We start from the raw sequence: 109,849 nt of genomic DNA, 5'->3' as shown, positions 1-109,849 counted from the left end.
CTTGATGGTGCCGACGACCATGAACACCGCGACCACGCCCAGCGCGATCAGCATCCACAGCGCGGAATTGGTGAACGACACGTCGTAACCGGAGACGCTGAGCGGATGCAGCGTCTTGATCGCGAACTGTTCCATCGGGTTGTTGGCGGACATGGGTCTTTATGGCCCTATTGTTCGTCGTTGGTGAAATCGGTGTCGAACTGCTTCGACGTCGCCATGGCGCGGCGCAGTCCGGCAGCAAAACCCAGTGCGAGAAACACGATCATCAGCCACGGTGCCGTGTTGAGCCACTTGTCGAGCAGAAGTCCGATGACAGCGCCGACGATGACCGCGCCGACAAACTCGATTCCCACGGCCCAGCCGCGCGTCTCCGCCCGCCCTTCGGCGGCGTGCAGCGCACCCGAACTGTGCGCATGCTTCGCCTTGGCATCGGCGATGCGCTTTTCGAGATCGTCAGTTCCGTTCTGGCGGTCGTCTGCCAACGCTTTGTAATCCTGATATGAAAATGCCGCCGCTCCAAGGGGCGGCGACAGCATTCATCGCGGGCCGCGCCCTCGATGCCTGGATCGTTTAGGAAGCGCGCGCGGGCGAGTCAACCTTCGGGTGGTGTGTCCCGGCGTGCCGCTACGGAAAGCGGCGCCGGGACACATCGGATCAGTTGGGGCAGCTCGAATCGAGCTGCGGCGCCCCCGATCCGCGCGTCGTCCACTGGCCCGACGGGGTCATGTATTTCTCACCGGGAGAGGTGCGCTGGATGGCCTTGCAGCCGCCGACGAACGCCGCCTGTTCAAGCGTCGTGTTCTGCGCCTGCGCCGCCTGCGTATAGACCGCGCGGCGCTGGATATTGATGTCGTTGACCAGCTTGCGCAGCTCGGGTGTGGCCGATCCGACAATGCCCAGATAGCCGTCGGGCCGTTCGCCCACCGTCCCCGCCTTGCGCGCCGCGGCATATTCGGGCGAACGCTGCGCCTGGGCGATGCCTGCGCTGCCCAGGACGACGCCTGCGGCGGCGAAAGCGGTCAAAATCTTCATTCGCGTCTTCATCAGAAAATCCCCGGATTCTGGTCGATCAGGTTCGTCATTTCCTTGTCCAGCTTATACACCACTTCCTGGCTGATATGGACATTCAGGTTGATTTCGATCGGCTTGTCGGGCGCATTCACCGTCACACAGCCGCTCGTCATCGTCGCGCTTGCGGCAAGCGTCAGAATTGCCGCGATTCGGAACGGACGTCCTTCTCCCATCATCTTCACTCTTCGTATCATGGCATATCCTCGCTTTCGGCGGGCTGAACACGCTTGTCAGCTTGCGGAGCGTCCTGTTCGCGCTTCGCCTGCGCCGCCTTGCGTTCTTGCTCGATAAGCGCGGGCAGCTTCGACGTGTCCAGCTTGCTGGGGTCGTAATAGGCTTGGATCGAATGGAGCAGCTGGCGGAACGGCGCCTCGATCCGGATATTGAATATGAACGGCAGCTTGGCCAGCCGGCGGATCAGGAAGTTGCTCTTCGCACCCTCCCCCTGTTTCACGCCGCGGAACTTGATCTGCGTGACCATCTCGCCCGCCAGCGGACCGTTCATGGTGATCTTCAGGTCGTCATAGCGCAGCGCGCGCAGCGCCTGGAACGCCATATTGCCCCATGTACCGAGGTCCTTCTGCGTGATCTCGCCGGTATAGGCGAGCGAACCGCCGCCGGTGCGCGTTTCCAGATGCCCGCCTTCGATACGCCCGCCATTTTCATCGAATATCATCGGCAGGACGCCGTCGAACGTTCCGGTCGCGGTGATGTTCGACAGGTCGAAGCGCTGGACGAACTGCGCGGCATCGACTCCCTTCAGGCGGAAGGTCAGCCGCCGCTCGCGCGACTGGCCGAAATCGAGCGTCGTGGGGTCGAGCGTCAGCTCGCCGCCGGCAAAGGGCCAGCTTGCGCTGTCAATCCGCACCCGCTGGTCGGGCAGCAGCTTGTACCGGATCTCGCCGTCATCGACCGCGATCCCGGTATTGATCTCCGCAACCGTCGCGACCTGATCCGGCGCGCTGACGAGGCCCAGCAGGTCGGTGAAATGAACCTTGGTCGAAAGCCCCTTCACGGGGCCGAAAGCGGCGGCAAGGTCGGTTCCGGCCGTCTGGAAATCGCCGCTGCTGCGAACGCCGGCGCTGTCCCATTCGATATGCCCGTGGCCCGACAGCGTGCCCTGCACATTGGCGACCACGCCAAAGGTCAGCGGCGTGATGTCGCTCGGCTGCACCGTGTCGCCAAAGGTGATGCCGGGCACCGCCAGGTCGGCATGGCCGGTGCCGTCGGACAGGTCGTGCGCGATCTGCACATCGGTGACCTTCACACCGCTGTCCGGCACCTTCAGCACTCCGCCGGCGCTGATATCGCTGTTCACCAGCGTCATCGTGAAATCGTCGCTTTCAAGCGTGTTGAACCGCTTGTTGTCGGTCTGCGCGTCGTCGATCTTCAGCCCGCCGGTCAGCGTCAGCTTGCCGCCGGCCAGCCGCCAGTCGCCCGCCGCGTCCGACATCAGCAGTGGAACATTGCCGATCTGCCCCGCACCGCCTGCGAAACTGCCCGCCACCGCGCCGCCTGCGATTCTGCCGGTCAGATGGCCGACATCGATCCGCGTGACGCTGTCCTGTCCAAGGCGTGCCGCGACGTCGCTCAGCGTGAAGCCGTTGTCGGTGAAGCGGAACGCCGAGCCGCTTGCCGCCAGCGTCAGCGGCGTGCTGCCGATCCGTCCGGTCAGGTCGGGGCTGGCGATACGTGCGCCGCCGCCGATCCGCGATCCGTCGACGCGCAGCAGCGCCCCGTCCTGCGGGCAGACGGTGAAGCGTGCCTTGTCGAGCACCAGCCCCGAAATCGCGAGCCGGTCGAACCCCATCGGCACGCATTTGCGGTTCACGGTCAGGCGCGCACCGCCGTTCCAATATCCCGAAAGCGGCAGCGACAGCTTGTCGACGCCACCATTGCCGAGCGGACCGGTAAGCGTCGCGCGTGTCGAGAAACGGGTGTTGCCGTCAGGCGCCGCGCTGAATTCGACCGGTGTCAGCGCCAGCCGCGCGCCGTTCGCCGAATAGGGCTGGACGATCGCGGTACCGGACACGGGCCCGCCCGGCGCCGTCTGCGCCAGCCGGATCGCCGCTTCGGGCAGGTCGCCGCCCGACATCGCCAGCACGCCGTCGAGCGTCAGCCCTGCATCGGGCCAGCGATAACGAATGCCCCGGCCGCCCGACAAGGTGACCTGCGCCCCGCTTCTCGCATCGAAGGTCAGCCGCGACACGCCGATCTCGCCGCGCTGTCCGGTCAGGCCGGCGGTTAGTTCCGCGCGCACCTCGGCAGACCTGCCCGCCACGGCAACGGCACGCGTCAGCCGGTCGACCAGCGGCCCGACCGGCGTGCCCTGCGCACCGCCGCCAAGCGCCGCGACACGGTCGATCGCGGCCTGCGACAGCCGGGCGCCGCCGGCATGGACATTGCCGACGAAACGATTGCCCGCGCTGCCCGCGACATAGCGTCCCGATATGTCGAGCGACGCGCCCGAAAGCTGCGGCGCGGCAAAGCGCCTGCTCGCCAGTTCGACGGTACCCTTGGTCCGCTGCGGCCCGCCATCGAAGGTCACGTCGCCCGACAGGTTGCGCGCCTTGCCCTGGGGCATCGACAGCAGCGCCGCGCCGATCGTCGTGCTTCCGCGCCACCGGTCGAGCGCTTCGCCAAGCGTCGCATCGACATTCGCCGCCGCCCGGTTCAACGCGACGTCGCCGCATTTCGCCTCGGTCGCGCGGACCGGGCCTTTCAGCGACGGCTGCCCGTCGGCGATCGACACCGCGACCGAGGCGACGGCGCGCTCGACCGCGCAGCCGCCGGCATCGAGATGCTCGGCCACCGCGGCCAGCCGCCCCGCAAACCCGTCGTTCAGCACACCGCTTCCGGCGACCTTCAGCCCGACCGTGCCCGCCGGCGTCTCCAACCGCATCCGTGCATCGGCCACCGACACGTCGAGTGCGGGAAGCGCGAACGGCTTGCCCGTCGGCGGCGGCAACAGCTTGTCGATCGCGCCCAGCGACAGCTTGCCCCCGGACAGCCGCCCATGCAGCCGGACATGCCCTGCGCGAAGCCCCGTCACCGACGCGCCCGAAAGCCCGACATCGGTATCGACCTCGACCCAGTCGGCGACAAGGTCGGGGTGCGCCGGATCGCCGATCACGACATTGGTCAGGCGCTGCGTCGACAGGCCCAGCTCGGCGATGTGATAGCGCGCGGGCACGCCGCGCCGTTCGAGTTCGTTGCGCACGAAATGGTTGGCGATCGGCTTGCGCTGCAACCACAGTCCGGCGAGCAGGACGACCAGCACCGCTCCGACGATCGCGAGGACGCGGGCAAGGCGCGACACACCGCGGCGGCCGCGCGCGTCGGAAACGGCTTCCGGCTCGTCGTCGATTTTCGCCGTCTCGCCGTCTTCCACCCGAATTACGCCTCGAACGTCTTCAATTTGCGACCCTTAGGTCAAATGCGCGCGATTGCACAGTTTCGCTGCAAAGCCTAATCCAGAGCGGCAATGGGGGTTCCACGCGACGACAATGCCGGCCACCGCGCCCGGCTTCGCGAGCGGCTGCTGGGCCGCGGCGGCGATACGCTGCTCGACCATGAACTGGTCGAATATCTGCTCGCGCTCGCCATTCCGCGCCGCGATACCAAGCCGCTCGCCAAGGAATTGCTGCGCGAATTCGGTGGTATCGCCGGGCTCCTGACCGCCGATGCGCAGGCGATCGCACGCGTGCCGGGCATGGGCGACACCTCGGTCGCGGCGATCAAGATCGCGCACGCGGCGGCGCTGCGGCTCGTCCGCTCCGAAGTCGCCGAGCGGCCGGTACTCGGCAACTGGCAGGCGCTGCTCGACTATCTTCGCGCCGCGATGGCACACCAGCCGGTCGAACATGTCCGCGTCCTCCACCTCAATTCGCGCAACATGCTGATCCGCGACGAACTGATGAGCGAGGGTTCGATCGACGAAGCGGCGGTCTATACGCGAGAGGTCATCCGCCGCGCGATCGACTTCGGATCGGCGGCGATCATCCTCGTCCACAATCACCCCAGCGGCGATCCGTCGCCCAGCCGCGCCGATATCGAAGTGACCCGCGCCATCGCCGATGCGGGAAAGCGGCTCGGCATCGCGGTTCACGACCATCTCATCATCGGCACCGAAGGCCATGCCAGCTTGCGCGCGATGGGGCTGATCTGACGAAAAGGGTCGCCGGCCCCGTTGTGGAGCCGACGACCCTTTGGAAAAGTCATCCGTTGCAGTGCCCGGCCTCAGGCGCCGCCTTCGGGATCGGTTTCATTGTCCATGGCATCGGTGCCGTTGTCCGAATCGTCCTCGGTCGCGTTCGCGCCGGGATCTTCGGGTGTCGCCGCCGTTGCCGGAGTAGCGGGCGTGGCGGGGACCGCGGAAGTGTCGTTTTCGGGATCGGCAGGTGTCGCGGGCGTTGCGGGCACTGCCGGGGTCGCAGGCATAGCCTGGGTCGGCGCGGCCTGGGGCTGCATATGGTGGCCCATATCCTGGCCCGTCGTCGATTGCGCCATCGCAGGTCCGGCGACAGCGATCGCTCCGGCGGCAAGCACATATTTCAACATGATATCGTCTCCATATTGGTCCACGTTACGCCTGTGTCGGCGTTGCCCCCGTGACGAACATCGCGGTCAATGCGGCGATGGCGTTTCCCGATCCGCCTGACGAGTGCCGGCGCGCACCGTCCGGCGCGGATTTGCCAGCATCCAGCGGCCGGCGTTGCGGAATCGCGATGGATCGAACGCTGCCAGTGGCTCGACGACCGATTGAAGCCCGGTCGGGGTGGTGCTAGCGGGTCCGCCAGCCCATCCACCGTCAGGAAATATCATGGTCCCCCGCTACGCCCGCGCCGACATGACCGCGATCTGGTCGCCCGAATCGAAATACGCGATCTGGTTCGAGATCGAGGCGCATGCGACGCAGGCGCTCGCCGATCTCGGCGTCGTTCCGCAATCGGCGGCGAAAGCGCTGTGGGACTGGTGGGCGACCAAGCCGACGATCGACGTCGCGGCGATCGACGCGATCGAGGCGGTGACCAAGCACGACGTCATCGCGTTCCTGACCTGGGTGGCCGAACAGGTCGGCGACGAAGCGCGCTTCATGCACCAGGGCATGACCAGCTCCGACGTGCTCGACACCTGCCTCGCGGTGCAGCTCGCGCGCGCCGCCGACATCCTGCTCGCCGATCTCGACACACTGCTCGAAACGCTCAAGCGCCGCGCCGAGGAGCATAAATACACCCCCACCATCGGCCGCAGCCACGGCATCCATGCCGAACCCGTCACCTTCGGCCTCAAGATGGCGGAGGCCTATGCCGAGTTCGCGCGCAACCGCGACCGGCTGACGGCCGCGCGCGCCGATGTCGCGACCTGCGCCATCTCGGGCGCGGTCGGCACCTTCGCCAATATCGACCCGCGCGTGGAAGCGCATGTCGCTGACAAGCTCGGCCTGACCGTCGAGCCGGTGTCGACGCAGGTCATCCCGCGCGACCGCCACGCGATGTTTTTCGCCACATTGGGCGTCGTCGCCTCGTCGATCGAGCGCCTGTCGGTCGAGGTCCGCCATCTCCAGCGCACCGAAGTGCTCGAGGCGGAGGAATATTTCTCGCCCGGCCAGAAGGGCTCGTCGGCTATGCCGCACAAGCGCAATCCGGTGCTGACCGAGAACCTCACCGGTCTCGCGCGCATGGTGCGCGGCTATGTCACGCCCGCGCTCGAAAACGTCGCCTTGTGGCACGAGCGCGATATCAGCCATTCGTCGGTCGAGCGCTATATCGGCCCCGACGCGACGATCACGCTCGACTTCGCGCTCGCGCGGCTCAACGGCGTGATGGACAAGCTCGTCGTCTATCCCGCGCGCATGCAGAAGAATCTGGATCGCATGGGCGGGCTCGTCCATTCGCAGCGCGTGCTGCTCGCCCTCACCCAGGCCGGCGTCAGCCGCGAGGACGCCTATCGCCTCGTCCAGCGCAACGCGATGAAGGTCTGGGAATCGGACGGCGAACTGTCGCTGCTCGACCTGCTAAAGGCTGACGATGAAGTAACCGCCGCGCTGCCCGCGGAAGAGATCGAGGCGCGCTTCGACCTCGATTATCACTTCAAGCATGTCGATACGATCTTCGACCGGGTGTTCGCCTGAACGCCGCGCACTCCGCGCTCAGAACCGGCACCCGCGCCGAGCACGAAGCGCTCGATACACTGTTCGCCCGGTTCGATCTTGCCGAGCGCGACAGCTATGCGCGCTTCCTCGCGGCGCATGCCGAATGCGTATTGCCGCTCGAAGCCGCGCTCGATGCAGCCGGCGCAGCCCAGCTTGTCGAGGACTGGCCCGAACGCCGGCGTGGAGACGCGCTCCTCGACGATCTGTCGCGGCTCGACTGTATGTTGCCGGTCCTTGACCAGATGCAAGTTGCTGGAACCAGCGAAATCGCCGGAACGCTCTATGTCCTCGAAGGATCAAGACTAGGCGGTCGCTTTTTGGCGCGGCGCGTTCCCGACAACTTGCCCAGCAATTATCTTGATTTACATCAATCGCCCGACAAATGGCGAACTTTGCTGGCCAAACTTGATTCGTTACTGTACCAACCTGCCGAATTATCAAACGCTGTCGCCGTCGCACGATCGGTCTTTCGCCGCTTCGACGCCGCCGGACGGAGGTGGCTGGCGAAAGAGTAAGCGTGGCTTCCACAGATTTCGAAGTAGATCTCACCAATTGCGACCGCGAACCGATCCACCAGCTTGGTGCGATCCAGTCGTTCGGCTTTCTTGTCGCGCTCTCTTCGGATTGGCTGATCCGACGGGTATCGGCGAACGCGGCCGAGTTTTTCGGTGCCGCCGCCGAAGATATGCTCGGCACGAACCTTTCCGACCATATGCCGGGCGATACCGTCCACGCGCTTCGCAACCGGCTGACGTTGCTGCGCGGCGCTGATGCGGTGGAGCGCGTGTTCGGCCTTCCGATCGACGCCGACCATCCCGACCGGACGTTCGATTTCGCGGTCCACATGACCGACGGTTTGATTATCGTCGAAGGCGAACCCTCCGCCGAAACATCGGATGCCGACACGGCCAGCGTCATCCGCGCGATGATGTCGCGCCTCGATGCGACCGAGGAACTTCCCGCCTTCTACCGCGAAGGCGCTCGCCAGATCCGAGCGCTCACCGGGTTCGACCGCGTCATGGTCTATCGCTTCGACCCCGACGGCTCGGGCTATGTCGTCGCAGAAGCGGCACGGTCGGGCATCGGCAGCTTTCTGGGGCTGCGCTATCCGGCGAGCGACATTCCGCAACAGGCGCGCAAGCTATACGTCCGCACGCCGTTCCGCATCATCGTCGATGTTGCCGACACGCCGGTTCCGATCGTGCCCCAGCGCGATGAGAAGGGCGAGCCGATCGATCTCTCGCTATCGGTCCTGCGCTCGGTCTCGCCGATCCATATCGAATATCTCACCAATATGGGTGTCGGCGCGTCGCTGTCGATCTCGATCATCGTCGAGGGCAAACTATGGGGGCTGTTCGCCTGTCACCATTACAGCGCGCGTCGCCCCGATTTCGAACGCCGCTCGATCGCCGAACTGTTCGGTCACATGTTCGCGCTCAAGCTGGAAAGCCGCGAACGCCAGGCGCTCTCGGCCTATGAACGTGGAGCGCGCGAAACGAGCGACCGGCTGCTCGCGGCGATAGCCGGCGATGCAAGCCTGCTCGACGATCCCGAATGGCTCGGCTCGATGCTGGGCGAAACGGTGCCGTGCGACGGCGTCGCGATCTGGATCGACGGCAAGGTCGCGCACAGCGGCACGGTTGCCCCGCGCGATGCGTTGCCGACGATCGTCCGCCGCCTCAACGCGATGGCCGCCGGCGAAGTGTTCGCGACCGATCATCTCTCCGGACTGATCCCCGATGCCGAACGCTATTCGGACGTCGCCGCCGGTCTGCTCGCCATTCCGATCTCGCGGTCGCCGCGCGATTATGTGCTGCTGTTCCGGCAGGAAAAGGTCCGCACCGTCAACTGGGCCGGCGATCCGCACAAACCCGCCAGCTACGGCGAACACGGCGCGCGCCTCACCCCGCGAAAGAGCTTCGAGGCATGGCAGGAGGAGGTCCGGGGGCGGTCCGAACCCTTCACCCCGTCCGAGCGCCGCGTGGCGGAGATGCTGCGCGCCTCGCTGATCGAGGTCGTGCTGCGCCTGTCCGACGAGGCACGCGACGAGCGTCGCCGCGCGTCCGAGCGGCAGGAACTGCTGATCGCCGAACTCAACCACCGCGTGCGCAACATTCTCAGCCTGATTCGCGGTCTCGTCCGCCAGAGCCGCCATGCCGATGCCGATCCGGCCGCCTATGTCGCGCTGCTCGAAGGGCGCATCGAAGCGCTCGCGCGGGCGCATGACCAGATCACGCGCGACAACTGGTCGGCAGCCCCGCTCAAGCGGCTTATCGAAACCGAGGCCGCGGCCTATCTCGGCCAGCGCGTGTCGCGGCTCAACCTGTCGGGCGAAAATATCCTGCTCCACCCGCAGGCCTTTTCGACGATGGCGCTGGTGCTGCACGAGCTGATGACCAACTCGGCCAAATATGGCGCGTTGTCGGACAGCGGCTCGATCGACGTCCACTGGCTGCTCGACGAGCATGGCGATTGCCGGATCGAATGGCGCGAACAGGGCGGTCCCCCGGTGCAGGCGCCGACGCGGCAGGGCTTCGGCAGCACGATCATCCAGCGCTCGATCCCCTATGACCTCGGCGGCAAGGCCGATGTCCGCTACCCGCTGACCGGGTTCGAGGCCGATTTCTGCATCCCCGAACGCCATATCGTTGTCGATACCGGCGGCGCGCCGCCTGCGCACGGCCCGTGCGAGAGCGAACGCCACGCGGAAACCGGTTCGGCCGAGGCCCTGATCGACGGCACCGCCCTGCTCGTCGAGGACAGCCTCATCATCGCCATGGATGCCGAGGATATTCTGACCGGCCTGGGCGCATCGCGCGTCGTCACCGCCGCAACCGTTGCCGAGGCGATGCGCGAGATCGAACGGAGCGACCTTTCGCTGGCGGTCCTCGACGTCAATCTGGGCAACGAGAACAGCCTGCCCGTCGCCGCCGCGCTACACGAAGCGGGCATCCCCTTCCTGTTCGCGACGGGCTATGGCGAACAGTTCGAGGTTCCCGCGATCCACGGCGACGTTCCGGTGCTGCAAAAACCCTATACCGCCACCAATTTCGCCCAGGCGCTCTCCGAAATGCTCGGCAGATAGGCAAGAGCCTAGGGGGCGACGGCGGCGCTAACCAAGATCGCTACCGCCCCCGCCGAGCACGCCGCGCTTCATCGCCAGCCACAACAGCCACGCGCCGAAGCCGCAACCGACGATCAGTCCGGCAAGCGACGCTTCCGGCCCGAAGGCGCCGCCCGACAGCCATTCGGGTACGCCCGGAACCGGCTGCGTCGACAGCGGTCCGCCCGCGAAGCCGCCGGTCCCCGAAACCGCCGCGCCGAAAATCCAGCCTTGCGTGAAGTTCCACCCGGCATGCACGCCGATCGACATCCATGCTCGCCCGGTCAGGATGTAGAAGGTCGCGAGCATCACGCCCGCCTCGACCGCGATGCACAGCGCCGCGAACAGCGACGAATTCTCGTTGGTCAGATGCACCAGCCCGAAGACCAGTGCCGACAGCGCCAGCGCCGGCCACACGCCCGCCGCGCGCCATAACAGCCGGAAAAGGACGAGGCGGAACAACAGTTCCTCGAGCCCGCCCGATTCGACCGAAAGCCCGACCGCACCCCAGATGCCGCGCACCGGCTGCGGCGTCACCGTCGCCCATCCGGCGACGCTCATGATCGTCACCGCGATCGCCATCATGCCCGCGCCGATCGCCAGCCCGCCGAGCAAATCGGGCACCAGCCAGCGCGGCGAGAGTTCGGACGGCTTTCGCTGTTCGCCCAGATGCACCATCAGCGCGTAGATCAGCAGAGCGCCGACCACGCCGAGGCTGTATCCGAAGGCCGCGGCCATGCCGCCCGGCTCGCGCAGCGCCGCCGGATCGAACGGCTGACCCAGAAGCCCCGCCGCAATGCCAAAGCCGAGCGCGGTAACGATCGTGAAGACCAGCGTCACCGCCACCCCCATCGCGATCAGCCAGCCGATCGCGCGCAGCCAGCGCAGCTTGCCCGGCTTCAAGACCTTGGCATTCCCCAGTGCAACCAGTCGCGCCATTCATTCCCCCTACGCTTCGAACCCGGCGTGCATATCACTGGCACCCCGCCTTGCCATCTGCCAAAGATCGTTACCGATGTCGCGCCCACGCCCCCTGACCGACGGAGAAACCGCGCTCGCCGCGTCGATCTTCGGCGATGCGATCGATTATGGCGAGGCGCGCGTCGCCAACGCCAAATGGGCATTCTTCCAGCCGCGCCGCGTCACGATGGCGCCGATGGGCTGCATCCATTTCCACCCCGGGGGCGGCCTCTACCGCGACGATTTCGCCGACGCGCCGCTTGGCCTGCAAGGACTGTTCATCCACGAAATGACGCATGTCTGGCAGGCACAGACGCGCGGCCGCTGGTACCTGCCGCTGATGCGCCATCCCTTTTGCCGCTATGATTATGCCATCCGCCCGGGCTGGCCGCTCGAACGCTATGGTATCGAGCAACAGGCCGAAATCGTCCGCCACGCCTTTCTGCTGAAAAACGGTGCAGCCGTCCGCGGCGCGCCGGAGGCCGAGCGCTACCGCGCGATCCTGCCTTTCGCGCCGCGCTGATCCCCGCCTAGTGCGTCGTCGGCTCGGGCGGTTGCGGCGGCTGAGGCGGCTCGGGTGCTTCGGGCGGGCGCGGTGGGCCGGCCTGGCCGAAGATCCGGTCGAACGCCGCCGTCATCGCCGCACCGGCGATTCCCATCGCCTGCCCGGCGACCCGCGCGCCCATTTCCTCGGGGCTTTCCCCCCGCCCTGCTCCGTCCGAGCTCTCGCGTTCCGACCGTTCGCGCTCGGCGCGGCGTTCGCTGTGCCGCTTCGCCATCGCAGTGCCAGCAGCGATCAGCCCTGCCGCCATCAGTTCGCGCGCCATCGGCGTATCGACCTGCGCGAGCAGCTTGCCGCCCTTCTTGCGGATTTCCTTCGGGATCTTCACCCCGCCGATATATTTGGGAAGCTTCTTCGCCTTCTTCTTTTCCTTGCCCATCACGCGGCTCCGACATCGATAGTGTTTGGCATATGTAATACACTCGGCGAGGCGTTGCAATGCACCCGCGCCCGCTCGCTTGACTCTACGGCCGACCGTGCGAAACTCCTCTCCGTCCAAGGCCGAAAGCTTCTTCAACCGGGTCGCGAACAGCGACGGCAACGGATGCGTGGGGCGCCGTGCGCAGGCGTTATCGGGACGCACGGGCCATTCGATGACTTGGAGAAGAACCAATGACTGTTGCACTGACCCGGCGGGCGATCGCGCTCGCCGCACCGATTGCGCTTTTCATCGCGATGCCGGCACCGGCGCAGGATTTTCCCGCCGATCCCGGGCAGTTCTGGGATGTGACGGGGATCGAGCTGACCGATGGCGGCGGCTATGCCTATGTCCAGTGGCTCGCCAGCGAATGGAAGAAGGAACAGGAATTCGCGAAATCGAAGGGCTGGATCAGCGGCTACAAGGTCCTGCAAAACACGCACAAGCGCGATGGCGAGCCCGATCTCTACCTCGTCACCATGTATGACGACATGCCCAATGCCAGCGAATCGATCGCGCAGCGAAAGGCGTATTTCGACTGGCAGAGCAAATCGGTGCAGAAGCTGGAGGAAGAGAGCAATGGCCGGCTGAAAATGCGCCGCGTGATGGGCACCGAACTGCTTCAGGAACTGAAGCTGAAATAACCTCACCGTCCCGGCGGGGCGCGGACTTCAGCCCGCGCCCGCCATTCACGGTGCCTCGACGATCCCTGCCCGCACGCCGGCGGCAAGCTGAGCGCGAAGGTTGGCGAGCACGCGCGGGGATATACGTGGCGGCTCCTTTGCCCGGTCGCCGTCGCGCAGCCGCTCACGATCCTTTGCCGACGGCTCGACACGGCGCACGCGCACCGGGGCATAGCCCTTGTCGAGGATGCCCAACTCCCTGGCGGCGCCCTTCGACAGGTCGAGAATGCGGCCGCGCGCGAACGGGCCGCGATCGTTGATCCGCACGATGATGCTCTTTCCGGTGTCGAGGTCGGTCACCTCGGCATAGGTCGGCAGCGGCAGCGTCTTGTGCGCGGCGGTGACCCAATCGGGCCGGAACTTCTCGCCATTGGCGGTCATGTCGCCCGATTCATTGCCGTACCAGCTGGCATAGCCGAGCACGTCATATTCGGGGTCGACATGCGGAACATAGGTCTTGCCGCGCACGGTATAGGCGCTGCCGATCTTGACCGGATGGTCGGTCACCGGCTTGTAATCGCGTCCGGCGCATGCGGACAGCGCCAGCGCCGCCGCCACCGCGCCGCTCCAGCGTCCGCGCAAAGCCCGCCGCCCTGTTGCCTTCGCCCCGGCCATCGGTTCTCGCTACCGCGTCGCTCGCCAGCGCGCCAGCCAATATGCCTTCGCTATGGCACAATTCATCGCCTCGGCTATTGAAGGCGGCGTGCCGACGCTTCTCACCCTTGTCGTCAACGCCATGCCCTGGCCGCTGCGGCGGCGGCTGGTCCGCGCCGATCCCGGCATGCAGCGCACCGCGCGCGCCTCGCGCGCGATGTTCGCGTTCCTCCTGACGCTCGCGACCGCGCTGCTCGTCGGGCGGGTCGTTTCGGTTTCGGTGCTGTCGTTCCTGATCGCCTTTCCGGTGACCGTGTTCTGCTGCGCCGCCATCGGCGATGACGAGACGCGCGCACGTATCGGCAAGACCGCCGCGCTCGCGGCTGCCGCCGGCGCCGCCTTCACGCTCTCCAGCCTGCTGCACACGCCCTGGATCAACCACGCGGTGTTTATCCTCGTCATCGGTGCAATGGCCTATATGCGCCAATATGCCGGCCCCTGGGCGCCGGTCGCTATCGCCGCGAATGTCAGCTATTTCTTCGGCTCGTTCCTGAAACCCGACCCGACCACACTGCACTGGCAATGGGTGGGGGTCGTCATCGGCGCGGCGTGTGCGCTGATCGTCCACCAGCTCGTCGTTCCGCACCGGCCCTGGCGGCGGATGCGCTGGTCGGCCGCGTCGATCCGTATGCGACTGGCGCATCTGCTTCGTACTGCGGCCGCGCTCGACGCGCCGGAGGAAAGCCTCGCCGTGCGGCGGTCGCTGCGCGGTGTCGCCGATGCCGTGCGCATCGCCGAAAACGAGCTTGAGAACCTGCCCGGCGGTCGCCTCGCGCATCGCCCGCTCGCAGAGGCGCTCATCCGCACGCTGGTCCTTGCCGAACGTCTCGCGCTTCAGGCGAAGGGCGTGATCGGCGATGGCCTTTCGGCAGAGGAACGCGCAGCGGCGAAGCGGCTGTCGGCGGCGCTCGTCGCCAATGACGAGTTGCCGCGAGAAGGCGATTCCGGCGACATCGCGGACGCGCTCAACGAACTCGAACGCGCCCTGCACCTGCCCCCCGATCACGCCGCCGCGCGCTCGGTCGATGCACCGCCGCCCGCGCCGACCAACGCGATCCTGCGGCCCGCGGTCCAGTCCGCCGCCGCCGCCGCACTCGCCATTATCGGCGGCAACGCGCTGTCGCCGGAGCGCTGGTACTGGGCGGTCATCACCGTGTTCGTGATGTTCACGGGCACCTATTCGCGCGGACAGGCGCTGTTCAAGTCGCTTCAGCGCACCGTCGGAACGCTGGGCGGCATCCTTGTCGCCATGGCCATCGTCTGGGCGGTGAACGGCGATACCCGCGCCGTCATCATCCTGATGCCGGTCGCGATCTTCTGCATCTTCTACGCCTTTCTTCAGGCCTATACCTGGATGGCATTCTGGATCACGATCGTGGTCGGGCTGCTATTCTCTTCGTTCGGCGAGTTCACCGACCGACTGATGGTCCTGCGGCTGGAGGAGACCGCGATCGGCGCGGTCGCCGGCATCGTCGTTGCCGCGCTCGTCCTGCCGCGCAGCACCGCCGCCCATGCGCGCGATCAGTTCAACGACCTCGCCGATGCGATCGACAAGGTCATCGACGAAGCGCTGCCCGGCGGGCCGCTCAACCGGCTGACGCTGACGGCTGCGCTCCACGATTTCGAAACCACGCTCAGCGACCTGCGCGACGCGATCGAGCCGCTGCGCCTGATCCCGCTGCAACGCGCCACCGAACAGCGCAGCCGCCTCCACCGCCAGCTCGTGCTGACGAGCTATTGGGTCCATGAAATTGCGCTTGCCGTGCGCCAGCTCGACAGCGCGGGCGTCGCCCAGGCCCCCGCTCCCGCCGCCGAAGCCGCCACCGCGCTGCACGAACGGCTGAAGCGTCTGCGCAACGCCGACACCGCTCCCGAACCGGCCGAAGACGATAATGCCCCCGCTCCCGATGACACCAGCCCCGCGGCCACGCTGGCAACCGCCTGCCACGGCGCGGCCGAAGCAATGACCGCAGCCGCCCGCCTGCTGACCGACCGCAGCCAGCAAACCCGCGCCTTCCGGTTCTAGAGAGCCGAAAGGCGTGCCTCACTGCCGCGCCTTCGTCCACCGCAACGACCTTGGCACTTCCGTGCGGTTCGCCCGTTGGATGCGGCATGGACGATATGATCGCAACGCTCACCGCGCGGATGCAGGCTGCCGCCGACGCGATGGATTTCGAAGAGGCGCGGCGGCTGCGCGATCGCATCGCGTTGCTGCGCGGCGGGGCCGATGCGCGCGACGCTGCCGCCGCCGACACGTCCGGCCTGACCCGGCAACAGCCAGGGGCGATGGGGCTGGGCACCAACCGCGCGCAGCTCGCCCGCCCGCCGGGCTGGAAGCCGCCGCGAAAGCCCGACCCGATGACCGCCGGGCGCAATTGCCGCGCCACACGCCGCAGCGACGACTGACGAAAGCGGCATCGATCGCCCCCGCAATCGCACGCCGCCGGAACCCTCGAAAGCGCGCCGCGTCCTACCTATCTCCCGTCTAGCATTGTCACCGGAACAGAAGTAGAACCAGCCCGTATGAGCCTCACCCACATCAGCGTCCGCGGCGCGCGCGAGCATAATCTCAAGGACGTGTCGGTCGACATTCCCCGCGACACGCTGACGGTCATCACCGGCCTGTCGGGCAGCGGCAAGTCGAGCCTCGCCTTCGACACCATCTATGCCGAGGGGCAGCGGCGCTACGTCGAATCGCTCTCCGCCTATGCGCGCCAGTTTCTCGAGATGATGCAGAAGCCCGATGTCGACCATATCGAAGGCCTCTCCCCCGCCATCTCGATCGAGCAGAAGACGACCAGCCGCAACCCGCGCTCGACCGTCGCGACGGTGACCGAGATCTACGATTACATGCGCCTTCTCTGGGCGCGCGTCGGCGTCCCCTATTCGCCCGCGACCGGCCTGCCCATCTCGGCGCAGACGGTCAGCCAGATGGTCGACCGCGTCCTCGCGCTCCCCGAAGGCACGCGCCTCTACCTCCTCGCCCCCGTCGTGCGCGGCCGCAAGGGCGAGTATCGCAAGGAACTCGCCGAGTGGCAGAAGGCGGGCTTCCAGCGCGTGCGCATCGACGGCGAGATGTACGAGATCGAGGAAGCGCCCAAGCTCGACAAGAAATACAAGCACGACATCGAGGTGGTGGTCGACCGCCTGGTTGTGCGCCCAAAAGACGCTCAGGACTCCATCGCCACGCGCCTCGCCGACAGCTTCGAAACCGCGCTCAAGCTCGCCGACGGCCTCGCCTATGTCGATCTGGCGGACACCACCGTCGCGGAGGCAATGCCTCCCCTCCCGCCTGCGGGAGGGGTCGGGGGAGGGTCTGTCAAGGAAGCCCCCCAAACATTCATTGCGGAAGGCGACACGCCCTCCCCTAGCCACTCCCGCCAGCGGGAGGGGAACCTCAAGGGCGCCGGCGTCCCCGACAACCGCATCGTCTTTTCCGAACGCTTCGCCTGCCCCGTTTCGGGCTTTACCATCCCCGAGATCGAGCCGCGCCTCTTCTCGTTCAACGCGCCGCAGGGGGCCTGCCCGGCCTGCGACGGCCTTGGCGAGCGGATGGAGTTCGACCGCGATCTCGTCGTCCCCAACGACGAACTATCCTTGAAGAAAGGCGCGGTCGTCCCCTGGGCCAAGTCCAACCCGCCCTCGCCCTATTACATGCAGGTGCTCGGCAGCCTCGCCCGCGAATTCGGCTTCAAGCTCGAAACCCCGTGGAAGGAGCTTCCGCAAGAGATCCGCGAGATGATCCTCACCGGCACGCGCGGAAAGCCCGTCACGCTCACCTTCGTCGACGGCCGCAAATCGTATGACGTGAAGAAGCCGTTCGAAGGCGTGATCGGCAACCTCAACCGCCGGTTGATGAAGACCGAGAGCGCGTGGATGCGCGAGGAGCTGTCCAAATATCAGGCCGCGCATCCGTGCGAGACCTGCGGCGGCGCCCGCCTCAAGCCCGAGGCGCTGGCGGTCAAGATCGACGGCCACGACATCTCGCACGCCAGCCGGCTGTCGGTGGTCGACGCGCTTGCCTTCTTCAAGACGCTCCCGGATGCGATGACCGGGCAGCAGCGCGAGATCGCCACCGCCATCCTCAAGGAGATCGACGAACGCCTCGGCTTCCTCAACAACGTAGGCCTCGACTATCTCAACCTCGACCGCAATTCGGGCACGCTGTCGGGCGGCGAATCGCAGCGCATCCGCCTCGCCTCGCAGATCGGCTCGGGGCTGTCGGGCGTCCTCTACGTCCTCGACGAACCCTCGATCGGCCTGCACCAGCGCGACAACGACATGCTCCTGGAAACGCTCAAGCGCCTGCGCGATCTCGGCAACACCGTCCTCGTCGTCGAACATGACGAGGACGCGATCCGCTCGGCCGACTATATCCTCGACATGGGGCCGGGCGCCGGCGTCCATGGCGGCGAGTTGGTGGCCGAGGGTACGCTCGACGACATCCTCAAATCAACGGGCAGCGTCACCGCCGACTACCTCAACGGCACGCGCGAAATCGAAGTGCCGCCGAAGCGCCGCAAGGGCTCGGGCAAGAAAGTCACCGTCCACGGCGCAAAGGCCAACAATCTGCGCGACGTCACCGCGAGCATTCCGCTCGGCACCTTCACCTGCATCACCGGCGTCTCCGGCTCGGGCAAGTCGAGTTTCACCATCGACACGCTCTACGCCTCGGCCGCGCGCAGCCTCAACGGCGCGCGCATCCTCGCGGGCAAGCACGACAGGATCACCGGCCTCGACCATCTCGACAAGGTCATCGACATCGACCAGTCGCCCATCGGCCGCACCCCGCGCTCCAACCCCGCGACCTATACCGGCGCCTTCACCAATATCCGCGACTGGTTCGCCGGCCTGCCCGAAAGCCAGGCACGCGGCTACAAACCCGGCCGCTTCTCGTTCAACGTGAAGGGCGGCCGGTGCGAGGCGTGCCAGGGCGACGGCGTGCTAAAGATCGAGATGCACTTCCTCCCCGACGTCTATGTCGAATGCGACGTCTGCCACGGCGCGCGCTACAATCGCGAGACGCTGGAGGTGAAGTTCAAGGGCAAGTCGATCGCCGACGTGCTCGACATGACGGTCGAGGACGCGCACGAATTCTTCAAGGCCGTGCCCCCCATCCGCGACAAGATGGCGATGCTCGAGGAAGTCGGGCTGGGGTACGTCAAGGTCGGGCAGCAGGCCACGACCCTGTCCGGCGGCGAGGCGCAGCGCGTCAAGCTCGCCAAGGAACTAAGCCGCCGCGCCACCGGCAACACGCTCTACATCCTCGACGAACCCACCACCGGGCTTCACTTCGAGGATGTGCGCAAATTGCTCGAAGTGCTCCACGCGCTGGTCGAGCAGGGCAACACGGTCGTGGTGATCGAGCACAATCTTGATGTGATCAAGACGGCGGACTGGATTCTCGACCTCGGGCCGGAAGGCGGCGTGAAGGGCGGCGAGGTGATCGCCACGGGCACGCCGGAGGATATTGCCGCGAGCGAGCGGAGCTTTACGGGGCGGTATCTCGCGCCGTTGCTGGCGAAGGGGAAGGAACGGGTCGCGGCGGAGTAATTACTTTTCTAGCTTCCACGGGAATTGCTTGAGATTGTCTATCACTTCGCGACCATATTTTCGCTCCAGCCGCAACAGAAATTCCGGCTCGACCGAATTCACGAAAGCTAACGTTCCGGACAATCTTGCCGCAGCCTCGACAGTAAGCTCTCCATGCTTCGCGTGGTGCACGGCGGCGCTTATTTTCCTTTTTCTATCCCTACCTAGTGACACCTCCTGATCATTTGTTAGCACGAGGCCCGTTACCTGCCGGTGATACCTAGGGGTTGCGACCACTGTTTTATTCTCGTTAATTGACAAGCGCGGCCATGGAACCTCCTTGATGGCTCTGCGCACCGCCTTTTCAACGCCCGTCAGATATCCCGTCCTCTTCGCTGAGAACGTAAGATCGTCAGCATATCTGGTATATGCAACGTAATCTTTCTGAACTAATTGCGATACAAGAGCGTCAAATTTGTACATCAGAAGATTTGACAAGTGAGGCGAAGATGGCGCACCGATCGCTAGCTTCAAGTAGCTTTCGCCTTTAGATTGGTGAAATAATATTTTAGACGTGTGATGCAGATCATCGCCATCCATAAACAAACTGCGGTCTTCACAATACGCTTGCCAGTCCCTTACCCGAATTGATGGGAAAAACTCCTTGAAGTCCATCTTCAGGATTGGGCCGTTATCCACATGAGCGAGCGCATTTTCTCTGATCGACCGACCTTTGCGGTAGGCCATCGCTGCTTGATGAACAGGTAACTCTAACAGATATTTTTCGACGATAACCTTCTGCAAAGCTTTCAGCTCACGAGCTGGCTGAGCTATGTCGCGAAGGCTACCATTGCGCTTTTTAATTCGGAAATGCTTGTAGCGACGAGGCGCATTGGAGATGATTTTCATCACATCCCGCTCCGTAAGACCAGTGCTCTCGATTAGAATGGAGATTAATTTGCTCATCTTGCCGCCTGCGCAAATTTCTGAATGCCATTAAACCTGGCCAAATCTTCGGTTCTCCAGTGCTCTCGAAAAGCCTGTCGGCGTCGTTCCTTATTAAATATTGGAGCGCCTTTATCAAACTTTAATACTAGCGCGTCTCTGACGTTTGGAAGCGCAAAGTAATAATCGTTAAATCCCCGAGTTTCTTTGACTATCCAATGGGCCGCTTCGGCGCAAAGCATCAACCTGTCGACCTCTTCCACCGACATCTCTATGTCAAAGTCCGAAAACAGTTGCACAACTTCCGCTGCGGTCAACGCTCCAAACTCTTGGGCAAACCCTACCATCATTTTGATCAAATGCCCCCGCCGCTCAGGGTTAAACGTGGCGCTTTCTTTAACTCTCTCAAAATGATCATTTATTGCCGGAACTAAGCGGTCTCTAAGCACAACCAAGTTGACGTTCTTAATAGAGTTCTTCACCATGCCGGTTTCATCGTCGTTTAAGACGAAGACTGATCTTTCGCTATAATCTCCTTTGAGATGCTGTAGCGGACCAAGCTTGATGAATGAATCGTCACGATAGTAGTAATCTCTCACTACTACTAAGAGCTTTGAAGCAAGTTCTGGCATCATCGAAAATGCCCCCAACTCAGCAATACTACCTTGACTCTCACTAAACAGTAGTATTAACTCGCACACCTGCGCGAAATCGATTTCAAACTTGAGCAAGTCGCGATATGCTGGCCTCGACAAATGAAACGTGTTCACGTCCTCTGCAAGCAATGCTTCTCTACCCTTCAATGCGCTATTATCAGGCGCCTTGAGAAAAGCATCTCTTATCGAACTAATTTTTGACGATGTTTTCTTTGTCTTCCCGCCACATAGGAAAATTAAATCCGTCGGCGGCTCAACAAAAATTGCTCCCCGATTCACGTATTTTGTGAAATCGGGGAGCACAGCTTACCTATGCTCCGAAAGAGCGCGATGGGCAATCGAGCGGAGCGTCCCGACTGAGGGCGATTGGCCATCGCGCTCTTTCGGAGCCCCAAGCATTCCCAATAATGTGACGTCCGGCGAACCGCCAGACGGGTATCCAAACGTGACACCAAGTCGCGTAAGCTGAAGCAAGTTTAGTAACGCCCCCGTATAAGTCAATTTGCCAAACTACCGGGGCCATTGCCAAAAATGCAATAGCCCCGACGCGGGAGTAAATCCCGCGTCGTCGAACGGGTTGACTACGCCACCCGCCGGCCGGGCGGGCCGCGCGGCTTTCCTACACGCCAGCTTCCTGCATATAAGTCCGGTCCCCTGATTCGATTGGGAAGGACGCCCCATGTCCGACAGGACTGCCCGCCGATGCCCGCTCGCCGCGTCGATGCCGACCGCGAGCCGCCGGGCCGTGCAGCGCCGCCTTTGCATCGAGGAAGCGGGAGCGAGGGGGGGGACGTGTCGCTAACTTCGCTAACTTCCGCGTCCGCGCGGCCCCGGGGTCATCGAACGGCGCGCGCAATCTTGTTTCGTCGCCGGGCAATTTTCGCGAAGGATTTGCGCGAAGTTTGTGAAGCCAGGCCGGAACAGGCGCCCTGCTCTGCCCGTTGCCCCTCCGACATTCGACGCTGACGATCCGAGGAACCCAACACCATGCCCAGCACCAAATCCCGCGCCCGGCCCGCCGCCTTCTACACCCGCACGCGCACCGCGCTCATCGGCCTCGGCGTCTTTGCCGTCGGCGCCTCCGCCGCTGCGGGGGTCGCGCTGTGGCGCCGCGCGCGCCGTCCGTCCGAAGGCCATGCCGCGCCCGACCTGAAGGCCGACCGCCACCCCGACGGGTCGAAGCGCGCTCCCGCCGACTTCCGCCCCGATCCGCATGCGCAGGTCGACGAATCCGACCGCGAAGCGCTGCGCCCCGCGACCGAAAAGGTCCGTCATCGTACCGAGACGACCGAGGAACTGAACGGCGCAGCAACGGTTGGTACCGCTTGAGACTATCACGGCCACGCCAGCACGACCGCCGCGCACTATCGCTGCAAAGCGCATGCGCCGCGGTCGGCCAGCGCTACGATGAAGCACCGGACGACCAACGATCCGGGCACATTCGCGGCCGACGATATGGGAGGATCATGATGCGCGAAATCACGCTTCGCCGCCCTGCCCCAACGGCAGAATGCACTGACCCGGCGGACGCCGGACCCGCCCCCGCTTCGCACGCACCGCGAAAGGTTGCGGTCGCCCCCCGCCCTTTTCGATACCGCCTGCCGGAGGGCGCGCGCTAGCCGGGCTCGACCGCGCACATGGGCACCGCTCCGCCCCGCTCCGCGCTACGCCCTTGCGAAGGCTGCAAATTCGCACCGGATCGGTGACGATACCCTATGTCCCCGCTCGCCCGCCCCTGCAAAAAGATTGCGAGGGGAAGCTTTGGGGGCGCCGTTGGCAAGTTCACGCAACATGTTGAAGGACGAAATCTCACCCGCGGTCCGCGCGCGGTTGATGAACCTCGTCACGCAGGTCACCGACCGCGAGGCATGCAGTTCGGAAGAGGCGGTCGACAGGATCGAAGCGGCGCTCGATATGTCGGGCGAATCGGCGCCGGTGCTGCGCTCGCTGGGCGATTTCGCGCAGGTCATCCGCACGATCCGCTTGCGCCGCAACGAAACGCTCGGCGTCGATCTGATGCGCGATCCCGCCTGGGACATGCTGCTCGACCTCTTCTCATGGACGATTGCGGGGCATGAGGTAACGACCAAGACGCTGTGCGCCGGGTCGGGCGTCCCGCCGACGACGGCGCTTCGCCATCTTCAGCGGCTGGAGGAAAAGGGCGTGATCGAACGGCATCCCAATGCCTTTGACCAGCGCTGCATGAACGTCACGCTCGCCCCGCCCTATGTCGAACGCCTGGCCTCGCTGATCCGCAAATATCGCGATGCCTGCGTAGAACAGTGATCGGCGGCGCGGGTGCGCGGCGCCGCGCCGGACGCCCGCTAAAGCGAGGTCTGAATGCGCTGGAAGACACCCATGGCATATAGAGCCACCAGCAGCACCACGCCCAGCGCGATCCGCGCGCGAAGTGCAGCCGTTGCTGGCAAAATCGTCTGCGATCAAATGGAACCTGCCTGGGGGCCGCGCCGCTTCGTTCGACATAAGGCGCTGTATCTGCTATACAATCTGCATTGCCGGCAGCCTGAACCGTAAGCGCCGGTGACTGAGAGACAAGAAAAACGCGCTCCCGCTTACGTTAAGCAACAGAGGGGCGATCCACATGGACCTCATCTATCTTGAACGGCGGCATCGCATGGCGCTCGACAGCGTCGACGCCGCCACGCACGACATTGCCCGCGCTTCGCACGCCAGCCTGGCCGGGCTCTACGCCGAATGGATCCAGCAGTTGAAGGACGAAGCCGCCGGGCTTCCCACAGAGGGGAAATTTCCCATTCGCCGAACCTGATTTTCGCCCGGCCGGTGCCCGCGCGCGTCCGGCCGCGATTGCCACGCCGTACCGATGCGCGTATGGCAGACGGTGCTACAGTCGCAAATTGACGGTCTTTGGCGCTTTGCGGCTCCTTCTTCCTTCTTTCCCTACGCCTGAAATGCATCAGGGCGTCCGACATCCGGGCTCCGTTTCTAGAAGGAATACCCAAATGGCCATCACCGGCACCGTAAAATTCTTCAACACCGACAAGGGCTATGGCTTCATCGCGCCCGATGGCGGCGGCAACGACGCTTTCGTCCACATCTCAGCGGTGGAAGCAGCGGGCATGCGCACGCTCGATAAGGATCAGCGCGTGACCTACGAGCTCGAAGCTGACCGCCGCGGCAAGCAGGCCGCGTGCAACCTCCAGCCTGCCGAGTAATCGCACGCTTTTCGGGGCGGCGCCCGGCGCTACGACGCCGCGCCGCCCCTTCCTACCCGAACGACCGCGCGAAGGATAACCGATGACCGAAGCCCAGACCTTCCGCGCCCGCGCCGAACAAGACCGCGCCGCCGCCGATGCCGCGACGCTCGATTCGGTGCGCGACCGCCATCTCCGTTCCGAAGCGGCATGGGCCGCGATGGCGCGGCGGTCCGAACGCGTCGCCGAACAGCGCGAACGCAACGAAGCTGAAAAGATCGCCGCGAAAGACGGCTGACCGGGCCACTTTCACCGGCAGCACGAACCGTCCCGAAATGTTGCACCTGCGAAAAGGGTGCGGCTTTCAGCGCCTGTTCATGGTAAATGCCGCCTTATCCGAATGTCTGCAGCGCGCGGGCGGCGCTGTTCTTGGGGAAGTGTGATGCGGACTGAAATAGCCTATGTCTTGATCCTGTTGCTGGTCGCTGCCGGCGTTCTTGCCTTTGCGGTGCTTCGTGCCCGCTCGCGCGAGGAACGCGCCATCCGGCACGGTCGCAGTCGCCAGGAAGCGCGCCGCCGCCATCGCTGGTGGGACCGCGGCTGACCGTGCGCCTGAAATCATTTTCCTACATGGCGGGCATCGGCTAGATTTGCGGTCGACACCCGCTGGTGCGTAACATGATTGCACGACCATGTAATTTTGCGAAAGCATCGCCGCGAATTGTGCGAAGCTAAGCATGGGAACCGACCGAGGCCCGCCCTCGTTTCCGCTCCGTAACCAGCCGGGAGAACCAGCCATGTCCGTCCGCCCAGTCCTAGCCGCGACCGCGGCGCTGTCCGCTACCGCCGCACTGCTCGGCGGCTGCGCCACGATCTCGCAGACGGTCGGAAAGACCTGGACGATGGGCCTGATCGGCGCGCAGGAAGTCCCCGGACCCGGCGATCCCGATGGCAGCGGCACGGCAAAAGTCACCGCCGACGCGACGACCGGCACGATCTGCTACGAACTGACGGTGCAGGACATTTCCCAACCCACCGCCGCGCATATCCACCAGGGCGCGCGCGGCGTCGCAGGGCCTCCGGTGCTGCAGTTGAAGCCGCCGGTAACGGGGTCGTCGAAGGAATGCCTCGACGTCGACAAGCAACTCGCCGCGGCGATCATCGCCAACCCGACCGGCTATTATGTCAACGTCCACACCGCCGACTATCCCAAGGGCGCGATTCGCGGCCAGCTCCCGCCGCGCTGAAACAGGACGGCGCTAGTCGGCGGCGAGCGCTTTCAGCGCTTCGCCGGAAACCCGCTGGACGCGCCATTCGTCCATCCCCGTGGCGCCCATCTTGCGATAGAAATCGATCGCCGGCTGGTTCCAGTCGAGCACCGACCATTCGAACCGCCCGCAATCGCGCTCGACGGCAATCTTGGCGAGATGCCGAAGCAACGCCGTCCCGACCCCGCCGCCACGGGCCTCTGGCGTCACATAGAGATCTTCGAGATACAGCCCCTTCCTGCCCGTCCAGGTCGAGAAATTGTGAAAGAACAGCGCAAAGCCGACCGGGTGGCCGTTCACCTCGGCAATCACCGCCTCGGCCGAGTGCTCCTCGAACAGCGCGAAATCGAGCGCCGCCACATCGGCTTCGACCGCATCGGGTTCGCGCTCGAACGCGGCGAGCTCCTTCACCAGCTTGAGGATGGTCGGCACGTCCGATGGCTCGGCGGGTCGGATATGGGTCATGACAATTGCGTCTCCGCATCAGCAAAAGGTTGGGGCCGCCGCCGCGCGGCATACAGGCACCCGGCGACGATCAGCGCCGCACCGGCAAGCGTATAGCCAGTGACATACTCGCCGAAAAAGACATATCCGAACAGCGCTGCCCAGACGAACGAGGTATATTCGGTCGGCGCCAGATAACTCGCTTCCCCGCGCGCATAGGCCCAGCCGAGCAGCATCAAAGAGATCGTCGCCAGCACCGCGGCAGCCGCGATCTTCGGCCAGGCATCCGTCGGCGGCAGCACCGCCAGCCAAGGAGCGGCTAGGAGCAGCCCGCCCAGCACGAACAGGCTCTGCCAGAAGGCGATCTCGGTCGGACCCGCACGCTGCGCCTGTTGCCGCGCAAGAATCAGATTGTACGAATAACAGATCGCCGATGTCAGGATCGCCAGCGCACCCAGAAACGCCTCATCGCCGAGCTCGCCGCGCGCCTGACCGATCAGGATAACGCCAACGCCTGCCGACGCCGCCAGCGACCCGATAATACTCGTCCGCCGCATCTTCTCGCCGAGGAGAAGCGCGGCGAGGAATATTGCCAGCAGCGGCGCGATATAGCTGAGCGAGATCGCCTGCGCCATCGGAACCCGCGCCAACCCCCAGAAGAACAGTATCGACATGACGAGGCCGACCGCGCCGCGCTTCAGATGCAGCCGCATCGCTCCCGGCAGGGGCCGCGCCGGACGCCGCGCGAAATGGACAACCGCACCCAGCGCGACGATCAGAAAGCCGCGCCACAGCAGCGCGTTATACACGCCGATGGTGATCCCCAGCCCCTTCATCGCCGCATCCATCATCGAAAAGGTGGCGATGCCGGACACGCCGACGGCAAAGGCGATTGCGGGGGAAGCCGGGCGGGACATGACACCGCCCTGACCGATCACGCCAATCGGCGCAACGGAAACCAGTATCGAGGGGCTATTCGGCCGCCTGCATTTCCTCGGCCTCGCCGGCCTCGATCTCTGCGGCCTTTGCCTCGACTAGCTTTACGATGTGTTCGATCATGTCGCCATCGGCAACGTGATGGTCGGTGACGCCCGACAGATAGACCATGTGCTTGCCGGCACCGCCGCCGGTGATACCGATATCGGTTTCGCGCGCTTCACCGGGGCCGTTGACGACGCACCCGAGCACCGACAGCGACATCGGCGTGCGGATATGGCTGAGCCGGTCCTCGAGCGTCTGCACCGTGCGGATCACGTCGAAGCCCTGCCGTGCGCAGCTTGGGCAGCTCACCACCCGGACGCCGCGGTTACGGATACCCAGCGCCTTCAGAATTTCGAAACCGACGCGCACCTCTTCTTCGGGTTCGGCGGAGAGCGACACGCGGATCGTGTCGCCGATACCGAACCAGAGCAGCGATCCGATGCCGATCGACGACTTCACCGTGCCGCCGACAAAGCCGCCCGCTTCGGTAATGCCCAGATGCAGCGGGCAATCGACCTGCTCGGCAAGCTGTTGATAGGCGGCAACCGCCAGGAACAGGTCGGATGCCTTCACCGCGACCTTGAATTCGTGGAAGTCATGGTCCTGAAGCAGCTTGATATGGTCGAGCGCGCTTTCGACCAGCGCGTCGGGACACGGCTCGCCATATTTTTCGAGCAGGTCCTTTTCCAGCGACCCCGCATTCACGCCGATGCGCATCGAACAGCCATTGGCCTTGGCCGCGTTGACGACTTCCTGCACGCGCGCTTCGGACCCGATATTACCGGGATTGATACGCAGGCACGCCGCACCCGCATCGGCCGCTTCCAGCGCCCGTTTATAGTGGAAATGGATGTCGGCGACGATCGGCACCCGCGCCGCGCGCACGATCTGCCTCAGCGCGGTGGTGGATTCGACGTCGGGGCACGAAACGCGGATGATGTCCGCACCCGCATCCTCGCAACGGCGGATCTGGTCGATCGTCGCCCTTGCATCAGCGGTGACGGTGTTGGTCATCGTCTGCACCGAAATAGGCGCATCTCCGCCCACGGGGACGTTGCCCACCATGATCTGGCGGCTCTGCCGGCGGACGATATCGCGCCAGGGTCGAACGGACATGGAAATCTCTCACAAATGCTTCGCGCAAGCCGCATATAGCGGTCGCAGCGGCAGCTTGAAAGGGACGGTGGCCGAACGCATCGGCGTTGCATGGCGCGAAAGCGCCACCTAAGCCCGATCCATGCACCCGGCGCGGCACTTTGGAATGGACTGGCTAAGGATCGGCGCCTTTGCGCTGCTGATCCTCTATCACATCACCATGGCATTTTCGCCGTGGCCCTACCGCATCAACATGGAAGTGCCGCATTACTGGGTCATCATCCCGATGCTCGCGGTCAATCCGTGGCGCCTGATCCTGCTGTTCGTGGTGTCGGGCTATGCCAGCGCCGCGCTGCTGGCGAAGATGGCGGGCGCGGGGCGGTTCCTGAAGTCGCGCACGCTGCGCCTTATTCCACCGCTGATCTTCGGCATCATTATCATCGTCCCGCCCCAGGCATGGATCCAGCTCGTCACGCAAAAGGGCTATACGCAGGGGTTCGGTCATTTCCTGCTGCACGACTATTTCAGTTTCCGCTCGATCGATGGCGTGCTGGTGCCGAGCTGGAACCACCTTTGGTTCGTCGCCTATCTGTTCGTCTATACCGCAGCGCTCAGCCTGCTCGCCCTGCTCCCCGGCAGTATGTGCAGAGGCGCGGGAATCGTCGTCGAACGCATCCTGACAGGCCCGCTCGTATTCATTCTGCCCGCCGCGCTGCTAGCGGCATTCCGCCTCGCGATGCTGCCCGATATGCAGGAAAACACCCAGATGCTGGTCGACGACTGGCCTGCGCACCTCGTCTATTTCAGCGCCTTTCTGTTCGGCGTCCTGCTGCGCAATTCGCACGCGCTGTGGGACGCGATCCGCAAATGGTGGTGGGCGGCGGCCATCGTCGCGGTGCTCGCCTATACCGGCTATGCGATCCGCGAGGGCTGGCTGATCGGCACCGAGCTCAGCCGGTCGTTGTTCCACGAGATCGTCGCGACCCGCGCCGTCCTCGCCTGGACCGCGATCGTCGCGCTGATCGGCGCGGCCGACCGCCTTCTCGATCACGACCATCCGGCGCGCAGGACGCTGGCCGAAGCGGTATTTCCTTTTTACATCATCCATCAGACGATTATCGTCGTCGTCGGATGGATGTTGCTGGAGTCAGAGCTATCGCTACTCACGCGCTATTTCATACTCGTCGGGGCGACCGCGGCGGGATGCTGGATCTTCTACGACGTCGGGCGTCGCATCGCTTGGCTGCGGCCGCTGATCGGGTTACAGGCGCACCCCGCCTGGGCGCAGATGGCACGGCCGTCCCGCGCCGAAGCGTAATCGCGCTCATCACCGCACTGATCGGAGGTCTCGTCATGTCCGCTCCCGCCGCTGCGCAGGAAGCATCCAGCGAAAAGCCCAAATGGACGCTCGTCATTCATGGCGGCGCCGGCATCATCGAGCGTGACAAGGTGACGGCGGAACAGGAAGAAGGCGTACGAAACGGCCTGAACGCCGCGCTCGACGCCGGACAGAAGGTGCTGGCAGGCGGCGGCACCGCGATGGATGCGATCGAGGCGACGATCCGCGTGCTCGAGGACGACCCGCATTTCAACGCCGGGCGCGGTGCGGTCTTCACCTGGGACGGCCGCAACGAGCTCGATTCCTCGATCATGGATGGCAGCAACCGCGCCGCAGGGGCGGTCGCCGGCGTCGGCGACGTCCGCCACCCGGTCACGCTCGCGCGCGCGGTGATGGAGCACAGCCCGCACGTCATGCTGTCGGGCAAGGGTGCGGAGGAATTCGCCAAGGAACAGGGCCTCGAAATCGTCGATCCGAGCTATTTCGCGACCAAGCATCGCCGCGAACAGCTCGAAAAGATGAAGGCGAACGACAAGCTCGGCTGGTTCGATGTCGACTTGAAATACGGCACCGTCGGCGCGGTGGCGATGGACAGCCACGGCCATGTCGCAGCGGCGACATCTACCGGCGGCCTGACCGGCAAGCGCTGGGACAGGATCGGCGATTCGCCGATCATCGGCGCGGGCACCTATGCCGACGACCGCGCCTGTGCGGTGTCGGCGACGGGCGCAGGCGAATATTTCATCCGCGAAGGCGTCGCGCACGAAATCTGCGCGCGCGTCCGCTTCAAGGGCGAGACGCTGAAAAAGGCGGCCGACACGGTGATGGCCGAGGTCAAGGATCTGGGCGGCACCGGCGGGGTGATCCTGACCGGCCCGACCGGCGAAATGGCCTGGAGCTTCAACACGCCCGGCATGTACCGCGGCAAGGTAAGCTCCACCACCGACCGCGTCGTCTCCTTCTACGGCGACCAGGAATAACGCGATGTTGTGGGCGGGACTGGCCGGTATCTTTCTCGCCCAGTCCGCGCCGACAATCGCTCCGGATACAACGCTCCCCCCACCGCCTCCGGCCCTCGCCGCAGCGCTGGATAGCCAGGGTTATCCCGATCCGGATAACATCGAATGGATGCGCGGTGCATTCGCCGACGCGTCCGATACGCAAAAGGCCGAGAGGGCCAACATCCAGCATTGGATAACCAATTGTTCCCGGCTCGGCACGGCAGAGGTACGTGCCAATCTCGCGGCAATGGGCGTTTCTCTGCGTCAGAAACCAGAAGCATTCCCGCTTCCCGCGTGTCGCGGCGTCATAGCGTTTATGCCTCCACAGTCGTTACGGACCGATTGGCCCGATTTCCATCGTGCCTATAGCGCTGCACGAAATGATTGGTCTATCTTCCGCTATGGAGCGAAGCTGGGTTTCGAGGCCGTACCATTCGACCCTGACTGGACCAGTGAAGAAGCACGCAAATTGCTTCACGCCGTCGTTCGAGAGCAGGTGTATCGCGGCGCGCTTGGCTGGGGGCACAATGGTCCGGCAACCAATCCTGCGACGCTGGCGGCTCTCCAAATGTTCTCGTCGCTCAATATCGCACGCGAGGACGCGAAAAATCTGGTGATGATGAAGCGGTTGGTTGCCAAAAAGGGGTGGCCCGGAATCGCTGCAGTCGGCAAGACGGCCAGCAACGCGGCATGGCTGCTAGCTCAGCATGCGGACCGGGACCCGGCGTTTCAGCTGCGGGTTTTGCGGCTGATGAGGCCGATGGCGGAAACCGGCGACGTCCGTAAAGATAATTACGCGTATCTCTACGACCGCGTGATGCTGAAACTCACCGGGCGGCAACGTTATGGAACGCAGGCGACCTGCGCCGATGGGAAACATGTACCCCTTCCTCTGGAAGCAGGGATTGATGTCGACGCCGAACGCGCGAAGATGGGGATGCCGCCGATCGCGGAATATATCGCTGATCTGAACGGGATGTTCGGCCCTTGTCCGTCTGCCAAAGCTGATTGAACTGATCGCGCCCGCGGCGTAAGCGCACGCCATGTCCCGTATCCTTGCTTTCGCAGCCGCGCTGGTCGCCTTTTTGACGCCGCTCACCGCCAATGCCTATTGGGCCTATGGTCACCGGACCATTGCCGAGATCGCGTACAGGAATGTGACGCCCGATACGCGGCACGCGATCGACGCGTTGCTGCGCCGTGCCGACCTGCTCGACACGCCGACCTGTCCAGCGAAGACGATCGAGGATGCCAGCGTCTGGCCCGATTGCATCAAGAAGCTGGGTGAACGGTTCAACTATACCTTTGCCTGGCACTATCAGGACGTGAATGTCTGCCAGCCGTTCGACCTGAAATCCGCCTGCGCCAACGGCAATTGCGTGTCGGCACAGATCGAACGCGATATGAAGCTGCTGAAGGACAAGTCGATACCGGTGCGCGAGCGCGTCCGTGCGCTCGCCTTTCTGATCCATTTTGTGGGCGATCTGCACCAGCCGCTCCACGCCGGCGAAAATCACGATGCCGGGGGCAATTTCGTGCACAGCAATTACGGTATCTACACCGCGAAGAAGCTAAATCTGCACAGCGTCTGGGACGGTTGGCTCGCCGAGCGCGCGATCACCACGCCGCCGTCGCTGGTCCGCAAATATTCGGCGCAGGAAAAGGCGAAGGTCACCGCGGGTAGTGTCGAGGACTGGAGCAAGCAAAGCTGGCAGATCAGCCGTGATGTCGTCTATCCGACCGCGCTGGGCGGCGATGTCTGCAAGATGGACAAGAAGCACGCGCAGGATGCGCATCTCGACAACAAAGAGATCGCCAAGCTTGTGCCGGTCGAGCGCAAGCAGATCGAGCGTGGCGGCCTGCGCCTCGCCAAGCTGCTCGATCAGGTGTTCGGCTAAACCAAAGCGCGTTGGCGCGCGGCCTCAGTCGAAGCCGCGTTCGAGATAGCGTTCGGCAATCGCGCAGTGCATCGCGACGCCGCGCGACAGCATGTCCTCGTCGATCGTCATCTTCGTGTTGTGCAGCGGCGGGTTGCTTTCGGGATCGCTTCCCTCCGGCGCGACGCCGAGAAATGCCATCGCACCCGGCAGTTCGCGCAGGACATAGGAGAAATCCTCTGCGCCCATGATCGGTGCGGGCATCTTCATCCAGCCCTGTTCTCCGCCGATATCGCGCGCGATTTCCTCCATCATGCCAGTCGCGCGTTCATCGTTCATCGTCACCGGATAGCCGACCTCGATCGTTGCCTCGCCTTCGCAGCCATGCGCCGCGGCGACGTGATGAACGATGTCCTTGAACGCCTGCTGGACCTTCGCGCGCGTTTCTTCCGACAGCGTGCGCAGCGTGCCGAGCAGTTCGCACGACGACGGAATGACATTGTGCGTAGAGCCCGCAGCGATCTTGGAGATGGTCAGCACCGCCGGATCGGATACCGGCACCCGCCGCGCGACCCACGTCTGCAGCGCAGTGACGATCTCGCACGCGACCGGGATCGGGTCGATGCAATCGTGCGGCATCGCGCCGTGCCCGCCCTTGCCGCGGATTGTGGCATTGAGCGTGTCGGCAGAGGCGAGCAGCGGACCCGGTCGGCTGACGAACATGCCGCGCGGCGCATTGGGATAGATATGGAGCGCAAAGCCCGCATCGGGCGCGGTCTTTTCGAGCAGCCCGTCCTCGATCATGAAGCGCGCGCCGTGATGCCCCTCCTCACCCGGCTGGAACATGAAAACGACCGTGCCCGGCAGTTCATCGCGCTTTGCGCACAGCGCCTTGGCAGCACCGACGAGCATCGCTGAATGCGCGTCATGGCCGCAGGCGTGCATCGCGCCGTCGACCTTCGACGCATAATCGAGCCCGGTTTCCTCCTGCATCGGCAGCGCGTCCATGTCGCCGCGCAACAACACGGTGCGGCCATTGTCGCTGCCACCGCGCAGCACCGCCATGAAGCCCGTCGTCGAGGTCCCTTCGTGAATTTCGAGCGGCAGGCCCTCCAGCGCCTTTTTCAGTTTTTGGGTCGTGCGCGGGCATTGCAGACCGATTTCGGGATCGGCGTGGATCGCACGGCGCAACTCGACGACCTCGGCAAGCCCCGCCTCGCCGATCGCGGTCCAGTCGGTCTTGGTGGAAAGCTCGGTCATGTGGGGTTCTCCTGCGGTCGCGTTTCGGTGGTGGTAGCGCAGCGTTGCTACCAAGTCACCGGCCGGCAACCTGCAAGAGAGGCGCGTACCGGTGCGCTATTTCTTACGTTTGAAATCGACGGCGACGACATTCGATCCGTCTTCGACCGGCTTGGCGCCCTCACCGTCATTTTCGGCATCGTCGTGCGGGCCGGGCCCTTCGGGTTCGTCCTGCACCTGAAAGCGCAGTTCGAAATTGACCGCGGGATCGTGAAAGCCCGTAATCGCCGAAAAGGGAATCAGCAGCGTCGAAGGAATCTGGTTGAAGCTCAGCCCGATCGAGAATCGATCGTCCTCGACGTTCAGATCCCAATAGCGATGCTGGATGACGATCGTCATTTCGTCGGGGAAGCGTTCGATCAGCCGGTCGGGCACCTCAACTCCGGGCGCCTGCGTCTTGAACGTGATGTAGAAATGGTGCTGGCCCGGCAGTGCGCCGGCTTCCTGCACCTGGCCGAGAACGCGGCCGACGACGGCGCGCAGCGCTTCCTGCACGATGTCGTCATAGGGGATAAGGCTATCGGGCACACTGTCAGTCATATGCGCCTCTTGCTAAACGTGTTTGGCGCATGGTCAAGATTGCATGCGCCATATCGCACGCTATGGAGGCGCACATGCGCACCGCCACCATCTCTCGCACGACGCACGAAACGTCGATCGACGTTACCGTCAATCTCGACGGCAGCGGCGAATATCAGGTCACGACAGGGATCGGCTTTCTCGACCACATGGTCGAGCAGCTTTCGCGCCATTCGCTGATCGACATGCAGGTGACGGCGAAGGGCGATCTGCATATCGACCAGCATCACACGACCGAGGATACGGCGATCGCGGTCGGTGAAGCGGTTGCAAAGGCGCTTGGCGACAAGAAGGGCATTCGCCGCTACGGCGACGCGTTGTCGCCGATGGACGAGACGCTGACGCGCGTCGCTCTCGATATTTCGGGGCGGCCCTATCTCGTCTTCGATGTCGAGTTCAGCCAGCCGCGACTCGGCGAAATGGACACCGAGCTTTTCGAACACTGGTTCCACAGCTTCGCGCAGGCGGCGGGCATTACGCTGCACGTCGAAACGCTGCACGGGTCGAACAACCACCATCTGATCGAAAGCGCGTTCAAGGGACTGGCGCGCGCACTTCGCGCCGCGGTCGAGATCGACCCGCGCAAGGCGGACGCGATCCCGTCGACCAAGGGCATGCTCGGTGGCTGAGGATTTTCGCAGCCAGGGTCCGCTGTGCCTGATCCTGCTCAGCTATGTCCGGCCGCTCGACGCGGTCGATGCGCAGTTGCAGGCGCATGTCGATTGGCTGGAACGCGGCTTTGCGGAAGGGCTGTTCCTCGTCGCCGGCAGGCGCGATCCGCGTACCGGCGGCGTTATCCTGGTGCGCGGGCGCAGGCCGGAGGTCGAAAAGCTTGCGCAAAGCGACCCCTTGGTGGCGAGCGGCGTCGCCGAGGCGGAGGTCGTCGCCTTCAACGCAAGTTTCGCCGCGCCGGCGCTCGCGCAGATCATCGAATGACGCTCGCGTTGATCGACTATGGCGCCGGCAACCTCCATTCGGTGCACAATGCGCTGAAGGCGGCGGGGGCCGACGATGTCGCGGTGACCGCCGATCCGGGGCTGGTGCGTGCCGCCGACCGGATCGTGCTGCCCGGCGTCGGGGCATTCGCGGCGTGCGCGAACGGGTTGCGCTCGATCGGGGGAATGGTCGAGGCGCTTGAGGAGCGCGTGCTGCGCGACGCGGTGCCCTTTCTCGGCGTCTGTGTCGGCATGCAGTTGATGGCGACGACCGGCGAGGAATTCGGCACGCATCCGGGCCTCGGCTGGATAGAAGGAACGGTCCGCGCGCTGAAGCCCGCACCCGGCATCCGCGTGCCGCATATGGGATGGAACGACGTAACCCCGCTCGCTCCGCATCCGCTGATCGAAGCAGGCGAGGCCTATTTCCTGCACAGCTATGCCTTTGAAGGCGAAGGCGTGCTGGCGGTCACCGATCATGGCGGCCCCGTTACCGCCGCGATCGGGCGCGACAATATGCTGGGCGTCCAGTTCCACCCCGAAAAGAGCCAGCGTTTCGGGCTGGCGCTGATGGAAAGGTTTCTTGCATGGCGTCCCTGACGATCTTTCCGGCGATCGACCTGAAGGGCGGCAAGGTGGTGCGGCTCGCCGAAGGCGATATGGACCGCGCGACCGTCTATGGCGACGATCCGGCGGCGCAGGCCGGCTCATTCGCCAAGGCCGGCGCGGACCATCTCCACGTCGTCGACCTCGACGGAGCGTTCGCGGGACGCGCCGTCAACGCGGACGCGGTCGAGGCGATCGTTGCCGCCTTTCCCGGACGCGTGCAGCTCGGCGGCGGCATTCGCAACCGTGACGCGGTCGAGCGCTGGCTCGATCTCGGCGTCGCGCGCGTGGTGATCGGCACCGCTGCACTCGAAGACCCCGATTTCGTCCGCTCCGCCGCCGCCGCGCATCCCGGCTGTATCGTCGTCGCCGTCGATGCGCGTGACGGGATGGTCGCGACGCGCGGCTGGGCGGACGTATCGACCGTCGCGGTCGCCGATCTGGCGCGCCGGTTCGAGGACGCGGGCGTCGCAGCACTCCTCTTCACCGATGTCGGACGCGACGGGCTACTGAAGGGCTGTAACGTCGAAGCGACGGTTGCGCTGGCACGCGCCGTATCCATCCCGGTCATTGCCAGCGGCGGGGTCGCCGACATCGCCGATATCGAGGCGCTGGCCCGCCATGTCGGCGACGGCGTCGAAGGCGTCATCACCGGCCGAGCGCTCTATGACGGCCGCCTCGACCTGTCGGATGCGCTCCGGGTCGCGGCATGACCGTCCGCACGCGCGTCATCCCCTGCCTCGACGTTGCCAATGGCCGCGTGGTCAAGGGCGTCAACTTCGTCGATCTGAAGGACGCCGGCGACCCGGTCGAACAGGCGCGCGCCTATGACGCGGCGGGTGCGGACGAGCTGTGCTTCCTCGACATCACCGCCAGCCATGAAGCGCGCGGGACGATCATCGACGTCGTGCGGCGTACCGCGGAGGTGTGCTTCATGCCGCTGACCGTGGGTGGAGGCGTTCGCTCCGCCGAGGATGCGCGCGCACTCCTGCTCGCGGGTGCCGACAAGGTCGCGGTAAATTCCGCCGCCGTGGCGCGCCCGGAAGTGATTGCCGAGATCGCCGACCGGTTCGGCAGCCAGTGCATCACCGCTTCGGTCGATGCGCGGCGCACCGGCGGTCGCTGGGAAATCTTCACCCATGGCGGTCGCCGCGAAACGGGGATCGACGCGGTGGAACACGCGATCCGGCTCGCCCAGCTCGGCGCGGGCGAGCTGCTCGTCACGTCGATGGACCGCGATGGCACGCGTGACGGGTATGATCTGGAACTGATCCGCACGATCGCCGACGCCGTCACCGTGCCGGTGATCGCCAGCGGCGGCGTCGGCAATCTCGACCACCTGGTGGCCGGGGTGCTGGAAGGCCATGCCAGCGCGGTGCTCGCAGCGTCGATCTTCCATTTCGGCCAGGCGAGCATCGCCGATGCCCATGCAGCGCTGGCCGCAGCCGGCGTTCTGGTCCGCAGCTGAAAAACGTCGGTTAGCTTTACAGTAACCGTGATTGCTACGCGGCCGTTAACCATTCTTCGCGGCGACTGCCGCACATAATGCCCGTTTCGGTGCGAATGATGCATCGGATCGCTTTGTTGAACGAGCGATCCAGAAAGAGGACATCATGCGCAAATCGATCCGGGCCTTGCTAATCGCGGGCGGTACCATGCTGCTATCGATCAGCGGCGCACATGCGATGGGCCACATGCCGGGTTCCCCTCCGCACAGCAAAACCCCGTCGGGAAGCCCGCATTCGGTGCCCGAACCGGGCGTACTGGGGCTGTTCGGCCTGGGCATTGCGGGCCTGTGGGCCAGCCGCCGCCTGTCGCGCCGCAATAACAGGCGTGACTGAGCGCTTAACCCCTTCTCCGCATTTTCGAGGTATCCGGGGCGAATGACGCGCATCATTCCCGCCCTTTTCGCGCTCCTGTTCTGCGTTTCCGGCGCATTTGCGGCAGCACCGCATTCGGGCGTCGTGGAACGCGACGGGTTCGCTCCGTCCGACGTCGCGCTGTTCGTCGTCGCCGCGCTTGGCGTCTGGCTTGCCCGGCGGGCGCTGCGCGCGCGCTTTCGAAAGCGGTCGAACGCCGATCGGGATTGACTCTGGCGCTGCCGGTGCGATGTCGGTCGATATGAGCGAAACCGATACTCTGACGGCGCTGGAAGCCGTGATCCGCGAACGGCTGAGTGCCGATCCCGACAGCTCCTATGTCGCGCGCCTCCATGCCAAGGGCCGCAAGAAGATCGCACAGAAACTCGGCGAAGAGGCGGTCGAAACCGTCATCGCCGCAATGGCCGGCGACCGAGGCGAACTGACCAGCGAGGCGGCCGACCTCGTCTTCCACCTGCTCGTCCTGCTTGCCGAGGCCGGTCTCAGCCTCGACGATGTGCGGGCAGAGCTTGACCGGCGCGAAGGCGTGTCGGGGCTCGACGAAAAGGCCAGCCGAACCGCGTGAAGGAGGACCGAACGATGCCGATCGACGCGACCCAACCCTATGACGACGACAATATCTTCGCGAAAATCCTGCGCGGAGAAATCCCGTCGAAAAAAGTATACGAGGACGAACACGCCCTCGCCTTCCACGACATCAACCCGCAGGCGCCGACGCACATCCTCGTCATTCCCAAGGGCCGTTACGTGTCGTGGGACGACTTCACCGCAAAGGCGGATGATGCTGAAATCGCGGCCTTTATCCGTGCCGTGGGCAAGGTTGCGCGCGACGCCGGACTGGTCGAACCAGGATATCGGCTGCTCGCCAATATCGGACCCGACTCGCATCAGGAGGTCGCCCATCTCCATGTCCATATCTTCGCTGGACGGAAGCTGGGACCGATGCTCGCGCAATAGGGGATTGCACCTACCCGTTTTACGGTTAGGCTCGCCGCTTTCATAACTTGGGCGGCGCGTAATGGCCGCAAAAGGGGGACCTGCCTGTATGGATTGGCGCATCAAGCCTCTCGATGCCATTCTCGCAACCGCGGAAAAGAAGTCGCTGACGCGCACGCTGGGTCCGATCCAGCTCACGCTTCTCGGCGTCGGCGCGATCATCGGCACCGGTATTTTCGTTCTTACATCCGAAGCCGCCCAGAAGGCCGGCCCGGGCATGATGTGGGCCTTTGTCATCGCCGCCTTCGTGTGCGGGGTCGCGGCGCTCTGTTATTCCGAAATCGCATCGATGGTGCCGGTTTCGGGCTCGGCTTACACCTATACCTATGCCGTGATGGGCGAACTCCTCGCCTGGATGGTCGGCTGGGCGCTGATCCTCGAATATGCCGTTGCCGCATCGGCGGTTTCGGTGGGCTGGTCGGGCTATTTCATCGGCCTGTTGCATAGCTGGGGGATAGGCTTTCCTCATGCGCTGTCGGTCGGCCCCTATGCCGACGGCATCGTCAACCTGCCAGCACTCATCATCGCGCTGCTCGTAACGCTGCTGCTGATGATCGGCACGACCGAAAGCGCCCGCGTCAACGCGGTGCTGGTTGCGATCAAGGTGGCCGCCCTGACGGTGTTCATCGCTCTCACGCTGCCCGTCATGCAGGGCGCCAAGTTCGAGCCGTTCCTGCCCAATGGCTGGTTCGGCAACGGCCACGGCGCGGGTCTCGGCGCGGTCGGTGCCGCCGCCTCGATCTTCTTCGCCTATGTCGGCTTCGACGCGGTTTCGACCGCGGCCGAGGAGACCAAGAACCCGCAGCGCAACGTTCCGATCGGCCTGATCGGAAGCCTCGCGATCTGTACGGTGTTCTACCTGCTCGTCGCAGCGGGCGCGATCGGCTCGATCGGTGCCGATCCTGTTCGCGGCGTCGCTGGCGAGATCCTCGCGCCGGGTACGCCCGCGCTTGCCGATCGCTGTCAGGCGCTTGCGGCGGCCGGGACGGAACCGCTGGTCTGCTCGCGTGAGGCGCTCGCCCACGTGCTGCGCCAGATCGGTTACGAGCGGCTCGGCGATCTGATCGGCGTCGCGGCGTTCCTCGCCCTGCCCTCGGTCATTCTGATCATGCTGTTCGGCCAGACGCGAATCTTCTTCGTGATGGCGCGCGACGGTCTGCTGCCGAACTTCCTCTCGGCGATCCATCCGAAATGGAAGACGCCACACATCGTGACGATCATCACCGGCGTCGCGGTCGCGTTCTTCGCGGCGTTCCTGCCGGTGGGCCAGCTCGCCGACATTTCCAACTCGGGAACGCTGTTCGCCTTCTTCATGGTGGCGCTCGCGGTGCTGATCCTGCGCCGCACCCAGCCCAACCGTGCACGTCCGTTCCGGACGCCGCTCGTCTGGGTGGTCGCACCGCTGGCGATCCTCGGCACGCTGGGCCTCTACTTCAACCTCCCGTTCGAGGCGAAGATGGTGCTCCCGGTCTGGGGCGGCGCCGGTCTGGTCGTCTATTTCCTCTACGGATACCGCAAGAGCCATGTCGGCCGCGGCATTGTCGAGGTGCATGAAGGCGATGAGGATATCCCGCCGCAGGCGGTGCCGCCGATCGGCAGCGCACACACGCCGGGCGGCAAGGACGCCTGACGACAAGGCGGACAACCGCACAACAAAAAGGCCGGGGAGCGATCCCCGGCCTTTCTTGTTTCGGCTATTGAGAGGCGCGCGGGCGTCAGCCGAGCTTCTTCGCCATCAGCGCTTTCATGTCGACTTCCGGCCGGGCGCCATAGTGCGAGATGATCTCGGCCGCACAGATCGCGCCCATGCGCAGCGAATCCTGCACCGAATGACCCTGCGCCTGTCCGTGGAGAAAGCCGGCGGCGAACAGGTCGCCCGCGCCCGTGGTATCGACGACCTTGTCGATCGGTTCGGCAGCAACCTCGGCACGCTCGCCATCCTTGATCGCGATCGCGCCCTTCTCGCTGCGCGTAGCGACGAGCAGCGGAACCTGCTTCGACGCCTTGGCGACCGCATCCTCGAAGTCGTCGGTCTGGCAGAGCGCGAGCAGTTCATTCTCGTTGGCGAACAGGATGTCGATCAACCCGTCCGACAGCAGCTTGCGGAAATCGTCGCCGTGACGCTCGATGCAGAACACATCCGACAGCGTGAAAGCGACGCGGCGGCCCGCCTTGCGCGCGATTTCGATCGCGCGGCGCATCGCCGCACGCGGTTCTTCGGGGTCCCAGAGATAGCCTTCGAGATAGAGGATCGCGCCACCCGCGATCATGTCGGCATCGAGTGCCTTTTCGGGCAGATATTGCGAGGCGCCGAGGAACGTGTTCATCGTCCGCTGTCCGTCGGGCGTCACGAAGATCAGGCAGCGCGCCGTCGTCGGCTCGCCCGGTCGCGCCTCGGTCGTGAAGTCGATGCCGACGGAGCGGATGTCGTGCGCGAAGATCTGGCCCAGCTCGTCATCGGCGACCTGCCCGATAAAGCCGCATTTGCCGCCAAGCGCTGCGATACCGGCGACGGTGTTGGCGGCCGAACCGCCGCTAACTTCTCGGCCCGGTCCCATCTTGGCATAGAGGGCGTCGGCGTCCTGCGTGGAAAAGACGAGCTGCATCGACCCCTTGGTCATACCTTCATCGACGATGAACTGGTCTTCGGCCTGCGAAAGGACATCGACGATGGCATTGCCGATCGCGACAACGTCGTGGCTGGGATTAGTCACGTAATTCTCCTGAAATTCGGGTTGCGGCGGGCATTAGGCAATGTACCCATAAACAGCAAATGCTTCGCGCCCTGTTCCTTTCCGTCGCCCAGCTTGGCGATCCCCCCTTCCTGAAGGTCTTCGCAAAGTCGCTCGCACTGACGCTGGCGATATTCGCGATTGTCGGCGTTGCGCTGGTTTTCGCCGTCAAGGCGACGCTGTCGGGCCAGGGTTTCGGCGGCACGGTGGCCAATCTTGCTGCGGCGGCAACCCTTGTCGGCGAGCTGATCGCCGTCTGGCTGTTGTTCCGCGCGGTCGCCATCGCGGTAATCGGTATCTTCGCCGATGACATCGTACATGCGGTCGAGGCGAAACATTATCCCACCGCGCTTGCCAACGCACGCGATGTCGCCCTGATGCGCTCGGTGCGAATGGGGCTCGGATCGGCGGCGCGAGCGATACTCGTCAACATCGCGCTGTCGCCGCTATATCTGCTGTTGCTCGTTACCGGCATCGGCACTGCGGCGGCGTTCTTCATCGTCAATGGCTGGCTGCTCGGGCGCGATCTGGGCGACATGGTCGCCGCGCGCCACCTTGCGCCAGCGGCAATGCGTGACTGGCGCGCGGCAACCCGAATCCCGCGCTTCATCCTTGGGCTTGCGGCGACGGCGCTACTCGTGGTTCCGTTCGTCAACCTGATCGCGCCGGTGCTGGGCGCAGCGATGGCGACGCACATGTTTCACGACAAGGGAGCGCAATGAAAACGCGTTTGACGATTCTGGCGGCAGGGCTGGCGCTCGCCGGCTGCGCAACCACCCCGCAACCGATCGGTGCGCCAACTGCTGCGCCGGCCCGGCCCTTTTCCACCGCCGGGCTCGAACGTATCGTCGGCAAGGATGCCGATACGCTGGAGCGGCTGTTCGGAAAACCCGATGCCGACGTTACCGAAGGCACCGCCCGCAAATTGCAGTTCGCCAGCGATATCTGTGTGCTCGATGCCTATCTCTACCCGCCGAGGGGCGGCGGGCGTCCGGTCGTGACCTATGTCGATGCCCGCCAGCGCGACGGCAGCCCGATCGACCGCGCAAGCTGCGCTGCCGCACTCACCCGTCGCGGCGGCGGGCGATAACGCTCAGATCGCCTGTCCTGCGGCCCAGCCGCTCGCCCAGGCCCATTGAAAATTATATCCGCCCAGCCAGCCTGTGACATCGACCGCCTCTCCGATCGCATATAACCCCGGCACGCGGCGCGCCTCCATCGTTTGCGACGACAGCCCCTGCGTCGCGATACCGCCGACGGTGACCTCGGCCTTGGCGAAGCCCTCGCTCCCATTGGGGACGAAGCGCCAGCCGGCGATCCGGCGCTCGACGTCGCGCAGCGTCGCGTCACGCTGCGCGCCGACTTCGCCTGCAATGCCGATACGCCCGGCCAGCGCCTCGGCAAGCCGCGCCGGAAGGTCAGCGGACAAAAGCTGCTGGAGCGATGCGCGCGGGCGTTCGCGCTTGGCGGCAATCAGCCAGTCCGCTGCGTGCCGTGGCAGGAAATCGATCGCTATTTCATCGCCGGGTCGCCAGTAGGAAGACACTTGCAGGATCGACGGGCCGGAAAGCCCGCGATGCGTAAACAACGCCGCTTCGGCAAAGGCGGCCTTACCGCATGAGGCAACGACCGGCGCCGAAACGCCCGATAGCGACCGGAAGAGCGCATCCTCGCCCGAAAGCGTCAGCGGCACGAGCGCGGGCCGCGGCTCGACCACCTTCAATCCGAATTGCCGGGCAAGATCATATGCAAAACCCGTCGCGCCCATTTTCGGGATCGACGGACCACCCGTCGCAATCACGAGCGCCGGCGCTTCGGCCACATCGTCACCAAAGGCGACGCGGTACCGGTCGTCGCTATGGGCGACATCGCGGATCGCCTTGCCGAGCCGCAGCGTGACCCCGCCCCGATCGCACTGGTCGAGCAGCATATCGACGATTTGCCGCGCCGATCCGTCGCAGAAAAGCTGCCCCAGCGTCTTTTCGTGCCAGGCAATGGCGTAGCGATCGACCAGCGCAATGAAGTCGTCGGCGGTGAAGCGGCTCAACGCCGACTTGGCGAAATGCGGATTCTTCGAAAGATACCGGTCGGGAGCGACACCCAGATTGGTGAAGTTGCAGCGACCACCGCCCGAAATCAGGATTTTCTTTCCCGGTGCATCGGCATGGTCGATGACCAGCACCCGGTGCCCGCGCTGACCGGCAACTGCCGCGCACATCAGCCCCGCCCCGCCCGCGCCGAGCACGATTGCATCATAACGGTCCGATGTGGCGGTCATGGCGAACGCCAATGGCAGAAGCTGCTCATCACGAACAGGCCGCATCCCATTCGCCGCGGACCCGCTCATCGACCTCCGCATCACGCCGCATACCGGCCTCGGCTTCGCATATTGCCGCATCGAGCCGACCAAGTGCCCATATGGCGGCGCCGCGCACCGCCGCATTCTCGTCGCTCAGCAAGGTACGAACCGGTTCGACCAATGAAGCCGCTCCACTATTTCCCGCCGCAATCAGGCAATTGCGGACCATACGGTTGCGACCGATGCGCTTGATGGGCGATCCCGCGAAAACCTGGCGAAACCCCGCATCGTCGAGGCCCAGAAGCGTATCGAGATCGGGCGCCATCAGTTCTGCGCGCGGCAGGAAGGCCGTGTTGGCGGCAGCGGCATCGGCAAATTTGTTCCACGGGCACACCGCCAGGCAGTCGTCGCAGCCATAGATGCGGTTGCCGATCGCCTCGCGAAACTCGTGCGGTATCGGCCCGTCATGCTCGATCGTCAGGTACGAAATGCAGCGCCGGGCATCGAGCTGGTACGGCGCGGGAAAGGCATTCGTCGGGCACGCGCGCTGACAGGCGTCGCACGATCCGCAGCTATCGCGACCCGCCTTGTCCGGATCGAGGTCGAGCGTCGTGTAGATCGCACCGAGGAACAGCCAGCTGCCATGCCGTCGGCTGACGAGATTGGTGTGCTTGCCCTGCCAGCCGAGCCCCGCCGCTTCAGCCAGCGGCTTTTCCATCACCGGTGCGGTATCGACGAACACTTTCAGCTCGCCGCCCGCTTCCTGCACCAGCCAGCGACCGAGCGCCTTCAGCGCCTTTTTCACCGTATCGTGATAGTCCTTGCCCTGCGCATAGACCGATATGCGGCCCACCCCGCCTTCATCCTCCAGCGCGAGCGGGTCCGTTGCCGGCGCATAGCTCATGCCGAGCGCGATGACCGAGCGAACCTCGGGCCACAGGCCGGTCGGCGAGCGGCGGTGATGCGCGCGCTCCTCCATCCAGATCATGTCGCCGTGGCGCCCCTCGGCCAGCCATTGGCGCAGACGCTCGGCAGCCCTGGGCGCGGCATCGGCGCGGGCAACACCGCACGCGACGAACCCCAGTTCCACCGCCTTGTCCCTGATCCTGTCCGACAATGGCTTGTCTTGTGCCATTCGCGCCCGCTACCACGGACGAGCTGCAAGTGGGGGAGTTTTTCTTGGGCAATGATTTGGCGCTGAGCGCAACAGGGCTCGTCAAAAGGTTCGGCGGAAAGCGCGTGGTCGACGGTATCGATATCGCCGTGCCCAAGGGTTCGATCTACGGCGTGCTCGGTCCCAATGGCGCGGGCAAGACGACGACGCTTCGCATGCTACTCGGCATCATCGAACCCGATGCGGGCGAACGCACGCTGCTCGGTTCGGACCATCCGCGCGAGATCAGCGACGATATCGGCTATCTGCCCGAAGAGCGCGGCCTGTATCCCGGCATGAAGTGCAAGGACGCGATCGCGTTCATGGGCGCGCTTCGCGGACTCGACTGGGCGACGGGGCGCAAGCGCGCGGTCGAACTGATGGAACAGACCGGCCTAGGTCATGCCCCCGACATGAAGATCCGCAAGCTCTCCAAGGGCATGGCGCAGTTCGTCCAGCTGCTCGGTTCGGTCGTCCATCGTCCGAGCTTCCTCGTCCTCGACGAGCCCTTTTCCGGCCTCGATCCGGTCAATCAGGAACGGCTCGAGACGCTGATCCTGGGCGAGCGCGACCGCGGCGCGACGATCCTTTTTTCAACGCATGTCATGGCGCATGCCGAACGGCTGTGCGACCGGCTATGCGTCATCGCCGGGGGCAAGCGGCGCTTCGAGGGCACCGTTGCCGATGCGCGCGCACTGCTGCCGATGAAGGTGCATTACGAACCGCATCATGAAGGCAGCGGTATCAAGGCGATCCTGCCGTCCGATGCGGTGCGGGAAGAAGATGGCTGGCGCTTCACACTGCCCGAAGAGGGTATAGAGTCGCTCCTCGTTCGGCTGATCGATGCCGGCCACGGCATTTCGGGGTTGTCGATCGAACGCCCCACCCTGCACGACGCATTCGTCGAAATCGTCGGCCGCAAGGCCGCGGAGGAAATGGCATGAACCATCTGGCCCGCATGATCCGCGACACCTTCACCATCGCTCGCCGCGATTTCACCGCGATCGTCGGTACGCCGACCTTCCTCCTGTTCCTGCTCGCGCCGGTGCTGATGGTCAGCTTCGGCGCCATCGGGGGCGCGGGTGGCGCCATGGTCGGCAAGAATGCCGAGGCGAAGCAGCGCGCCTATGCCATCCTCTCGAGCGATGCCGCCGCGCATTTCACTGCGGTGGACAAGCGGATGCGCGACATCTTCACCGGCGACGCGACGCCCGTCGATGTCGAGGTCGTCGCCCCGCAAGGCGATCCCGCGACACAGGCGCGGCAGTTGCTCGACCAGCAGGAACATGACGTGCCCGCCGTGATGTACGGGCCACTCGACCAGCCTGAAATTCTTCACCGCAACGAGAAATCGAGCACTGCGCGCTACCTGGCGGAGGTCGCGGAACAGGTCGTTCGCAACCAGGCGGCCGGCATCACCCAGCCGCTCAGCACGCCGCACTTCGTCCATGTCGCGCGGCAGGGCAGCTCGATCGGCGGGAAGTCCGCAACCGGCTTCTTCGCCGTCACGATATTGTTCGTGCTCTCGCTGATGCTGTCGGGCCAGACCGTCGGCACGATGGCAGAGGAACGGTCGAACAAGGTGATCGAAATCCTTGCCGCATCGGTGCGGCTGGAAAGCGTGTTCCTCGGCAAGCTGCTCGGCATGTTTGCCGTCGCGGTCGTGTTTCTCGCCTTTTGGGGCGGACTCGTGCTGTTCATGTCGCTGTTCCTGCCAAGCGACATGATGTCGAAGATATCCGACATGCGCCCGGCGTTTGGCATCGTACCCTTCGCGCTGCTGTTCCTCGGCTATTTCACCATGGCGTATCTGCTGCTCGGATCGGTGTTTCTCGGCGTCGGCGCGCAAGCCTCCACACCGCGCGAAATCCAGATGTTGTCGCTGCCGATCACGATCTTCCAGATGGCGATGCTGGGGCTGGCATCGGCGTCGGTCGCGCTTCCCGACCAACCGATTTCGCTCATCGCGCGCGTCTTTCCGTTCAGCTCGCCCTTCGCGATGCTCGCCTATGCCGCGCGCTCGCCTTCGCTCTGGCCGCACGCGCTCGCCTTTGCCTGGCAATTGTTGTGGGTGGGACTGTCGATCTGGCTCGGCGCGCGCTTCTTCCGGCTCGGCGTGCTCAAATCCGCGGGGCCGCGGCGCAAGAAGCGCTGGGGCCGCAAGGTCAGCGAACCGATGGCTGCGACGAATCCCTGAACTCCCGTATTGACATACATGTCAGTTATCGCTTTCCTGCCTGCTGAAGGAGAGCGACCATGGCGACCGTTGCAACCGAGACCGAATCCAATCGGCCCGTAGATCCGCTGGATGTCAGCCGGCCCGAGCTTTATCGCGACGACGTGTGGCAGGAACCGTTCCGCAAGCTGCGCGCCGAATCGCCGATTCATTACACGCCCGACAGCGATTACGGCGCCTATTGGTCGGTGACCACGTACAAGCCGATCGTCGAGGTCGAATCGCTTCCCGATATCTATTCGTCCGAGGTCGGCGGCATCACGCTGGCCGATTTCATCGAAGGTTCGGACGTGAAGATGCCGATGTTCATCGCGCGCGACCGCCCGGTCCATACCGCGCAGCGGCGCACCGTCTCCCCCGCCTTCACCCCCAGCGAAATGACGCGGATGAGCGGCGACATCCGCCAGCGCACCGCCGAAATCCTCGACTCGCTTCCCGTCGGCAAGGAATTCGACTGGGTCGACAAGGTCTCGATCGAGCTGACCACGCAGATGCTCGCCATCCTGTTCGACTTCCCCTGGGAGGACCGCCGCAAGCTTACCTTCTGGTCCGACTGGGCGGGCGATATCGAACTCGTGAAGTCGGAGGAGCTGCGCCAGAAGCGGCTCGAGCACATGTTCGAATGCGGCGCCTATTTCCAGAATCTCTGGAACCAGAAGATCGACAAGGAGCCGACGCCCGACCTGATCTCGATGATGATCCATTCGGACGCGATGAGCCATATGGACCAGTATGAATTCATCGGGAATCTGATCCTGCTGATCGTCGGCGGAAACGACACCACGCGCAATTCGATGTCGGCCTATGCCTGGGGCCTCAACCAGTTTCCCGAAGAACGCGCGAAGCTCGAGCAGAATCCCGAGCTGATCCAGAACGCGGTGCAGGAAATCATCCGCTGGCAGACGCCGCTGGCGCATATGCGCCGCACCGCGACACAGGATACCGAACTGCACGGACAGAAGATCCGCGAGGGCGACAAGCTCGCCATGTGGTACATCTCGGCCAATCGCGACGAGAGCGTGTTCGGTCCCGATGCCGACGCGATCAAGGTCGACCGCGAAAATGCCCGCCGCCACCTCGCCTTCGGCTGGGGCATCCATCGCTGTGTCGGTGCGCGGCTGGCGGAGCTGCAGATCACCATCCTGCTCGAGGAAATGGCCAAGCGCCGGCTCCGCGTGAACGTGACGGGCGATCCGACACGCGTCGCCGCGTGCTTCGTTCACGGCTATCGCTCACTGCCGGTCGAACTGAGCAAATACTGAGCTGTCTTCGTCCGATTTGAAACCATTCGGGCGATCCGTGCGAATCTACTCGTGACAGGAAATCACGAAAGGATGCCGCCATGCTTGCCGACCGCCGCAAATTCCTGAGCCTCGCCGGGATGGGCGTAGCCGCGCTCACCATCGGCTGCTCGGCAGGCGAAAGCCGCGCGGCCGAGCATTTCGACGTCAATCTCACCAAAGCGCAGTGGAAACAGCGCCTGACGCCGCAGCAATTTCATATCCTGCGCGAGGGCGGGACGGAACGGCCATTCTCAAGCCCGCTCAACGAGGAACATCGCACCGGCGTGTTCAAATGCGCGGGATGCCACCAGCCGCTCTATTCGTCGAAAACCAAATATGACAGCGGCACCGGCTGGCCGAGTTTTTACGCGCCGCTGAAAGGCGCGATCGTCACGCGGCAGGATCGTTCGCTGGGTATGTCACGAACCGAAGTGCTGTGCAGCCGCTGCGGCGGGCATCTCGGCCACGTCTTTAACGACGGGCCGAAGCCGACCGGGAAGCGCTATTGCATGAACGGTGCGGCGATGGTCTTCGACCCCGCCTAGGGGAAGAGCCGGCCGCAAGCGGCCGGACAAACTCAATCGTGAAAGGCGAGGATGCCCTGCTGCGCCAGGTTGCGGCTGGCGATCGTCGGTGCGGGCGGATATTCCGCGCCACCAACGGGCTGCGGTGCGCTGTCGGGATAGATGAAGCCGTTGACCGGATATACCGTCGCGCCAAGATTATCGATCGGCGCGTACCAGACGCGAACCTTGCTCCAGTCGCCGGCATCGGAAACGTCGACCGCACGGACATTATATTCGATCTGACCACCGACCGACCAGTTGGCATGCGTCAGAAGCACTTCGCGGTCGCTGACGATTTCCGAAACCACGGCGACATGGCCGAGATGCATCTTGCCGACGGGGGCGAAGGACATCACCGCGCCGACCTCGGGCTCGTTGCCGCGCTTATATTCGCCCTTGGCCTGCTTCCACCAGGTCAGCGCGTTGCCATGGATGTTCACGCCGGAAACCTCGCGAGCGAACGGAACGCACTGCCAATATTTGGCCTGCGCTGGCGCCACTGCCATCAGGCAAATCGTTCCCGCCAGCGCCAGACGCGCCGCAACCTTGCGAAAGTGCATCGAAAAATCCCCGCAACCCCGTGTGTCTGATGGGACCTAAGCAGAGCGCGGGTAACGAAAAAACCCTTCAGTGGAACCTTTTCCGATGAAACGTGTTTCGGGGGCGATGATTAGCTTTCGGGCGGGGTCCAGCCGACGATCTGATCGACGGTTCCGCTGGTGACCGAGTGGTAACCGGGCCTTGCCTCGGCATAGATTCGCCTGGCGAGCGCCTGCCCCCAATCGCCTTCGTTCATCATCACGCGGAACAGCGGTGCGACGAATTTTCGGCGCCCCTGGCTCGTCAAAAACTCCTCGGCGGAGTCGGCGGCCGGGGGATAGCGATTGTCGAGCGCCAGCATCAGCCAGGCAAAGCGGATTTCGCTGTTGCCGCTGTTCGAGAAATGAAAGCGGTCGTCGAGCTTCGCCAGCCGCTCCTCGCTCAGCTTGCGCGGCAACTGGTCGAGGAAGCGAACGCGCTCCTGCGTGCTGACATCGCCCGGCACGCTGCTGACGAGCCCGCCGGCCGCATATTCCTTCGCCGCCATGTCCATCGCGGGAAACGCGTCCGATTTCACATGAACCGCGTTCTTCGGAATGCCCGGCCGATACGCCCATTGGTCGAGGCCGATCTTCTTCGCAAGCGCCGGGTCGTCCTTGAACAGGTGCGACCGAATGTCCTTCAAAAAGCCCGCTGTGGTCTGCGGCTGGAACGCGTAGCGATCGAAATAGCCGCGCAGATAGGCATCGAACCGCTTGCGGCCGACCGCCTGTTCGATCGTCCGCAGGAACGTGGCGCCCTTGTCATACGCGATCGAGGTCATGCCGTCGTCCGGGTCCTCGCTCGCCGGGATATCGAGGTGCAGGCGCGTCATCGGCGATGTCGGCCCGCCCTCCTTCTTCACCGCGTTCATCATGTCGGTCCAGGCGAGATCCGCCTCCATCGCCGCGCGACGCTTGCCGTACAGCTTTTCCATGATGCGGTTCTCAAAATAGCTGGTGAAGCCCTCGTTCAGCCAGAAATCGTTCCAGGTCGCGTTGGTGACGAGGTTGCCCGACCAGCTATGCGCCAGTTCGTGCGCGACCAGGCTGACCAGCGATCGATCGCCGGCGATCGCCGTCGGCGTGGCGAAGGTAAGTCGCGGATTTTCCATGCCGCCGAAGGGGAAGCTGGGCGGAAGCACGAGCAGATCGTACCGCCCCCAGCGATACGGCCCGTATAAATCCTCCGCCGCATCGACGAACTTTTCCAGGTCGGCGAATTCATACGCGGCCTTGTCGAGCATCGCGGGCTCGGTCCAGATGCCCGTACGCGGCCCCGTCGCCTTGAACTTCAGGTCACCGATCGCCAGCGCGATCAGATAGGGTGCGACCGGCTTGTCCATGACGAAGTGAAATGCGCGCCGCTCGCCGGTCATCTGCTTGCCGCCGGGCGTCGTCATCTCCGCGCTCATCACCGCGGTCAGCGGTTCGGGCACGGTGATCGTCGCATCCCAGGTCTGGCGAACGCCGGGCGAATCCTGCGTCGGTATCCAGCTGCGGTTGAGGATCGGTTCGCCCTGGCTGAACAGATAAGGATATTTCTTGCCCGCGGTCTGTTCGGGGCTCAGCCATTGCAGCGCCGGCGCATCGGGCGAGGTGGCGTAGGTGATCTCGACCTGATTGGTGCCGTCAAGCCCCACCGTCAGCGGTGCGCCGTGAACGCGGTCGGCATCGCCCAGCTTCCATGGCAGCGCCTGACCCCGACCATCGGTAACCGACGCGATCTTCAGGTCGTTGGTATCGAGCACGATTTCCTGCGCGCCCTTGGCGGCCTGAATATCGAGCTTCGCGGTCCCGCGCAGCACATGCGCGGTAAAATCGGCCGCGAGGTCGAGCGAGACATGCGTCACCCGCGCCTCTGTCGGCCGGGCATAGCTATGGACATCCTTCGCTTCCGGCGTGGTCAGGACCGGCGCGACCTTCGGCTGCGCCTCCGCCTTGTCCCCGGCCACCGAACCCGAACAGGCGCTAAGCGTGCCCGCCAGCGCCATGGCGGCGAAAAAGCGAAATATCATAGGATTTTATCCGGCAAGAAATAGGTCATTCGAAAAGGATGCTAGCGGCAGATCGGACAAAGGGCAAAGCCGCTCTCGTCAAGGCCATGCGCGCGGGCTAGACATTGGTACATGCGCACTCTCATCCCGGTCCTTTGCCTCTTTCTGGCCGCCTGCAACAACAATGTGACGCCGATCGCCGCCGACAACGATCAGGCCGTCGTCAACAACGAAGCAGCCCGCCCGCTATCGCCGGGCGAACGCCCCGTGCGCATCGGCGAAAGCGGTCCCAGCTTCGCCGCATGTGCCACGCGCGGCATGGTCGTCGATCTTTCCGATGGCGAAACGCTCCCCGTTCGCGCCGCTCCGTTCGAGGAGGCGGAACAGAAGGGATCGCTCGCCAGCGGACAGCGGCTGTTCGTATGCACGCGTTCGATGAACCAGCGATGGCTGGGCGTTGTGGTCCCGGCCGAGGGCGGCCCCGATTGCGGCGTTACCCAGCGTGTCGACAGCCCACGCGCCTATGCGGGCGCCTGTCTGTCCGGCTGGGTTTCGAACAGCTATGTCCGGCTGACAGGCAACTGAGAAGCAAGGCCCTGGCGCGCGACCGTTGCCCCGATGCATCGCCGCCCGACAGATTGCTGCGCAAAAAATCGGTTCGTCGCAAGCTTTGTTGCAACGCAATAGTATATATGATTCGATACTGAATGCCGGACGACGGACGGTTCAGCGGATCGTTAACCATCATCGTCCATCATGTCCGGCAGATAGCGGGGGTGGAGTAGACGATGACTTCCAGAATGAAACCGGCCGAAGGCGCAATGACGCTTGCGGAGATGAAGGAGTTCGCCGGCCTGAGCGCCGCGACACAACGCTATATCCGGCGATCGCTCGACATCGGGCTCGACCGCGACGACGCGCTCGAACGCTGGTCGCGCGATGTGGTCGAGGCGGCATCGATCCGCGCGCAGGCACGCCTTTACGATCGTCTTCCCGATATCCGCGCGATGGTGCCCGACGACAGCGGGCTCGAGGCGGTCGAGCCGTTTATGGCGCCGCTTATCTCGGTTTCGGCATTCGATCTTGGCCAGGGGCGGCTGACGACCTTTTCGGCATATCGTTTTCTTTATGAACGCCTGATCGGCGCCGAGGTCCGGCCATGGCTTCCCGCAGCCTTCTGCGCCGCGGCGGCGTTGCCGCAACTGCATCCCGACCTGCGCCGCAAGTTGTTGCAGTCGATCAGCGAGGCGGCGGCGACGGCTTCGGGCTGGTCGGTACGCCAGCCGTCCTTCTACCCCGCCTGGGTGGAAAAGGTCGGCGCGGCCGCTGCCTGATCCGCGTCATCAACGACAGGCGCGCCAGCCAAGGGCGCCCCTGTCGGCCTGGTCGAAATGCAGATGGTTGTGGTGCGCGGCGTTGTAGTCCGGAGACAGCACCGTTGCGAAAAGATTGCAGGCACCGTCGCGCGCCTGATGCAGAAAGGCCGCCTTCTCCCTGCCCTCCTGCCAATCCTCAGCAACCGAAATATGCGTTCCGTCGCTCAGCACGAAGCCGGCGATGTCGATCGCATCGGCCGTCGCGTGTTCGCTCCACGGCCCCTTTGCACGGCCGTACATCCGTCGACAATTATAGCTGCCGAGATGCTCGATACGCGCAACGCGGCTGCCGAAATGGCGGATGGCGGCAGGTTGCAGAACATCCCATTCCCACATCATCATGCCCGCCGCGACCGCGCAGGACGTGACCGGCGCCGACGGTGAAAAGACAACGCTGCTCGCTCCGCCTGAGCGCAGGCGCACGCCATCCGAATAGCCGCAATGCTTGCCGGGCACCGATGGCGCGCTGGAATAGCGCACCCCCGCGCGGTCGAGCAGCCCCCGGCACCGCGGAAAATCCTTCGTAAGCGCTGCCAGTTTGCGCCCGGTGAACATGCCCGGCTGCTGCGACAGGTCGAGCCTGGTCCAGGGCAGGTCCTGCGGCCGGTTGCGCATCATCGCGTAAAGGGCAAAGCCCAGCGCCAGCAAAATCGCAGTCACGACGAGCGCGCCGATGACGCGGCGTAGCGCCCTCATCCGCGAAAGGCGGAGCTTACGGGTTCGGATATGGTCGGATAACCGAGATCGTCGGGGATACAGAGGTGCCGTTCGCCACCACGCTCCTCGATCCACGGCGTGATGGTGCGAATTTCATGCGCGCGCGCATCGGCGACCGCATCGGCAAAACTCGCGAACATCGCGAGCCGTTCGAGATTTCGCCGCGTCGGAAAGATGATATGCGCATCGCCCCGGTCGGCGGCCGCCAGCACCTCCTGCGCGCTCGCCCAGAAGGCGCGGACATTCTCGGTCTCGTCCACCTCGGGCTCGGGCGCATCGTCGGGCAGGCGAGCAAGGTAGAAACGCGTGTCAAAGATACGCGCATGCGCCATGTTCGGGCACCAGCGCGCGAACGGCACGAGCGCGTTCATGTCAAACGCCCGCGCACCGCCATCCAGCACCGACCCGAACGCGTCGCCGCCGTGCAGGGCGGCGCGCATCCTCTTTATCTCGGCCGGTCGCGGTACGTCGCGCATGCCGACCGCGATGCCCGCTTCCTCGATCGTCTCGCGGATCGCTGCGATGCGTGCCGGTGCGTCTTCGCCGACGCCCTGAACCATCGCGGCAAGCGCATGATCGCCGGGATCGATCCTGCCGCCGGGAAAGACGATCGCGCCGCCGGCAAAGGCCATTGCCCGCGCGCGCTCGACGAACAGCAATTGCGGCGGCGCCGCTTTGCGATCGCGCATCACCACGACCGTCGCGGCGGGTATCGGATCGGAAATCGCGTGATCGGCCATAGGATGTGATCTAAACCTATCGGGCCGCAGCGCAACTGGCTGGCCCCACAACGGGTCGAAACATGTTGGAGTTGGCATGGACGTTTCGCCGATCGACCTCGGCTTTGCGCAGATGGCCCTGCGCATCGGTCTCGCGACGCTGCTCGGCGCGGCGCTTGGCTTCGACCGGGAAGTGCATGGCCATGCGGCCGGGATACGGACCAACGGCATCATCGCGCTCAGCAGCGCGGTCATCACCGTTTCGGCGCTGCTGCTGTTCGATCAGTTGCGCGGTACCAGCGCGCAGCCCGATCCGCTTCGCGTCGTACAGGGACTGGCGCAGGCGATCGGCTTCATTGCGGCGGGGCTCATCTTCGTGAAGGGCCGTTCGGTTCACAACATCACAACCGCGGCCAATGTCTGGCTAGCCGCGGCGATCGGAATTGCTTGCGGCGCCGGCCAATATGGCGTCGTGATCCTTGCGACCGGTTTCGGCGTCCTGCTTCTTGCCGGCGTGCGCATCGTCAAACCGTGGTTGCCAGGCGTCCGTAAGGACGAGGACGAGGCTCCCTGACGGGCGCTAGGCCGTATCCTTGAGCGCCGGCCGGCGGCGAGCCGTCGAATTGCGCACGACCAGGCTCGCCGGCACGACAACCGGTTCGCGCGACACCTTCTTACCGGCCTGATCGGAAATAATCAGTTCCACCGCGCGCGATGCCACTTCGGCGATCGGCTGCTGAACCGCGGTAAGCGGCGGATGCGAAAAGCGGATGACCGGCGTGTCGTCGAAGCTGATGAGCGAAAAATCCTCCGGCACGCGGAGGCCATGCTCGCGTACCACCTCTAACGCACCCAGCGTCATCTGGTCGTTGCTGGCGATGATCGCGGTCACCGGATCGTCGCCCCCCAACAACGCTTCGGCAGCCGCTCGGCCCGAGGCGAAACTGAAGTCGCCCTGCGCGAACAAGCCACCGCTATCGATTCCGGCATCGCGCATCGCGGCCTTCCAACCGACCACGCGCCATCCGCTCAGTTCATATTCGGGCGGCCCGGCGATAAAACCGATCCGGTGGTGCCCCAGTTCGACGAGATGCTCGGTCGCCAGCCGCGCGGCATGTTCGTCGTCCATCGTCAGCAGGAAGCCCGGGCCGTCGGTCAGCGACCCGATCCGCGCGATGCTGATCTTGTGATCGTCGAGTATCTCGAGAATCTTCTGGTTCTGCGAATGCGGCGGCGTCAGGATCACGCCGTCGGGTTGCAACGACGCGATCGCGGCGAGCAATTCACGCTCGATATGGTCGCTATGTGTATCGACCAGCTCGACGATCAGGCGATAGCCATGTTCGGTACATTTCAAAATGCCGCCGAACATCATCTGGTCGACCCAGTCGGTGCCCTCGCGCTTGCGCCAGTCGGCAATGGTGCGCTCGCGGTCGTTGAGCGCAACGATCAGGTAGGAGCGCCGCCCGGCCATCCGCTGCGCTGCGATCGACGGCACATATCCCAGCTTGGCGATCGATGCGCGGACCCGTTCCTGCATCTCGGGCCGCACATTGGGTTCGTTGTTGATGACACGGCTGACGGTCTGCAGCGATACCCCGGCATCTGCTGCGACATGCTTGATCGTGACGGATTGCCTGCGCCTCGCCATCCGCAGTCAGGCCGCCGCTTCGTCGGACGCGCCGCAATAGCGTGCGACATAGGCGGCGTGTTCGGGAAGCGATCCGACGGTTCGCGCAACATCCTCGCGCAGCGAGACGAGAAGCTTTTCCAGCTCGTCGTCGCGAAGCTTCGCAGCGATGGGATGATAGGATTGCGGCACGATGCCCTGCCCCATCATCACCTGGACCCAGCTGTTTTCGGCGAACAATTCTTCGTTTCGCCGGAATACGCGCCCCGTTTCGCGGAACAGTTCGACCTTCTGCTCGAGCGTGTCGGGAATCTCCATGTCCGCGCATAGCCGCCAGAAGGCGCTGTCGCGCCGCTCGGTCGCCTTGTAGTGAAGGATCAGAAAGTCGCGAATTTGCGCCATATCGGTGAATTGCTGGTCGTTGAATTCGGCCACGTCGCGCGCGCTGATATGGTTCAGCGGCATCATTCGGATCAGTCGCAGAACCGCGCGCTGGATCAGGTGAATGCTCGTCGATTCAAGCGGCTCCATGAACCCGCCCGAAAGCCCGATGGCGACGCAATTGCGATACCATTGCCGCCGCCGTGCGCCGGTCGTGAAGCGCAGGAAATTGGGTTCGGTCAGCGCTTCCCCCTCGACATTGCCCAGCAGTCTTTCGAGTGCGTCGTCCTGAGCGAGATAGCGGCTGCAATAGACCAGACCGTTGCCGGTCCTGTGCTGAAGCGGAATGCGCCACTGCCAGCCTGCGTCGTGCGTGATGGCGCGCGTATAGGGTACGGGCGGGCGAACATTCGCCGTCTGCACCGCAATCGCCCGGTCGCACGGCAGATAGTGCGTCCAGTCATCGAAGCCGGCATGAAGCGCGCCCTCGATCAACAGCGCACGGAAACCCGTGCAGTCGAGGAACAAGTCGCCTTCGATACGCCGATCCGATTCGAGGCGGAGCGCAGCGATATCGCCTGTCTCTCCATCCAGCTCGACCTGCGAAATCTTGCCCTCGATCCGCGTGACGCCATCGGCTTCGGCCATCTTGCGAAGGAACCTGGCATACAGCGTCGAATCGAGCTGATAGGCATAGTTCATCCGGTTGTCGGGCAGGTGCGCGAACTTGCCCGCCATCGCCGCGGCGAGTTCGAGGCAATAATCGTCATAGGGCTGGCAATGGCCCTTTTCGCGACCGTAGAGCCAGAAATGCTGGAAGCCCGCCGACCAGTGATCCTTTCCGGTCAGGCCGAAGGAATGGAAATAGCTGTCGCTGCCGTTCTTCCAGCCCTCGAACTGGATGCCCAGCTTGAACGTCGCCTGCGTCGCGCGCATGAAATCGGCTTCGTTGATGCCGAGCAGGCGGTTGTAGGTGACGAGCGGCGGGATCGTCGATTCCCCCACTCCCACCGTCCCGATCGCATCGGATTCGACCAGCGTCACATCGACGGTCCGACCAAGCGTTCGGGCGATCGCCGCCGCCGCCATCCATCCGGCGGTGCCGCCACCGGCAATCACCACCCGGCGCAGCTTCTGCCCCCCGCCCCCGGTCACCGGCTAAGCTGCCGCAACAGAAAGGAGCGTATGCGCGACGCGCTTTCCGCGGTCAGCGGCGAAAGGACGCTGCGGCCCTTTTCGGGAATATGCGCGACAACTGACTCGTCATTTTCGAAGACATAATAATCGAACATGTCGCGCCAGTGCCGCTTTTCGTCCTCGGGCAGATCGCGGATCGCCATCATTGCGTGGTTGAGCGCATCCTGTGGCTGCCCCATCCAGCGCGGGGTTTCGCGCCACCAATAGTTCACCAGCACGTTGAAAGGCGACAAGCCTTCGACATGGTGCCACCACATCGACGGAATATAGAGCGCGTCGCCGGCATCGAGCTCGGCCACCTGCGCATGCTTCAGCGCCTCGCGAAATCTGGGGTGCTTGTCGAAATCGGGTCGGTGGAAATCGACCATGCTGACCGCGCGTCCGGCAGGTGTATTGTCGACCGGCCCCAGATAGAGGTTGCGGAACTGTTCGCGCGGAAACAGCGTGAAGCGCCGCTTGCCGACCGCCACGCAGGCAAGATTGTCGGGAAAGTCGTTATGCGCGGCGATGCGAGTGCGGGTTCCCATCCAGATGCTCGCGATGCAGCGACGATCGCCGAGATCGACATGGTTCTCCTCATGCAGACCGGAGAAGAATTCGAACATGTCGATCGACGCGAGATAGATGGGCGGCGCATCGTCCCGCCCCTCTGCTGCATCGATCTGGGCAAAGACCTCGGGCAGCTTGCCGCGGGCCATGCGAAAGTTCATCGCCATCGCTTCGTCGTAGAACAGCCGACCGCCGGATTCGGGGGCTCCTACCGACACGGTGAAGGGCACGTCGCGCCGACGCCGGACGATATAATCGCGCGCCTCGCGTCCCGAACGCTGTCCGGCCTCGACCAGCGGCCAATCCTTTACCAGTCCGCGGACGACGAACGGTCGATCGGCTTCGCGCAGATGAACATCGAGCTCCGACGCGCCGGCAACCGCAATTTCCGGCACGCGCGACATCGCGCTGAAAATGCCGGGGTCAGCCTCAGCCATGGCCCTGTCGCTTGTTCTTGCGCGCAATCAGCGCGTCGAGATTGCCGAGCGAAGCAAGCGCCATGAAGATCGGCATCAGATGATCCGCAGCCTGCAATTCGCCGAGCGCCGACGCATCGAGCGCGCGCAGCCGATCCTCGTCGATAACGTGGAAGCCGACCAGCCGATTGGTCGATCCGTCGTCGAGCGTGATTTCGAGCGTCAGCGGCTCGAGCAGGTTGAAACGCCCGAGCGCCGCGAAAAACTCGCCCGATGCCTGGAATCCGACATCGAGAGCGCCAAGCTGTTCGGCAACGGTTTCGAGATAGGGCGTCGGGCGCCCATCCTCATCGAATACCCGCACGCCTTCACCGTCGGCGATCCGCGGCGAAGCCATGTCGACATGCACCTGGCGCGCTTCCGAATCCGGCGCTTCCCTTCCGATCAGGAACGGCTGGATATCGATCGCAAGCGGGCGATAGCGGGCATCCCAACGACCGCCTTCCAGGAACAGGTTTTCACCGTTTTCAAAGCCGAACATCGCCAGCGCGGTAAAGCTGTCGCGATCGGCGCTGCGGCGAAAAAGGATCGGATATTCGTTCTGAACGCGCCGGAATTCCTGCGGCACCGTGATGCAGCACATCACCCCGTCCCCAAGCTCGGCAGCCCGTTCGGTACGGATGCGCAGGTCGCGGTGGTCTTCGGCGGTCAGAACGGCGTGGCTTGTCATGTCAGTGTATATTCTCCCGCGCGGGAGTAAGGCCCGCGGCCTGCAATGCGTCAAGATAGACGCGGTTGGTCGGCAAAGCCGCGGCCAACGAACGCGCACGCTGTTCGACCTGTTGAAACGCCTGTACTGCCCGCCCCGCTCCAGGGTGCGTCAGCGGTCCGTCCGCGGGGCCGGGAAAGCCCATCCCGTAAAGCACATATTGATAGCTTGCGGCGGGGAAGATTTCGTCGACCGCGCCGAAATCGCGCGTCGATGGCGGCTGGTAGCGCCATATTTCGAGCAGGTCCGACAGCCGCGTCGGCACGCTGTCCGCCGCGCGGTGGTCGCGCCAATAGCGTTCCTCACGCCGGCTGAGCAGGTAGTGCAGCTTCAAAAACTCGACCACCCGGTCCCAACGATAGCGGAACAGATCGTTGAAACGGCGCGCATGGATATCCATCACCTCCCGCGTCACCGGAAAATTGTCGAGCAGTGCGTCGAGCGAAAGTTCGATCAGCACGATGGCGGATGCTTCCAGCGGCTCGAGAAAACCCGCTGACAGCCCAATCGCAAGGCAATTGCGTTCCCAGAAGCGTTCGCGATGTCCCGACCGGAATGTCAGTCGCCGGAACGATAAATTCGGCGCTTCAGCATCGGGCGCCGTGCAGCCAATATAGGCCTCAAGCTCGCGCGCAGCCGCATCATCATCGATATGCGCCGAGGAATAGACGCAACCGATGCCGCGACGCGTCGGCAACCCGATGTCCCAGATCCAGCCGGCCTTGTGCGCGGTCGCATTGGTCTGGGACCGGATCGCGCTTCCGGGCGCAACCGGCACCTGAACCGCGAGCGCGCGGTCGTTGAACAGGACATCGCCGCGGTCGAGAAACGGTACGTCATAGCGACCGCCGATCAGCAGCGCGGCGTGTCCCGTGCAATCGATGAACAGATCGCCGGCCACATCGCCGTGTTCGCGCGTCGTAACGCTGGCGATGTCGCCGCTGTCATGCATTTTCACATCGGTGACATGATCGCGGACATGGGTGACGCCCAAGCGCTCGGTGGCATGGCAGGCAAGCAACTGCGCAAGCTTTCCGGCGTCGAGGTGATAGGCGTAGTTTAATGCACCGGCATAGTCGCGCATTGCCCGCTGACGCGGCGCGAGATCGAGCGCACAGACGCGCTGCTGCGGACTGACCGCATCGGCGAAATCGCGTCCGCCGCTATCGCTCCACGCCGCAACCGCGTCGCGAGGATCGCCATCGACCGGCGGCGTGAAGGGGTGGAGATAATGATCGCCGGCCTGTCCGGTCACCCAGCCTTCGAAGCGCGACCCCTGTTTGAAGGACGCATCGCACGCCAGCAGGAACTCGGCCTCGCCGATACCGATCCGCTCCAGCGTTCGCCGCATGGTCGGCCACGTCCCCTCGCCGACACCGATCGTCGGAATGTCAGGGGATTCGATCAATGTGACCTGCAATCGCTGTTGACCTTCGCGTTTCGCACGGGCGGCGATCAGACAGGCCGCCAGCCATCCGGCGGTGCCGCCGCCGACGATGACGATCCTGGTCACTGGCGTTGCCACGCGAATGTCCCCACTGAAATTTTCGGGACCAGCCTTTTGCCACGTCGGAGAAGTCATCCCCTCACAGGATGACTTCTCCGCAAGTGGTTACGACACCGGGTCGATCCGGATCAGAAGTTGAACCGGATACCTCCCGAGTACCGTGCATATCCTGGCGAGGCAAATGTCACGGTCCGGTCCGACCTGCGATGGCCGCGACGGCTTTCGCCGGTCAGGTTGATAACCTCAACGAACGCCCGGAGCCCCGGCATGAACTCGTAGCTCGCATTGGCGTCGACCTGCCCATAGGCCTCGACATAATAAGGGTTCGGTCCCGTTCCGGCGAGGAACTGATCGCGCCAGTTATATGCGACACGCGCCTGGAGCGGCCCCTTGTCGTAGAACGCAACCGCGTTGGCGCTGTCGCTGAGCCCGGTCAGCGCGAACTGGGTCACGTTATACGGCTGCGTATTGTCGAACGTCGCATCGCCGTTGACGATCGTGTAGTTCAGGATGACGCCGAACCCGGTGTCCCAGAAGCTGTGCTGGACAGCGAACTCCCAGCCTGAAAGCTTCGCCGTCTGGTCGCTGTTGACCGGCTGCGAAATCTGGAAATTCACGAGCGGATCTTCGGGCAGCGCAAAGATCTTGCCCGTCGTGTAACCGGCCGGATCGGTTCCGGTCGGCTGCGTCGAACCCGGATAGTTGTCGAAGATATACTGGCGAATGTCCTGAGCACCCGCATTTGCGCCGAGTGCGGCGATCGCGGCCTGATAGCGCGGTCCCTGATACGGGGTGCGCAGTCCGAACGCCGTCATGTCGACGCGAGCGCTGGAAATGAAGTTCGACACGTCCTTGTGGAAATAGCCGACCGACAGATAGCTGGACGGCCCGTAATACCACTCCGCCGACAGATCGATATTCTTCGACTTGTACGGCAGCAGCCCGGGGTTGCCGTTGCCGCCGGTACCGCCGCCGACACGGAACTGGGTGTCGAGCGTCAACCCGCCCTGCAGGCTGGCATAGTCGGCACGGGCGATCGTATGGCTGTACGACGCACGCAGCTTCACATCCTGGACCGGCTCCATGTCGAAATCGATTGCCGGTAACCAGTTCTGATACGCGCCCTTGAACGCCGTGAAGTTGCTGTCACCCGAATATTGTACGTAGAATTCGTTGGCCGCGTCCCACGAGGCACCGTTCGGGATCGGCACCAGCGCGCCGGAATCGATGTTCGTATGCTCGTAACGCAGCCCGAGATTGAGGTGCGCGGGATTGTCGAACAGATAGAATTTGTTGTTGATCTGCATATACGGCGCGAGCGTCTTTTCGGTAATGCGACGATCGACCGTATAATTGGCCAGGCAGGTGCCCGGCTGCGCCGAACCCGTGCCCGGATTGCTGCACGTTTGATAGAGATTCTCGATCAGGTCCACCATTCGCGGGAAATCGAAGGTGTAGAAGCTCTGGATCATGTTCGGATCGTCCGAACCTGACAGCCCCGCGAACTTGTCCGGCAGCGATACCTGCTTGAAAATGTCGTCGGGAATGTCCGAAGCCGGACCGGCTCCGCTCCATGTCTCGTTCTGAATATAGCCATAGGCCGACCGGACGCGGTTCTCGACATAGGAAACGCCGAAATCGAGGCTGTCGAGGAAGCTGCCGTCGTGGTCGTAATGCCCCTTCAGCTGGACCTGATTAATCTCGTCGCGGAAATAGGCATTGCGGAAAGAGTTGCCGGTCGGCGTGATATTGGCGGGATCGAGCGGATCGACGCCGGGATACATCTGATACGACAGGACCGGCATGTAATTGTCGAAATTGATCGTCTGGTTATCGATGCCAAACACGGCATTACCGACCGAACTGCTGGTGCCGTAATTATTGGTCGGCTTCGATTCCGCAGTCGAATGATGCGCGTCGAGCTGAACGGTTACGCCCCCCGGCGCTTCCCATTTCAGGTTGCCGCCAAGCGACTTGTTGATCGAACGATTGGCGGTCAGCGCGCCGCTGTACGACAGGTCCTTGCGCTCGTTCGCGCCGAAATGCTCGGAATAGAATACCGGGCCGGCAACCGGACCATCGGTCCATTCGCTCGACACATCGTTGAAGTTGAACCAGATGCCGACATTGCTGTTCCGCACTTCGACGGTGTTTTGCGAATAGGTGTAGTCCACCGTGGCCGTCAGCGAATCGATCGGCCGGAATTGCAGCACCAACTGGCCGTTGATCCGCACACGGTCGATATCGTTCAGGTTGTACGAGGCGCTTTGCGGCACGGCATAAACGTCGTTCGGACCGGGACGGTTGGTGATGTTCGCATAACGCGGATCGCCCTGCTGCGGCAGCGAGCCCCAGTTGTTTTCGGAACCCAGATAGCCGTCGCGCCAGTCGACATTCGCCGTATTCGTGCTGGCAAGACGCTTTTGATACGCACCCGAAATCAGGATGCCGAACTTGCCGTCGCCAAAGGTATCGCTGACGATGCCCGAAAATTCGGGCGTGATCGGGCTGCCGCTGTTGCGCGAGGTGTCGAGCACCGCCTTGGCGGCGAGGCTGCCCTGAAAACCCGGGCGATCGAGCGGCCGCGGCGTCAGGATATTGATCGTCGAACCGATACCGCCCGTCGGCAGCGAGGCGCGGCCGGACTTGTAGACTTCAACCGCCGCAATTCCTTCGGACGCCAGATTGGCGAAGTCGAACGAACGCGACGAAGGCGGGCTCGCGCCGTCGCCCAGCGAAGACGTCGGCATCTCGCGGCCGTTGAGCAGCACGAGATTGAATTCAGGGCCGAAGCCGCGAACGGTAACGGTCGAACCTTCGCCGTTCGAACGGTCGATCGACACGCCGGTGATGCGCTGAAGCGATTCGGCGAGGTTGGTGTCGGGGAATTTGCCGATGTCCTCGGCCGAAATGGCATCGATAACGCCCTGCGCGTTACGCTTCAGGTTCATCGACTCGCGCAAGCTGGCGCGGATGCCGGTGACGACGATCTCGTTACCTGCCGCAGCCTGATCGGTAGCCGTATTGTCGGACTGCCCCTGATTGTTCGAATTGCTCGTCTGCCCCGCGGTCGAGCCGGCATCCTGAGCGAGCGCGATTCCCGGCGTGGCGGCGATCGCCAAGGCCGAGGCTCCGAGTACCAGATGCGAAAACGAGCGAGCCGAAAAGCTCCGCATAAACTCCTCCCCTGATGCCGCGCGGTTCATTCCGCGCTCTTCTTGAGAACGTTCACTTGCGCAGTTTGTCCTGCGCTGTCAAGTAACAGAAAAGTTCAACCGCAGCGGACCACGCGAAAGATTCGGCGCGTCGGTTCGCGGTGAAAGCGGAATTGCATCAAGATGGCGAACGCAAGGATTCGTCGAAAGGGGAGAGAGAGAATGCCGAGACCGTTAGCGATAGCATTGGCAGCGTCCTGCGCTTTTGCAGGCGTTGGAGGGGGAACGGTACACGCCCAAGCATTGCCTGCCATTCCCGGCGCCGCAACCGCGCAGAGCCGTGCCGAAGCGGTTGTTGCAAAAATGACGCTCGATCAAAAAATCGCCCTCGTCCACGGCCTGTTCCCGCCGATGGCACAGGGAAAGACACAGAACGAACTGATCCCGTCCGCCGGCCATATCGACGGCATTCCCGAGCTCGGCGTGCCGTTGGTGCGCGAAACCGACGCGTCGCTCGGCGTCGCCAACCAGGTCGAACAGCGCAAGGGCGACGTCGCGACCGCGCTGCCGTCGGGACTGGCGACGGCGGCGACCTTCGATCCCGACATCGCGCACGAAGGCGGGATGATGATCGGCGCCGAGGCGCGGGCAAAGCGATTCAACGTGATGCTCGCCGGCGGCGTCAACCTGACGCGCGACCCGTGGAACGGGCGGAACTTCGAATATCTTGGCGAGGACCCGCTCCTCGCCGGCGACATGGCCGGTGCGCATATTGCGGGTATCCAGTCGAACCGTATCACGTCGACGATCAAGCATTACGCGCTCAATTCGCAGGAAACTGGTCGGACCGTCGTCGATGCGCGGATCGGAGAGGCGGCGCTGCGCGAAAGCGATCTGCTCGCTTTCGAAATAGCGATCGAGAAGGGCCAGCCCGGATCGGTGATGTGCGCCTATAACAAGGTCAACGGCGATTATGCCTGCGAGAACCACCATCTGCTGACCGATGTGCTGCGCACCGACTGGGGCTATAAAGGCTGGGTCATGAGCGACTGGGGCGCGGTGCATTCGACGGTAAAGGCCGCCAATGCCGGGCTCGACCAGGAATCGGGACAGGAACTCGACAAGTCCGTCTTCTTCGGCGCAGCGCTGAAACAGGCGGTCGAAGCGGGTACGGTTCCAGAGACGCGGCTCGACCAGATGGTCACCCGCTATCTGACCGGACTAATCGAAACGGGCGCCTATGACACGCCGGTGCCGGAGCACGCACAGCCGATACCATATGGCGTCCATGCCGATGTCGCGCAGCGCGCGGCCGAGGCGGGCATCGTCCTTTTGAAAAACGAAGGTGGCATCCTTCCGCTTGCCGACACCGCCAAGCGGATCGTGCTGATCGGTGGCCATGCCGATGTCGGCGTCCTGTCGGGCGGGGGATCGAGCCAGGTGCGCTCGGTCGGCGGCGCGCCGATCGAAATCCCGCTCAAATCGGGCGCGGCCGCATCCTTCGCGCGCGTTACCTATCATGCGTCGTCACCGCTCAAGGCGCTGCGGGAAGCGGCCCCGAACGCCGATATTCGCTATATCGACGGCAGCGATCCTGCGGCCGCGGCGCGAGCGGCACGGGATGCCGACATCGCCATCGTCTTCGCCACGCAGTGGACGACCGAGGCGGAGGATGCGCCCAATCTTTCGCTCCCGCGCGATCAGGATGCGCTGATCGCCGCGGTCGCGGAAGCCCAGCCGCACACGGTCGCAGTGCTCGAGACCGGCGGTCCGGTGCTGATGCCGTGGATCGGCCAGGTGCCCGCGATCGTGCAGGCCTGGTATCCCGGACAACGCGGTGGCCAGGCAATCGCCAACATCCTGACGGGCAAGGTCAATCCATCGGGCCGCCTGCCGATCACTTTCCCCGAATCAGCAGCGCAGGCGCCGCGCCCCTCCCCGGTCGGCCTCGACCGGCTGAACGCGCTGGAGGCACAGGCGGCGGCCAATCCGGCCGATGCATCCGATTATCAGTTGAAGAGTTTTCCGGTCGATTATGTCGAGGGCAGCGATGTCGGCTATCGCTGGTATGAAAAGAAGGACGAAACACCGCTTTTCTCGTTCGGATACGGCCTCAGCTACACGCAGTTCGCGTATCGCAACCCGGTCGTCACCGGCGGCAAGACGCTGAGCGTCTCGTTCGATGTCGTGAATACCGGCGAGCGCGCTGGGTCTGACGTGCCGCAAATCTATGTTGCGAAGGCCGGCTCCGGCACGCCGATGCGGTTGGCGGCGTTCCGGCGCGTGACGCTGCAACCCGGCGAGACGCGCCATGTGACGCTGACCGCCGAACCGCGCATCGTCGCCGATTACGACACCGACCTGCCCGGATGGCGGATCGCGGGAGGCGAGTATCGCGTCGCACTCGCCCGCAATGCCACCGACCGGAAGATGGTGTTCACCACCCAACTCGATCCGGCGACGATGAAGCCGTGATCGGATAGCGACAAGTCCCGCGCGGCGGCATCGGTTGTTGCCGAATGCCCGCCGCACGGGCAGTCATGGCGGCGATGCCCGCTCCGCCCGCCTCGCCGTCCGGCCAGGACGCCGCCTCACCGGCAACGGGTGAGCGTCGATCGACGGCGTTCCTGCTGGTCTACGGACTCGCCTATGCCGGTGGCGTCATCGCCTATATGCCGCTTCTGTCGCTGTTCCTGCCGATCAAGGTGGAGGAGATCGCCGGCGATGCTCGGCTCGGGCTGTTCACCGCCTGCATCGTCGCCGGCAGCATCGCATCAAGTGCGTCGAACATTCTGTTCGGCTGGCTCAGCGATCGCTCGGTCGCGCGCGGTGGCGGGCGCCGTCGCTGGGTTACCGGCGGGATGGTCGCCCTCGCGCTTTCCTATGCATTCGTCGCGGCAGCGGCATCACCCCTCGCCATCATCCTTGCGATCATATTCTTCCAGACCGCCGTCAACGCCGCACTCGCGCCGCTGATCGCGATCATGGCAGACGAGGTGCCCGATGCGCAAAAGGGCACGGTAGGCGGATTGCTGTCGCTCGGCTATCCGACGGCGGCGCTGCTGTCGGCATCGCTCGTCGGCGCCGACTTCCTGACCGAGCCGATGCGTCTCGCGATCGTCATGGCGGCGATCCTTGCCTGCCTGGCACCGCTGCTTGCCATACCCGCGCGGCGCGTGGCGGATGAAACGCCGCGCCCGGCAATCCACGCCATGCTTCGCCGCGACCTGATGATCGCATGGGCGGCGCGGATTCTCGTGCAGATCGCCGGAGCGGTGCTGTCGCTCTACCTGCTCTATTATTTCGAGAGCTTCTTCGACACGCCGCCGCCGCGCATCGCGGCATGGGTCGGCCATCTCTTCACGCTGGCCTATCTGGTCCCGGTGCCGGCAGCGATCCTGATAGGTCGGCTGTCCGACCGGATAGACCGGCGCAAGCCCTTCCTCTTCGCCGCCGCCGCGGTCGCGGCACTCGGACTGGTCGGGATGGCGATCGCGAACGACTGGATGCAGGGCGCCGTGGCCTTCGGCCTCTACGCCGTCGGCTCGGCGACCTTTCTTGCGCTCCATTCGGCATTCGCGATGCAGTTGTTGCCCGACCCGCAGCACCGCGGGCGCGATCTCGGGCTGCTTAACCTGACCAATACCCTGCCCTCGCTGCTCGGGCCATTGCTCACCTGGCTGCTCGCGACGCCGCGCGATTTTGGCGCCGCGATGCTGGCACTGGCTGCGCTGGCGCTATGCGGAGGAGTGACGATCCTCGCGGTCCGCGGCCGACGCTAGGCGTCGCCGATCGAAGCGGTGCAAGTGTCTATCTGGCGGGAACTGGTGGAGCCGAGGGGAGTCGAACCCCTGACCTCTGCAGTGCGATTGCAGCGCTCTCCCAACTGAGCTACGGCCCCGCCTTGATCGCCCGGCAACGCATCTGCCTCGCCGGGGCCGCTCCCCTTACCCACATGGCTTGACCGATGCAACCGGCATCGCACGCAAAATTTTCTCCATCCCGATCAAGTGCGGATGCGGTGGCGGCACGATAGCGTTTCCTGCCCCTAGGCCCAGGTTGCAATCCGCAACGGATCGCTCATATCGCGGTGACAACATCATAAGCAGGGAGAGACTATCATGGCCCGCGCCTGGCACCTCGAACGCCGTCCCAATGGCATGCCCGTCCACGACGATTTCGCGCTGAAGGATATCGCGCTGCCCGACCTCGCCGATGGGCAGATCCGCGTCGCCAATCGCTGGCTGTCGGTCGATCCGTACATGCGGGGCCGAATGAACGACGTGAAGAGCTATGTCCCGCCCTTCCAGCTCGGCGAGCCGATGCAGGGTGGCGCGATCGGCGAGGTGGTCGAGAGCAAGGCCGACGGCTTCGCCAAGGGCGATCTTGTCCAGCATATGGAAGGATGGCGTGACGAAGCGGTGGTCGATACCGCAACCGGCATGGCCCAGAAGCTGCCGCCGCTCGACGTGCCGGCACAGGCATTTCTCGGCCAGCTCGGCATGCCAGGCCTGACCGGCTATTTCGGCCTGCTGGAAGTTGCCGGGGCCAAGAAAGGCGACACGGTGTTCGTGTCCGCCGCGGCCGGCGCGGTCGGATCGACCGTGGTTCAGGTTGCCAAGGCCAAGGGCATGACCGTGATCGGTTCTGCCGGCGGCAAGGAAAAATGCGATTGGGTCCGCTCGCTGGGCGCCGATCACATGATCGATTATAAATCGGGCACGCCGGTCGTGAAGGCACTGATGGAAGCGGCGCCCGACGGCATCGATGTCTATTTCGACAATGTCGGCGGCGATCATCTCGACGCCGCGCTCGCCGTCGCCAACCAGCATGCGCGCTTCGCGATCTGCGGCATGATCGACATCTACAACACGAGTGAGCCGACAGAACTGCGCTATCTGCCGCGCGTGATCGGTGCGCGCATCCGCATCCAAGGCTTCATCGTCAGCGACTATCTGGCGCGCGCAGAGGAATTCTACCGCGACATGGGGACGATGCTTCAGTCCGGACAGCTGAAGCGCGAGGAAACGGTCGTCGAAGGTCTCGACAACATGCCCGACGCGTTTCTCGGCCTGTTTTCGGGCAAGAACATGGGCAAGATGCTGGTAAAGGTCTGACCGGCCGCGCGGGCCTGCGCTTCCGTCGCGCGACTGCGAAGCGCGGGCCCGCGCCCTTAAACGCCACTGAAAGTGTCGCAGCGGGCCGGATCGCCGGTCTGCAACCCCACGCGTAGCCAGTGCATGCGCTGCTGCGACGTACCATGCGTAAAGCTGTCGGGCACCACGCGCCCCTGCGCCTCGCGCTGAAGCGTGTCGTCGCCGATCGCATTGGCGGCGGTCATGCCTTCCTCGACATCGCCGGGTTCCAGGCGATCACGATTCTTCGCGCCCCATACACCGGCGTAGCAGTCCGCCTGCAATTCCAGCATCACCGACAGCTTGTTGCCCGCAGTGCGACCAAGCTGCGCCTGCTGGCGCTGCACGTCAGCCGAGGTGCCCAGCAAATCCTGCACGTGATGGCCCATTTCATGCGCGATGACATAAGCCTGGGCGAAGTCGCCGCTCGCGCCATAGCGCTGCTTGAGTTCGTCGAAAAAGCTGGTGTCGAGATAGACACCGTCATCGGCGGGGCAGTAGAACGGCCCCATCGCCGATTGCGCGGCGCCGCAGCCCGATTGCGCGCCGCCGCGGTAGAAATTGATCGTCGCCGGTGTGTAGCGCAGCCCTTCGGAGCGGAAGATGCTGTCCCATGTATCGTCGGTGGACGTCATCACGCGGCAGGCGAACAGTTCCGCCTGCGTGTCGCAGGGGCGATTCGCGGACGACTGCTGCTGTCCGCCATATCCGACCTTCCCGCCGGTCGAACCCAGCATCCCGCCACCACCACTGAGCGCCATATATGCGACGCCGATAATCACGAGTAGCGCGATCCCACCGCACCCCATGCGCCGACCGAGCAACAGCGGCAACAGACCGAGCAGCGGGAAGCCGCCGCCGCCACCGCCTCCGCTGCCGAGATCCCGGGCATTCCTGGTCGGGTCGAGATCGTCGAGCCGCATTGCACATTCCCCTGTCGCTTCGGTCGCCGAGCATAATGCGCGAGCTGCTGCCATGTTGCATGGGAAATTCGTGCGAGCCGCCTTGATGCAGCGCACAATAAGCGCCATCTGGTGCGTCATGGCCGATGCCGACCCATCCGCGTCGCGCCGCCAGCGCGGCCCGATGCCCCTGCCCGATTGCGTCGCCCTTGTCCTGCAGGGCGGCGGGGCGCTTGGCAGCTATCAGGCAGGCGTGATCGAGGCACTCGGAGAGTCGGGGATCGATATCGACTGGGTCGCGGGCATCTCGATCGGCGCGGTCAACGCCGCGATCTTTGCCGGCAATCCGCCCGAACGACGCATCAAGCACCTTCGCGCATTCTGGGACGAGGTCACGAGCGCGCTGCCCAGCTTTCCGATCTTCCCGCAGGATGTCGTGCGCGAGTTCGTGCACGAATGGTCGGCAGGCGCGGTCCTCGCAACCGGCGTGCCAGGCTTTTTCCGGCCGCGACCGATCCCGCCGTCGCTCGCCGTCCCCGGTACGGTCGAGGCGCTGAGCTTTTATGACAGCACGCCGCTTGCTGCCACGCTCGACCAGCTTATCGACTGGGACCTGCTCAACAACGGTCCGGTCCGCCTGTCGGTCGGCGCGGTCGAGATCGAGAGCGGCAACTTCCGGTATTTCGACACGCACGATACCGAAATCGATGCGCGCCACGTGATGGCGTCGGGCGCGCTTCCCCCGGGACTGCCGCCGGTGGAGATCGACGGAAAGCTCTATTGGGACGGCGGCCTCGTTTCCAACACGCCGCTGATCCACGTCCTCGACAATCAGGATGCGCCGATGCTGGCGTTTCAGGTCGACCTGTTTTCGGCCAACGATCAGCGGCCGCGCACGATCATGGACGTGATGGCGCGCGAAAAGGAAATCCGCTTTTCCAGCCGTACCCGGTCGGTCACCACCGAACGGATGCGACTGCGCGCCGAACGCGAGGCCATCCGCAAGGTCCTCGCGAAGCTCCCCGCCGAACTGACAGACGACCCCGATGTGGTCGCGCTTCGTGAACAGGCGACCGAGCTGCCGGTCAACCTCGTCCATCTGATCTACCGCGCCAATGCCTGGGAGGGCGGCAGCCGCGACTTCGAATTTTCGCAGCGCACGATGCACGAACACTGGCATGCAGGGCGAGAGGCGATCGCCGAAACGATGGCCAATGCCCGTCTCGTCGCGCAGAACATCATCGACGGGAAAACCGCCGCCTTCGACCTTACCCACCGCTGACAAGGAGTATCCCCCCTCATGTTCCTCAAGGGCAAAAGCGTCATCATCACCGGTTCGACCTCTGGCATCGGGCTGGCCTATGCCAAGGCGTTCGCCGCCGAGGGCGCGAGCGTGGTGATCAACGGCTTCGGCGACGAGGGTGAGATCGAGAAAGAACGCGCCGCCCTTGCCGAGACGAGCGGTGCGACCGCGCTGTACGATGCCGCCGACATGACCAAGCCCGACGAGATCGAAGCGATGGTCAAGCGTTGCCACGACGAAATCGGCGGCCCCGACATCGTCATCGCCAATGCCGGCATCCAGCATGTCGCGAAGATCGAGGATTTTCCGCCCGAAAAGTTCGAAGCGATCCTCGACATCAACATGAAATCGGCCTGGTATCTGTTCCGCGCCGCGGTCCCGCACATGAAGGAAAAGGGCTGGGGCCGGATCATCTCCACCGCGTCTGCGCACAGCCTGATCGCCAGCCCGAACAAGACCGCCTATATCATGGCCAAGCACGGCATCGCCGGTCTGACCAAGACGCTGGCGCTCGAAACCGCGACCGACGGCATCACCGTCAACTGCATCTCGCCGGGCTATGTCTGGACGCCGCTCGTCGAGAACCAGATTCCCGACACGATGAAATCGCGCGGGATGACGCGCGAGCAGGTGATGAACGATGTTCTGCTGGCGGCACAGCCGACCAAGGAATTCGTGATGCCCGACGAGGTCGCCGCACTCGCCATCTTCCTGTGCCGCGACGAAGCGAAGGCGATCACGGGTGCGAATTATTCGATCGACGGCGGCTGGACGGCGGCCTGACGCAAATCGGGGTTCGACAGCACGGAAATCGCCGCTAGTCTCGACCGATCGTGTTCGAGGGTCGCGTCTCCATGCTCAAGCAATCGTTCGCCGTCGCCGTGACGGCGCTGGCTCTGTCCGCCTGCGCGAATCATGCCGCGCCGCCCGATATGGCTGGCGCAGCGCCGGCGGCGGACTGGCACCGGATGGCAACGGCCCAGGACCGGGTACGGCTTCGCGACTGGCGCGATGCGTGGATCGACGCGCTGTCAAAGGCCCGGACGGCGGACGCAAAGGCGGTCGCTGCGCAGGGCGATTTGTTCAAGCCCGACCTCGCGCTCGCGGGAGCGATGCCGCCGCCGGGTCTTTATCGCTGCCGCACGTTCAAGCTCGGCTCGGCCGGAACCGCCGCGCGTGACTTCACGCAGTATCCATGGTCCGAATGCCGCGTCGAGGATGAGGAAGGCATCGCCGCGCTCTACAAGACCAGCGGTTCGCAGCGTCCGGTGGGGCTGATCCTGCCCGACAGCGACACGCGCGCGGTATTCCTCGGCACGCTGGTACTCGGCGATGAAAAGACGGCGCTGCAATATGGCCGCGATCCCAAACGCGACATGGCAGGCTATGTGAAGCGTGTCGGCGACAGCCGCTGGCGGCTCGCGCTCCCCTATCCGCATTTCGAATCGCTGCTCGACGTGATCGAGCTGGTACCCGCGGATAAAACGCCCAACTGACCGGCTTGTGCGCCGCCGAACCGGGCGAGGCTATTTGCCCCGGCCCGCCAGCAGACGGGGCCGCACGAAGATCGCGACGAGCATCAGGATGCCCAGCACCGCCAGCGGGATCGTTTCGCTGCGCGCAAGCCGGATGATGAGAACCGTTCCGATGACGCTGCCCAGCGCCATGCCGATGCCGGGTATCCATTTCCGTCTCCCGGCATGGCGCCAGGCCATCAGATTGACGATGGCGAAGGTCACGAGAAACACCAGGCTCGCCGCTTCGACCAGCGAGGAGAGCGATCCTATCACCGCAAGTGTGCCCGCCAGCACGCCGATCACGACCACGGGACGGTCCGGCACGCCGGCGCCGTTTTCATGGTCGATCCAGCGCGGAAGTTCACCGTCATCGGCAACGCGGCGCGCCAGTTTGGCGGTCGAGAACAGCGTCGAATTGATCGCGGCCGACGTCGCGAACCCGGCTGCCACGGTCATTGCGATCATACCCGGCGTTCCGGCTGCCGCGCGCGCGGCGACGCTGAGCGCCACTTCGCGCTGATCGACGATCGCGCCGGCGCCGACCAGCATCGGCGCCCCCAGCGCCACGACGACGTACACGAAGACCACGAAGATCGCGGCGGACACCAGCACCGGTACGAACAGGCGCTGCGCGTCGCGCACCTCGTCATAATCATACGCGAGAAGTTGAAAGCCCTCATAGGACATGAAGATCGCAGCCGCCCCGGCGAATGCCGCCGTGGGCGGGTGCGCAGCGATGCCGTTGGAAAGCTGACCCGGGTTCCAGTGCGCAAGCCCGAATGCCGCCAGCACCAGAAGCGCGATCAGATTGCCGGAGACGATCACCACCTCGACCATCGTCATCTTGCCCACGCCGAGCAGGTTGAGGCCGATCAGCGCCGCCGCGATTCCCGCGGCGAGCAGCCGGATCGCCCATGGTCCTCCGCCGAACGACCAGGCGACATAATGACCGAAGGCATAGGCATAGACCGAAATGGTGAGCGTGTATCCGACGATCAGCAGCCATGACAGGCTGCCGGCCCAGCCTTCGCGATTGCTTTCTTCCAGAAATTCGAAGGCGCCGCCCGCCTTGCCGAAGTGATTGGATAGCGTGGCATAGCTCCAGGCGGTGGCGACGGCGACGATTCCAGCGAGCAGAAAGCTGAGCCACGACCAGATACCCGCTGCTGCGATCACAACGCCGAGAGCGATGTAAATCCCCCCGCCGACCATGCCGCCCGCCGCCAGTGCCCATACTCTGACGGGCCCGAGTGCCTTGCCGCTATCTGCCATGCATTCCCTTCTTATCCTGTCAGGGAAACCCGTCCCCCGGCATGGCGTTCCAACCGGTCGGCCAATTCCAGCTCAAGCAGTACGGTCTGGACGACCGCTGCCGAGCATCCCGCCTGACGAATGACTTCATCGACGGCCACCGGCACCGGACCGAGCAGTTCGGTCACGGCGCGGCGCTCGGCCTCGCCCGCGTCGGCGCCGCCAGTTTCCGACGAAAAGGGCGATGTCGGCGAACGGACCGCGCGCAGATCGATGGGCCGCAGCATCTCCAGAATATCCGCAGCCGACTGGACCAGCGTCGCGCCTTCGCGGATCAGCAGATTGCATCCTTGCGCACGCGGATCGAGCGGGCTGCCGGGCACCGCCATCACCTCGCGCCCCGCTTCGTTGGCCAATCGGGCGGTAATCAGCGACCCCGATTTCGGTGCAGCCTCGACCACCACGGTGCCCAGCGCGGCGCCGGCGATGATGCGGTTGCGATAGGGAAAATGGCGGGCACGCGGTTCGGTGCCGGGCGGCTGTTCGGCGATCAGCAGTCCTTGCGTCGCGATCGCTTCCTGCAATTCGGCATTTTCGGGCGGGAAGGCGATGTCGATGCCGCTGGCGATCACCCCGACCGTGCCCGAGGACAGCGAGGCGATATGCGCAGCGGTGTCTATTCCGCGCGCGAGGCCGGAAATTACCGTCGCCCCCTCCCCCGCCAGCCCAGCGGCGAGCGTGCGGGCAAAGCGGACCGCGGCGGCAGAGGCATTGCGCGCGCCGACCATCGCCACGGTCGGCCGCGCGAGCAGCGACATGTCGCCGCGCACGATCATCGCGGGCGGCGGATTCTCGATCTCTGCAAGCAGCGCCGGATAGTCGGCATCGCCCAGGAAACAGTAACGCGCGCCCAGCCTCTCGACCGTCGCGATTTCGTCGGCGATCGCGCGCTCATCGGCAATTCTCGGCGCGCGGTTCCCGCCACGCGCCGCCAGGGCGGGAAGCGCATCGAGCGCGGCCTCGGCGCTGCCGAAGCGTGCGAGCAGGTGTCGATAGGTGACCGGCCCGATATTGGCCGAGCGGATCAGGCGAAGCCGCGCGAACGCGGCATCAGTCATTCTTGCTGCCGACCCTGGGCTCGGTCCCGGCGATGAGCCTGTCGATATTGGTGCGATGCTTCCACAGCACGATCAGCGCCAGTGCGAGAAACAGCAACGACACACTGAAATCGCCGAACCAGGCCGCGCTCACCGGCGCGCTGATCGCAGCGGCGATCCCCGCCAGCGAAGAAATGCGCACGGTCGCCAGCAGGCCGAGCCAGACCAGCGCATAGACCAGCGCACAGGGCCAGCACAGCGCAAGCGCGATCCCCATGAAGGTCGCCACGCCCTTGCCGCCGCGAAATTTCAGCCAGACCGGATAGCAATGGCCGACAAAGGCAGCAGCCGCCGCCAGCAATTGATCGCCCGGAAACAGCCACATGGCGAGCGCTACCGCCGCCCATCCCTTGAACAGGTCGAGCAGCAATGTCGCCGCGGCCAATCCCTTGCGACCGGTGCGCAGCACATTGGTCGCGCCGATATTGCCCGAACCGATCGAGCGCAGATCGCCCGCACCGCTAAGGCGCGTCAGGATCATGCCGAACGGGATCGAGCCCAGGAGATATCCCAGGACCAAAGCAGCCGCAGGCGCCATCCATAAAATTTCAGTCTGCACACTCGCCCCCTTGCCACAGGCAAGCTAGGGGGTGGATTGTCTATCCGCAACAATCTCCATCAACACCGAAATGAATCCAGCCAGCCCGACAACCGACGCCCGCCCGATCCTGTTCTTCGATTCGGGCATCGGCGGCCTGTCGGTGCTGCGCCCGGCGCGCGAATTGCTGCCCAACGCGCCCTTTGTCTACGCTGCCGACTCGGCGGGCTTCCCCTATGGCACGCGCAGCGATGCCGAGATCGCGGCGCGGGTTCCGGCGCTGCTCGGACGGCTGACCGAGCGCTACCACCCGCGGCTGATCGTCATCGCGTGCAATACCGCCTCGACAATCGCGCTTGCGGCGGTACGCGCCGCGCTCGACCTGCCGATTGTCGGCACCGTGCCTGCTATCAAACCCGCTGCGGAAATCAGCAAGACACGCGTCATCGGCGTGTTGGGCACAAGGGCTACGGTTCGCCAGGCCTATGTCGACGACCTGACGGCGAAGTTCGCGGCCGATTGCACCGTGCTGCGGCATGGCTCGGCCGAACTCGTGACGTTGGCGGAGGCGAAATTGCGCGGTGAAGCGGGCACCCCCGCCCAGTATCGCGCGGTCCTTGACGGGCTGCTCGGCCAGCCGGGCGGCGAACGCATCGACATCGTGGTCAACGCCTGCACCCATTTCCCGCTCGTTGCCGAGGAACTGGCACAGGCCGCCGACCGCCCGTTGCGCTTCATCGACGGCGGTCCGGGCATCGCGCGGCGCATCGCCTATCTGACGCAGGGCCAGCAATGGCCGCAATCGCCACCACCGGGAATCGCGGTGTTTACCGGACCGGCGGATAATGCAGCGCGGCTCGCCCCGGCGCTTGGCCGGTTCGGGCTCACCGAGCTTCAGACTCTATAGCGAGGTCAGTTCCGCGCCGGAATGGCAACGCGAACCGACTCTTCCCCCATTAATGCCGAATACCGCTCGGCCAATTCGATATGGATACGCCGCACGGCAGCGTCGCTGGCACGATCCGCCGAGTCGCGTTCCTGCTGTACACGCTTCGCCCAATATTCATGTTGGTCAGTCATTGGCAAAATCCCGATAATTCAAGCGGGAGCGCATTCTCTCTCTGTCGCGGCCATGCTTGTTCCTGAGCAACCGCGATGACTTCTTCTCTACCACAGCGAGCACCCGGGAGTCTTGATGGAGAGCAAGATTCGGCGGTGCTTGTCGTGGAAACGATCGGCCGCCGACCCGTTCCGTAAAGCAACTTACTGGAAATCGCCGCGCTTTGCCGGTAACGGAGCGATTGACATGACGAGCCCTACCGAATCCCGCCCGGTCGACTACGACCGCGTGTTCTCGCAGGCGATCGACCGTCTGCATGCCGAGGGGCGCTACCGCGTCTTCATCGACATTCTGCGCAACAAGGGGATGTTCCCCAATGCGCGCTGCTTTGCCGGGCATAACGGCCCCAAGCCGATCACCGTCTGGTGTTCGAACGATTATCTGGCGATGGGCCAGCATCCCAAGGTCATCGGCGCGATGGAAGAGGCGCTGCACGACGTCGGCGCCGGATCGGGCGGCACGCGCAATATCGGCGGCAACACGCATTATCACATCGACCTGGAGGCCGAACTCGCCGATCTGCACGGCAAGGAAGGCGCACTGCTGTTCACCTCGGGCTATGTCTCGAACGAGGCGACGCTGTCGACGATTGCCAAGGTGCTGCCCGGCTGCATCATCTTTTCCGACGAGCTGAACCATGCCTCGATGATCGCGGGCATCCGCCATTCGGGCTGCGAAAAGCGCGTTTTCCGCCACAATGATATCGCGCATCTCGAAGAACTGCTCGCCGCCGAAGACCCGGCGACGCCGAAGCTGATCGCATTCGAAAGCGTCTATTCGATGGACGGCGACGTGGCCCCGATTCACGCGATCTGCGACCTTGCCGACAAGTACAACGCGCTGACCTATCTCGACGAGGTTCACGCCGTCGGCATGTACGGCGCGCGCGGCGGCGGCATTTCCGAACGTGACGACGCCGCCCACCGGCTGACGATCATCGAGGGCACGCTTGCCAAGGCGATCGGCGTGATGGGCGGTTATATCGCCGCCGACAAGACGATCATCGACGTCATCCGCAGCTATGCGCCCGGCTTCATCTTCACGACGTCGCTGTCGCCCGTACTCGTCGCCGGCGCTCTCGCAAGCGTGCGCCACCTGAAGGCCTCTTCGGAGGAGCGCGAGGGGCAGCAGGCATCGGCGGCAAGGCTGAAGGCAATGATGCGCGAGGCCGGCCTGCCGGTGATGGATTCGACGACGCACATCGTCCCGCTGATGGTCGGCGACCCGGTCAAGGCGAAAAAGGTCAGCGACATCCTGCTCGCCGAATACGGTGTCTATGTGCAGCCGATCAATTTCCCGACCGTACCGCGCGGTACCGAGCGGCTGCGCTTCACGCCCGGGCCGACGCATGACGAAGCGATGATGCGCGACCTGACGCGCGCGCTCGTCGAGATCTGGGACCGGATGGAAATGAAGCTGGCGGCGTAAACCGAAGGCTTACCCAGCCTGCAACTTGCGAAGCACAGCCAGCGCTTCGTCCGCCATCCCGGCCGGCACGAAGACATGGTCGTGGTGATAGGCGGCAACGATATTTGCCGGAATGTCGCATTCGGCAAGTGCGCCCGACACCGCTGCGGTCAGTCCCACTCCGTCGAGCGCGGAATGAACGTTCAGCGTAATGCAGCGCATCGGCATCGCCCCGGCGTCGGCGTCGGCGGGTGCGTCGGCCTCCGCCAGGATCAGCGACAGCCCCTCCGTCTCGCGAAAGCTGCCCAGTGCAAGCGGCGAAAGCGTTGCCGCATCATCGCCAACGGTCACGAATACGAAGCGGCCCGGCAGCAGCTGCGGGTCCATCGCCGCGATCATCGCCTTGCCGTCCCGTACCGCGTTCATGCCGTCCGCCTCTTCAATGTCGCCGCCCATGCATAGCCGCGATAGGGTGCGCGGAAATCAAGCAACATGTCCTCATCGGCCGCGACCTGTTCAAGCACCACGGGCAGCGCGCGGCGCGGCGTCACGTCGAATTTGGCAAGCCATGCGAACAGCCCGGCGCGGAACCAGCCGGGCAGGTGTTCCTGCTGGCCGAAATCGACGATGTGGAGCGCGCCGCCAGCCGCCACCGACTTCGCCGCCAGCCGGATCGCCGCCTGCCAATCGGGGATCATCGACAGCGTATAGCTCATGAACACGCGGTCGAACGCATCGCATCCGAACAGGCTTGCCCCTTCATCGAACATGGCGTCGCCCCGGGCCAGATGGACACGTCCTTCGAGGCCGGCCCGCTTCAGATTGGTCCGCGCGGTCTCCAGCATCGCTTCGGATATGTCATATCCGAAAAAGCGCGCATCGGGCCAACGCCTTGCCGCAGTGATCGCGTTGCGCGCGGTGCCGCAACCGATTTCGAGCACAGTGCCGCCAGGCGGCGGCGCCAGATCGGCGATCAGCGCGTCGCGACCGAGCAGATAATATTTGCGCGTCAGGTCGTAGAAATGACGCTGGGTGCGATAGATCGCGTCCATATGACCGGCATGGCCGGCGACGGTATCGGTCATTTCAGCACATAGAGATGAACGCCGCCGTAAATCGCCGAGCGGTCGCGCGCGGTGAAGTCCAGCGACTCCTCGGCACGATAGTACCAGCGCCCCAGGATGTCGTCGGGCACGCGGCCGGGAAGCAGCGTCGGCTGTGCCGCCGTGCGGAACAGCACGCGCGCGCCGGGCTTCGCCGTGCGGGTGATCTCGCGCCACAGCCGGGTAAGCTGCGCATCGGTCATCCAGTCCTGCGCGTCGAGCAGGATATAGCGGTCGAGCGACGCATCCGGCATCGATTCGAGATAGTCCGCCATGTTGGCGTGGCGGACATCGACGCGGTCAGCGCGTTCGACGACCGCATCGTAATTGTCGGCCTGAAGATAGGGGGGAAGCGGTGCCGCCGGTCCTTCCCCATAGCCGCGTCCGAATGCCTGCCAGGCGAAATAATTGTCGGCGAGGTCGAAGCCGCAGGCGAGCTTTTCGAGCCGATGGCGCAGCACCGCCGAAATCCCCTGCGGATCGTCGCCAGCGAGCGCTTCATACTGCGCCGGCGGGATGCCGAGTCCGAACAGCGATGCGGGTTGGTCGATCAGCCAGCGGACCAGCCGCCGGTCGAACACGGGCGCGAACTTGGCGTCGAAGATTGCGCGCTGTTCCTCGATCGTCTTCGCCGCCAGCAGGTCGCGCGGGTCGAGGCCGTGCAGCCGCGCGACGACATGCGCCATCCCGATGAACCCGCCGAGCAGCCCGCGCTTGTAGAAGCCCTTGCCGAAACCCGAAATCCGCCGCCGCCCGGCAAGCCCGCGCCCTTCCCAATAGCGCCGCGAAATATCGTCGAGATGCGGGCGCACATGGTCTGTGTACGCGCGGACATTCTCCTTGCGGTTGGCCTGCGCGAAGAAGCGGTGAAAGGCGTCATATCCCGGCAGGTGCTTCGCGGCCGCAAGCTTCAGCCGGTTGAGCGCGATATGCGCGGTGTTGAGGTCGACTGCCGTAATCGCTTTCGGATCGGCGGTCAGATAGCTGAGCACGTTGCAGCCGCCTGAAGCGATCGTCACGACATGGCAATCGGGCGTGATCGCCAGCGCCTCCAGGTCGACGACCGGGTCTTCCCAGATCTGCGCGTAAACCAGCCCGCGAAAGGCAAAGGTGAAGGCGCGCTCCAACAGGCCCTGTTTCGACAGATTGTGATGCTGGTGTACCGCGCCTCCGACGGCGCGTCCGGTCGTGCTCTTGCGTTCGGGCTTCATGTCCATCCCCGGCCAATCCGCGCCCCCGTGCGCGGTTGGCGCCGATTAGCCGGGGTCTGTGACGCTGGCGTGTCAGCCGGCGGACGTCAGTCGCGGCAATAGCCCTCACCCTGCTCGACCGTCAGGCAATCCTTCTTGCCGGCGAGATATTTCATGCCCGTCGCGTTGCCGTCGGTGTGGTGCAGGACATAGGTGCCGCCCGGACGGGTGAACCGGATGCCCTTGTCCGTCGCAACACCGTCGAAGGTGCCGTTATGGTCGAGGTCGTACTGCATCTTCAGCAGATATTTGTCGCCGCCGCCTTCGGCCTTGGTGATGTCGAGATAGGTCCCCTCTACGCCAACCCAGCGACCAACCCAGTCGTCATAGGGGCCGGGCTTGACCGGCCCGACAATGGCGTTGCCCGCATCGGCGATCCCGCTTCCGATGACATCGGTCGTTTCGTCGACGACGTTGACGACCGCGCTGCCCGCATCGTTGTCGCCCCCGGCGCTCGCATTGGCGCCGTGATCGGCGCTGCTGCACGCCGCCAGACCGGTGGTCAGCATCAGGATCGTCAGGCTCTTTCGCATTCGCATCTCCCTTGCAATGTGCATACTTGGCTCGACAGCGGATCGGTCCTATGGACGGGACCATGTCGCACCGCATCGCCATCGCCGCCGACCACGCCGCCTATGCCATGAAGGCCGAAATTGCCCAATGGTTGCAGGAAACGGGGCACAGCGTCCAAGACCTCGGCACCAACGGCCCCGAAAGCGTCGACTATCCCGACTATGGGTACAAGCTGGCCGAGGCGGTCGCGAGCGGCAACGCCGATTTCGGCATTGCGCTATGTGGTTCGGGCATCGGCATTTCGATCGCGGTCAATCGCAACCCCGCCTGCCGTTCGGCGCTGGTATCGGAGCCGCTTTCTGCAGAGCTGGCACGTTCGCACAATGACGCCAATGTCATCGCGATGGGCGCGCGGCTGATCGGGATCGAGATGGCCAAACAATGCGTCGAGGCATTTCTGTCGACCGAATTTCTCGGCGACCGCCATACGCACCGCGTCGACAAGCTCGGCGCACCTGCGTTCGAGACTGCCGCAGGTTGATAAGGACATTTCGACCCGCCCGCGGGCAATCGGCGGTGGCAATCCTGCCCGTCAGGCAATAGATAGCGCACGAGAACGATGCGGCCCCGCAGCCCGCTTCAGCAACATTCACGCCTCGCCAAGAAGGATCGCGCCATGAGCACCAATGCAAGCACGCTCCACGACGTTCAGCCCGACGGATTTTTCACGCGCGGCCTTGCCGAAGCCGACCCCGAGATCTTTGCCGGCGTCAAACATGAGCTCGACCGAGAACAGCATCAGATCGAACTGATCGCGTCGGAAAACATCGTGTCGAAGGCGGTGCTCGAGGCGCAGGGCTCTGTCTTCACCAACAAATATGCCGAAGGCTATCCGGGCCGCCGCTATTATCAGGGCTGCCATCCTTCCGACGAGGTCGAGCAACTCGCGATCGACCGCGCGAAAAAGCTGTTCGGTTGCGGGTTCGTCAACGTTCAGCCGCATTCGGGCGCGCAGGCAAACGGCGCGGTCATGCTCGCACTGGTCAAGCCCGGCGAAACGATCATGGGGCTGAGCCTCGACGCCGGCGGACACCTGACCCACGGCGCCAGGGCCGCGATGTCGGGCAAGTGGTTCAACGCGGTCCAGTACGGCGTGCGCAAGGACGACCATCTGATCGATTTCGACGAGGTCGAGCGGCTGGCGAAGGAACATCGGCCCAAGCTGATTATCGCAGGTGGTTCGGCATATCCCCGCGCGATCGACTTCGCGAAGTTCCGCGCGATCGCCGACGAGGTCGGGGCCTATTTCATGGTCGATATGGCGCATTTCGCCGGGATCGTCGCGGGCGGCCTGCACCCGTCGCCGTTCGGCCACGCGCATGTCGTCACCACCACCACGCACAAGACGCTGCGCGGACCGCGCGGCGGCATGGTGATGACCGACGACGAACAAATCGCGAAGAAGATCAACTCGGCGGTGTTCCCCGGCCTGCAGGGCGGCCCGCTGATGCACGTGATCGCGGCGAAGGCGGTCGCGTTCGGTGAGGCTCTGCGCCCGGAGTATAAGAGCTATATCCGCGCAGTCGTCGACAATGCGAAGATGCTCGCCGCGACGTTGAAGGAACGTGGTTCCGATCTCGTCGCGGGCGGCACCGACACGCACGTCGCGCTGGTCGATCTGCGTCCGCTCGGCATCACCGGCAAGGACGCGGACGAGGCGCTCGAACGCGCGGCGATCACCTGCAACAAGAACGGCGTGCCGTTCGATCCGTTGCCGCCGATGAAGACGAGCGGCATCCGCGTCGGATCGCCCGCCGGTACGACGCGCGGCTTCGGCACCGCCGAGTTTCAGGAGATCGGCAACATGGTCGCCGACGTGCTCGACGGCCTTGCCGAGAAGGGCGAGAGCGGTGACGCGGCAGTCGAGGCCGACGTCAAGCAGCGCGTCCGCGCGCTGTGCGAACGCTTTCCGATCTATCCGCAACAGTAAGGAAAACCGTTCGTGTCGAGTGCAGTCGAGACACCTTGGCAGGGCTTCTCGACTGCGCCCGAAGCAAACGGCTCAAATAGAGTGGTTCACCGATAATGCGTTGCCCGTTCTGCGCCCATGAGGCGAGCCAGGTGAAGGATTCGCGGCCGACCGAGGACGGCGCAGCGATCCGCAGGCGACGCCAGTGCGAAGCGTGCGGCGCGCGTTTCACCACCTTCGAGCGCATCCAGCTCCGCGATCTGACCGTCCTCAAGTCCGAGGACAAGCGCGAACCCTTCGACCGCGACAAGCTGGTCCGTTCGGTCTCGATCGCATGCCGCAAGCGGCCGATCGACAGCCAGCAGGTCGAAAAGCTCGTATCGGGCATCCAGCGCCAGCTCGAAACGGGCGGCGAATCGGAAATCGCGGCGCAGCGTATCGGCGAACTGGTTATGGACGGCCTGAAAGGCCTCGATTCGGTCGCGTACATCCGCTTTGCCAGCGTCTACAAGGACTTCACCGAGGCACGCGATTTCGAAGAATTCGCCGGTACGGTGAACGAGGTGGCGAAGCAGTAGCAAGGCGTCCTGGTGGACGCGCTCAAGCCCGCATGAAACGCTCCGTTTCGCGCCGCTGCACTTGATCCCTGCGACCGCCCGGCCCAAATGCCATTCATGCTGATCGAAACCGAAACCACGCCCAATCCGGCGACGCTCAAATTCCTGCCCGGCCGCACCGTGATGGAGGCGGGCACGCGCGACTTTGCCACGCCCGAAGAGGCAGAGGCATCTCCGCTTGCCGAAACCCTGTTCGGGCTGGGCGACGTGACCGGCGTTTTCTTCGGACAGAATTTCATCTCGGTCACAGCGGCGCCCGGCGTCGATTGGAACGATCTGAAGCCCGACGTGCTGGCCATCCTGCTCGACCATTTCTCGGGCCAGATGCCCCTGTTCAAGCCCGGCTCGGCAGCAGGCATCGCGGTGCCGCCGGCAGCGGAGCAGTTCGAGGACGATCCCGAGGATGCCGATATCGTCGCGCAGATTCGCGACCTGATCGACACGCGCGTCCGCCCCGCGGTCGCCAACGACGGCGGCGACATCGTCTATCGCGGGTTCGACAAGGGTAAGGTCTATCTGCAGATGCAGGGCGCCTGTTCGGGTTGCCCGTCATCGACCGCGACGCTGAAACACGGCATCGAGCAGCTTCTGAAACATTATGTGCCCGAAGTGACCGAGGTTCGCGCCGTCTGATCGGCTGCGCCATCGAACGACTGTCAAGCAAAAGGATACGCCATGGGAAAGCCGCTCGACGAGGCAGGGCTCGACACGATCTTCCGCACCGCGCGGACCTATAACGGCTATACCGACCAGCCGGTGACGGAAGCGGAAATCCGCCGGATCTACGACCTGCTGAAAATGGGGCCGACATCGGCCAATCAGCAGCCGGGCCGCTTCGTCTGGTGCCTGTCGCAGGAGGCGAAGGACACACTTGCCGATTGCGCCGGCGGCAACAATCCCGACAAGATTCGCGCCGCGCCCGCGGCGGTCGTCATCGGGATGGACGAGGACTTTCACGAGGAACTGCCCTGGCTGTTCCCCCATGCCGACGCCAAGAGCTGGTTCGACGGCGACCCCGAAGGCCGCAAGGAACACGCCTTCCGCAATTCCTCGCTGCAGGGCGCGTATTTCATCATCGCCGCGCGCGCAGTCGGACTCGATACCGGCCCGATGTCGGGATTCGACCATGACAAGGTCAACGCTGCTTTCTTTGGCGACAATCCGAAGGTGAAGGCGAACTTCATCTCCACGCTGGGCCATGGCGATCCGTCGACGATCTTCGACCGCAGCCCGCGCCCCGATTTCGACAAGTTCAACACGGTGCGCTGACGCGCACTTCTCCCCCGACCTTGCCGTGCGGCCGATCTGCTCTATCGTGGATCGGCCTTGCCGAACGGAAATACAGTGCCGACCGATAGCCGTACCCTCGTCATAGAGACCGCGACCGCCGCCTGTTCGGTCGCGCTGCTCGACGGAAAGTCGGTGATCGCGCAGGCGCATGAAGTCGTCGGCAGGGGCCATGCCGAAAAGCTTGTCCCGATGATCGCCGGCCTGCCCGATCAGGGCCGCGCAGGCCGGATACTGGTCGACTGCGGACCGGGCAGCTTCACCGGCGTTCGGGTCGGCCTTGCTGCGGCACGCGGTCTCGGAATCGGATGGGGGGCCAGCGTATCCGGGTATTCGTCGCTCGCGCTGCTTGCCGCGGCAGCTTTCGCGGAAACCGACGCGCCAGACGCGCTGGCGGTGGTGCTGGAGGGCGGCCACGGCGAGGTCTTTGTGCAGAATTTCACCGCCGCGCCCTTCGCTGCGACCGGACCGCTTGCATCGCTTCGTCCCGAAACCGCGCTGGCCGGGCTCGGTGGACGGCGCGCGATCGGCAGCGGCGTGCGCCGCCTGATCGCGCTCGATGCGTCGGTCGATGCGACAGAAGCGCTGCCGCGCGCTGCCGATGCGACGACGCTGCCTGCCGATTACGCCGAGCTCGACGCGCGCCCCATTTATGGTCGCGCGCCCGATGCGAAGCCAAGCGTGAGCGCGGCATGAGCTCGGTGCGCGGCATTGTCGCGCTGAGCGCCGGCGATGCGACCGACCTCGGCGACGTGAACGCGATCATGGCGGACGCGTTCGACCCCCGCTACGGCGAGGCGTGGACACCCTCTCAATGCGTGGGAATGCTCGCGCTTTCGGGCATCTGGCTGACCATGGCGAGCGTCGACGGACAGAGCGCAGGCTTTGCGCTGGCGCGGTCGATCATGGATGACGGTGAGCTACTATTACTCGCGGTGCGCAATGACTTTCGCCGGCGTGGAGTCGGTTCGGCATTGCTGAGATCTGTAATTCGAGAAGCTGGGGCACGCGGCGTTACGGGACTTCATCTTGAAGTTCGCAAGGGCAATCCCGCAATCGACCTGTATCGCCGCGAAGGGTTCAGAAAGGTTGGCGAACGCGCGAGTTATTATCGCGGCATTACTGGCCAGCAATACGATGCGCAGACTTTCCACCGCATGTTAACCAAAGAATAGAGCAAAGTCCTTTTTAATACCACAATTATATCCTATAGTTGTCTTCAGGTGCACCCCTACGATGCGCCTGCCCCCTTGAACAGTATTGAAGTTTGAAAGGAATGTAATGGATAATCAATCGGATATGCAGGAGACGTTGGTTACCCTGACTGCCGATATCGTTGCCGCGCATGTCAGCAACAACAGCGTTGCCGTGTCCGATCTTCCGCTGCTCATCCAGAACGTCCATAGCGCGCTTGCCAATGTCGGCGGCGTCGCGGCCGAACCGGAGCCCAAGCAGGAACCGGCGGTTTCGATCCGCTCCTCGGTAAAGCCCGACTATATCGTCTGCCTTGAGGACGGAAAGAAGCTCAAGATGCTCAAGCGTCACCTCATGACGCATTACGAGATGACCCCGGACGAATATCGCGCCAAGTGGAACCTGCCTTCGGATTATCCGATGGTCGCGCCCAACTACGCCGAACAGCGCCGTAACCTGGCCAAGAAGATCGGCCTCGGCACCAAGCGCCGCAAGCGCTGAGCGAATATCCCTCTCCGGGCCTTCGCTATTGGCCCGGAGAGGGTATCTCCTCTTTCCCAACCGGCGTGATGGCATTACATCCTCCGGGGGAAAGGAACGGAATGGCTCGCAAGATCGACCTCGAAGCATTGTGTCATGAAAAAGGACTGCGCATCACCGACCAGCGTCGCGTGATCGCCAAGGTGCTGTCCGAAGCCGACGACCATCCCGATGTCGAAAAAGTCTATGAGCGCGCCTCGGCGATCGATTCGGGCATTTCGATCGCGACCGTCTATCGCACCGTGCGCCTGTTCGAAGAGGCGGGCATCCTCGACCGGCACGACTTCGGCGACGGCCGCTCGCGCTATGAGCCTTCGCCGGAATCGCACCACGACCATCTGATCGACGTCGAGACCGGAAAGGTCATCGAATTCGTCGATCCCGAACTCGAACTCCTGCAAAAGCAAATCGCCGAACGGCTGGGCTTCCGCCTCGTCGATCACCGCATGGAGCTCTATGGCGTCGCACTCGACCGCAAGAGCTGAAGCCGCAGCAGGCAATCCGCCGCCATTGACGCTCGCCGGGCGTTTGCGGTTCGCCGTTCGCGTTGCGCTGATGCTGCTGGCGACGGCCATCGCCGTGCCGCTCCATTATCTGTGGCGGTTGTTCCGCCTCCCCTCCCCCTGGCCGCGCTTTTATCTGGGCACCTGCGCACGCATCGCCGGAGCCCGCGTCCGGCGCGTCGGAAAGCCGCTGAAGCGCGACGTGTTCTACGTCGCCAACCATCTCAGCTGGCTCGATATTCTGGCCATGGCCGGGGCGAGCGGCACCGCCTTCATCGCCAAGGCGGAGATCGAAAAGGCGCCGGTCGTCGGCTGGCTCGCCGGCCTCAACCGCACCGTTTACGTCAGTCGCGAGGACCGGATGGGCGTCGCGACGCAGATCGAACGGCTGCGCGAAGCGCTTGCCGAAAATTGGGCGATCACGGTCTTTCCGGAAGGCACGACGACCGACGGAAAGTCGCTGCTGAAATTCAAGACGCCGATGCTGCGCGTGCTCGAACCACCACCGGAGGGCGTGATGGTTCAGCCGGTAATGCTCCACTATCACCATGCGGGCGAAGAGATTTCGTGGATCGGCGTGGAAAGCGGCAAGGACAATGCAATCCGCGTGCTGGCGCGGCGGGGCACTTTCCCCGTCACCATCCATTTCCTCGAACCCTTCTCTCCCGCCGATCATGGCGGTCGCAAGGCAATCGCCGCGGAAAGCCGCAAACGGATAGAGGAAGCATTGGTGGCGGCACTCGGCCACCCCCTGCGAGAGTTCGCTTATTAGGATACGGCACGTCAAAGACGCCAAAACTGGGGACAGCATGACCAAGGTGGCAATAATTGGGCCGGGAGCAATCGGCGGCACGATCGCAGCCTGGCTGATCGAAACCGGCCATGATGTTCAGATTTGCGCGCGGTCGCCTTTCGCGCATCTTCATCTTTCGCACCCGAACGGCACGATCGACGCGGCGGTGACGGTCAGGACGCGGCCGGAAGAAACCACGCCGGTCGACATCGTCATATCGGCGACGAAGACATATGACAGCGCAGCGGCGAGGCAGTGGCTGACCGGCCTGCTTCACGATAAAACCATATTGGCGATATTCCAGAACGGCGTCGAACATCGCGACCATTTTGCCGGGAGCATTGCACCGGAGCGTATGGCCCCTGCGATCGTGGACATTCCCGCCGAGCGGCACGCCGCCGGCGATATCGTTCAACGACGAAGCGGTACGATCACCCTCGCCGATGACGACGCAGGGGATGCAGTGATGCGCCTGTTCGAAAACACGCCGATTACCGCGTCGGTCGTGCGCGACCTTACCAGCGTGGCATGGCGCAAGCTCGCCCTGAACTGCGCCGGGATCGTCAATGCAATTACAGGGAAGCCCGCCGGTGTCGCCCACCAATCCGACGCGGCACGCGCAAAGCGAATGCTCACCGCCGAATGCGTTTCAGTGGGACGGGCGGAAGGTGCCGACCTGCCCGATACGCTGCCGGATGACGTTGTCGATCACTATCGAAAAGCGCCGCCGGATTCGATCAACTCGATCCATGCCGACTTCATCGCCGGTCGCGCGATGGAAATCGACGCGCGCAACGGCGTGATCGTTCGGCTCGGTCGAAAACACGGCATCGCAACACCGGCGAATGAACTGGCTATCGCGCTATTGAACGCAGCAGCGTCACGATAATCGCGACGATCCGCCGCAGTACACCACCGCCGATGGGATGCCGGGGTTGGCGCGCGGATAGCCTCCGGCCCAGTTCCCCCCTCCCATTACCATTTGTCTTCGGCGCGTTTCGGGCTAGGCAGGTGGCAACAGCGGGGAGACGATGACGATGCGCCTGATTTCCGGAATCATGATTGCCGGCCTGGCGGTCGCGCTGCCGATGGCGAGCGCCGATGCGCGGCCTGCCGAACAGGGGCCGGAGCGTGCCTTTACCGGGGCCGACCTGTTCAATCTGCAGGGCGCGACCGATCCGCAGATCAGCCCTGACGGGTCGAAGATCGCCTATGTCCGCATGGGCGCCGACATCATGACCGACAAGGAAAAGCCCGAAATCTGGCTGATCGACGTGAAGTCGGGCGAACAGGCCCCTATCGCGACCGGGCCGGGCGCCTATTTCTCGCCGCGCTGGTCGCCGGACGGCGGTCGCCTTGCCTATGTCGCCACCGATGGCGAGGGCAGCCCGCAACTGTTCGTCCGCTGGATGGCCAATGGCGAAGCGACCAGGATCACCGGCCTGCCCGACAGCCCGCACAGCCTCGCCTGGTCGCCCGACGGCAAGACCATCGCCTATGTCATGCGCGTGCCGGGCGAATCGATGAAGCTCGGCAAGCCACCCGCAAAGCCCGAGGGCGCCAAATGGGCGGAACCGCTTCAGATAATCGACCGCGTCACCTACCGGATCGACGATGCCGGCTATCTGAAACCCGGCTTCGATCACATCTTCCTCGTCTCCGCCGATGGCGGAGCGCCGCGCCAGTTGAGCTTCGGAAAATATGACGATGGCGGCCCGCTGTCGTTCAGCCCCGACGGCGGAACGATCTATTTCAGCGCCAACCGCAGCCCCGATTGGCAACGCGAACTGATGAACAGCGAGGTCTATGCGCTCGACGTGGCGACCGGCAATGTCCGCGCGCTCACCAGCCGCAACGGCCCCGACGCGTCGCCGGCGGTGTCGCCCGACGGCCGCCGCATCGCCTATATCGGCTTCGACGACGTCAATCGCAGCTACGAGAACAATGAACTGTACGTGATGAATCGCGACGGTTCGGGGGCGCATTCGCTGACCGCCGGACTCGACCGGTCGATCGACGATGCGCAATGGGTCGGCAATGACACGATCATGGTGTCGTATGACGATCACGGCGTGAAGCGCGTCGCGCGCGTCGACCTGAACGGCAATGTAAAACCCGTCGTCTCCGGCCTGACGGCGGGATCGGGGGTCGACCGGCCCTATACCGGCGGATCGTTCAGCGTATCGAAGCGCGGAACCATCGCCTATACGCGCGGCACCACCCAGCGTCCGGCCAATGTCTATGTCAGCGGCGGCGGCGACGGCCGGCAACTGACCGCGCTGAATGCGACGTGGATGGCGGCCAAGGCGATGGCGCCGGTGAAAAAGCTGCCAGTGACCGCGCCGGATGGCCGCGCGATCGATGCCTGGCTGGTGACGCCGCCGACACGCAAGTCGGGCGAGCGCGTTCCGCTGATCCTCGAAATCCATGGCGGTCCCAATGCGGCCTATGGCCCGAGCTTTTCGACCGACGATCAGCTCTATGCCGCCGCCGGCTATGCCGTGCTTTACGTCAATCCGCGCGGCAGCACCTCCTATGGCGAGGAATTCGCGAACCTGATCGACCGCGCCTATCCCGGCACCGATTATGACGACCTGATGGCCGCCGTCGATGCGGCGATCGCGGATGGTACTGCCGATCCGGACAACCTGTTCGTGACCGGCGGATCGGGTGGCGGCGTGCTGACCGCATGGATCGTCGGCAAGACCGACCGGTTCAAGGCGGCGGCGACGCAAAAACCGGTCATCAACTGGACCAGCGAAGCGCTGACCATGGACATGACGACCTTCACCTCGCGCTACTGGTTCGACAAGAAGCCGTGGGAAGCGCCGATGAAATATTGGCAGCGCTCGCCGCTCAGCCTGGTCGGCAACGTCAAGACACCGACGCTCGTCGTCGTTGGCAGCAACGATTACCGCACGCCCGTAAGCGAGGCCGAACAATATTATGCCGCGCTGCAAATCCGCGGCGTACCGACCGCGCTGGTCAAGGTGCCGGGCGCCAGCCATCACGGCATTGCCGGCCGCCCGTCGCAATCGGCGGAAAAGGTGGCGGCGATCCTCGCCTGGTTCGACAAGTACCGCGACACGACGCCCGGCGATGCACCGCCGATCGCGAATAGCGGCACGGACTGAGCGGGCGAGCCGGCGTATCCATGTCGCTTGAACTGCTGCTCGCGCGCTACGGCCTGTTCGCGCTGTTCGTCGGAGCAGGGTTCGAGGGGGAAACGATCGTCACGCTGGGCGGCATCCTCGTCCAGCGCGGCACGCTGCCCTATACCGGCGCGGTACTGGCAGCGGCATGCGGATCGTTCATCGCCGACCAGATCTTCTTTCGTATCGGCCGCCGCTCGCGCGACAGCAAGTTCGTGCGCAAGCTGCACGCGCGCGCCGCATTCGCCCGCGCGCTGAGGACCTTCGATCGCTATCCGACCGGCTTCGTCTTCTCGTTCCGCTTTCTGTGGGGCCTGCGCACCGTCAGCCCGGTGGCGATCGGCACGACATCGCTGCCTGCCCCGCGTTTTGCGGCGATCAACGCGGTATCGGCGCTCTTATGGGCGACGCTGTTCGTCACGCTGGGATTCTGGTTCGGCGAGGCGATCACCGAGCTGTTCGGACGTATCGCAGAGGTCGGCCGCGTGCTCCTGATGGGTGCGATCCCGGCATTGCTGATCGCAGCGGCCGGGTATTTCGCGGTACTGTCGTGGCGCGCGCGCAAGCGCTGACGCCGCCCCTTACGAAGCACTCCGGCTTCGGCTATAGCGCGCCGCCATGGCGAAGACTCCCAAAACCTATCATGTGAAGTCGTTCGGCTGTCAGATGAACGTCTATGACGGCGAACGCATGAGCGAACTGATGGCCGAGCAGGGCCTGAGCGCCGCCGCGAGCGCGGAGGAGGCCGATCTGGTCGTCCTCAACACCTGCCATATCCGCGAAAAGGCGACCGAAAAGGTCTATTCGGACATCGGCCGGCTGCGCAAAGGCGGCCGCAAGCCGATGATCGCGGTCGCCGGCTGCGTCGCGCAGGCGGAGGGCGAGGAAATCGTTCGCCGCGCGCAGGTCGATGTCGTCGTGGGGCCGCAGGCCTATCACAACCTGCCGAAGCTCGTCGCCGACGCCGCGGGCGGCAAGGCCGCGCTCGATACCGATATGCCGCTCGCCAGCAAGTTCGGCGCGCTGCCCGCGCGCCGCCGCGTAGCACCGGGCGCGTTCCTTACCGTTCAGGAAGGCTGCGACAAATTCTGCACCTATTGCGTCGTCCCCTATACGCGCGGCGCGGAGGTCAGCCGCCCCTTTGCCGCGATCGTCGACGAGGCCAGGGCACTGGTCGATGCCGGTGCGCGCGAAATCACGCTGCTCGGCCAGAATGTGAACGCCTGGGCGGACGAGGATGGTCGCGGGCTCGACGCGCTGATCCGCGATCTCGACCGGATCGAGGGGCTGGCGCGCATCCGCTATACGACCAGCCATCCCAACGACATGACGCAGCGCCTGATCGACGCGCACCGCGACGTGGAAAAGCTGATGCCCTATCTCCACCTGCCGGTGCAGTCGGGCAATGATCGCGTGCTGAAAGCCATGAACCGCAGCCACAGCCGCGACAGCTATCTGCGCATCCTCGATCGTGTGCGCGAGGCGCGGCCCGACATTGCACTGTCGGGCGACTTCATCGTCGGCTTTCCCGGCGAAACCGATGCCGAGTTCGAGGACACGCTGCGCCTTGTCGACGAGGTCCGCTATTCGCAGGCATTCAGTTTCAAATATTCGCCGCGTCCGGGCACCCCGGCGGCCGAGATGGACGGCGCCGTCCCGCGCGGGGTGATGGACGAACGCCTGCAACGGCTCCAGGCAGCGCTCAACCGCGATCAGGCGGCGTTCAACGAAGCAACGGTCGGCAAGACCTGCGACGTGCTGATCGAGCGCAGAGGCAAGCATCCCGGCCAGATGCTCGGCAAGTCACCCTGGCTGCAATCGGTCCATCTGGCGACCGATGCGCAGATCGGCGACATGGTGACCGTCGATATCGAACGCGCCGGCCCGAACAGCCTGGCCGGCGTGGAACGGGTGAAAGCCGCGGCCTGAGAAGGCGGCGAGCGCCGGCGCTCGTCATCCGTGCCCGCTCACGCTCGCCACCCAACCGCCGCCCCTCCCTGGAAGGGAGGAAGGGGGCTATGGACCTCGCCTCCCCGGTTTGCAGCCTGGTGTTTTTCCCTCTCGCCAGTTGCTGCGGCTTCTGTCACACTCCTCTCGCATGCAGTTCGCCGCGCCCGCGCCGTCTTTTCACGGGAACCATGGCCCCGCGCGCACTGTTGCCTTCCCAACCCTTCGGCACCACATGGCGCGGTCGAACCGCGCCACGAGCGCCCATGAGAGGATCGCATGAGCCGTAAGCCCGTGCCCGCCCAGTCGGGCGAACGCAGCCGCGTCGAGGTGACGTTCGACAAGCCGCAGTTGCTGCCGCAATTGTTCGGCGAGTTCGACGCGAACCTGCTCGCGCTCGAAGAGCGGCTGGGCGTCTACATCACCGCGCGCGGCGACCGCGTCGGGATCGAGGGATCGGCCGAAGCGGTCGCGCATGCCCGCGAAGTGCTGCAGGAGCTCCAGTCGCGGCTGATCCGCGGCGAAGAAGTCGATACCGGGCTGATCGAAGCGGTGATCGCGATGTCGGAGGAACCGACGCTCGACGGCATCGTCCGCGCCGAGAAATCCACACCGCCGTCGATCATGATCCGCACGCGCAAGAAGACGATCGTGCCGCGTTCGGTCGCGCAGACGCATTACATGAAGGCGCTGGTGTCGAACGACATGATCTTCGCGCTCGGCCCCGCCGGCACCGGCAAGACCTACCTCGCGGTTGCGCAGGCGGTCGCGCAGCTCATCACCGGCAGCGTCCAGCGCCTCATCCTGTCGCGCCCCGCGGTCGAGGCGGGCGAGCGCATCGGCTTTCTGCCCGGCGACATGAAGGAGAAGGTCGATCCCTATCTCCGTCCGCTCTACGACGCGCTCTACGACTGCCTGCCCGCCGAGCAGGTCGAGCGGCGCATTTCGTCCGGGGAGATCGAAATCGCGCCGATCGCCTTCATGCGCGGTCGCACGCTGTCCGACGCCTTTGTGATCCTCGACGAAGCGCAGAACACCACGCCTGCGCAGATGAAAATGTTCCTCACCCGGTTCGGCCAGAACAGCCGGATGGTGATCTGCGGCGATCCGCAACAGGTCGATATCCCGGGCGGCATCCCCGCCTCGGGGCTGGCCGACGCAGTCGGGCGGCTCGAAGGGCTGGAAGGGATCGCGATGGCGCGCTTCACCGCCGCCGATGTCGTGCGCCATCCCATCGTCGGCCGCATCGTCGATGCCTATGAGGGACAGCATGGCGCCGTCTGATAACCAACACGGGACTGACAATGCTTGAACTAGCCGTCCAGCGCGAAGCCCCCTGGGCCAGCGATATCGATTGGGAAAAGCTCGCCGGCGAAGCCGCCAGAGCGGCAATCGGCCGCACCCCGCAAGCCGCATGGGTGGATGACCCCGCGCTCGTCGAAATCTCTGTCCGGCTGGCCGGCAATGACGAGGTCCGGACGCTCAACAAACAATATCGCAAGAAGGACAAGCCGACCAACGTGCTGTCCTTTCCGATGATCCAGCCCGACCTGATGGAAACCGTCACGCTCAATTCGGACGATGGCGAGGTACTGCTTGGCGACATCATCCTCGCGCATGGTGTCTGCGCGGAAGAAGCCGCGGAACGCGAAATTTCGGTCGCCGATCACGCAACCCACTTGATTGTTCATGGCTGCCTGCATTTATTGGGCTACGACCATCAGGGGGAAGCGGAAGCGGAGGCCATGGAGGATATCGAACGCGCGGCAATGGACGCGCTCGGCCTGCACGATCCCTACCCCGTGCGCGAGGACTGACGAGACCCCCAATGCCAGAGGGCCAAAGTAGCGCCGGGAACGGCGACAGTAGTAATAGCGAAAGCGGCGGATTATGGCGAGGCCTGCGCGCGCTGCTGTTCGGTGACGACCATGTCGATACGCTCCGCGAGCGGATCGAGGAGGTCATCGTCGAGCACGAGGCCGACACCGAAGCGCCGGTTGCGGGCGACCTCGCCCCGATCGAGCTGCAGATGCTCAAGAACCTGCTCCATTTCGGCGAGCGCGACGCGGGCGATGTCGGCGTGCCGCGCGCCGACATGCTCGCGGTCGAGGAACAGACCAGCTTCGACGAGCTGGTGAAACTGTTCGCGGAAGCGGGCCACAGCCGCCTGCCCGTCTATCGCGACGATCTCGATACCGTCATCGGGATGATTCACGTAAAGGACGTGTTCGCGATACTGGCGTCCGATACGCCGCGCCCCGACAGCATCCAGCAGCTCATCCGCCAGCCGCTTTACGTCCCGCAATCGATGGGCACGCTCGACCTGCTCGCGCGGATGCAGCAGAGCCGGACGCACCTCGCCATCGTGCTCGACGAATATTCGGGCACCGAAGGGCTGATTACGATCGAGGACCTGGTCGAAGAGATCGTCGGCGAAATCGAAGACGAGCATGACGAGGCGCCGACCGCGCTGATGGTGCCGCTCGACGACGGAATGTGGGAAGCCGATGCCCGCGCCGAACTGGAAGACGTTGCCGAGACGATCGACGCGCGGCTGGGCGAGGTCGAGGAAGATGTCGATACGCTGGGCGGGCTCGCCTTCGTGCTGGCGGGGCATGTGCCCGAACCCGGCGAGGTGCTCGACCATCCGAGCGGATGGAAGCTCGAGATACTGGAGGGCGATTCGCGGCGCGTGCTGCGCCTTCGCCTCCACCCACCGACGCCGCATATCGAGGAAGAATAGCGCCGCGGCGTACATTCCGCACGGTTTGTCCTTGGTGACTGGCGGCACCCGGCCTATCTGAAAGGCCATGCGCAGACATATCCTGATTTCGCTCGGCCTGCTTCTCCTCCTCGCCATCGGAACGATCATCTGGTTGCTGACGCCCGACCGGGCGCAGCTTTCCGAATTGGCGGTGACCGGGCGCGTGCCGCAACTCAGCGTACCGCGCGAACAGACGATACCGACGGTCGATGTCGCCAAGGCGGTCGGATGGAAACAGGGCGAGACGCCGACCCCTGCCGCCGGCCTGAAGGTCGCCGCGTTCGCGCGTGGGCTCGATCATCCGCGCTGGCTCTATGCGCTTCCCAATGGCGACGTGCTGGTTGCGGAAACCAATTCGCCGCCGCGCAAGGATGGCGGCATCAAGGGATGGGTGAGGAAAAAGCTGATGCACCGCGCCGGCGCGGACGTACCGTCGGCCAATCGTATCACGTTGCTGCGCGACACGACCGGGGACGGCAAGGCCGATCAGCGCTCGGTATTGCTCAGCGGGCTCAACTCGCCCTTCGGCATGGCGCTGGTCGGCGACTGGCTGTACGTCGCCGATACCGACGCGCTGCTGCGCTTTCCCTACAAGCCCGGCGAAACGCGGATCTCCGCCAAGCCCGAAAAGATCATCGACCTGCCGGGCGGCGGCGATCACTGGACGCGCAATATCCTGCCCGACCCCGCCGACGGCACGCTTTGGGTCACGATCGGATCGTCGACCAACCTCGCCGATAACGGAATGGCGGCCGAACGGGGTCGCGCCCGCATCATCAAGGTCGATCCAAAGACGAAGACCGCGCGCGTGTTCGCGACCGGGCTGCGCAACCCCAACGGGCTGGCGGTCAATCCCGATAGCGGGCGGCTATGGACCGTCGTCAACGCGCGCGACATGATGGGATCGGACATGCCGCCCGATTATCTGACCGAGGTCAATTTCGGCAATTTCTACGGCTGGCCCTGGTATTTCTGGGGCGGATACAAGGATCCGCGCATCGACAGCGTCGGCCCGGATGGCGAGGACATGCGGCAATATGTCGCGCGCCCCGACTATGCGCTGGGCGCGCATACCGCGCCGCTGGGGCTGACCTTTGCCGCGGGCACCGATCTCGGCAAGCGCTTCTCGCGCGGCGCCTTCATCGGCGAGCACGGATCATGGAACCGCGTTCCGCCATCGGGGTACAAGGTCGTGTTCGTGCCGTTTTCGGCCAATGGATTCCCGGCCAAGGCGACCAAGCCGATCAACGTTCTGACCGGCTTTCTCGACAAGAACGGCGATGCGCGTGGGCGCCCCGCCGGCGTCATTGCCGGGCCGAAAGGCGCCCTGCTGGTCGCGGACGATGTCGGCAATATCGTGTGGCGCGTGACCGCCACGAAATCGAATTCGGATGCGAGAGAAGCCGCTCAATCGGCAGGCGAGTAATAATCCTCGGCCGGCGGCTGCGTCGCCTGCGACCGCTGCGACACGCCGGCGGGGCTCGACACCGTCACGCCGCCGCTCGAACGCGTGACGGTCACGGTGCCGGCGGGCGTATGCACCGAATAGCGTGAGCTTTCCGGCCCGGCATCGGCATATGCGACCGCTTCGCGTGGCCGCGCACCGTCGGCGTAAGCGGGCTCAGGGCTGTCGGCCGCCCGGCCCGCATGATAGCGGCGATGCCGGTCGACGCGCCGGGTCTGCGCAATGAATGGATCGTCCTCCGCCTCGCGCCGCGCGGCGTGCGCGGGCCGCCGATCGTCACCGGCGCGGCGTTCCCGATACGCATATCCGTCGCTGCCTCGGGCATCGTTATAGGCGTACCCATCGCCCGCATCGGTATCGGCGTAATCGTCGCGATATGACGATGCCGTCGCGTCGTCATAGCGATAATCGTCGGAACCACCGCCGGCCTGTTCACGGTCATAGCCGGCAAGATATGCCTGATCGTCGAACCCGTCGCTGTCGGGCGGAAGCGCCGATGGCGGTGGTGCGGGATATATCGCGGCCTGTTCCACCTTCGCCGCCTTCGGCACGACATAGGGCACGGGCTCGGCCTCGCTACCCTCGCTCGGCATGTTGTAACCATAGAGATAGTCGCGGCGCATATGCCCGGTGGTATAACTGCCGAGCACCATTCCGGTCGGAACCGCTACTACGACGGCGACGCCCACAAATTTGGCGATACTGGTGCCGATTCCCGTCATCGCGGTGCCATTGTCTCCCGTGAACCTTGCGGAATTCCAAACGGCCGCACAGCGGCACCGGTTCCGCTATTCGAGCAGTTTCGGTCCTTCGCGGCGCAGCTTCTCGCGAATCTTGTCGGCGAACAAGGCCAAAAAGGGCGGCAGATCGACCACCGCATGAACATGATCGTCGAACGGTTGCAGCGTGCTGGCGACGCGCTGCCCCATCGCGGCGATGGTGAAGTGCATGACGTCACCTTCCCAGCGATGCTCGACCTCGGCACCACCTGGAAACATGTCGGCAAGCTTGCCGATGCCGCTGTCGAGCCGCGCTCTCGCTGCGTCGCGGCCAAGCTTGTGCGGAATATCGACGGTGATCGGTTCTGCCATGTTCAATCCAGTCGTTCAGGTCGCGAACAGCATCGCATCGTCGGCGAACGCCTTGAACTCGAGCGCGTTGCCGCTGGGGTCGAAAAAGAACATCGTCGCCTGCTCGCCGGGCTGCCCCTTGAACCGGACATGCGGTTCGATGCCGAACGCGATGCCTGCGTCGCGCACGCGATCGGCGAGCGCTTCCCAATCGGGCATGGTCAGCACGACACCGAAATGCGGCACCGGAACGTCATGGCCATCGACCGGGTTCGATGCCCCGCCGGCGCGTGCCGCCTCATCGAGATGCGCGACGATCTGATGCCCGAACAGGTCGAAATCGATCCAGCGGTCGGCGCTCCGCCCCTCTCGGCAGCCGAGGATGCCACCATAGAATTGCCGTGCCGCGGCAAGATCGTGAACCGGAAAGGCGAGATGAAAGGGGCGAACGCTGGTCATTGGCATCTCCCTAGCATCCTCGGTGCGTTTTGGGAGCCTCCCGCAAGAGCGCTTGCCCGTCCGCGCTTTCCCGGCAATACCGGCCGGCGATGCTACGTCGCCTCCTGCTTCGCCACCCGCACTGGACCGCGCTCCTGATCGGCCTTGCTTCGGCCACCGGATTCGCGCCGCTCGACCTCTGGCCGCTGACACTTGCCTGTCTTGCGCTGTGGATGTGGCTGATATTCGACGCGCCGAGCCTGAAGGGCGCATTGTGGCGCGGATGGCTGTTCGGGCTCGGCCATTTCACCGTTGGCAACAACTGGATCCAGCACGCCTTCGACTTTCAGGACAGGATGCCGCCCGCGCTCGGCTATGTCGCGGTGGTCGCGCTGGCGCTCTATCTCGCCGTCTATCCGGCGATGGCGGCCGGTCTTGCCTGGCGCTATGGGCGTGGATCGAGGCCCGATGCCGGCTATGCCTTCGCCTTTGCCGCCGCGTGGATCGCCACCGAATATCTGCGCGCGACGATGTTCACCGGCTATGCGTGGAATCCGCTCGCGGTGATGTGGTTGCCCGCTGGCGGCGTGGCGCAGGCGACGCGCTGGATCGGCACCTATGCGCTGTCGGGGGTAACGATCGTGATCGCCGGTGCGATCGTCGCCGCCTTCCATCGCCGCTGGGCCTTTGCCGGGGCGACCGCGATCATAGTCGTCGCGTTCGGCGTCGCCGCCGTGCCGGGAGCCATGCCGCCCGATGCGCCAGGGGCGCCGCACGTCCGCGTCGTCCAGCCCAATGTCGGACAGGAAGTAACGCCGACGCCCAATCACGGCGAATATGTGTTCTCGCGCCTCCTTCGATTGAGCGGACCGCCTCAGGGCCATCCGCGCCTGCTGCTCTGGCCAGAGGGAGAAGTGACCTACTTCCTCGAAGACGGTTATCCCCCGCAATGGTACTGGCAATCGTCGCCGGAACTCGCGCGCGACCGGATCGCTGCGCTGCTGGGGCCGAAGGACATCGCGCTGGTCGGCAGCACCGCGCTGGAATTCGACAAGCAGGGCGACCTTAAGGGCGCGGGCAATTCGATCTTCGCCATCCGACCCGACGGCAGTCTGACCGGACGCTATGACAAGGCGCATCTGGTGCCCTATGGCGAATATCTACCGATGCGCTGGCTGCTCGAACCGCTCGGCCTGTCGCGGCTGGTGGCGGGGGACTACGACTTCTTGCCCGGACCGGGACCGCAGACGCTGACGATGCCCGGCTATGGCAAGGTCGGGATGCAGATCTGCTACGAGATTATTTTCTCCGGCCAGGTGGTCGACGAAGCGAACCGTCCCGACATCCTCTTCAACCCGTCGAACGACGCATGGTTCGGCAACTGGGGCCCGCCCGAACATCTCGCCCAGGCGCGGATGCGCGCGATCGAGGAGGGACTGCCGATCCTGCGCTCCACCCCCAACGGCATTTCGGCGGTGATCGACGCGCATGGACGGCTCGTCGGCACGGTGCCGCGCTACACCGCAGGCGTCGTCGATGTGCCGATGCCCAAGCCGCTGCCGCCGACGCTGTTTTCGCGGATCGGCAACTGGATGGCCGCGATCGTCGGCCTGCTGTTCATCGCGGCAGCCGTTGCACTACGCCGCCGCAACCGCTAAATCGTCATATAACGATTTCTTTATATCGCCGCATCAGGCGGGCAAACTCTTGCAGCAGCAGAGGATTTTCATGCGCTCCAGCTATCTCTTCACGTCCGAATCGGTTTCCGAAGGTCATCCCGACAAGGTTTCCGACCAGATTTCCGATGCCATCGTCGATCTTTTCCTGTCGAAGGATCCCGAGGCACGCATCGCCTGCGAAACGCTGACCACGACGCAGCTCGTCGTGCTTGCGGGCGAAATCCGCTGCAAGGGCGTATACGAAAATGGCGAATGGGCACCCGGAGCGCTTGAGGAAATCGAGCAGACGGTGCGCAACACCGTCAAGGAAATCGGATACGAGCAGGACGGTTTTCACTGGGAAACGCTGAAATTCGAAAATCACCTCCACGGCCAGTCGGCCCATATCGCGCAGGGTGTCGATGCCAGCGGCAACAAGGATGAAGGCGCCGGCGACCAGGGCATCATGTTCGGTTATGCCGTCGCCGATACGCCCGACCTGATGCCCGCGACGCTCGATTACAGCCACAAGATCCTTCAGCGCATGGCCGCCGACCGCAAGTCGGGCAAGGCGCCCTTCCTCGAGCCCGACGCCAAGAGCCAGGTCACGCTGCGCTTCGAAAACGACCGCCCGGTCGCCTGCGCCGCGATCGTCGTCTCCACCCAGCACGCGCCGGGATATGACGCAGGCGAAAAGGAAGCCGAGCTGAAGAAATATGTGAAGGACGTCATCGCCGACATCCTTCCCGCCGAACTCCTGTCGGACGAGACCGAATATCACATCAACCCGACCGGCACGTTCGAAATCGGCGGCCCCGACGGCGATGCCGGGCTGACCGGGCGCAAGATCATCGTCGACACTTATGGCGGCGCGGCACCGCATGGCGGCGGCGCATTTTCGGGCAAGGACCCGACCAAGGTCGACCGTTCGGCGGCCTATATCACGCGCTATCTGGCGAAGAATATCGTCGCCGCCGGCCTCGCCCGCCGCTGCACGATCCAGCTCGCCTATGCGATCGGCGTGTCGAAGCCGCTGTCGATCTATGTCGATACGCACGGCACCGGCAAGGTGCCGGAAGAAAAGATCGAGGAAGCGATTCGCACGAATCCCAAGCTCGGCGGCCTGACCCCGCGGGCGATCCGCACGCACCTGGGCCTCAACAAGCCGATCTATCGCACCTCCGCGGCCTATGGCCATTTCGGGCGCAAGGCCGATGGCGACCGCTTCCCCTGGGAACGAACCGACCTGGTCGAGGATTTGAAGAATGCGCTGATGGCAACGGAAACTGCGAGCTGAGCCAGGCGCGAGTAGAGATTGACGGGGCGGTGGCCGAAAGGCTGCCGCCCTTTTTCATTGGCGCCTACCGGTTGCCCCGCGAGGTCCAGTATCCGCACATCGATCGATGCCCTTCCGTTGGAGTATGCGATGACCGCCGCCCGCCTTGCCGAAGACCGCGACCTTGAAGGAATTCTCGATCTGTTTGGCGCATCCGAAGTGAGCACCGTCGCTCGCCCGGTCGAACGCGCGCGACAGATCTGGGAAGCGACGCTCGCGAATCCCGATGTCTTCATTTTCGTGAGCAGCGCCGAGAATATGGTCGTGGCGAGTTGCATGCTCATCACCGCGCCAAACCTGCTTCGCGAAGGCCGGTCGCACGGTTTTTTGGAAAATGTGGTGACCCACCCCGCCTATCGCGGCCGGGGCCATGGCCGTTCGGCGGTCGCCAAAGCGTTCGACCACGCATGGCAGCTCGATTGCCACCATGTCCTCATGCAAAGCGGCCGCGCAGACCCCCGCGTGCACCGCTTTTATGAAAAGCTCGGGTTCCGGCCGGGTTTGCGCACCGCTTATGTGGCGATGCGACCCTGAAAACCATCTCCGCGGCTGAGACGCGAACGGGTTATCAAAGCCGACAATTTATGCTCTTGGGCGCCATCATGAACGATCCCGCCACCATTCGCCGCTTCTATGGCCGCCGTCAGGGCCACAAGCTCCGCGCCGGCCAGCAGGAGCTTGTCGATTCGCTGCTGCCCAGCCTCAGCGTTCCCGACACCGGACCGATCACCGCAGAGCGCCTGTTCGGGGACGACCGTCCGCTGGAGTTCGAGATCGGGTTCGGCGCAGGCGAACATCTCGCCGGTCAGGCGGCGGCACGACCCGACCACGGTTTCATCGGCTGCGAACCCTTTCTGAACGGCGTCGTCGGTGCGCTCGGCCATGTTCGCGACGAGCGGCTGGACAATGTCCGCATCCATATGGGCGACGCGCTGGAGGTGCTGGAACGCCTGCCCGATGCGGGCCTCGACCGGTTGTATCTCCTCCACCCGGACCCCTGGCCCAAGGCTCGGCATGCCAAGCGGCGCATGGTCAATCACGGCCCGCTCGACATGATCGCCGCCAAGCTGAAGCCGGGCGCCGAGTTTCGCCTCGGCACCGACGATCCGACCTATTGCCGCTGGTCGATGATGGTGATGAACCAGCGCCGCGACTTCGTCTGGCAGGCGAACACGCCAGCCGACTTTCTGCAGCGCCCCGCCGACTGGCCCGAAACGCGCTACGAGCGCAAGGCGCGCCGCCACGGCCACGAGGTCTGGTACTTTCGATTCAGGCGACGCTAGACTACGCTGATGTTGTAAAAACAACGACTTAGCCAAAAACATCTACGCCAGGATTGCCTCCAATTCGCCCCTTTTTCCGCTTGCGTGATTACCCGGTGATTGCCAGAAAAAGGCCACGAGGTATCGCATGGCAACAGGAAAAATCAGCAAGCGCACGGTCGATTCGCTCCCGGTTGGACCAAAGGAAAACTATCTTTGGGACACCGATCTCAAGGGCTTTGGCGTCAAGATTACAGCTGCTGGATCAATCAGTTACATAATCCAGTTCCGAATGGGCGGACGAGAAGCGAAGACCCGTCGTTTCACGATCGGATCACATGGATCGCCCTGGACACCGACTACTGCACGCTTGGAGGCTGAGCGATTGTTGGTGATTGTTGCGCAGGGCATTGATCCGGTTGATGCGGAAAAGCAGCGCCGACGGGAAGCTGTCGACCTCGCCTTCTCGAATTACGCAGACCTCTTCACCCGCTCCTGCAAACGCGAGGGATGGCGTCGCCTCGTGGAACGATCCATTCGCCTCTACCTCAAGCCCACATTCGGAATGAAGGCGCTGCCAGCGATTACGAAGATCGACGTCGTATCGGTTCTCGATCAGATGCCGCCAAAGCAGGTGGCAAACCGGCGAAATGTCTTTGCCGTTATGCGCCGCCTGTTTCGCTGGGCCGTGAGTCGCGGAGATATCGATCGCAGTCCGATGGAGGGCATGGAAACGCCGCCTCCGGTCAAGCCACGAGAGCGCTGGCTCAAGGATGGCGAACTCCGCCATATCTGGGACGCGGCACCGGAATGTCATCGATGCTTTGGTCCAATTGTCAGACTTCTGATCGTGACCGGACAGCGCCGTGAAGAAGTCTCCGGGATGCAATGGCAGGAGCTCAGTCGCAGCGAAAGATTGTGGACCCTGCCCGGATCTCGGACCAAGAACGGAGAACCAAACTCCATTCCGCTCAACGATCTTGCAATCGCCGAGCTCGACCGGGAGGCTCGCGGCGAGAAGTGGCCACGCAAAGGCCGCGTCTTTGCGACAGCTAGTGGGGCGGGCTTTACGGGATACGCCAAGGGCAAGGTGAAGCTCGACAGCCTGATCGAGGAACGTCGCGAAGAGCCGCTCGACGCCTGGCGCCTTCATGATCTACGACGAACCCTCGCTACGAACTTTCAGCGGCTTGGCGTTCGGTTTGAAGTCACCGAAGCCGTTCTCAACCACGTCGGCGGATCTCGTGCCGGAGTCGCCGGCATCTACCAGCGCCACGATTGGAAGGACGAGAAGCGCCAGGCACTCGATGCTTGGAATGATCACCTCGCGACGGTTCTGTCCGGGACTGTAGAGACCACCTAACTCATTGGCGAGGGCTAGGCGGTCTGCTGGTTCAAACGTCCGACCAAAGCGGGTACCAGAGCCTCGATGTGTTGATGATATGCGCGTACCGCCCGGGTTGAGCCATCGAAACCCTGCTGAGCTGTTCGCTCAATTTGCTCAAGGGCATGCGACGCCCCAGGCCAAATCTCCGGCTCGAGTTCACGTATCGGGTGGAGTCTGTCGCTAAGGCGTTCGACCAAATGTACGCGAAACCGATTGCCTGAGTTTGCCGCGATGTCTCTGAAGACGTGCGCCAATCGGTCGGCATAAGCACCCTGAGTGACGTTGGATCCTTCGTCGATTTCCAGTGATTTGCGGTCGGTGTCGGAAGTGTGCTCCAAAAGCAGCGCGTTGACTTGCAGGATGTCGCGCAAGGCCTGTTCGGTAAGCAGCGGTACGCGAAATCCTTCGCCGGGCGTGAGGTCGACCAGCCCTTCGCCGACAAGCTGGTTCAGGCTGTCTCTTACCGGCGTCATGCTTACTCCGAAATCGTCAGCCAGTCGCATCGCCTCGAGCTTCGCACCGGCCCGGAAGCGCCCTTCCAGCAATTCATTTTTAAGCCGCCTGTACGTAGGCTCGAGGACGTGAGCGGGACTCATCGCCCGCTGCGGCGCGTCTCGGCGAACTCACGAACCGCTTCTTTCTGGTCGGGGCGCAGACTATCGGTTGCCTGCGGGAATTCGGGCACCTCGTCACGCAGCAGAACCGACGGGCATTGCCCTTCGAAATTACCCAGGTTCGGGCGGTGCTGCACATAACCGGCCAGTTCGGCGAGTTCGGGCGAGAACTCTTTTGCTACTGCTGGTGGATAGGCCAGCCAGAGATTCTCGTAGGGTTTGAGCCAGCCGAGGCTGTAGCCGATCACGACACCGCGGCGGACATCCTCGGTCTGGTTTCGTCCCGCTCCATGGACGGTGGAGCCAAGAAAGCAGATGGCATCGCCGGGCTTGCAAACTGCGACTATGGGATCGTCGAGACTTTCGAGATTGTCGACAGGCTTCCTGTGCGTCCTGGGGTAGATGCGTGTCGCGCCATTGAGGCGAGTAAATTCGGTCAGCGGCCAGATGACGTTGAGAAGATATTCGTGATCGCCCTTGCGGCCTGCCCACATATCCTGATCGCAATGCGGAAACTGTTCTATCTCTCCGGGATGGATCGCGATCGCCTGGGCGACATTGAGCTGTATCCGGTCGCAGGCGCTGCCGAGAATTGCGCGGGCGAGCGATAGGACTAGCGGCTGCAGGACCAGATCGCCCGCGACCTGCGAGCGGCGAAGGAGGCTTCCAAACCGTTTGGTCCGATGCCCATAGAAGTCTCCCTTGCCGAGTGGCGCCTGCGCAAACGCAGCTTCCAGGTCGGCATCGAGTGCGGCGATCTGTTGCTCGGCGACAAGCTGCGGAATGATGCAATAGCCATCCTCTTGCAGCTGATCGAGCCAATACGCCTCGCTCGGCGCAGTCATGCTGCCAGCTCCATACCACCATAGGCTTCCGGCTGAGGATTGCGGCAGTAGATCCCTGCGTTGGCGAGTTGCGCGCGTGTATCCTGATCGATGTCGATGCGAAGAGCGACAAGCTGCTGGCCATTGATAGGAACGCACGGTCCCAGCTGCTGGCAGCGCCAGCCGAACTGGGCGATCTGCCGGAACCAGGGCACCGGGGCGACCGCCGAATAACCAGAAATCCCTTCCGATATTGCAAAATCGGCGAGTGCGGAGACGAGCTGGTTGCGGACACTCCGGCGATCAGCGCGCGGTAACGTGGGATCGATACAGAAGCGGGTAATCTCGCGAAATGCCTCATCCTGCGGAACAGGTCCGGTGCACAGCTGCGGAAAGAGATCGCGCAAGATATGAGGTCCATCGGAACGCAGGAGCCGGGCCGATGCGCGATGCTCGCAATTTTCACCGGTGAGGACGAGATAGGCGGCGGAGGGCGTATCGAACTGGTCGATTTCAAAGGTCCCGTCGAGCACCGGAACGTCCCACCCAAGAAGATCCACGAACACGCGCTTGCGCGCCTCGAACATGGCGCGAAGTGCCGGATCGACCAGGCTTGCACCATTTATACCGCTGCTTTGCTGCATGAAGATTACCTGTGAACTTGATGACTGCTTGCATCTCATCAAATCCGGATAGGCAGCGACATACCAAGAACTGGGGAGGGCCCCTTCTGGCGCTCAACAGGGCGAGTTTACTGACCGCCCCACCTGTGCGATGAGCTTCAGCGTTTGAAAATCAACAAGATACGACAGGTATCCTATCGGTCCGATTCTGTTCATCCCGGGAAGGTCACAAGCTGGCTATGAATGCAAAAGTCATCACGAACTTCCAGCTTGGCAGCCGCGAATCCCCTTCGGCGCCGGATGTCTTGCCCTTGGCTACAGAGCATGCGCTGCAATCCGCCGGAGCTGCTTTCCATGCGCTCGCCGACACCATGCCGCAGATGGTATGGTCGACTCTTCCCGACGGCTCCCACGATTATTACAATGCGCGCTGGTATGAATTTACGGGTGTCCCTGTCGGGTCAACCGACGGCGAAGGATGGGCCGGGATGTTCCATGAGGATGACCAGGCCGATGCATGGAAGAAATGGAACCACAGCCTCGCTACCGGCGAACCGTACGAGGTTGAATATCGCCTGCGGCATCACAGCGGTGATTATCGCTGGATGATCGGTCGTGCGCTGCCGATCCTCAACGAGCAGGGTGAGATCCAGCGCTGGATCGGCACTTGTACGGATATCGACGAGCAGAAGCGCACCGCCCTCCAAAACGAAATCTTGAGCCAGGAGCTTAGCCATCGCATCAAGAACATCTTCGCGATTGTTTCCGGTTTGATCAGCCTGACAGCGCGCGCAAATGAGGCGTTCGGCGAAGCGTCGCGCGACTTGCTGGGCCGGATTTCCGCGCTGGGGCGCGCGCACGAATTCGTCCGACCGCACAGTGAAAAGTCCCAGCCCGAGGGCAGGGAAGTGACCCTCGCCACGCTGCTTGCGACGATCTTCGAGACCTATCCTGCCTTTTCCGAAGGAAGGATTGCGATTTCCGGCCCCGATATCGCGGTCGAAAGCCGCGCCGCCACGCCGGTCGCATTGGTGTTCCACGAGCTGGCCACCAACGCGATGAAGTACGGAGCGCTTTCCAATCCCGAGGGAAGGATTTCGCTGGACCTTTCAACCGAGGACGAGATGGTCCGCTTCCGGTGGAGGGAACACGGAGCCCACATCGACAAGGCGAGTGAGCCTCAAACGGGTTTCGGAAGTCGCCTCATCGAGTTGGCCGTGAAGCAGCAGCTAGGAGGCAATTACGAAAGAACCTGGCATGACGATGGCGTTGAACTCGTCATGGATGTCCGAAAAAGCAGGTTGCAGGAGCCTAGTTGAAGAAGAGCTTGAGACGGGCTGGCGGATCGATTTTTTCGCCCTTTCGGACCGCAATGACATAGTCGAGAACCTGCTTGAGAATGCCGAGATCGACCGGTTTTTCCAGCGCACCCAGCGTTCCGCTCACCCCTTCACCGAGTTGTGCGGGATTGGCGGTTACGAAAATAACCTCTATCCCGAAATCCACGGCAAGCTTCTCGCCGATCCTGGGACCTGTGGCTCCATCGGCCAGATTAACATCGACGAGCGCCACATCGATCGCTTCTGAAGCCTTTGCCAATGCCGATTGCATGTCGTCGGCTATGCCTGCGGATTCGTGACCGAGATCGTGAACCACCGCCTCCATTTCGACAGCTATGAGGAATTCGTCTTCGACAATCAGGATGGTGGTCGGCATGAAGGCTATCAAAAGTTAAATGACAAGGCTCTGTAGTGAGGGGACGGACAGGGCGCATATTCGTTCCCTCGCCTCGTTGCATCCGGCTTCGATCCAAATAGCTTCAAGATACGCACCCGTTCCGACGGCATTGCTTCACGATCGGGCGACAGGACCACGACCAAAGAGCGTATCTATGATGGGGCATTCCGGAACATCCCCGCCTTCGCAGCGGGCCGATACATCGGCTAGCGTGCGCTCCAACCTGGTTAAATCGTCAATCTTGGCTCGAACGCTAGCCAGATGGTTATTGGTCAGATCCTGAACCTCGCCGCAGCTGTAATGGTGCGAATCAACGAGGCTGAGCAGGCTTTTGAGCTCCTCAATCGAAAAACCCAGATCGCGGCCGCGCAAGATAAAGCCGAGCCGCGCCTGGTCGCCGGGTGCATAGAGCCTGTGCCCGCTTGCCGTACGCTCGGGAGGCTGAAGCAGACCGATGTTCTCGTAGTAGCGGATTGTCTCAAGGTTGCAGCCCGACCGTCTGGCCAGTTCTCCCCGTTTGATCACTTGCGATGCTGTCATGAGCCATATGCCAACTAGTGCTTGAACCTGTAGTTACTACAGGGAGTACATTGGTTTCCATGGTCGATCAAATGCATAAGAACGCGCAGCGCTTATGGGCGAGCGGCGGGACGCTCGGCGCGATACTCGCCTCGTCCTGCTGTATTGCCCCGCTGTTATTGCTGAGCCTTGGCATCAGCGGCGCGTGGATCGGCAATCTCACTGCGCTCGAACCGTACAAATGGGTATTTATCGCCATTGCGGTTGTCTTTTTGGCCCTTGGATCCCGGCACGTCTATTTTCGGCAAACTGAACCTTGCGAAGACGGAACATATTGCGCGCGGCCCGGAGCAAACCTGCTCGTCAAAAGCTCCCTGTGGCTGGCGACCGTATTGGTCGCTGCCTCGTCCACGGTCGAGTGGTGGGCGCCGCTATTCTATTAGGAGTTCGAAAGATGAAGAAGACGATGATCGCCGCAGTTGCGGTATTGGGGCTGGCCGGAGCGGGAATCGGAGCAGCGACCCTGTTGCCGCAAAACTCCGACGAACGGGTTCAACAAAATCCGGCCATTCTGCAAACGGCGAGCTTTGCGGTCGAGAATATGACCTGCGCGACCTGCCCGATCACAGTGCGGCGCGCAATGGAGGGCGTTGCGGGCGTGGAAGACGTCACGATCGATTACGAGGCGAAAACCGCCATCGCCCGGTTTGACCCTGCACAAACGACCACCACTGCCATCGCAGCGGCGTCGACCGACGCCGGTTATCCGGCGACCCTTGCGGCGAGCGCGCTATGATCGAACTGAAGTCCGAGATCACATGCCCTACTTGCGGGTACAAAAAGCTCGAAACGATGCCGACGGATGCCTGCTGGTTTTTCTACGATTGCCATGGTTGCGGTGTAAAACTCCGCCCCAATGCGGGCGATTGCTGCGTCTTCTGCTCATTCGGCACCATCCCCTGCCCGCCAATCCAGGAAACGCGTGCCGATGGCACGGGCGCCACATGTTGCGGAGGACGATGAGATGAATACGCGAAACTTCGATCTTATAGCGCTGGGTGTTGGCATGGCAGCCGTAAATGCCGCCAACAAATGCGCCTCAGCCGGTTGGTCGGTCGCGGTAGTCGACGAACTGCCTTATGGCGGCACCTGCGCCCTGCGCGGCTGCGATCCGAAGAAAATGCTCCGCCGCGGGGCGGAAATCATCGACGCAGCGCGGCTCATGCACGGCAAGGGCATCGAACCGAACGACATCGCCATCAACTGGCCCGATCTGGTCGCCTTCACGCAGACGTTCACCGACAAAATGCCCGGTCGGATCGAAAACGGTCTAAAGAGCAACGGCGTCACTACCCTTCACGGGAAAGCGCGCTTCGTCGGCGAAGATACCGTCGAAATCGACGGCCTAGGGCAGTTTCAGGCAAACCATTTCCTGATCGCAACGGGTGCCAAGCCGCGGACGATAGAGGTTCCCGGCTCCGAA

121 protein-coding genes and 1 tRNA gene (2 of these 122 running past the window's edge) are annotated in these 109,849 nt (G+C 63.9%); 75 read left to right on the top strand and 47 right to left on the bottom strand.

Features of this window, described 5'->3' with window-relative positions; genetic code table 11:
- The 5 genes from J7S20_RS14295 to J7S20_RS14275 form a co-directional block, all read right to left on the bottom strand.
- Positions 1-153 carry the beginning of a F0F1 ATP synthase subunit A gene (locus J7S20_RS14295; protein WP_284054910.1) on the bottom strand. Its footprint begins 603 nt before the window's first position, so only the first 153 of its 756 coding nucleotides appear in the window; it begins with the start codon at positions 151-153; its stop codon lies off the left edge, out of view.
- A gap of 14 nt (positions 154-167) precedes the next feature.
- On the bottom strand, positions 168-482 hold the full coding sequence (locus tag J7S20_RS14290) for an AtpZ/AtpI family protein (RefSeq protein ID WP_284054909.1): 315 nt from the start codon (positions 480-482) through the stop codon (positions 168-170).
- A 172-nt stretch (positions 483-654) separates the two neighbouring features.
- Entirely contained in the window at positions 655-1,044 is a 390-nt protein-coding gene (locus J7S20_RS14285; protein WP_284054908.1) for a YdbL family probable chaperone protein, read from the bottom strand.
- On the bottom strand, positions 1,044-1,265 hold the full coding sequence (locus J7S20_RS14280) for a YnbE family lipoprotein (protein WP_284054907.1): 222 nt from the start codon (positions 1,263-1,265) through the stop codon (positions 1,044-1,046). Before J7S20_RS14280 ends, J7S20_RS14285 begins: the two co-directional genes overlap by 1 nt.
- The gene (locus J7S20_RS14275) at positions 1,262-4,462 is read right to left on the bottom strand and encodes an intermembrane phospholipid transport YdbH family protein (RefSeq protein WP_284054906.1); all 3,201 of its coding nucleotides are present in this window, start codon (positions 4,460-4,462) and stop codon (positions 1,262-1,264) included. The genes J7S20_RS14280 and J7S20_RS14275 overlap by 4 nt, the downstream gene beginning before the upstream one ends.
- A gap of 93 nt (positions 4,463-4,555) precedes the next feature.
- Between J7S20_RS14275 and radC the strand changes: the two genes are divergently transcribed.
- On the top strand, positions 4,556-5,239 hold the full coding sequence (radC, locus tag J7S20_RS14270; protein ID WP_284054905.1) for a RadC family protein: 684 nt from the start codon (positions 4,556-4,558) through the stop codon (positions 5,237-5,239).
- Between the two features lie 71 nt (positions 5,240-5,310).
- Here the strand turns inward: radC and J7S20_RS14265 are convergent, their stop codons facing one another.
- On the bottom strand, positions 5,311-5,631 hold the full coding sequence (locus J7S20_RS14265) for a hypothetical protein (RefSeq protein WP_284054904.1): 321 nt from the start codon (positions 5,629-5,631) through the stop codon (positions 5,311-5,313).
- A 262-nt stretch (positions 5,632-5,893) separates the two neighbouring features.
- Here J7S20_RS14265 and purB point away from each other — a divergent pair, with 262 nt between their 5' ends.
- The 3 genes from purB to J7S20_RS14250 all read left to right on the top strand — a co-directional run bounded on the left by purB (position 5,894) and on the right by J7S20_RS14250 (position 10,310).
- Positions 5,894-7,204, top strand: a complete 1,311-nt coding sequence (gene purB / locus J7S20_RS14260; protein ID WP_284054903.1) for an adenylosuccinate lyase — start codon at positions 5,894-5,896, stop codon at positions 7,202-7,204.
- Positions 7,205-7,335: 131 nt separating this feature from the next.
- A complete protein-coding gene (locus J7S20_RS14255; protein ID WP_284054902.1) occupies positions 7,336-7,740 on the top strand; it encodes a biliverdin-producing heme oxygenase in 405 nt (134 codons plus the stop codon).
- A 2-nt stretch (positions 7,741-7,742) separates the two neighbouring features.
- Positions 7,743-10,310, top strand: coding sequence for an HWE histidine kinase domain-containing protein (locus J7S20_RS14250; protein WP_284054901.1), 2,568 nt, complete (start codon positions 7,743-7,745; stop codon positions 10,308-10,310).
- A 27-nt stretch (positions 10,311-10,337) separates the two neighbouring features.
- On the opposite strand, the gene J7S20_RS14245 is transcribed toward J7S20_RS14250, so the two are convergent.
- Entirely contained in the window at positions 10,338-11,267 is a 930-nt protein-coding gene (locus J7S20_RS14245) for a CPBP family intramembrane glutamic endopeptidase (protein ID WP_284054900.1), read from the bottom strand.
- Positions 11,268-11,343: 76 nt separating this feature from the next.
- On the opposite strand from J7S20_RS14245, the gene J7S20_RS14240 reads away from it, so the two are divergent.
- Positions 11,344-11,811, top strand: coding sequence for a vgr related protein (locus J7S20_RS14240; protein ID WP_284054899.1), 468 nt, complete (start codon positions 11,344-11,346; stop codon positions 11,809-11,811).
- A gap of 7 nt (positions 11,812-11,818) precedes the next feature.
- On the opposite strand, the gene J7S20_RS14235 is transcribed toward J7S20_RS14240, so the two are convergent.
- Positions 11,819-12,229 carry a hypothetical protein gene (locus J7S20_RS14235; protein WP_284054898.1) on the bottom strand — a complete coding sequence of 137 codons (411 nt, stop codon included), beginning with the start codon at positions 12,227-12,229 and terminating at the stop codon, positions 11,819-11,821.
- Between the two features lie 233 nt (positions 12,230-12,462).
- Between J7S20_RS14235 and J7S20_RS14230 the strand changes: the two genes are divergently transcribed.
- Positions 12,463-12,912 (top strand): hypothetical protein, encoded by a 450-nt coding sequence (locus J7S20_RS14230; protein ID WP_284054897.1) that lies wholly within the window; start codon positions 12,463-12,465, stop codon positions 12,910-12,912.
- Positions 12,913-12,957: 45 nt separating this feature from the next.
- On the opposite strand, the gene J7S20_RS14225 is transcribed toward J7S20_RS14230, so the two are convergent.
- The gene (locus J7S20_RS14225; RefSeq protein WP_284054896.1) at positions 12,958-13,566 is read right to left on the bottom strand and encodes a septal ring lytic transglycosylase RlpA family protein; all 609 of its coding nucleotides are present in this window, start codon (positions 13,564-13,566) and stop codon (positions 12,958-12,960) included.
- A gap of 52 nt (positions 13,567-13,618) precedes the next feature.
- Between J7S20_RS14225 and J7S20_RS14220 the strand changes: the two genes are divergently transcribed.
- From J7S20_RS14220 to uvrA, 3 genes are all read left to right on the top strand, one after another.
- Positions 13,619-15,631, top strand: a complete 2,013-nt coding sequence (locus J7S20_RS14220; protein ID WP_284054895.1) for an FUSC family protein — start codon at positions 13,619-13,621, stop codon at positions 15,629-15,631.
- Positions 15,632-15,717: 86 nt separating this feature from the next.
- Complete coding sequence (locus tag J7S20_RS14215; RefSeq protein WP_284054894.1) at positions 15,718-16,011, top strand: UvrB/UvrC motif-containing protein; 294 nt, start codon at positions 15,718-15,720, stop codon at positions 16,009-16,011.
- A gap of 117 nt (positions 16,012-16,128) precedes the next feature.
- A complete protein-coding gene (gene uvrA / locus J7S20_RS14210; protein WP_284054893.1) occupies positions 16,129-19,158 on the top strand; it encodes an excinuclease ABC subunit UvrA in 3,030 nt (1,009 codons plus the stop codon).
- On the opposite strand, the gene J7S20_RS14205 is transcribed toward uvrA, so the two are convergent.
- Together J7S20_RS14205 and J7S20_RS14200 are read right to left on the bottom strand one after the other, a co-directional pair.
- A complete protein-coding gene (locus J7S20_RS14205; protein WP_284054892.1) occupies positions 19,159-20,103 on the bottom strand; it encodes a retron St85 family RNA-directed DNA polymerase in 945 nt (314 codons plus the stop codon).
- On the bottom strand, positions 20,100-21,041 hold the full coding sequence (locus J7S20_RS14200) for a retron St85 family effector protein (protein ID WP_284054891.1): 942 nt from the start codon (positions 21,039-21,041) through the stop codon (positions 20,100-20,102). Before J7S20_RS14200 ends, J7S20_RS14205 begins: the two co-directional genes overlap by 4 nt.
- A 684-nt stretch (positions 21,042-21,725) precedes the next feature.
- Here J7S20_RS14200 and J7S20_RS14195 point away from each other — a divergent pair.
- The 7 genes from J7S20_RS14195 (at position 21,726) to J7S20_RS14165 (ending at position 25,158) form a co-directional block, all read left to right on the top strand.
- Positions 21,726-22,067: a hypothetical protein gene (locus J7S20_RS14195; protein WP_284054890.1), complete on the top strand. Its 342-nt coding sequence runs from the start codon at positions 21,726-21,728 to the stop codon at positions 22,065-22,067.
- Between the two features lie 462 nt (positions 22,068-22,529).
- Complete coding sequence (locus tag J7S20_RS14190) at positions 22,530-23,024, top strand: winged helix-turn-helix transcriptional regulator (RefSeq protein WP_284054889.1); 495 nt, start codon at positions 22,530-22,532, stop codon at positions 23,022-23,024.
- 316 nt (positions 23,025-23,340) lie between these two features.
- Positions 23,341-23,526, top strand: a complete 186-nt coding sequence (locus J7S20_RS14185) for a hypothetical protein (RefSeq protein WP_284054888.1) — start codon at positions 23,341-23,343, stop codon at positions 23,524-23,526.
- Positions 23,527-23,719: 193 nt separating this feature from the next.
- Complete coding sequence (locus tag J7S20_RS14180) at positions 23,720-23,932, top strand: cold-shock protein (protein ID WP_284054887.1); 213 nt, start codon at positions 23,720-23,722, stop codon at positions 23,930-23,932.
- A gap of 82 nt (positions 23,933-24,014) precedes the next feature.
- A complete protein-coding gene (locus J7S20_RS14175) occupies positions 24,015-24,209 on the top strand; it encodes a hypothetical protein (protein WP_284054886.1) in 195 nt (64 codons plus the stop codon).
- A 144-nt stretch (positions 24,210-24,353) separates the two neighbouring features.
- Positions 24,354-24,515 carry a hypothetical protein gene (locus J7S20_RS14170; protein WP_284054885.1) on the top strand — a complete coding sequence of 54 codons (162 nt, stop codon included), beginning with the start codon at positions 24,354-24,356 and terminating at the stop codon, positions 24,513-24,515.
- 193 nt (positions 24,516-24,708) lie between these two features.
- The gene (locus tag J7S20_RS14165) at positions 24,709-25,158 is read left to right on the top strand and encodes a CHRD domain-containing protein (RefSeq protein WP_284054884.1); all 450 of its coding nucleotides are present in this window, start codon (positions 24,709-24,711) and stop codon (positions 25,156-25,158) included.
- 12 nt (positions 25,159-25,170) lie between these two features.
- Here J7S20_RS14165 and J7S20_RS14160 read toward each other — a convergent pair whose 3' ends face one another.
- From J7S20_RS14160 to ispG, 3 genes are read right to left on the bottom strand one after another with little or no spacing between them, the layout of a single operon-like run.
- Positions 25,171-25,644 (bottom strand): GNAT family N-acetyltransferase, encoded by a 474-nt coding sequence (locus tag J7S20_RS14160; RefSeq protein ID WP_284054883.1) that lies wholly within the window; start codon positions 25,642-25,644, stop codon positions 25,171-25,173.
- Complete coding sequence (locus J7S20_RS14155) at positions 25,641-26,540, bottom strand: DMT family transporter (RefSeq protein ID WP_284054882.1); 900 nt, start codon at positions 26,538-26,540, stop codon at positions 25,641-25,643. The genes J7S20_RS14160 and J7S20_RS14155 overlap by 4 nt, the downstream gene beginning before the upstream one ends.
- A gap of 55 nt (positions 26,541-26,595) precedes the next feature.
- Complete coding sequence (gene ispG / locus J7S20_RS14150) at positions 26,596-27,720, bottom strand: flavodoxin-dependent (E)-4-hydroxy-3-methylbut-2-enyl-diphosphate synthase (RefSeq protein ID WP_284054881.1); 1,125 nt, start codon at positions 27,718-27,720, stop codon at positions 26,596-26,598.
- A gap of 145 nt (positions 27,721-27,865) precedes the next feature.
- Between ispG and J7S20_RS14145 the strand changes: the two genes are divergently transcribed.
- Genes J7S20_RS14145 through J7S20_RS14130 form a run of 4 tightly spaced genes read left to right on the top strand, consistent with a single transcriptional unit; the run spans position 27,866 to position 31,937 of the window.
- Positions 27,866-29,017, top strand: coding sequence for an acyltransferase family protein (locus J7S20_RS14145; RefSeq protein WP_284054880.1), 1,152 nt, complete (start codon positions 27,866-27,868; stop codon positions 29,015-29,017).
- Positions 29,018-29,052: 35 nt separating this feature from the next.
- On the top strand, positions 29,053-30,018 hold the full coding sequence (locus J7S20_RS14140; RefSeq protein WP_284054879.1) for an isoaspartyl peptidase/L-asparaginase family protein: 966 nt from the start codon (positions 29,053-29,055) through the stop codon (positions 30,016-30,018).
- Between the two features lie 4 nt (positions 30,019-30,022).
- Positions 30,023-31,051 carry a DUF6624 domain-containing protein gene (locus J7S20_RS14135; protein WP_284054878.1) on the top strand — a complete coding sequence of 343 codons (1,029 nt, stop codon included), beginning with the start codon at positions 30,023-30,025 and terminating at the stop codon, positions 31,049-31,051.
- 31 nt (positions 31,052-31,082) lie between these two features.
- Positions 31,083-31,937 (top strand): S1/P1 nuclease, encoded by an 855-nt coding sequence (locus J7S20_RS14130; protein WP_284054877.1) that lies wholly within the window; start codon positions 31,083-31,085, stop codon positions 31,935-31,937.
- 24 nt (positions 31,938-31,961) lie between these two features.
- Here the strand turns inward: J7S20_RS14130 and J7S20_RS14125 are convergent, their stop codons facing one another.
- Both J7S20_RS14125 and J7S20_RS14120 read right to left on the bottom strand, forming a co-directional pair.
- A complete protein-coding gene (locus tag J7S20_RS14125; protein WP_284054876.1) occupies positions 31,962-33,176 on the bottom strand; it encodes a M20 metallopeptidase family protein in 1,215 nt (404 codons plus the stop codon).
- Positions 33,177-33,272: 96 nt separating this feature from the next.
- Positions 33,273-33,755, bottom strand: a complete 483-nt coding sequence (locus J7S20_RS14120) for an SspB family protein (RefSeq protein WP_284054875.1) — start codon at positions 33,753-33,755, stop codon at positions 33,273-33,275.
- A gap of 74 nt (positions 33,756-33,829) precedes the next feature.
- On the opposite strand from J7S20_RS14120, the gene hisB reads away from it, so the two are divergent.
- The 10 genes from hisB (at position 33,830) to J7S20_RS14070 (ending at position 39,841) form a co-directional block, all read left to right on the top strand.
- Positions 33,830-34,423, top strand: a complete 594-nt coding sequence (gene hisB / locus J7S20_RS14115) for an imidazoleglycerol-phosphate dehydratase HisB (protein ID WP_284054874.1) — start codon at positions 33,830-33,832, stop codon at positions 34,421-34,423.
- Positions 34,416-34,730 carry a YciI family protein gene (locus tag J7S20_RS14110; RefSeq protein ID WP_284054873.1) on the top strand — a complete coding sequence of 105 codons (315 nt, stop codon included), beginning with the start codon at positions 34,416-34,418 and terminating at the stop codon, positions 34,728-34,730. Before hisB ends, J7S20_RS14110 begins: the two co-directional genes overlap by 8 nt.
- A complete protein-coding gene (gene hisH, locus J7S20_RS14105) occupies positions 34,727-35,329 on the top strand; it encodes an imidazole glycerol phosphate synthase subunit HisH (protein ID WP_284054872.1) in 603 nt (200 codons plus the stop codon). The genes J7S20_RS14110 and hisH overlap by 4 nt, the downstream gene beginning before the upstream one ends.
- On the top strand, positions 35,317-36,048 hold the full coding sequence (gene hisA / locus J7S20_RS14100) for a 1-(5-phosphoribosyl)-5-[(5-phosphoribosylamino)methylideneamino]imidazole-4-carboxamide isomerase (RefSeq protein ID WP_284054871.1): 732 nt from the start codon (positions 35,317-35,319) through the stop codon (positions 36,046-36,048). Before hisH ends, hisA begins: the two co-directional genes overlap by 13 nt.
- Positions 36,045-36,803: an imidazole glycerol phosphate synthase subunit HisF gene (hisF, locus tag J7S20_RS14095; protein WP_284054870.1), complete on the top strand. Its 759-nt coding sequence runs from the start codon at positions 36,045-36,047 to the stop codon at positions 36,801-36,803. The genes hisA and hisF overlap by 4 nt, the downstream gene beginning before the upstream one ends.
- Positions 36,804-36,948: 145 nt before the next feature.
- Positions 36,949-37,176, top strand: a complete 228-nt coding sequence (locus tag J7S20_RS14090; protein ID WP_284054869.1) for a PEP-CTERM sorting domain-containing protein — start codon at positions 36,949-36,951, stop codon at positions 37,174-37,176.
- A 42-nt stretch (positions 37,177-37,218) separates the two neighbouring features.
- Complete coding sequence (locus J7S20_RS14085) at positions 37,219-37,425, top strand: hypothetical protein (protein ID WP_284054868.1); 207 nt, start codon at positions 37,219-37,221, stop codon at positions 37,423-37,425.
- Positions 37,426-37,456: 31 nt separating this feature from the next.
- Positions 37,457-37,780, top strand: coding sequence for a phosphoribosyl-ATP diphosphatase (locus J7S20_RS14080; RefSeq protein WP_284054867.1), 324 nt, complete (start codon positions 37,457-37,459; stop codon positions 37,778-37,780).
- Between the two features lie 14 nt (positions 37,781-37,794).
- On the top strand, positions 37,795-38,172 hold the full coding sequence (locus J7S20_RS14075; RefSeq protein ID WP_284054866.1) for a histidine triad nucleotide-binding protein: 378 nt from the start codon (positions 37,795-37,797) through the stop codon (positions 38,170-38,172).
- 88 nt (positions 38,173-38,260) lie between these two features.
- The gene (locus J7S20_RS14070; protein ID WP_284054865.1) at positions 38,261-39,841 is read left to right on the top strand and encodes an amino acid permease; all 1,581 of its coding nucleotides are present in this window, start codon (positions 38,261-38,263) and stop codon (positions 39,839-39,841) included.
- Between the two features lie 85 nt (positions 39,842-39,926).
- On the opposite strand, the gene J7S20_RS14065 is transcribed toward J7S20_RS14070, so the two are convergent.
- On the bottom strand, positions 39,927-40,925 hold the full coding sequence (locus tag J7S20_RS14065) for an adenosine kinase (protein ID WP_284054864.1): 999 nt from the start codon (positions 40,923-40,925) through the stop codon (positions 39,927-39,929).
- A gap of 59 nt (positions 40,926-40,984) precedes the next feature.
- Between J7S20_RS14065 and J7S20_RS14060 the strand changes: the two genes are divergently transcribed.
- A complete protein-coding gene (locus tag J7S20_RS14060; protein WP_284054863.1) occupies positions 40,985-41,665 on the top strand; it encodes an EI24 domain-containing protein in 681 nt (226 codons plus the stop codon).
- Positions 41,662-42,033 (top strand): hypothetical protein, encoded by a 372-nt coding sequence (locus J7S20_RS14055; RefSeq protein WP_284054862.1) that lies wholly within the window; start codon positions 41,662-41,664, stop codon positions 42,031-42,033. The genes J7S20_RS14060 and J7S20_RS14055 overlap by 4 nt, the downstream gene beginning before the upstream one ends.
- Positions 42,034-42,036: 3 nt before the next feature.
- Here the strand turns inward: J7S20_RS14055 and J7S20_RS14050 are convergent, their stop codons facing one another.
- Positions 42,037-43,221, bottom strand: coding sequence for a BaiN/RdsA family NAD(P)/FAD-dependent oxidoreductase (locus J7S20_RS14050; RefSeq protein WP_284054861.1), 1,185 nt, complete (start codon positions 43,219-43,221; stop codon positions 42,037-42,039).
- Positions 43,222-43,249: 28 nt separating this feature from the next.
- On the bottom strand, positions 43,250-44,377 hold the full coding sequence (gene queG, locus J7S20_RS14045) for a tRNA epoxyqueuosine(34) reductase QueG (RefSeq protein WP_284054860.1): 1,128 nt from the start codon (positions 44,375-44,377) through the stop codon (positions 43,250-43,252).
- Between the two features lie 44 nt (positions 44,378-44,421).
- Between queG and J7S20_RS14040 the strand changes: the two genes are divergently transcribed.
- From J7S20_RS14040 to msrB, 4 genes are all read left to right on the top strand, one after another.
- Positions 44,422-45,339, top strand: a complete 918-nt coding sequence (locus J7S20_RS14040; protein ID WP_284054859.1) for an ABC transporter ATP-binding protein — start codon at positions 44,422-44,424, stop codon at positions 45,337-45,339.
- The gene (locus J7S20_RS14035) at positions 45,336-46,592 is read left to right on the top strand and encodes an ABC transporter permease (protein WP_284054858.1); all 1,257 of its coding nucleotides are present in this window, start codon (positions 45,336-45,338) and stop codon (positions 46,590-46,592) included. Before J7S20_RS14040 ends, J7S20_RS14035 begins: the two co-directional genes overlap by 4 nt.
- Positions 46,593-46,651: 59 nt before the next feature.
- Complete coding sequence (locus J7S20_RS14030; protein ID WP_284054857.1) at positions 46,652-47,893, top strand: cytochrome P450; 1,242 nt, start codon at positions 46,652-46,654, stop codon at positions 47,891-47,893.
- 80 nt (positions 47,894-47,973) lie between these two features.
- Positions 47,974-48,459, top strand: coding sequence for a peptide-methionine (R)-S-oxide reductase MsrB (gene msrB, locus J7S20_RS14025; RefSeq protein WP_284054856.1), 486 nt, complete (start codon positions 47,974-47,976; stop codon positions 48,457-48,459).
- Positions 48,460-48,491: 32 nt separating this feature from the next.
- On the opposite strand, the gene J7S20_RS14020 is transcribed toward msrB, so the two are convergent.
- The gene (locus J7S20_RS14020) at positions 48,492-49,040 is read right to left on the bottom strand and encodes a CHAP domain-containing protein (RefSeq protein ID WP_284054855.1); all 549 of its coding nucleotides are present in this window, start codon (positions 49,038-49,040) and stop codon (positions 48,492-48,494) included.
- A gap of 110 nt (positions 49,041-49,150) precedes the next feature.
- The gene (locus J7S20_RS14015; protein WP_284054854.1) at positions 49,151-51,076 is read right to left on the bottom strand and encodes a M1 family metallopeptidase; all 1,926 of its coding nucleotides are present in this window, start codon (positions 51,074-51,076) and stop codon (positions 49,151-49,153) included.
- Between the two features lie 111 nt (positions 51,077-51,187).
- Between J7S20_RS14015 and J7S20_RS14010 the strand changes: the two genes are divergently transcribed.
- Together J7S20_RS14010 and J7S20_RS14005 are read left to right on the top strand one after the other, a co-directional pair.
- On the top strand, positions 51,188-51,640 hold the full coding sequence (locus tag J7S20_RS14010) for a hypothetical protein (RefSeq protein WP_284054853.1): 453 nt from the start codon (positions 51,188-51,190) through the stop codon (positions 51,638-51,640).
- Between the two features lie 203 nt (positions 51,641-51,843).
- Positions 51,844-52,389, top strand: a complete 546-nt coding sequence (locus J7S20_RS14005) for a hypothetical protein (protein ID WP_284054852.1) — start codon at positions 51,844-51,846, stop codon at positions 52,387-52,389.
- 9 nt (positions 52,390-52,398) lie between these two features.
- Here J7S20_RS14005 and J7S20_RS14000 read toward each other — a convergent pair whose 3' ends face one another.
- The gene (locus tag J7S20_RS14000) at positions 52,399-53,127 is read right to left on the bottom strand and encodes an extensin-like domain-containing protein (protein WP_284054851.1); all 729 of its coding nucleotides are present in this window, start codon (positions 53,125-53,127) and stop codon (positions 52,399-52,401) included.
- Positions 53,124-53,888 (bottom strand): NUDIX hydrolase, encoded by a 765-nt coding sequence (locus tag J7S20_RS13995; RefSeq protein WP_284054850.1) that lies wholly within the window; start codon positions 53,886-53,888, stop codon positions 53,124-53,126. The genes J7S20_RS14000 and J7S20_RS13995 overlap by 4 nt, the downstream gene beginning before the upstream one ends.
- Positions 53,889-53,964: 76 nt before the next feature.
- On the opposite strand from J7S20_RS13995, the gene J7S20_RS13990 reads away from it, so the two are divergent.
- On the top strand, positions 53,965-54,441 hold the full coding sequence (locus J7S20_RS13990; RefSeq protein WP_284054849.1) for an MgtC/SapB family protein: 477 nt from the start codon (positions 53,965-53,967) through the stop codon (positions 54,439-54,441).
- A 6-nt stretch (positions 54,442-54,447) separates the two neighbouring features.
- Here J7S20_RS13990 and J7S20_RS13985 read toward each other — a convergent pair whose 3' ends face one another.
- The 6 genes from J7S20_RS13985 to J7S20_RS13960 all read right to left on the bottom strand — a co-directional run bounded on the left by J7S20_RS13985 (position 54,448) and on the right by J7S20_RS13960 (position 63,492).
- Positions 54,448-55,518: a LacI family DNA-binding transcriptional regulator gene (locus J7S20_RS13985; protein WP_284054848.1), complete on the bottom strand. Its 1,071-nt coding sequence runs from the start codon at positions 55,516-55,518 to the stop codon at positions 54,448-54,450.
- A 6-nt stretch (positions 55,519-55,524) separates the two neighbouring features.
- Complete coding sequence (locus J7S20_RS13980; RefSeq protein ID WP_284054847.1) at positions 55,525-57,033, bottom strand: tryptophan halogenase family protein; 1,509 nt, start codon at positions 57,031-57,033, stop codon at positions 55,525-55,527.
- Positions 57,030-58,061: a cupin-like domain-containing protein gene (locus J7S20_RS13975; protein WP_284054846.1), complete on the bottom strand. Its 1,032-nt coding sequence runs from the start codon at positions 58,059-58,061 to the stop codon at positions 57,030-57,032. The genes J7S20_RS13980 and J7S20_RS13975 overlap by 4 nt, the downstream gene beginning before the upstream one ends.
- Complete coding sequence (locus tag J7S20_RS13970) at positions 58,054-58,770, bottom strand: SapC family protein (protein WP_284054845.1); 717 nt, start codon at positions 58,768-58,770, stop codon at positions 58,054-58,056. The genes J7S20_RS13975 and J7S20_RS13970 overlap by 8 nt, the downstream gene beginning before the upstream one ends.
- 1 nt (position 58,771) lies before the next feature.
- Entirely contained in the window at positions 58,772-60,334 is a 1,563-nt protein-coding gene (locus J7S20_RS13965; RefSeq protein ID WP_284054844.1) for a tryptophan halogenase family protein, read from the bottom strand.
- 110 nt (positions 60,335-60,444) lie between these two features.
- Positions 60,445-63,492: a TonB-dependent receptor gene (locus J7S20_RS13960; protein ID WP_284054843.1), complete on the bottom strand. Its 3,048-nt coding sequence runs from the start codon at positions 63,490-63,492 to the stop codon at positions 60,445-60,447.
- 201 nt (positions 63,493-63,693) lie between these two features.
- Here J7S20_RS13960 and J7S20_RS13955 point away from each other — a divergent pair, with 201 nt between their 5' ends.
- Positions 63,694-65,946 carry a beta-glucosidase gene (locus tag J7S20_RS13955; RefSeq protein WP_430980952.1) on the top strand — a complete coding sequence of 751 codons (2,253 nt, stop codon included), beginning with the start codon at positions 63,694-63,696 and terminating at the stop codon, positions 65,944-65,946.
- A 74-nt stretch (positions 65,947-66,020) separates the two neighbouring features.
- Complete coding sequence (locus J7S20_RS13950; protein ID WP_284054841.1) at positions 66,021-67,253, top strand: MFS transporter; 1,233 nt, start codon at positions 66,021-66,023, stop codon at positions 67,251-67,253.
- Positions 67,254-67,296: 43 nt separating this feature from the next.
- On the opposite strand, the gene J7S20_RS13945 is transcribed toward J7S20_RS13950, so the two are convergent.
- Positions 67,297-67,372 (bottom strand) — tRNA-Ala (locus J7S20_RS13945).
- Positions 67,373-67,592: 220 nt separating this feature from the next.
- Here J7S20_RS13945 and J7S20_RS13940 point away from each other — a divergent pair.
- The gene (locus J7S20_RS13940; RefSeq protein ID WP_284054840.1) at positions 67,593-68,588 is read left to right on the top strand and encodes an NADP-dependent oxidoreductase; all 996 of its coding nucleotides are present in this window, start codon (positions 67,593-67,595) and stop codon (positions 68,586-68,588) included.
- 56 nt (positions 68,589-68,644) lie between these two features.
- On the opposite strand, the gene ypfJ is transcribed toward J7S20_RS13940, so the two are convergent.
- The gene (gene ypfJ / locus J7S20_RS13935; RefSeq protein WP_284054839.1) at positions 68,645-69,529 is read right to left on the bottom strand and encodes a KPN_02809 family neutral zinc metallopeptidase; all 885 of its coding nucleotides are present in this window, start codon (positions 69,527-69,529) and stop codon (positions 68,645-68,647) included.
- A 118-nt stretch (positions 69,530-69,647) separates the two neighbouring features.
- Between ypfJ and J7S20_RS13930 the strand changes: the two genes are divergently transcribed.
- From J7S20_RS13930 to J7S20_RS13920, 3 genes are all read left to right on the top strand, one after another.
- A complete protein-coding gene (locus tag J7S20_RS13930; protein WP_284054838.1) occupies positions 69,648-70,790 on the top strand; it encodes a patatin-like phospholipase family protein in 1,143 nt (380 codons plus the stop codon).
- Positions 70,791-70,808: 18 nt separating this feature from the next.
- Positions 70,809-71,594, top strand: coding sequence for a 3-hydroxybutyrate dehydrogenase (locus J7S20_RS13925; RefSeq protein ID WP_284054837.1), 786 nt, complete (start codon positions 70,809-70,811; stop codon positions 71,592-71,594).
- Positions 71,595-71,665: 71 nt separating this feature from the next.
- A complete protein-coding gene (locus J7S20_RS13920) occupies positions 71,666-72,307 on the top strand; it encodes a DUF4893 domain-containing protein (RefSeq protein ID WP_284054836.1) in 642 nt (213 codons plus the stop codon).
- Between the two features lie 30 nt (positions 72,308-72,337).
- Here the strand turns inward: J7S20_RS13920 and J7S20_RS13915 are convergent, their stop codons facing one another.
- From J7S20_RS13915 to plsY, 3 genes are read right to left on the bottom strand one after another with little or no spacing between them, the layout of a single operon-like run.
- Positions 72,338-73,600 carry an APC family permease gene (locus tag J7S20_RS13915; RefSeq protein WP_284054835.1) on the bottom strand — a complete coding sequence of 421 codons (1,263 nt, stop codon included), beginning with the start codon at positions 73,598-73,600 and terminating at the stop codon, positions 72,338-72,340.
- 11 nt (positions 73,601-73,611) lie between these two features.
- Positions 73,612-74,697, bottom strand: a complete 1,086-nt coding sequence (gene dprA, locus J7S20_RS13910) for a DNA-processing protein DprA (RefSeq protein WP_284054834.1) — start codon at positions 74,695-74,697, stop codon at positions 73,612-73,614.
- Positions 74,690-75,274, bottom strand: coding sequence for a glycerol-3-phosphate 1-O-acyltransferase PlsY (gene plsY, locus J7S20_RS13905; RefSeq protein ID WP_284055093.1), 585 nt, complete (start codon positions 75,272-75,274; stop codon positions 74,690-74,692). The genes dprA and plsY overlap by 8 nt, the downstream gene beginning before the upstream one ends.
- Before the next feature lie 91 nt (positions 75,275-75,365).
- On the opposite strand from plsY, the gene murI reads away from it, so the two are divergent.
- Complete coding sequence (murI, locus tag J7S20_RS13900; RefSeq protein ID WP_284054833.1) at positions 75,366-76,181, top strand: glutamate racemase; 816 nt, start codon at positions 75,366-75,368, stop codon at positions 76,179-76,181.
- A gap of 5 nt (positions 76,182-76,186) precedes the next feature.
- Here the strand turns inward: murI and J7S20_RS13895 are convergent, their stop codons facing one another.
- On the bottom strand, positions 76,187-76,354 hold the full coding sequence (locus tag J7S20_RS13895) for a hypothetical protein (protein WP_284054832.1): 168 nt from the start codon (positions 76,352-76,354) through the stop codon (positions 76,187-76,189).
- 226 nt (positions 76,355-76,580) lie between these two features.
- Here J7S20_RS13895 and hemA point away from each other — a divergent pair, with 226 nt between their 5' ends.
- Positions 76,581-77,822: a 5-aminolevulinate synthase gene (hemA, locus tag J7S20_RS13890; protein WP_284054831.1), complete on the top strand. Its 1,242-nt coding sequence runs from the start codon at positions 76,581-76,583 to the stop codon at positions 77,820-77,822.
- Positions 77,823-77,831: 9 nt separating this feature from the next.
- On the opposite strand, the gene J7S20_RS13885 is transcribed toward hemA, so the two are convergent.
- The 4 genes from J7S20_RS13885 to J7S20_RS13870 form a co-directional block, all read right to left on the bottom strand.
- The gene (locus tag J7S20_RS13885; RefSeq protein WP_284054830.1) at positions 77,832-78,227 is read right to left on the bottom strand and encodes an ACT domain-containing protein; all 396 of its coding nucleotides are present in this window, start codon (positions 78,225-78,227) and stop codon (positions 77,832-77,834) included.
- The gene (locus J7S20_RS13880; RefSeq protein WP_284054829.1) at positions 78,224-78,886 is read right to left on the bottom strand and encodes a class I SAM-dependent methyltransferase; all 663 of its coding nucleotides are present in this window, start codon (positions 78,884-78,886) and stop codon (positions 78,224-78,226) included. Before J7S20_RS13880 ends, J7S20_RS13885 begins: the two co-directional genes overlap by 4 nt.
- A complete protein-coding gene (locus J7S20_RS13875; RefSeq protein ID WP_284054828.1) occupies positions 78,883-80,115 on the bottom strand; it encodes a BtaA family protein in 1,233 nt (410 codons plus the stop codon). Before J7S20_RS13875 ends, J7S20_RS13880 begins: the two co-directional genes overlap by 4 nt.
- A gap of 86 nt (positions 80,116-80,201) precedes the next feature.
- Positions 80,202-80,687: a hypothetical protein gene (locus J7S20_RS13870; protein ID WP_284054827.1), complete on the bottom strand. Its 486-nt coding sequence runs from the start codon at positions 80,685-80,687 to the stop codon at positions 80,202-80,204.
- 50 nt (positions 80,688-80,737) lie between these two features.
- Between J7S20_RS13870 and rpiB the strand changes: the two genes are divergently transcribed.
- From rpiB to J7S20_RS13780, 18 genes are all read left to right on the top strand, one after another.
- Positions 80,738-81,208 carry a ribose 5-phosphate isomerase B gene (gene rpiB / locus J7S20_RS13865; RefSeq protein WP_284054826.1) on the top strand — a complete coding sequence of 157 codons (471 nt, stop codon included), beginning with the start codon at positions 80,738-80,740 and terminating at the stop codon, positions 81,206-81,208.
- Between the two features lie 135 nt (positions 81,209-81,343).
- The gene (glyA, locus tag J7S20_RS13860) at positions 81,344-82,657 is read left to right on the top strand and encodes a serine hydroxymethyltransferase (RefSeq protein WP_284054825.1); all 1,314 of its coding nucleotides are present in this window, start codon (positions 81,344-81,346) and stop codon (positions 82,655-82,657) included.
- A 95-nt stretch (positions 82,658-82,752) separates the two neighbouring features.
- Positions 82,753-83,214, top strand: a complete 462-nt coding sequence (nrdR, locus tag J7S20_RS13855; protein ID WP_284054824.1) for a transcriptional regulator NrdR — start codon at positions 82,753-82,755, stop codon at positions 83,212-83,214.
- Positions 83,215-83,310: 96 nt separating this feature from the next.
- The gene (locus J7S20_RS13850; protein ID WP_284054823.1) at positions 83,311-83,886 is read left to right on the top strand and encodes a NifU family protein; all 576 of its coding nucleotides are present in this window, start codon (positions 83,311-83,313) and stop codon (positions 83,884-83,886) included.
- 42 nt (positions 83,887-83,928) lie between these two features.
- A complete protein-coding gene (locus J7S20_RS13845) occupies positions 83,929-84,522 on the top strand; it encodes a malonic semialdehyde reductase (RefSeq protein ID WP_284054822.1) in 594 nt (197 codons plus the stop codon).
- Positions 84,523-84,597: 75 nt separating this feature from the next.
- Entirely contained in the window at positions 84,598-85,236 is a 639-nt protein-coding gene (gene tsaB / locus J7S20_RS13840) for a tRNA (adenosine(37)-N6)-threonylcarbamoyltransferase complex dimerization subunit type 1 TsaB (protein ID WP_284054821.1), read from the top strand.
- Complete coding sequence (locus tag J7S20_RS13835; RefSeq protein ID WP_284054820.1) at positions 85,233-85,715, top strand: GNAT family N-acetyltransferase; 483 nt, start codon at positions 85,233-85,235, stop codon at positions 85,713-85,715. Before tsaB ends, J7S20_RS13835 begins: the two co-directional genes overlap by 4 nt.
- A gap of 106 nt (positions 85,716-85,821) precedes the next feature.
- On the top strand, positions 85,822-86,235 hold the full coding sequence (locus J7S20_RS13830) for a Ros/MucR family transcriptional regulator (protein ID WP_284054819.1): 414 nt from the start codon (positions 85,822-85,824) through the stop codon (positions 86,233-86,235).
- A 101-nt stretch (positions 86,236-86,336) separates the two neighbouring features.
- Positions 86,337-86,759, top strand: coding sequence for a Fur family transcriptional regulator (locus J7S20_RS13825; protein ID WP_284054818.1), 423 nt, complete (start codon positions 86,337-86,339; stop codon positions 86,757-86,759).
- The gene (locus tag J7S20_RS13820; RefSeq protein WP_284054817.1) at positions 86,731-87,549 is read left to right on the top strand and encodes a lysophospholipid acyltransferase family protein; all 819 of its coding nucleotides are present in this window, start codon (positions 86,731-86,733) and stop codon (positions 87,547-87,549) included. The genes J7S20_RS13825 and J7S20_RS13820 overlap by 29 nt, the downstream gene beginning before the upstream one ends.
- Before the next feature lie 37 nt (positions 87,550-87,586).
- Positions 87,587-88,459 (top strand): 2-dehydropantoate 2-reductase, encoded by an 873-nt coding sequence (locus J7S20_RS13815; RefSeq protein WP_284054816.1) that lies wholly within the window; start codon positions 87,587-87,589, stop codon positions 88,457-88,459.
- Between the two features lie 142 nt (positions 88,460-88,601).
- Positions 88,602-90,704 carry a prolyl oligopeptidase family serine peptidase gene (locus tag J7S20_RS13810; RefSeq protein WP_284054815.1) on the top strand — a complete coding sequence of 701 codons (2,103 nt, stop codon included), beginning with the start codon at positions 88,602-88,604 and terminating at the stop codon, positions 90,702-90,704.
- Between the two features lie 20 nt (positions 90,705-90,724).
- Entirely contained in the window at positions 90,725-91,294 is a 570-nt protein-coding gene (locus J7S20_RS13805) for a DedA family protein (protein WP_284054814.1), read from the top strand.
- A gap of 46 nt (positions 91,295-91,340) precedes the next feature.
- A complete protein-coding gene (miaB, locus tag J7S20_RS13800) occupies positions 91,341-92,651 on the top strand; it encodes a tRNA (N6-isopentenyl adenosine(37)-C2)-methylthiotransferase MiaB (protein ID WP_284054813.1) in 1,311 nt (436 codons plus the stop codon).
- A gap of 297 nt (positions 92,652-92,948) precedes the next feature.
- Positions 92,949-93,953 carry a PhoH family protein gene (locus J7S20_RS13795; RefSeq protein ID WP_284054812.1) on the top strand — a complete coding sequence of 335 codons (1,005 nt, stop codon included), beginning with the start codon at positions 92,949-92,951 and terminating at the stop codon, positions 93,951-93,953.
- Between the two features lie 20 nt (positions 93,954-93,973).
- Positions 93,974-94,486 (top strand): rRNA maturation RNase YbeY, encoded by a 513-nt coding sequence (gene ybeY, locus J7S20_RS13790; protein ID WP_284054811.1) that lies wholly within the window; start codon positions 93,974-93,976, stop codon positions 94,484-94,486.
- 11 nt (positions 94,487-94,497) lie between these two features.
- Positions 94,498-95,412 carry a hemolysin family protein gene (locus J7S20_RS13785; protein ID WP_284054810.1) on the top strand — a complete coding sequence of 305 codons (915 nt, stop codon included), beginning with the start codon at positions 94,498-94,500 and terminating at the stop codon, positions 95,410-95,412.
- 67 nt (positions 95,413-95,479) lie between these two features.
- Complete coding sequence (locus J7S20_RS13780; protein ID WP_284054809.1) at positions 95,480-96,859, top strand: PQQ-dependent sugar dehydrogenase; 1,380 nt, start codon at positions 95,480-95,482, stop codon at positions 96,857-96,859.
- Here the strand turns inward: J7S20_RS13780 and J7S20_RS13775 are convergent.
- The 3 genes from J7S20_RS13775 to J7S20_RS13765 form a co-directional block, all read right to left on the bottom strand.
- The gene (locus J7S20_RS13775) at positions 96,841-97,620 is read right to left on the bottom strand and encodes a hypothetical protein (protein ID WP_284054808.1); all 780 of its coding nucleotides are present in this window, start codon (positions 97,618-97,620) and stop codon (positions 96,841-96,843) included. The two genes, J7S20_RS13780 and J7S20_RS13775, sit on opposite strands and share 19 nt — an antisense overlap.
- A 66-nt stretch (positions 97,621-97,686) precedes the next feature.
- Positions 97,687-97,989, bottom strand: coding sequence for a polyhydroxyalkanoic acid system family protein (locus J7S20_RS13770; RefSeq protein WP_284054807.1), 303 nt, complete (start codon positions 97,987-97,989; stop codon positions 97,687-97,689).
- Between the two features lie 15 nt (positions 97,990-98,004).
- The gene (locus J7S20_RS13765; RefSeq protein WP_284054806.1) at positions 98,005-98,427 is read right to left on the bottom strand and encodes a VOC family protein; all 423 of its coding nucleotides are present in this window, start codon (positions 98,425-98,427) and stop codon (positions 98,005-98,007) included.
- 89 nt (positions 98,428-98,516) lie between these two features.
- On the opposite strand from J7S20_RS13765, the gene lnt reads away from it, so the two are divergent.
- From lnt to J7S20_RS13740, 5 genes are all read left to right on the top strand, one after another.
- The gene (gene lnt, locus J7S20_RS13760; RefSeq protein ID WP_284054805.1) at positions 98,517-100,064 is read left to right on the top strand and encodes an apolipoprotein N-acyltransferase; all 1,548 of its coding nucleotides are present in this window, start codon (positions 98,517-98,519) and stop codon (positions 100,062-100,064) included.
- Between the two features lie 70 nt (positions 100,065-100,134).
- On the top strand, positions 100,135-101,361 hold the full coding sequence (gene metK, locus J7S20_RS13755; protein ID WP_284054804.1) for a methionine adenosyltransferase: 1,227 nt from the start codon (positions 100,135-100,137) through the stop codon (positions 101,359-101,361).
- A 129-nt stretch (positions 101,362-101,490) separates the two neighbouring features.
- Positions 101,491-101,934, top strand: a complete 444-nt coding sequence (locus tag J7S20_RS13750; protein WP_284054803.1) for a GNAT family N-acetyltransferase — start codon at positions 101,491-101,493, stop codon at positions 101,932-101,934.
- A gap of 68 nt (positions 101,935-102,002) precedes the next feature.
- The gene (gene trmB / locus J7S20_RS13745; RefSeq protein WP_284054802.1) at positions 102,003-102,683 is read left to right on the top strand and encodes a tRNA (guanine(46)-N(7))-methyltransferase TrmB; all 681 of its coding nucleotides are present in this window, start codon (positions 102,003-102,005) and stop codon (positions 102,681-102,683) included.
- A gap of 127 nt (positions 102,684-102,810) precedes the next feature.
- On the top strand, positions 102,811-104,025 hold the full coding sequence (locus J7S20_RS13740; protein ID WP_284054801.1) for a tyrosine-type recombinase/integrase: 1,215 nt from the start codon (positions 102,811-102,813) through the stop codon (positions 104,023-104,025).
- A 14-nt stretch (positions 104,026-104,039) separates the two neighbouring features.
- Here the strand turns inward: J7S20_RS13740 and J7S20_RS13735 are convergent, their stop codons facing one another.
- Genes J7S20_RS13735 through J7S20_RS13725 form a run of 3 tightly spaced genes read right to left on the bottom strand, consistent with a single transcriptional unit; the run spans position 104,040 to position 106,131 of the window.
- Positions 104,040-104,645: a GntR family transcriptional regulator gene (locus tag J7S20_RS13735; protein WP_284054800.1), complete on the bottom strand. Its 606-nt coding sequence runs from the start codon at positions 104,643-104,645 to the stop codon at positions 104,040-104,042.
- Complete coding sequence (locus J7S20_RS13730) at positions 104,642-105,508, bottom strand: phytanoyl-CoA dioxygenase family protein (protein WP_284054799.1); 867 nt, start codon at positions 105,506-105,508, stop codon at positions 104,642-104,644. The genes J7S20_RS13735 and J7S20_RS13730 overlap by 4 nt, the downstream gene beginning before the upstream one ends.
- On the bottom strand, positions 105,505-106,131 hold the full coding sequence (locus J7S20_RS13725) for an acyl-homoserine-lactone synthase (RefSeq protein ID WP_284054798.1): 627 nt from the start codon (positions 106,129-106,131) through the stop codon (positions 105,505-105,507). Before J7S20_RS13725 ends, J7S20_RS13730 begins: the two co-directional genes overlap by 4 nt.
- Before the next feature lie 218 nt (positions 106,132-106,349).
- On the opposite strand from J7S20_RS13725, the gene J7S20_RS13720 reads away from it, so the two are divergent.
- Entirely contained in the window at positions 106,350-107,429 is a 1,080-nt protein-coding gene (locus J7S20_RS13720; RefSeq protein ID WP_284054797.1) for a sensor histidine kinase, read from the top strand.
- On the opposite strand, the gene J7S20_RS13715 is transcribed toward J7S20_RS13720, so the two are convergent.
- On the bottom strand, positions 107,422-107,826 hold the full coding sequence (locus tag J7S20_RS13715; RefSeq protein ID WP_284054796.1) for a response regulator: 405 nt from the start codon (positions 107,824-107,826) through the stop codon (positions 107,422-107,424). The two genes, J7S20_RS13720 and J7S20_RS13715, sit on opposite strands and share 8 nt — an antisense overlap.
- Positions 107,827-107,961: 135 nt before the next feature.
- Entirely contained in the window at positions 107,962-108,387 is a 426-nt protein-coding gene (locus tag J7S20_RS13710; protein ID WP_284054795.1) for a MerR family transcriptional regulator, read from the bottom strand.
- A 59-nt stretch (positions 108,388-108,446) separates the two neighbouring features.
- Between J7S20_RS13710 and J7S20_RS13705 the strand changes: the two genes are divergently transcribed.
- The 4 genes in view from J7S20_RS13705 to J7S20_RS13690 are tightly spaced (at most 11 nt apart) and all read left to right on the top strand, a layout consistent with a single transcriptional unit that may run on beyond the window.
- Positions 108,447-108,809 carry a mercuric transporter MerT family protein gene (locus J7S20_RS13705; protein ID WP_284054794.1) on the top strand — a complete coding sequence of 121 codons (363 nt, stop codon included), beginning with the start codon at positions 108,447-108,449 and terminating at the stop codon, positions 108,807-108,809.
- Between the two features lie 11 nt (positions 108,810-108,820).
- Positions 108,821-109,162: a heavy-metal-associated domain-containing protein gene (locus tag J7S20_RS13700; RefSeq protein ID WP_284054793.1), complete on the top strand. Its 342-nt coding sequence runs from the start codon at positions 108,821-108,823 to the stop codon at positions 109,160-109,162.
- Positions 109,159-109,389: a GDCCVxC domain-containing (seleno)protein gene (locus tag J7S20_RS16315; RefSeq protein ID WP_347709242.1), complete on the top strand. Its 231-nt coding sequence runs from the start codon at positions 109,159-109,161 to the stop codon at positions 109,387-109,389. Before J7S20_RS13700 ends, J7S20_RS16315 begins: the two co-directional genes overlap by 4 nt.
- Positions 109,283-109,849 carry the start of a dihydrolipoyl dehydrogenase family protein gene (locus J7S20_RS13690; protein ID WP_347709241.1) on the top strand. 900 nt of this gene lie beyond the right edge of the window, so 567 of the gene's 1,467 nt are visible here — the first part of the coding sequence; its start codon is at positions 109,283-109,285; its stop codon lies off the right edge, out of view. Before J7S20_RS16315 ends, J7S20_RS13690 begins: the two co-directional genes overlap by 107 nt.

Origin of the sequence: Stakelama marina, from assembly GCF_018122655.1 — a bacterium.
GTDB lineage: Bacteria > Pseudomonadota > Alphaproteobacteria > Sphingomonadales > Sphingomonadaceae > Sphingomonas > Sphingomonas marina.
Note: the sequence above shows the minus strand (reverse complement) of the source record. Positions and strands in the feature narration are given on the sequence as shown.

Coding starts and splice junctions, on each gene's coding strand:
- J7S20_RS13880 (WP_284054829.1), bottom strand. CDS start 78,886: ATGACCGATACCGTCGCCGGCCATGCCGGTCATATGGACGCGATCTAT.
- J7S20_RS14225 (WP_284054896.1), bottom strand. CDS start 13,566: ATGGCCGGGGCGAAGGCAACAGGGCGGCGGGCTTTGCGCGGACGCTGG.
- J7S20_RS13735 (WP_284054800.1), bottom strand. CDS start 104,645: ATGAGTCCCGCTCACGTCCTCGAGCCTACGTACAGGCGGCTTAAAAAT.
- ybeY (WP_284054811.1), top strand. CDS start 93,974: ATGCTTGAACTAGCCGTCCAGCGCGAAGCCCCCTGGGCCAGCGATATC.
- J7S20_RS14060 (WP_284054863.1), top strand. CDS start 40,985: ATGCTTCGCGCCCTGTTCCTTTCCGTCGCCCAGCTTGGCGATCCCCCC.
- glyA (WP_284054825.1), top strand. CDS start 81,344: ATGAGCACCAATGCAAGCACGCTCCACGACGTTCAGCCCGACGGATTT.
- J7S20_RS14235 (WP_284054898.1), bottom strand. CDS start 12,229: ATGGGCAAGGAAAAGAAGAAGGCGAAGAAGCTTCCCAAATATATCGGC.
- J7S20_RS14165 (WP_284054884.1), top strand. CDS start 24,709: ATGTCCGTCCGCCCAGTCCTAGCCGCGACCGCGGCGCTGTCCGCTACC.
- J7S20_RS14015 (WP_284054854.1), bottom strand. CDS start 51,076: ATGATATTTCGCTTTTTCGCCGCCATGGCGCTGGCGGGCACGCTTAGC.
- uvrA (WP_284054893.1), top strand. CDS start 16,129: ATGAGCCTCACCCACATCAGCGTCCGCGGCGCGCGCGAGCATAATCTC.
- J7S20_RS14220 (WP_284054895.1), top strand. CDS start 13,619: ATGGCACAATTCATCGCCTCGGCTATTGAAGGCGGCGTGCCGACGCTT.
- J7S20_RS13850 (WP_284054823.1), top strand. CDS start 83,311: ATGCTGATCGAAACCGAAACCACGCCCAATCCGGCGACGCTCAAATTC.
- J7S20_RS13770 (WP_284054807.1), bottom strand. CDS start 97,989: ATGGCAGAACCGATCACCGTCGATATTCCGCACAAGCTTGGCCGCGAC.
- hisF (WP_284054870.1), top strand. CDS start 36,045: ATGACCGTCCGCACGCGCGTCATCCCCTGCCTCGACGTTGCCAATGGC.
- radC (WP_284054905.1), top strand. CDS start 4,556: ATGGGGGTTCCACGCGACGACAATGCCGGCCACCGCGCCCGGCTTCGC.
- J7S20_RS14170 (WP_284054885.1), top strand. CDS start 24,354: ATGCGGACTGAAATAGCCTATGTCTTGATCCTGTTGCTGGTCGCTGCC.
- J7S20_RS14050 (WP_284054861.1), bottom strand. CDS start 43,221: ATGACCGCCACATCGGACCGTTATGATGCAATCGTGCTCGGCGCGGGC.
- J7S20_RS14215 (WP_284054894.1), top strand. CDS start 15,718: ATGGACGATATGATCGCAACGCTCACCGCGCGGATGCAGGCTGCCGCC.
- J7S20_RS14245 (WP_284054900.1), bottom strand. CDS start 11,267: ATGGCGCGACTGGTTGCACTGGGGAATGCCAAGGTCTTGAAGCCGGGC.
- hisB (WP_284054874.1), top strand. CDS start 33,830: ATGCGCACCGCCACCATCTCTCGCACGACGCACGAAACGTCGATCGAC.
- metK (WP_284054804.1), top strand. CDS start 100,135: ATGCGCTCCAGCTATCTCTTCACGTCCGAATCGGTTTCCGAAGGTCAT.
- lnt (WP_284054805.1), top strand. CDS start 98,517: ATGCTACGTCGCCTCCTGCTTCGCCACCCGCACTGGACCGCGCTCCTG.
- J7S20_RS14005 (WP_284054852.1), top strand. CDS start 51,844: ATGACTTCCAGAATGAAACCGGCCGAAGGCGCAATGACGCTTGCGGAG.
- J7S20_RS13940 (WP_284054840.1), top strand. CDS start 67,593: ATGGCCCGCGCCTGGCACCTCGAACGCCGTCCCAATGGCATGCCCGTC.
- J7S20_RS14175 (WP_284054886.1), top strand. CDS start 24,015: ATGACCGAAGCCCAGACCTTCCGCGCCCGCGCCGAACAAGACCGCGCC.
- J7S20_RS14020 (WP_284054855.1), bottom strand. CDS start 49,040: ATGCACTTTCGCAAGGTTGCGGCGCGTCTGGCGCTGGCGGGAACGATT.
- J7S20_RS13820 (WP_284054817.1), top strand. CDS start 86,731: ATGGCGTCGCACTCGACCGCAAGAGCTGAAGCCGCAGCAGGCAATCCG.
- hisA (WP_284054871.1), top strand. CDS start 35,317: ATGGCGTCCCTGACGATCTTTCCGGCGATCGACCTGAAGGGCGGCAAG.
- J7S20_RS14090 (WP_284054869.1), top strand. CDS start 36,949: ATGCGCAAATCGATCCGGGCCTTGCTAATCGCGGGCGGTACCATGCTG.
- trmB (WP_284054802.1), top strand. CDS start 102,003: ATGAACGATCCCGCCACCATTCGCCGCTTCTATGGCCGCCGTCAGGGC.
- J7S20_RS14055 (WP_284054862.1), top strand. CDS start 41,662: ATGAAAACGCGTTTGACGATTCTGGCGGCAGGGCTGGCGCTCGCCGGC.
- J7S20_RS14000 (WP_284054851.1), bottom strand. CDS start 53,127: ATGAGGGCGCTACGCCGCGTCATCGGCGCGCTCGTCGTGACTGCGATT.
- J7S20_RS14080 (WP_284054867.1), top strand. CDS start 37,457: ATGAGCGAAACCGATACTCTGACGGCGCTGGAAGCCGTGATCCGCGAA.
- hemA (WP_284054831.1), top strand. CDS start 76,581: ATGACGAGCCCTACCGAATCCCGCCCGGTCGACTACGACCGCGTGTTC.
- J7S20_RS13765 (WP_284054806.1), bottom strand. CDS start 98,427: ATGACCAGCGTTCGCCCCTTTCATCTCGCCTTTCCGGTTCACGATCTT.
- J7S20_RS14190 (WP_284054889.1), top strand. CDS start 22,530: ATGTTGAAGGACGAAATCTCACCCGCGGTCCGCGCGCGGTTGATGAAC.
- J7S20_RS14030 (WP_284054857.1), top strand. CDS start 46,652: ATGGCGACCGTTGCAACCGAGACCGAATCCAATCGGCCCGTAGATCCG.
- ispG (WP_284054881.1), bottom strand. CDS start 27,720: ATGTCCGTTCGACCCTGGCGCGATATCGTCCGCCGGCAGAGCCGCCAG.
- J7S20_RS13925 (WP_284054837.1), top strand. CDS start 70,809: ATGTTCCTCAAGGGCAAAAGCGTCATCATCACCGGTTCGACCTCTGGC.
- queG (WP_284054860.1), bottom strand. CDS start 44,377: ATGGCACAAGACAAGCCATTGTCGGACAGGATCAGGGACAAGGCGGTG.
- J7S20_RS14035 (WP_284054858.1), top strand. CDS start 45,336: ATGAACCATCTGGCCCGCATGATCCGCGACACCTTCACCATCGCTCGC.
- J7S20_RS14085 (WP_284054868.1), top strand. CDS start 37,219: ATGACGCGCATCATTCCCGCCCTTTTCGCGCTCCTGTTCTGCGTTTCC.
- J7S20_RS13805 (WP_284054814.1), top strand. CDS start 90,725: ATGTCGCTTGAACTGCTGCTCGCGCGCTACGGCCTGTTCGCGCTGTTC.
- J7S20_RS14205 (WP_284054892.1), bottom strand. CDS start 20,103: ATGAGCAAATTAATCTCCATTCTAATCGAGAGCACTGGTCTTACGGAG.
- J7S20_RS13825 (WP_284054818.1), top strand. CDS start 86,337: ATGGCTCGCAAGATCGACCTCGAAGCATTGTGTCATGAAAAAGGACTG.
- rpiB (WP_284054826.1), top strand. CDS start 80,738: ATGGACGGGACCATGTCGCACCGCATCGCCATCGCCGCCGACCACGCC.
- J7S20_RS13775 (WP_284054808.1), bottom strand. CDS start 97,620: ATGACGGGAATCGGCACCAGTATCGCCAAATTTGTGGGCGTCGCCGTC.
- J7S20_RS14125 (WP_284054876.1), bottom strand. CDS start 33,176: ATGACCGAGCTTTCCACCAAGACCGACTGGACCGCGATCGGCGAGGCG.
- dprA (WP_284054834.1), bottom strand. CDS start 74,697: ATGACTGATGCCGCGTTCGCGCGGCTTCGCCTGATCCGCTCGGCCAAT.
- J7S20_RS14285 (WP_284054908.1), bottom strand. CDS start 1,044: ATGAAGACGCGAATGAAGATTTTGACCGCTTTCGCCGCCGCAGGCGTC.
- purB (WP_284054903.1), top strand. CDS start 5,894: ATGGTCCCCCGCTACGCCCGCGCCGACATGACCGCGATCTGGTCGCCC.
- J7S20_RS14280 (WP_284054907.1), bottom strand. CDS start 1,265: ATGATACGAAGAGTGAAGATGATGGGAGAAGGACGTCCGTTCCGAATC.
- J7S20_RS13780 (WP_284054809.1), top strand. CDS start 95,480: ATGCGCAGACATATCCTGATTTCGCTCGGCCTGCTTCTCCTCCTCGCC.
- J7S20_RS14160 (WP_284054883.1), bottom strand. CDS start 25,644: ATGACCCATATCCGACCCGCCGAGCCATCGGACGTGCCGACCATCCTC.
- J7S20_RS14185 (WP_284054888.1), top strand. CDS start 23,341: ATGGACCTCATCTATCTTGAACGGCGGCATCGCATGGCGCTCGACAGC.
- J7S20_RS13715 (WP_284054796.1), bottom strand. CDS start 107,826: ATGCCGACCACCATCCTGATTGTCGAAGACGAATTCCTCATAGCTGTC.
- J7S20_RS14140 (WP_284054879.1), top strand. CDS start 29,053: ATGTCCGCTCCCGCCGCTGCGCAGGAAGCATCCAGCGAAAAGCCCAAA.
- J7S20_RS13930 (WP_284054838.1), top strand. CDS start 69,648: ATGGCCGATGCCGACCCATCCGCGTCGCGCCGCCAGCGCGGCCCGATG.
- J7S20_RS13740 (WP_284054801.1), top strand. CDS start 102,811: ATGGCAACAGGAAAAATCAGCAAGCGCACGGTCGATTCGCTCCCGGTT.
- ypfJ (WP_284054839.1), bottom strand. CDS start 69,529: ATGCGGCTCGACGATCTCGACCCGACCAGGAATGCCCGGGATCTCGGC.
- murI (WP_284054833.1), top strand. CDS start 75,366: ATGAATCCAGCCAGCCCGACAACCGACGCCCGCCCGATCCTGTTCTTC.
- J7S20_RS13795 (WP_284054812.1), top strand. CDS start 92,949: ATGAGCCGTAAGCCCGTGCCCGCCCAGTCGGGCGAACGCAGCCGCGTC.
- J7S20_RS13970 (WP_284054845.1), bottom strand. CDS start 58,770: ATGACAAGCCACGCCGTTCTGACCGCCGAAGACCACCGCGACCTGCGC.
- J7S20_RS14155 (WP_284054882.1), bottom strand. CDS start 26,540: ATGTCCCGCCCGGCTTCCCCCGCAATCGCCTTTGCCGTCGGCGTGTCC.
- J7S20_RS14010 (WP_284054853.1), top strand. CDS start 51,188: ATGCGCACTCTCATCCCGGTCCTTTGCCTCTTTCTGGCCGCCTGCAAC.
- J7S20_RS13885 (WP_284054830.1), bottom strand. CDS start 78,227: ATGAACGCGGTACGGGACGGCAAGGCGATGATCGCGGCGATGGACCCG.
- J7S20_RS13845 (WP_284054822.1), top strand. CDS start 83,929: ATGGGAAAGCCGCTCGACGAGGCAGGGCTCGACACGATCTTCCGCACC.
- J7S20_RS14135 (WP_284054878.1), top strand. CDS start 30,023: ATGTTGTGGGCGGGACTGGCCGGTATCTTTCTCGCCCAGTCCGCGCCG.
- J7S20_RS13705 (WP_284054794.1), top strand. CDS start 108,447: ATGGTCGATCAAATGCATAAGAACGCGCAGCGCTTATGGGCGAGCGGC.
- J7S20_RS14145 (WP_284054880.1), top strand. CDS start 27,866: ATGGACTGGCTAAGGATCGGCGCCTTTGCGCTGCTGATCCTCTATCAC.
- J7S20_RS13960 (WP_284054843.1), bottom strand. CDS start 63,492: ATGCGGAGCTTTTCGGCTCGCTCGTTTTCGCATCTGGTACTCGGAGCC.
- J7S20_RS14075 (WP_284054866.1), top strand. CDS start 37,795: ATGCCGATCGACGCGACCCAACCCTATGACGACGACAATATCTTCGCG.
- J7S20_RS13915 (WP_284054835.1), bottom strand. CDS start 73,600: ATGGCAGATAGCGGCAAGGCACTCGGGCCCGTCAGAGTATGGGCACTG.
- J7S20_RS14130 (WP_284054877.1), top strand. CDS start 31,083: ATGTCCCGTATCCTTGCTTTCGCAGCCGCGCTGGTCGCCTTTTTGACG.
- J7S20_RS14180 (WP_284054887.1), top strand. CDS start 23,720: ATGGCCATCACCGGCACCGTAAAATTCTTCAACACCGACAAGGGCTAT.
- J7S20_RS14070 (WP_284054865.1), top strand. CDS start 38,261: ATGGATTGGCGCATCAAGCCTCTCGATGCCATTCTCGCAACCGCGGAA.
- miaB (WP_284054813.1), top strand. CDS start 91,341: ATGGCGAAGACTCCCAAAACCTATCATGTGAAGTCGTTCGGCTGTCAG.
- J7S20_RS13810 (WP_284054815.1), top strand. CDS start 88,602: ATGACGATGCGCCTGATTTCCGGAATCATGATTGCCGGCCTGGCGGTC.
- J7S20_RS14240 (WP_284054899.1), top strand. CDS start 11,344: ATGTCGCGCCCACGCCCCCTGACCGACGGAGAAACCGCGCTCGCCGCG.
- hisH (WP_284054872.1), top strand. CDS start 34,727: ATGACGCTCGCGTTGATCGACTATGGCGCCGGCAACCTCCATTCGGTG.
- J7S20_RS13815 (WP_284054816.1), top strand. CDS start 87,587: ATGACCAAGGTGGCAATAATTGGGCCGGGAGCAATCGGCGGCACGATC.
- J7S20_RS13750 (WP_284054803.1), top strand. CDS start 101,491: ATGACCGCCGCCCGCCTTGCCGAAGACCGCGACCTTGAAGGAATTCTC.
- plsY (WP_284055093.1), bottom strand. CDS start 75,274: ATGGCGCCTGCGGCTGCTTTGGTCCTGGGATATCTCCTGGGCTCGATC.
- J7S20_RS13730 (WP_284054799.1), bottom strand. CDS start 105,508: ATGACTGCGCCGAGCGAGGCGTATTGGCTCGATCAGCTGCAAGAGGAT.
- msrB (WP_284054856.1), top strand. CDS start 47,974: ATGCTTGCCGACCGCCGCAAATTCCTGAGCCTCGCCGGGATGGGCGTA.
- J7S20_RS13725 (WP_284054798.1), bottom strand. CDS start 106,131: ATGCAGCAAAGCAGCGGTATAAATGGTGCAAGCCTGGTCGATCCGGCA.
- J7S20_RS13785 (WP_284054810.1), top strand. CDS start 94,498: ATGCCAGAGGGCCAAAGTAGCGCCGGGAACGGCGACAGTAGTAATAGC.
- J7S20_RS14120 (WP_284054875.1), bottom strand. CDS start 33,755: ATGACTGACAGTGTGCCCGATAGCCTTATCCCCTATGACGACATCGTG.
- J7S20_RS13950 (WP_284054841.1), top strand. CDS start 66,021: ATGCCCGCTCCGCCCGCCTCGCCGTCCGGCCAGGACGCCGCCTCACCG.
- J7S20_RS13875 (WP_284054828.1), bottom strand. CDS start 80,115: ATGAAGCCCGAACGCAAGAGCACGACCGGACGCGCCGTCGGAGGCGCG.
- J7S20_RS13700 (WP_284054793.1), top strand. CDS start 108,821: ATGAAGAAGACGATGATCGCCGCAGTTGCGGTATTGGGGCTGGCCGGA.
- J7S20_RS14265 (WP_284054904.1), bottom strand. CDS start 5,631: ATGTTGAAATATGTGCTTGCCGCCGGAGCGATCGCTGTCGCCGGACCT.
- J7S20_RS16315 (WP_347709242.1), top strand. CDS start 109,159: ATGATCGAACTGAAGTCCGAGATCACATGCCCTACTTGCGGGTACAAA.
- J7S20_RS13955 (WP_430980952.1), top strand. CDS start 63,694: ATGCCGAGACCGTTAGCGATAGCATTGGCAGCGTCCTGCGCTTTTGCA.
- J7S20_RS14230 (WP_284054897.1), top strand. CDS start 12,463: ATGACTGTTGCACTGACCCGGCGGGCGATCGCGCTCGCCGCACCGATT.
- J7S20_RS13995 (WP_284054850.1), bottom strand. CDS start 53,888: ATGGCCGATCACGCGATTTCCGATCCGATACCCGCCGCGACGGTCGTG.
- J7S20_RS13720 (WP_284054797.1), top strand. CDS start 106,350: ATGAATGCAAAAGTCATCACGAACTTCCAGCTTGGCAGCCGCGAATCC.
- J7S20_RS13895 (WP_284054832.1), bottom strand. CDS start 76,354: ATGACTGACCAACATGAATATTGGGCGAAGCGTGTACAGCAGGAACGC.
- J7S20_RS13710 (WP_284054795.1), bottom strand. CDS start 108,387: ATGACAGCATCGCAAGTGATCAAACGGGGAGAACTGGCCAGACGGTCG.
- J7S20_RS13835 (WP_284054820.1), top strand. CDS start 85,233: ATGAGCTCGGTGCGCGGCATTGTCGCGCTGAGCGCCGGCGATGCGACC.
- J7S20_RS14195 (WP_284054890.1), top strand. CDS start 21,726: ATGCCCAGCACCAAATCCCGCGCCCGGCCCGCCGCCTTCTACACCCGC.
- J7S20_RS13975 (WP_284054846.1), bottom strand. CDS start 58,061: ATGGCTGAGGCTGACCCCGGCATTTTCAGCGCGATGTCGCGCGTGCCG.
- J7S20_RS13870 (WP_284054827.1), bottom strand. CDS start 80,687: ATGCGAAAGAGCCTGACGATCCTGATGCTGACCACCGGTCTGGCGGCG.
- J7S20_RS13920 (WP_284054836.1), top strand. CDS start 71,666: ATGCTCAAGCAATCGTTCGCCGTCGCCGTGACGGCGCTGGCTCTGTCC.
- nrdR (WP_284054824.1), top strand. CDS start 82,753: ATGCGTTGCCCGTTCTGCGCCCATGAGGCGAGCCAGGTGAAGGATTCG.
- J7S20_RS13990 (WP_284054849.1), top strand. CDS start 53,965: ATGGACGTTTCGCCGATCGACCTCGGCTTTGCGCAGATGGCCCTGCGC.
- J7S20_RS13830 (WP_284054819.1), top strand. CDS start 85,822: ATGGATAATCAATCGGATATGCAGGAGACGTTGGTTACCCTGACTGCC.
- J7S20_RS13985 (WP_284054848.1), bottom strand. CDS start 55,518: ATGGCGAGGCGCAGGCAATCCGTCACGATCAAGCATGTCGCAGCAGAT.